The organism is Blautia sp. An46 (assembly GCF_002161645.1).
GTDB lineage: Bacteria > Bacillota > Clostridia > Lachnospirales > Lachnospiraceae > Blautia > Blautia ornithocaccae.
This window is the reverse complement of record NZ_NFIF01000008.1, coordinates 56,787-168,356: the sequence shown is the minus strand read 5'-3', so window position 1 is coordinate 168,356 and position 111,570 is coordinate 56,787. Positions and strand designations below refer to the sequence as shown.

The window sequence follows — 111,570 nt, the reverse complement described above, 5'->3', positions numbered from 1 at the left end:
CATAAGCGCCAGATGCATGGCTGCTTCGGCCTGCCCCTTTTTTGCCGCTTTCTCATACCAGACGGCGGCCTGGGCCAGATCTATGGAGGTGCGGATTCCGTTTTCATAGTAATAGCCTACTCCATAAATAAAATCTCTCTGGCCGTTTTCCGCCAGAATTTTTAGTTCTTCTACACTGAGATTCAGATTTTTAACGTTCATAAGTAACTCCTTGAAATTTAGTAAAGCCGATATATCGGCGGGTTATTTTCTGATATCTTAGTATAGCATAAGACAGGATATTTGTGTATAAATAAAGAGACAAGTATTTTGGAATACATGTTATAATACAGACAGAAAATAATTTAACAGTCTGCTCGCTGAGAAAGGGCGTGATTACATGAGTAATAAAGAGCGTATTATGGAGTTGATAGATGGGATACCTGACAGAAGACTGGTGTTTATAGTGGATATGCTGGAATCTCTAAAGGCTTATGCGAGAGAGGAGATTCCACCAGATGAATGGGATCTTCAGATGATTCAGGAAGCGGAAAAAGAAAATGATGGAAAAACTATAAGTTTTGAAGAAATATTTTGAAGGCGATATCTGAATTGCCAGAAGGAACAGATATAAAACGCCTTCAGGGGTATGATCTGTTTAGACTCAGAGTAGGTACTATCAGGGTGATTTACTCCATTGATGAGGAAATGAAAATTATTAATATTGAAAATATCGGAAATAGAGGAGACATCTATAAAAGATATTAGAAAATCTTAGAGGGCATAAAAAGCTTAGAGGAGTAACAAAGCTTTTTATGCCCTCTTTATGTTCAGCCGCTGACTATGGACAAAGAAGCAAAATCGTATAAAATCAGGGAAAGCAGCAACAGTCCAAAGGAAACAGATGTAAAAATGATTTCAAGGATAAAAAAGTTACAGTGATGTTTTTTCTTACGGATCAAAAGTATAAGGACAAAAAGGTTAAGGACAACCCACAGTCCCCAAAGACCATAAAACCAAGTAAAGGGAGCAGTCAGAAGATAATCTCTGCTGTATCCACTGAAAGTAAATAATCTCAAATAAAAGGCTGTGAAATAAAAAACACCATGGAAAAGAAATAATGCGATATAAAAAGTATTTGATTTTTTCAATTTTATCACCTTCTGATTTCAATGGCGCCGATTAAAGAATGGCTGTGTCAGCCCCATGCCAGGCAAATGATCCGAAACTGTCTTATATATATCATCTGACTGCGGGTCTGTCAATCTATATTCTAAGATAGCTCTGTTTTCTTATGGAAAGAAAAGTAAAAATAGAGTTTACAAGAGCCGGACAGGCGTATATAATAGAAACCGGACAAAAAATATCTATATTCATATATAAACGGAGGAAAAACAATGCTTGAATTAAGAGATGTTTCTTTTCGTGTAGACGACGAAAAGGACAAGGAGAAGGATATCCTGGAGCATGTAAGCTTTACCCTGGAGGACAATAAGTTTGTTGCCATTACAGGACCGAACGGGGGCGGAAAGTCCACTATGGCCAAGATCATCGCCGGTATCCAGAAGCCCACGGAAGGAAAGATCTTCTTTGACGGAGAAGACATTACAGACTGGAGCGTTACAGACAGAGCCAAAGCCGGTATCAGCTATGCTTTTCAGCAGCCGGTGCGGTTTAAAGGCGTGACGGTCTTTGACCTGATCAATCTGGCTGCAGGAAAAGAGATTTCCCTTTCAGGAGCCTGTCAGTACCTTTCTGAGGTAGGGCTTTGTGCGAAAGATTATATTAACAGAGAAGTAAATTCCAGTCTTTCCGGAGGCGAGATGAAACGTATTGAGATCGCCACCGTCATGGCCAGAAATACTAAATTATCTGTTTTTGACGAGCCGGAGGCAGGAATCGACCTGTGGAGCTTCCAGAATCTGATCCATGTGTTTGAAAATCTTCACAAAGAAAAACACGGTTCTATTCTGATCATCTCTCACCAGGAAAGGATCCTGAACACAGCAGATGAGATCCTGGTGATCGCAGAAGGCAAGCTGGTGAAGAGAGGAACCAGAGATGAAGTGCTGCCGGGACTGTTAAATGCGGCAGACGCTCCGGAAGATACTGCAAACTGCGCCATTTGGAAAAAAGGAGGACTGAACTGATGGATACAATACAGAAAGAACTTTTAGAGGCGGTTTCCGGACTCCATGAGATTCCGGTGGGAGCCTATAATATCCGTACAAACGGCAAGACGGAGGCCAGAAACAGCACAGAACATATTGAAATCCTGCCAAGAGAAAGCGGAGATGGCATTATCATCAAGATCAAACCGGGAACAAAAAATGAAAGTGTGCATATTCCCGTAGTGCTGTCCCAGGCAGGCCTGAAAGAGACCGTTTACAATGACTTTTATATTGGTGATGACTGTGACGTGACCATTATTGCAGGCTGCGGTATCCACTGCGGTACTGATGACGGAAGCCAGCATGACGGTATCCACAGCTTCTTTATCGGAAAAAATTCCAGAGTAAAATATGTGGAAAAGCATTACGGAACCGGTGATGGAAAAGGTCAGAGGATCATGAATCCGGAGACTATCATCGAAGTGGGTGAAAACAGCTATATGGAAATGGATACTGCTCAGATTAAAGGTGTGGACTCTACTATCCGTAAGACCACCGCAAAACTGGCGGACCACGCCAGCATTAAGGTTATGGAAAGACTGATGACCCATGGTACCCAGAAGGCAGAGAGCCGTTTTATCGTAGATATGAACGGAGAGGATTCAGGGGCCAACATTATTTCCCGTTCTGTAGCCAGAGATGACTCCTACCAGTTATTCCAGTCTGTATTAAACGGAAATGCCAAATGCAGCGGTCATACAGAATGTGACGCCATTATCGTAGGCAACGCCAAGATCAGTTCTATTCCGGAGATTACGGCCAACAATTCCGATGCGGCCCTGATCCATGAGGCAGCTATCGGAAAAATCGCCGGGGAACAGATCATTAAGCTGATGACGTTGGGACTGACCGAGGAAGAGGCAGAAGAGCAGATCATCAGCGGATTTTTGAAATAATCAGACGTATTTTAGACTCTTTCTCTGATAAAATAGAAGCAACTATAAAACGATAGGGACTGTGATATGAAACAGATCAATATTCATGATTTGGTTTCGTGCCACAGTCCCATGGATATTGGGAATGAGGGTGTTTCTATGGTTTATAACAATGTAAGACATGAGTGCAATCTGTACAATTTCTTCTTTGCTCCCAGAGGGAACAAAAGAATGATGGAATTGGGGAGAAAGATTACCCAGATGTATCTGAATCCCTTTGACCGTATCATCGGAATCATTGGGGCAAAGGACTCAGGAAAGAGCTGGCTGATCAAGGGGATGTTTCCTGGAATCCAGACAGTAGAGGAAGACGATGAATTCGATATTCTGAACATGCCTCTTTTAAATTCTGAGGAAGTGGGATTTTACACGCCAAAGACCTTTCATGTAGATGTGCGGACAGCAAAAAAATATGTGTCTTTGGAGGAGATCGCAGAGGCTGTTCGCCATGTGACCTCCCAGCATAAACGGGTAATTGTGGAGCATTTTGAGATTTTATATCCAGCTTTAAAGAGAAATGCAGACCTGCTGATCGGAATTGGAGAAGAGGTTATCGTTACCAGACCTTCTCTTTTCGGACCGCCGCCGGACAATATTGCCCAGATTGCTTTCAGCTCTCTTATATATCGGAAGATGGCTCACAGTGCTGAAGATCTTTTTGGATACTGTGTGAAGGACATTCCCAGGCCAGACTATCACCGCTCGGATATCCGCCATGGATTTGCCATAAATTATCAGAGCAGGCCGGAGTTTGATCTGGAGGAAATAGAAGCAAAGATACTGGATATAATCCGGCAGGACCTTCCTATAGTTCCCTATGATGAAGAACATGTGAAAATCGGAGATTATCTCATGCACTGTACAGGTCCTTTGATGCATGTGGAGAGTACAGGGAAGATAGAGAACTTTTCTCTGATGAAGGAATTCTATTATGAACCCAGGTTCAACTATTATGTGGTGGCTGGAACAGTGGGAGTAAAACACACGGAGAATGAGACTGACGAAGAGGTCAATAAGATAGAGATAGCTGATGAACCTTTGTAAATCAGGTATTGACAAGTTCCTGAAAAAAGAGTATTTGTATTAATAGAGTTAGTGATAACTAAAAAGACTCTCAGGAGATGGATAAGATGATCGCAGATATATTGGTACTTACAGTAATTGGGATCTGCTGCGGATTTGTGATCCGCAGGCAGATCAAAATCAGGAAAAATCCCCAGGCTGGGTGCAGAGGCTGTTCCGGCTGTGGCGGAAACTGTCCTGGGAGCAGAGAAAAGGATTATTGTGATATGAAAAATCCAGGAAAGTAGGGACTTGTTATGACAGATGCAATTATATTGATAATTGTGCTGATCGTACTGATTTTTGCAGTAAAAGGCACGGTAAAGCATTTTAAGGGAGAAGGAGCCTGCTGCGGAGGCGGAAGCAGTACGGTGAAAGCCAAGAGAAAGATGCTGAAGAATCCTAAAATAGGAGAAAAGATCATCCAGATTGAAGGGATGCACTGTGAACATTGCAGGCAGAGCGTGGCCTCAGAGCTGAATAAGATTGACGGTGTGGCTGCGAAAGTGGATTTGAAGAAAAACAGAGCAATTGTCTCTTTCGACAGACCGGTAGAAGATGAGACCTTGCGGCTGGCAGTGGAAAAAGTCGGTTTTAAGGTGGTTTCTATCGGCTGAGAGAAGCAGAAAGGATTGAAGCAGATGGGACTGGAACTGAGGTATGAAACCTATGTCAGGAAGCGCTATTCTTGATTTGGTTTTATGGGCAGTTCCAGTCCCTTTTCTAAATTTTATTCTATATTCCCTAAAGAGGGAACTTTGACAGTGCAATACTCGGATAGTACAATGGAGATATACAAAAGCTGATAAAAAGGAGAGATTTCTGCCAGAGAAGAAAGGAAGGATGAATATGGCAATACATGTACTAGATGAGGCTAAAAGATGTTTGAACTGTAAAGTCCCCCAGTGCCAAAAAGGGTGCCCGATCCATACTCCCATTCCCCAGGTGATCCAGCTTATGCTCAACGGAGAGCTGGACAAGGCGGGATGGATGCTTTTTGAGAATAATCCACTGACTACGGTATGCAGTCTGGTCTGTAATCACGAAAATCAATGTGAGGGACATTGTGTCCTTGGTAAAAAGGGAGCTCCGGTACACTTTTCCACCATTGAAAATTATATTTCCAGTACCTACAGTTCAAAAATGGTAAAGGATGTGGCCAGAACAGCCTTACGTAAAGGTGTACGCTGGCTTCAGTGCTTTTCCAGAACGTCTACAGTAGCGGCCAGCCAGCATGAATATAATTATGCACTGCTGGAAGGGGTAGAATTTGTCTATTGTAAGATACCGGTAGAGATTACCGATGAAGGGGTCATCTTTGCTGATGCAGAGGAAAAAGAAGACGGCTCCATTGAGCAGATTCCGGGAACAGAAAAGCTTTACCCTGCGGACAGCGTGATCATCTCCATTAGCCAGGGTCCCAGAAATCAGCTTGTAAACACTACAAAAGGGTTGGATGCCAACCAGAGAGGACTGCTGGTGGCAGATGAGGAGGGACATACCTCACGTCCGGAAATCTTAGCCAGCGGTGATGTAGTAAATGGCGCAAGAACTGTAGTGGAGGCAGTCGCCCATTCCAAAAAAGTGGCAGAGGCCATGGATAAATATATGCAGGGCTTAAAAGAAGAAGAATAGGAAATCGCTAAAACTCCAGGCGGAAATTATAGTCATGAAAGCCTGGAGTTTTTTGCTGTCTACAGTATTTTTTTGTTAAAAATAAAAAAAGTATAAAGTATTTCTTGACAGAATCAATTAGTTAGAATATACTAATCATTGTGAAAGGTAGCGATACCTAACTTAACAAAAAGAATTTAAAGAGACTTTTTGTATTTAGTTAGAAAGGACAAAGAATATGACTTTATTGGATGCCAAAGAAGGCGAAGAATATATTATAAAAGACATTGCCACAGACGATGAGGAACTGGAGGCCTTCCTGTTTTCTCTGGGATGTTATACAGGGGAGCCTATTACGGTAGTTTCCCATTTAAAAGGCGGATGTGTGGTCTCCATTAAAGATGGCAGATATAATATTGATACTGATTTAGCCAAGGCTATTTCAATATAAAATAAGCAGTGATCCTGTTCACTGAAAAAATTTAATAATTGGCCATAGGTTAGTAAAAACTAATTTTTGTTTGCGCCAACTAATTGGATGAAGGAGGAACTTTGTATATGAGAATTGCTTTTGCAGGAAATCCTAACAGCGGAAAAACCACCATGTACAATGCGTTAACAGGAAGAAATGAACGTGTTGGAAACTGGGCCGGTGTTACGGTAGAGCGAAAGGAAAGCCCGATCAAAAAGGCTTACTATGATGGAGGGGAAGAATTGGTCGCAGTGGACTTGCCTGGCGCCTATTCTATGTCTCCCTTTACTTCAGAAGAGAGCATCACCAGCAGTTATGTGAAAAATGAACATCCAGATGCGATCATTAACATTGTGGATGCCACAAACTTAAGCCGAAGCCTGTTTTTTACCACACAGCTTCTGGAACTGGGCGTTCCTGTAGTAGTAGCTTTAAATAAAAGTGATATTACAGAAAAGAAACAGACAAAAATCGATGTAAAGCGTCTGTCTGAGAAGCTGGGCTGTCCGGTGGTGAAGACCGTCTCTACTTCCTCGGGACATGAAGGGTTGAAAGAGGCTGTAAGCCAGGCTGCCGCCTTATATGGAAAAGGGCAGAAGGCGCCTTATGTCCAGGCAGATATCGACCTTCATGACAAAAGCGCAGTAGAAGCTGCGGACAGAAAACGTTTTGATTTTGTAAACAATATTGTAAAGGAAGTAGAAAAGAGAAAAGTCTTTACAAAAGATAAGACTATTCAGGATAAGATTGACGCGGTGATCACCCATAAGATCATTGGTATTCCCATTTTTGCCGTGATTATTTTCCTGGTTTTCTACATATCTCAGACTACACTGGGAACCTGGATCGCAGACTGGCTGGTTGCCTGGATTGAAACCTTCCAGGGATGGGTAGGCGGAATGATGGAAAATGCCAATCCTCTGCTGTATGCAATCCTGGTTGACGGTATTATTGGCGGTGTTGGCGCAGTAGTAGGTTTCCTGCCGCTGGTAATGGTTATGTATTTCCTCATTGCCCTTCTTGAGGACTGCGGTTATATGGCCCGTGCCACTGTTGTACTGGATCCGATCTTTAAAAGAGTAGGTCTTTCCGGTAAATCCGTAATTCCTATGGTAATCGGTACCGGATGTGCGATCCCAGGCGTTATGGCCTCCCGTACTATCCGCAATGAGAGAGAGCGGAGAACAACCGCTATGCTGACGCCATTTATGCCCTGTGGAGCTAAAATTCCTGTAATCGCATTATTTGCCGGAGCTTTCTTCGCAGACGCATGGTGGGTATCTGCAACTATGTATCTGGTAGGTATTGTACTGGTCCTTCTGGGAGCACTCCTTGTAAAGAGGATCACCGGACAGAAATATCGTAAATCTTTCTTCATCATCGAGCTTCCGGAATATAAAGTTCCTAGCTTAAAGAGAGCCTGCGTATCCATGCTGGAGCGTGGTAAAGCATATATCATCAAAGCCGGAACCATTATCCTGGTCTGCAACACAGTGGTTCAGATCATGCAGAGCTTTAACTGGCAGTTCCAGGTTGTGGCAGAAGGTGCAGAGAGCACTTCTATCCTGGCAAGTATTGCCCATCCGATATCCATTTTATTTATTCCTCTGGGATTCGGCGTATGGCAGCTTGCAGCAGCAGCAGTTACCGGTTTTATCGCCAAAGAGAACGTAGTAGGTACTCTGGCTGTTGTTTATGGTGTGACAAACCTGATCGATACGGAAGAACTGGCGCTGGTGGGAAGCGGCAGCGATGTAGCAACTGTTATGGGACTTACAAAGGTTGCCGCCCTGGCATACCTGATGTTTAACCTGTATACGCCTCCTTGTTTTGCGGCTCTGGGAGCTATGAACTCGGAAATGAAGAGCGGAAAATGGCTCTTCGGCGGTATCTGCCTCCAGCTTGCTACCGGCTATACAGTAGCGTTCCTTGTATATCAGATTGGTACCCTGGCTACTACTGGCGCTCTGGGAACAGCCTTTGTTCCAGGACTGATTGCTATTTTAGTATTTGCAGCTATTATCATCTGGAGAATACGCAAATCCGATCAGGAATTCGCAGCAGAATACAGTCTGCATGCATAAGAAAATAATTTTTCAGCCGGCAGGAAATTCTCCCGCCGGCTGCTTCTTCTTAGTACAGAGAGTTTTGAATGGAGGAGAGGACAGTATATGGAAAATGTGATTGCACTTCTTGTTCTGGTCATTATCTTAGGTCTGGCAGTTTCTTATATTGTGAAAGCCAAGAAAAAGGGCGTGAAATGTATCGGCTGTCCAGCTGGCGGAAGCTGTCCCAGTGCTGGGAAAATGAAGAAAAAGAAACTGGAGGGTCCGGTACTGGGCAAAAAGATCATGGAGATTTCCGGCATGAGCTGTGACCACTGCGTGATGAATGTGACTGCAATGCTGAACAGGATCGACGGTGTCAGCGCTGAGGTGAATCTTTCTAAAGGAAGAGCCGTAGTTTCCTATGACCGGGAAATCGGAGATGATATTTTGAAGGATGCTGTGGAAATGATCGGGTATCAGGTTACCGGGATCAGACAGAAGTAGAAGTCAATAAAGAGAAGTAGTTTAAAAGGCTGCAGTACAAACAAGGTTTGAAAGAAATTTTGCCTTGTTTATACTGCGGCCTTTTTAAATATTTCATAGGCGCTTTTGGTAAATCCACTGGAGAAGATTGATCAATGCGTAGAGCAGTATTGCCATGACGCAGAGTATCACAATGGCCATGATCATGGTGGTAAGCTGGAAGACCTGGCTGGAATAGATGATCAGATATCCCAGGCCTCGCTTGCTGCCGATCATTTCCCCGATCACGATACCAATGAGAGAAAGGCCGATATTTACTTTCATAACGCTTAAGATCAAAGGGACCGACCCGGGAAGGATCACTTTCAGCAGTTCATCTTTCTTGTTTCCTCCTAATGTTCGGATAAGCTTTAGTTTATCCGGGTCTGTCTCGCAGAATCCCGTATAAAGATTCATAATGGCTCCGAAGACAGCCACAGAGATTCCTGCCAGGATAATGGTTTTCATATTGCTGCCCAGCCACACAATGAGAAGAGGGGCCAGAGCAGATTTTGGAAGACTGTTCAGCACTACCAGATAAGGCTCCAGAATGAGAGACAGCCGGGGAAAGGCCCAGAGGAGCACACCGCAGCCGATTCCCAGTATGGTTACCAGTGCAAAGCTTATGAGAGTTTCCAGAAGGGTAATGGAAACGTGGTCGGTCAAGGTGTGGTCCAGAAGCATTTCCCACATCTTTTCCAGGATCTGCCCCGGGCTTGAAAAGATAAAAGAGTCAATGAGCCCGGTTCTTGCAGATATCTCCCACAGTCCTACTAAAAATACAAATAGAAGAACTCTGGAGACCTGTATAAGAATGGAATTCCGTCTAATGGACAGAAGATATTTTTTCTGCCGCAGGGAAACCGGCTCAGAGTTCTTCATGGCGGTTCAGCTCCTTCCAGATTTCATTAAAATAATTTTTAAATTCCGGAGCACTTCGGGAGGCCATGGGAGTCCTGCCTTCCATATCAAACTCTATGGGGATGATTTTCTGCACAGTGGCAGGCCGCCTGCTGAAAACAATGACCCGGTCTGCCATGCTCACGGCTTCTGAAATGTCATGGGTTACCAGTATGGCAGTTTTTTCTTCCTTTTTGATGATCTTTCCAATATCGTCCCCTACGGAAAGCCTGGTCTGATAATCCAGGGCGGAGAAGGGCTCGTCAAGGAGGAGAAGCTCCGGATCAAGAGCAAGGGTGCGGATAAGAGCCGCTCTCTGGCGCATGCCTCCGGAAAGCTGGGATGGCCGTGAATCCTTAAACTTATCCAGTCCGTAATCGGTAAGGAGATGTTCTGCTCTTTCAATATTTTCTTCGGATTTTTTCTTCTGTATCTCAAGACCCAGCAGAACATTGCTGTATATGGTGCGCCATTCAAAAAGATGGTCCTTTTGAAGCATATAGCCGATATTGGTGGCGGTCTCTTCCATAGGCTTTCCCTTTAAGAGGATTTCTCCTTTTTCAGGCTTCAGAAGTCCGCAGAGCATATCCAGGAGGGTAGATTTACCTACAGAAGACCGGGGGAAACAAAAAGGGCCAGGAGGCATAGTATAGCAGAGAGAAGGAAAAGGCGGGAGAAGAATGAGAGACCGGGAAATCCCAATGGAGATCATAGAGCAGGGAGAACTGCGCCGAAAAGAAATCCTGGACTTCTGGGCTGTACAGATTGGAGAAAAGTTGAGGGAAGAAGTGCCGTCAAAAGAAGAGAGAATAGAAATCCTGGATCAGATTTTGAAAAATCTCAGCTACCCTTCTGAATGCCCTTGATTTTGCAGAAAAAGAGGTTGGATTTGCGGAATAGAGATTGTTTTTCGACTATTATGGGGTACAATATAATTAGAAACTACATACGGATAATATCATTTCCTTACAGAGAAAGGCGGCAGACCGCCAAAGGAGGTGTTCCTATGAAGAAAAATCGGTGGCAGCAGTTAAAATACGATAATGAAAGTAAACAGTGGAAACTGGAGCAGGAGAACCAGGAAACACTGGAAGAAATTATCCCTTTTCTTTATCGTAAAGTAGGGATGGTAGAAAGTGAGCTGATCCGCAGGGATTTGATCAGTATGGCTCAGGAAGCAGAAAAAAACGGAGAAAAATTAAAAACCCGGCTGGGTGATATAGAAGCTTTTTCCCGGGAACTTGCTTCAGAGAGGAAGAAATACTGCAAAGAAGAAAGGCTTTACTACTGTCTTTGGCAAACAGGGAAATGTCTTTATATTTTTTGGGGCATTCTTGCTGGAACAATATTTTTAGGCGAACTGTCAATGATAGTGGCAGGCTTAGACCCAACTGTGAAAGGAACGAGTCTTCTTTTTATTCCCGTTTGCATTTTATTCGTTTTCTTAATCTATTTTTGTGATATATATGTCCCAATCCCATTTCCTTTTAAAGGAAAGGCAGGGAGAATTCTGAGGGGGCTCCTGTTTGTGGGATACCTAATTATCCTGAGTGTGCTGGTTCGTTTATCTGCTGCTCTCTGGAGCTCAGAGACTCTGGAGATACTAAGGGTGCCAAACCTGATCTACCTGCCGCTGATCCTGGCAGCCTGGCTGGTTTCAAGGTGGGGGTATCTGCGGTTCAGCCAGTATGTGGAGAGAATAAACCTATAAACAATATACATTACGGAATGCCAGCTTTGGGTGTACAAGGAGATCTTTGTCCCTGGCGCACCCAGGGCAGAGCCGCGAAAAAAGAAAGAAGCAGGAACAGTTCAGATAGAACTTCCTGCTTCTTTCTTCTACGGCAGATATATTCAGAAATTCTCTGGTCTTACAGAAAAAGGGATACTGCACAATATACCAGCAGTAAAGCCATGACCAAATTTACGGCCTTTGTATGCCGGGCAAAGAATCTGCAGAAAGCAGAACCGAACAGGGCCCATACATAGGAACTGGAAGCGCCGATGATGGTCAGGACCAGGACAAAGCCGAAAAGGATCAGAGGAGAGGAATATAAGGGCAGGATATAAAGGGACATGGCGGTAATGGCATAGATGTAGATTTTGGGATTCATAAACTGCAGGAGCATTCCGGCAGTGAAGCTGGCTTCTTTGCCCCCTTCTGCCTTCAGGTCTCCGGAGCTTTTCCATACTTTCCATGCCAGATAGAGCATATACCCGGCCCCCAGTATCTGCATAAGGAGCTTTACTTTGGGAAGAAGGGTATATAAAGTGGCGCTGAACAGGGTACAGATGCTCATAACAAAGAAAAATCCAGCAGTAATCCCGAAATTAAAGGGAATACTTCGGCGAAAGCCCAGCCGGGCTGCATTGCTCATAGAGAGCAGATTGTTAGGGCCTGGAGTATAGGCGGTAATAAAGCAGTAGATTAAAAAATCATACAATTGGAACAATGAAACCACTCCTTCTTTCTTATAATATTTTCATCTTTACAAACAGAGGGTATAATTTTATAATGTAATAAAACGTATACTATACTGTTGAAATTACAATATAATAATATATCTATATCAATATAATGTCAATAGGGAAGTGATATTTTGGACTCAATGAATAAGATTGTTGCAAGAAACGTGAAAGACCTCCGGGAAAAGAACAATCTGAGCATGGATGAGCTGGTCAGGCTCAGCGGAGTCAGCAAGAGTATGCTGGCCCAGATCGAGAGGGGGGACGCCAATCCTACGATTTCTACTTTATGGAAAATTTCCAATGGATTGAAGGTGCCTTTCGACGCCCTTACCCTGCGGCCAAAATCCGATTATGAAATTGTAAAAACAGAGGAGGTCCAGCCTCTTTTGGAAGATGAGGGAAAAGTCAGAAATTATTCTCTCTTTCCTGATGATGAGAACCGGAGATTTGCAGTCTATTATCTGGAACTGGATCCGGGCAGCTTCTGGGAATCAGAACCTCATCTGAAAGGAACTGCGGAATTTATTACAGTTTTTGCCGGGAGCCTGGAGGTACGGACCGGGGACCGGGTGTTTACTGTAGCGAAAGGAGAGAGTATCCGCTTTCCGGGAGACAGGATCCATTCTTACAGAAATACAGGGCAGGAGATGACGGTCCTGCATATGATCTTATACAATCCATGAGAAATGAGAGAAAAGCTATGAAAAATATTATGATCATAGGAGCGGCTGTGGGAGATGTGCTGGTTTATCCGGCGTCTCCTGAGGTTTTTGCCGCAGGTTCCTGGCCGGCCAAGGAAATCCTCTTGTCTACAGGGGGAGACGGACTGAATGAAGCCACGGTTCTGGCAGATCTGGGAAAAAGTCCCTACCTGTGTACTTTACTTGGAAAGGACAAGATGGGAGAAATGGTGAGGGCTCACTGTGAAGCAAGAGGAATCCGCAAGGATTTCCTTCAGTATGACCAGGACATTCCTACGGGACTAAATGTGGTACTCGTCCAGGAGAACGGAGAGAGAAGCTTTCTGACCAATCCGGCCAGCTCTCTGCGGAAACTGAAAAGGGAACACATTCCCCGGCAGTTTCCCGAGGACGTGGGTATCCTCTGCCTTGCCAGCATTTTTGTCTCTCCCTGTCTGGAAAACCAGGAACTGTCAGAGATTTTTGCCAGAGCAAAAGAGCAGGGGCTCACAGTCTGCGCGGACATGACCAAGAGGAAAAAAGGAGAGACAGCCTGGGATATGAAGGAGACTTTCTCCCAGGTGGATTACCTTTTTGCCAACCAGGAGGAGGGCCAGCTGCTGACTGGAAAATCTGCACCGGAAGAGATTGCCCATGCACTATTAGAATGTGGGGCAGGCTGTGCAGTGATCAAGACGGGAGGGAAAGGCTGCTATATAAAAAACAAAAAAGAAGCTTTTGCCATTCCCGGATTTTCTGTAGAATGTGTGGATACCACCGGAGCAGGAGACAGCTTCTGCGCCGGGTTCCTTTACGGACTGTCTGAGAAGAAAGATCTGTATACCTGCGGACTGTACGGAAATGCCTGCGGTGCTCTGGCCGTCCGGCAGGTGGGAGCCTGCAGGGAAAAGATTTTATGGAAAGATGTGGATAAAATAATCAAAGAACAGGGGAAGAAAAATGGATAAGAAACTCTATGAGGCGTATATAAAGATTCTGGAGGAAGAGCTGGTACCTGCCATGGGCTGTACAGAACCCATTGCCATTGCCTATGGAGCAGCTCTGGCCAGAGAGACTCTGGGGAGCCTGCCCCAGAAAGTGATCATCAGCGCCAGCGGAAATATCATTAAAAACGTAAAGAGTGTGGTAGTGCCAAATACCGGCGGCCTTCGGGGAATTCCTGCCGCAGCAGCAGCGGGAGTTGTGGCCGGAAAGGCAGAGAAAAAGCTGGAAGTACTGGCAGATATTACTTCAAAGGAAGTAGAAGAGATCAGCGCCTATCTGAAGGCGGCAGCTTTTGAGGTGAAAACTGTGGAATCCGGCTGTGTTTTTGACATTATCGTAGAGCTTCAGGGAGAGGGACATCAGTGCTCTGTGCGGATCCAGGGACATCATACAAATGTAGTCTATGTGGAGAAAGACGGAGAAGTCCTGCTGGATAAGGATTATGCAGAAGGACAGGAAGGAGAGCGGACAGACAGAAGCCTGCTCAGTGTGGAAGAGATCATCCGGTTTGCAGACCAGGTGGAGATTTCCCATGTAGAAAAGGTGATCCAGAGGCAGATTGATTATAACACGGCCATTGCCCAGGAAGGTCTCAGTGGAAAATGGGGCGCCGGAATCGGAAAGATCTTACTGCTGTCTTACGGAAACAGTGTCCATAACCGGGCCAAGGCCATGGCTGCTGCAGGCTCTGATGCCAGAATGAACGGCTGCGATATGCCGGTAGTGATCAATTCCGGCAGCGGAAACCAGGGAATGACCGCCTCTCTTCCGGTTATTGTTTACGGAGAAGATATGAAGGTATCCAGAGAAACACTGATAAGGGCCCTTGTGGTTTCCAATCTGGTGACCATACACTTAAAATCCGGCATCGGTACGCTGTCCGCTTACTGCGGCGCTATCAGTGCAGGCTGCGGAGCCGGAGCGGGGATTACTTATCTCTATGGAGGCAGATTTAAGGAAATCGCTCATACTATTGTAAATGCTCTGGCCATTAATTCCGGAGTTGTCTGCGACGGAGCCAAAGCAAGCTGTGCGGCAAAGATCGCCTCTGCAGTGGAGGCCGGTACTCTGGGAATGAAAATGTATCAGTTCGGCAGTGAATTTTATGGGGGAGACGGTATTGTGGCCTCTGGAATCGAGGAGACCATCGAAAACGTATCCCAGCTTGCCAGAGACGGCATGAGAGAAACCGATAAAAAGATCATCGACATTATGATCCGCAATCAGGGAAAGGAGAAACAGAAGGAAGATCCTCTGCATATACTATAAGGAACCCAAGGAAAAGAAGGGATTCCTGTGCGGATCGCTGTTTATGTGAGAAAGTCAAAATGGACAGGCAGAGGAGAGAGCATTGAAAATCAGATCTTCCTGTGCCGGGAATACATAGAAAAATATATAGAAAATTCCCGGGAAGCCCAGATCCTGGTCTACAGGGACGAAGGGTTTTCCGGGAAGGACACCAACAGGCCTCAGTTTCAGAAAATGTTAGCAGACATGAAACTAAGGCCTTTTCAGTATCTGGTCTGCTACCGGCTGGACCGTCTGGGAAGGAATCTGGCAGATCTGGCTCTGCTCATTGAAAAGCTGAACCGGGAGCATACAGAATTTGTCAGTATCAGGGAACGTTTTGATACCTCCACCCCTATGGGAAAGGCCATGGTGTATTTTTCCGGGGTTCTTGCCCAGATGGAGCGGGAGCAGATCGGAGAGCGGGTCCGGGACAATATGTATCTTCTTGCTAAGAGCGGGAGATGGCTGGGAGGAAATACGCCTCTGGGCTTTCAGGTCCGGGAAAAGCTTTACGGAGAGGGGAAGCTTAAAAAGGCCTTTTATCTGGAAGTAAAGGAAAAAGAGGCAGAGATTCCCCGGCTCATCTTCCGGGAGTTTTTAGATTCCCATTCTCTGACTAAAACGGCAGAACTGCTGGCAGAAAGGCAGATTTTTACAAGAAGAGACAGAATTTATACTCCTGAAGCCATAGGGGAAATCCTGGAAAATCCTGTATACTGTCAAAGCGGAGAGAAGGCTTATGAATATTTTGCTTCTCTGGGCTGCCAGATGGGGTTTTCCAGAGAGGAGATCAGAGAGGAAAAGGGGCTCATAAGCTATGGAAGAACGGTATCTTCCAGGTACCGGGGCCAGGAGGCGCCTCCACAGGAATGGATCATCGCCCAGGGAGAACATGAAGGAATGATCTCACAGGAAGACTTTTTAAGAGTACAGAAGCTTCTGAAAAGACATCGCCTGGGAAAACCAGGGGAGGGCCGGGTCCAGAATGAAGCCTGTCTGCTGTCGGGATTTTTATTCTGTTCCTGCGGCTGCAGGATGCGTCCTAAATATTACAGAAGGGAGCAGATTACCACAGAAGGACAGCGGAAATTTTCCTATCGGTGCCCCTGCCGGGATAAAACCAGAGGACGGGATTGTCAGGAGATCCCCCTTTTGGGGAATCTTGGAGACTGCCTGGTGTGGAAATTTCTCATGAAAAAGACAGGCGAAGAGTTTTCTCTGGAAGAAATCTTCCTGGAAATCAGAAGGCGAACGGAGAAGGAAAAATCCCGGGAAGGAGAATGGGAAAAGATACGGAAGGAAGCTCAGGGACTGGAGAGAGAAGCCCGGCGACTGACCCAGAGACTGGCAGAAACAGAAGATGGGGACCTGGCAGAATTTCTAAAAAAAGAGATTCAAAGCCGGCTGGGCCAGAGAGAATATTTGAGAGAAAAGGCGAATGGGGAAAAGAATTCTTTCAACAAGAAAGAGAGAGAAAACATTGCTCGCCGGTATTCGGACCCGAAATTTTTATCCTCATGTTTGTCTGTTCCAAATAAGCGGGCTTATCTGGGACTTTGGGCGGAGAAGCTCATCTGGGAGGGAGGAGTGCTGAAACTTTACCTTTTTGTTTCTCCTGAACTGCCGTAGCATTACCGCAGCCTGAGGGACCTACCACGGCTACGAATTCTCCGGGATAAACCTGAAAAGATATATGAGAAAGGGCGGGAGTTTCCCCGGATTTTGTGTGATAAGCATAACTGATATCTTTAATTTCTAAAAGAGGTGCAGCCATAAGGCACTTCCTTTCCTGTGGGAACCAGAGTTCCTTTTTTGTCATATACCATATGATATGTGGATTTTCCGGTACTTGACAAATATAGTACAAATTATTATAGTATAGAAATAGAAAATGAGGAAATCCTTTTGATGACAATATAGGAGGTGCAGAAGATGAAAATCTTATTTTTTGATACAAAAAGTTATGACAAGGAATCTTTTGAAAAACAGGCACTTAATTATCCAGGTATTGAAATTGAATATCTGAAGACGGATCTGGCTCCGAAGACCGCTCCTCTGGCAAAAGGCTATGATGCGGTATGCGCTTTTGTAAGTTCTGATGTTGGAACACAGACTATGGAAGTCCTTCATCAGGCAGGAGTAAAGCTGATTCTTATGCGCTGTGCCGGATTTAACAATGTAGACCTGGAAAAAGCAAAGGAATACGGCATTAAGGTCATGCGTGTGCCGGGGTACTCTCCGGAAGCTGTAGCAGAACATGCCATGACACTGGCTCTGTCGGTAAACCGCCGTATTCATAAGGCCTATGTGAAAGTTCGGGAAAATGACTTCAGCCTGGGGGGACTTATGGGCTTTAACTTCTACCAGAAAACCGCTGGTATCGTGGGAACAGGTAAGATCGGCGCTGCCATGGCAAGGATCTGCAGAGGCTTCGGTATGAAGGTTATTGCCTATGACGTATATGAAAATCCTTCTTTAAAGGATTTTGTGACTTATGTGTCCTTAGATGAACTGCTGGCACAGAGCGACCTGATCTCTCTTCACTGCCCGCTGATGGACAGCACCTATCATCTGATCAATAAAGATACTATTGCCAAGATGAAAGACGGTGTGATCCTGGTCAATACCTCCAGAGGCGGTCTGGTAAAGACCAACGATCTTATCGATGGAATCCGGGCCAGAAAATTTTCCGGCGTAGGACTGGATGTATATGAGGAAGAGACCAAGAATGTTTTCGAGGACCGTTCTGATGAGATTTTGGAACACTCCACCACAGCCAGACTTCTTTCTTTCCCGAATGTTATGATCACTTCCCACCAGGGATTCTTTACTCAGGAAGCTCTGGAGGCTATTTCCAGAACTACTCTGGACAATGCCGTGGCCTTTGAAAAAGGGGAGACTACAGGAAACGAAGTGGAGGCACAGTAGAAAAAATATATTAATCATAGGGGCTGCCGCATTAAATACTTAGGATTCTGATTAATGCGTCAGCTCCTTTTTACAGGAGAAGATATGAATAAAAGAAATTATCAGAAAGAACTGGAAAAGATCATAGAGGAAAATCAAAAAGAAGGCAGAGTTCCCCGGCTGTTCCTTCATAGCTGCTGCGCTCCCTGCAGCAGCTATGTGCTGGAATATTTAAGTCAATATTTTGAAATCACAGATTTTTTCTACAATCCTAACATTTCCCCAAGAGAAGAATATGACAAAAGGACCAGAGAGCTTCAGCGGCTCATTGAGGAAATGCCTTTTCTCCATAAGCCCAGGTTTGTAGAAGGGAAATACGACCCTCAGGAGTTCTTTCAGATGGCAAAAGGTCTGGAAGAAGCGCCGGAGGGAGGGGAGAGATGTTTTAAGTGTTACCGGCTCCGGCTGGAAGAGGCGGCCAAAATGGCTTCCAGGGGAGGCTACGATTATTTCACCACCACCCTTACCATCAGTCCCTTAAAAAATGCCCAGAAGCTCAATGAAATCGGAGAAGAACTGGAGCAGATTTATCATGTGAAGCATCTTCCTTCGGACTTTAAGAAGAAAAACGGCTACAAGCGTTCCACAGAGCTTTCCAGGGAATATGGTTTATACCGTCAGGACTACTGCGGCTGTGTCTTTTCTAAAATGGAACGGGAGAGACAAAAAGCGGACAGTCAGCAGCAGTAAAGGGCGAAGCATTCCGGAAATGGAGGAGCTGCCAGAGGAAAAGTCTTGCGGTTAATACTATAAAGTGATAAAATTTTACAGAAGTTAAAAACAAAAGAAATGAGGATAGAATATGGCACAGTTATGGGGAGGCCGTTTCACCAAGGAGACGGATCAGTTAGTATATAATTTTAACGCTTCACTTGGTTTCGATCAGAAGCTTTATAAACAGGATATTACCGGAAGTATGGCCCATGCTTCTATGCTGGCAAAGCAGGGAATCCTTACGGACGAGGAAAAAGAGGAGATCCTGGACGGACTGAAAGGGATCTTAAAGGATATTGAAGAGGGAAAACTTTTATTTTCCCCGGAGTATGAGGACATTCACAGCTTTGTGGAAGCAAATCTCATTGACCGGAAAGGGGATGTGGGAAAGAAGCTCCATACAGGAAGAAGCCGGAATGACCAGGTGGCCCTGGATATGAAAATGTATGTCCGGGACGAGATAAAAGAAATGGATCTGCTGTTAAAGGAACTGCTGGAATCCCTTCTGAAGATCATGGAGGAAAACCTTCACACTTATATGCCGGGCTTTACCCATCTTCAGAAGGCCCAGCCGGTAACTCTGGCCCATCATTTCGGGGCGTATTTTGAAATGTTTAAGAGGGACAGAAGCCGCCTGGCCGATACAGGAAAAAGGCTGAATCTCTGCCCTCTGGGAAGCGGCGCCCTGGCAGGGACCACTTATCCTCTGGACCGGGAGTATACGGCCAAAGCTCTGGGCTTTGACGGCCCTACCCTGAACAGCATGGACTCTGTATCGGACAGAGATTACCTTATTGAAGTTCTTTCCGATATGTCTCTGATCATGATGCATTTAAGCCGATTCTGCGAGGAAATCATCCTGTGGAATTCTAACGAGTACCAGTTTGTAGAGATTGATGACGGTTACAGCACCGGAAGCAGTATCATGCCCCAGAAGAAAAATCCGGATATTGCAGAGCTGGTAAGAGGAAAGACCGGAAGAGTTTACGGAGCCCTGATGTCCATACTCACTACCATGAAAGGCATTCCTCTGGCATATAATAAGGATATGCAGGAGGATAAAGAGTTTACTTTTGACGCCATTGACACGGTAAAAGGCTGCATCGCTCTGTTTAACGGCATGGTTTCTACCATGGAATTTAAGAAAGAAAATATGGAGAGAAGCGCCAAAAACGGATTTACCAACGCTACAGATGCGGCAGATTATCTGGTAAATCACGGGGTGCCTTTCCGTGATGCTCACGGGATTGTGGGTCAGCTTGTCCTTCACTGCATTGAGAAAAACATTTCACTGGATGAGATGTCCCTGGAGGAATATAAAGCCATCAGTCCGGTGTTTGAGGAAGATATTTATGAGGCCATCAGCATGAAGAACTGTGTGGAGAAACGAAATACTATCGGGGCCCCGGGTACAGAAGCCATGAAACAGGTAATCGAGCTTCATAAAAAATATTTGAAAGAAAATTCTTGACTTTTCTGAAAAGTTTGATATATTAGAATCTATGAAAAATGTATGCGGAAAGAAGACATATGTCTTTCTGGGAAAGGATAGAGGGCTAAAATATGAGTGAGAAATTAAGAGTTGGAATTTTAGGTGCTACAGGAATGGTTGGACAGAGATTTATTTCTCTTCTGGAAAATCACCCCTGGTTTGAGGTTGTAACTGTGGCAGCCAGTGCAAGAAGTGCAGGAAAAACCTATGAGGAAGCAGTAGGCGGACGCTGGAAAATGGATACACCTATGCCGGAAGCAGTGAAAAAGCTGGTTGTGATGAATGTATCCGAGGTAGAGAAGGTAGCTTCTACTGTAGACTTTGTATTCTCTGCAGTGGATATGTCCAAAGAGGAAATAAAAGCTATTGAAGAAGAGTATGCAAAGACAGAAACCCCAGTTGTTTCTAACAACAGTGCACACAGATGGACTCCCGACGTGCCAATGGTAGTGCCGGAGATCAATCCTCAGCATTTTGAAGTGATCAAATATCAGAAAGAGCGTCTGGGAACCACCAGAGGATTTGTTGCTGTTAAGCCAAACTGCTCGATCCAGAGCTACGCGCCGGTGCTTACTGCATGGAAAGAGTTTGAACCATATGAAGTAGTGGCAACTACATATCAGGCAATCTCCGGAGCCGGAAAAACTTTTAAAGACTGGCCGGAGATGGTGGAAAACATTATCCCTTATATCGGAGGAGAGGAAGAAAAGAGCGAGATGGAGCCTCTTCGTCTCTGGGGCGAGATCAAAGACGGTCAGATCGTTCCAGCCAAAGAGCCGGTGATCACCTGTCAGTGTGTTCGTGTTCCTGTATTAAATGGACATACTGCAGCAGTCTTTGTGAAGTTCCGGAAGAAACCTACCAAAGAGCAGCTTATCGAGAAGCTGGTAAGCTTTAAAGGAGTTCCTCAGGAACTGGAGCTGCCAAGTGCGCCTAAGCAGTTCATCCAGTATATGGAAGAGGAGAACCGTCCTCAGGTAAAGGCAGATGTAGACTATGAGAGGGGAATGGGAATTTCTGTAGGCCGTCTGAGAGAGGACAAGGTTTACGATTTCAAATTTATCGGTTTATCCCACAATACAGTCCGCGGAGCAGCAGGCGGCGCTGTACTGTGTGCAGAGACTCTGAAAGCTCAGGGATACATTACCAAGAAGTAAGAGGACTACAGGGAAAATACTATGAAAGCGATCATGCTGGTAGAAAATCAGTCCGTGGGTGAGTGTAAGGCCGCCCACGGGCTTTCTCTTTACATAGAGACCCCGGATCACAGGCTGCTCTTTGATCTGGGACCGGACCGTACCTTTTTGGAAAATGCCGGGAAACTGGGAGTTGATCTGGAAAAAGTAGATACTGTGATCATTTCCCATGGCCATTACGACCATGGAGGCGGTCTGGAAGAATTTCTGAAGCTCAATTCCAAAGCCAGAGTCTATATACAGAAAAATGCCTTTGAGCCTCATTATTCCACAGCTCAGGGAAAAGCAAGGAATATCGGACTGAAGCCGGAGCTGGCCAGTCATCCACAGGTCGTATTGCTGGAAGGAGACTTTCAGATTGACCGGGAGCTGGAACTTTTTACTGTTACAGGTCAGGAAAATTGCCATTCCCAGGCCAATGACGTCCTACTGGATGAGAAGGGGAGAGACGCCTTTGCCCATGAACAGAATCTCCTTATCCACGGGGAGGATCCTGTACTTATTATGGGCTGCGGACATAAGGGAGTAGTAAATATCATGGAAAAAGCTTCCAAGTGGAATCCCAAGGTGTGTATCGGCGGATTTCATCTGAATATCCCCGCCACAGGAAAGGCAGTTCCCCCAAATGTTCTGGAGGAGATCGCAGGCCAACTGAAAAAATACGATACCAAGTTCTATACCTGTCACTGCACCGGACAGGAAGCCTATGATTATCTGGCCCAGAGAATGAAAATCCAGTATCTGCGCTGCGGAGAAGGGCTGGAAATATAATCGGGTATCGGGATTTTAAAAGCTTTGCAGTATATAGGAATTATAGGGGGGCCGAGCATACAGGGGCGTACCGCCGGAAATTGGATTTTATCACGAAATTTTATTGGGGCTCTTCCTGGAGTTCTGACTGTGGCAGCATGGGTGGCAGCCTTTATCGTAAGTGTTGGACTGGCACAATTTACAGTTCATAAGATAGAGGAGACAGACTTCTAGAAGAATAACGTCATAAGAAAAATAATTCTGGCAGAAGTCTGTTTTGTGCCGATTTCATTTTAAGGAGATGAACATGAGAAAAAACAAATACATTCCAATCGTTACCCTGCTCCTTATATTTCTTCTTGCAGCACCTGTCTGGGGAAGAGCAGGAGGAGGGGGAAGCTCCGGAGGCGGCGGCTCCTCAGGAGGGGGCAGTTACAGCAGCCACAGCAGTTATCGTAGTGGAAGCAGCAGAGGTTCCAGCCTTGCAGGGTTTATCATGCAGGCTGGCATTATGGTCTTTGCAGCCAGCGGCGGCACCATTATCCTGATCCGAAAAGCAAGGGCAGCCAGAGCAAAGAGCTGGAAAGCTATGGAAATTTTCTCCCAGCTGGGAGATAACTGGGATTATCGGGAGGTCCAGAAGCAGGTAGAAGAGACCTATTTCCAGGTGCAGGAATGCTGGCGGCGGATGGATGCGGCTTACGGCGCACCCTATCTCAGTGAAGACATGCTGGAAGAATTTAACAGTAAGCTCCAGTGGATGCAGGTCCGGGGAGAGGCGGTGATCCAGAAAAACGTAAAACTTTTAAGCGCCATGCCCGTGTATGTAGAAGACAATCCAGGAGAAGAATATGATATGATCTGGTATCTGATCCATGGGAAAATGATCGGTTATTACATAGATACAAAAACCAGAAAGGTAATCCGGGGAAATACCAGGCCGGAAGCTTTCTTTGAATATTGGAAGTTTGTTTACCGGGGAGAACGGTGGGTGCTTCAGGAGATCAGACAGAAAGAAGAGATGGATATAGATGCCCTGTCTCAGGGAATACTATGAAATATTGGCAGCAGGTGGGTCTGAGAAATTTATCCGTAAATCTTAAGGAAAAAAAGATAGACCTGACCTGCTGTATAGTCTATAATCAACTAGAAATCTTACATGAAAGGAAACGACTATGAAAAAAATATGGAAAAGCCTTCCCTTTCGGCTGATTCTGGGAGTGATCATCGGTATTATATTAGGACAGGCAGCAAATGAGACCTTTATGAATGTCATTGTGTCCCTGCGGTATATTCTCAGCCAGGTGATCAATTTCTGTGTTCCGCTGATCATTATCGGTTTTATCGCACCGTCTATAACAAAGCTGGGAAGCAGCGCCTCCCGGATGCTGGGTGTAGCCCTTGTCTGCGCCTATGCTTCCTCGGTGCTGGCAGCATTGTTTTCCATGGGGGCCGGATATGGACTGATCCCACATCTGTCTATTGCTTCACAGGCAGGGAACCTGAAAGAACTGCCGGAAATGGTATTTCAGCTTGATATTCCTCCCGTGATGGAAGTAATGAGTGCTCTGGTGCTCTCGGTGCTTATCGGTCTGGCCGCTGCCTGGACCAAAGCGAAAAATACGATCCGGCTTCTGGAGGAGTTTCAGAAGATGATCCTTCTGATCGTGACAAAAGTGGTGATACCCATCCTTCCCTTCTTTATTGCGGCAACCTTCTGTACCTTATCCTATGAGGGGACCATCACAAAACAGCTTCCGGTATTTATCCAGGTGATCATAATCGTGTTGATAGGCCACTATATCTGGCTGGCCCTCTTATACGGAGTTGCCGGTATTTACTGCAGGACCAATCCTCTGAAGGTATTGAAAAATTATGGCCCGGCCTATATTACGGCTATAGGAACCATGTCTTCTGCGGCTACCATGGCAGTGGCTCTGAAATGTGCAAAGAAGTCTGAACCTGCTCTTCGGGATGATATGGTGGATTTCGGGATTCCTCTTTTCGCAAATATCCATCTCTGTGGTTCTGTGCTGACGGAAGTGTTCTTTGTAATGACGGTATCCAAAATCCTTTATGGAAGTCTTCCGGATCTGGGGACTATGGTGCTGTTCTGCTTCCTGCTGGGTGTTTTTGCCATCGGAGCCCCTGGGGTTCCGGGAGGTACGGTTATGGCTTCCCTGGGGCTGATCACAGGAGTAGTTGGATTTGATGAGACGGGGACAGCTCTGATCCTTACGATTTTTGCACTTCAGGACAGTTTTGGAACTGCCTGCAACATTACCGGAGACGGAGCTTTGACCATGATCCTTACCGGATATGCCAGAAAACATGATATTAAGGAACAGAAGATAGAGTTGGAATTATAAAGGAAGATAAAAAATGGATCTGAAGGAACTGGAATATTTTAAAATCGTGTGCGAGCAGAAGAGCATTACCAAAGCGGCTCATGCTCTGTATATGACCCCTCAGGGACTGAGCAGGATCATAAAGAATGTAGAAAATGAAATGGGAGCCACTTTGCTGAACAGAACAGCCTCAGGAATCAGCCTGACCAGGTCAGGAGAATATCTTTATGAGCATCTGAAAGATTTTATAGGGCCTTACCGGATGGTGTGCAGTGAAATCCGCTGTATGGAGCAGCAGGAGAAACATGAGATCGACCTTCTTTCTGCCTATGGGATCCTGCGTCTGGTGACGCCAGAATGCATTGCAGACTTCAAAGAAAAGTATCCCCAGATCAGTCTTCACTACCGGGAATATCCGGATCATCAGGTGGAGAGCCGTTTTTTGTCCGGGGAGGGAAACGTGGCCTTTACTGTGGGGAACCACAGCTTAAAATATATGGAAGCCACTTTTATGGAAAAGTTTGAGATCAAGCTTCTGGTGAACCAGGCCCATCCTTTAAGCAAAAAGGAAACGGTTTCTATCCAGGATCTTGAAGGCGAGAGACTGTATATTGAAAGTCCGGAATTCCACATTCACAGTCTGATCGTGGAAAAATGCCGCAAAGCCGGTTTTGAGCCAAATATTGTCTTTGAAACCAGCGGCTTCAGCCTCTGCCACAAAATGGTCCAGCAGAACAAAGGGATTTCTGTAACTGTAGATTTTATTTTTGACGATATGAAACAGGAAGATCTGGTCATGATCCCCTTTGAGGACGGCCCTTACGAGTGGGAAACCTATATGCTCACCAGAAAAGGAAGCACACCCAACCCGGATATCCGACTCTTCCACAGCCATGTAATGAAATGGCTGAAGGATATCAAAGAGAAAAATATTTCCAGATAGTATCACAGATTTGTTGAAGGGAATCAAAGCATTGTTGATTTTCCCATTGAGGAAACCGTGATATGATACAAGTGAATTCACTTATATTATATCTTCTTAAAGAAAGAAACACATCCGATTGGCGTGGGATGTGTTTCTTTTTTTGTGTAACTATTCAGCCATGCGGCTTCGGATAGAGAAAAACTGGCGCAAGCTGGCTTGCAGAAGTTTTTCTCTATCTGAAGACATATGGCTGGCCCTATCAATAAAACGTTGCAGGTACTCAATAAAACGTTGATGGGAAGAACGGAAAAGGATTGTTATAATATAGACAAACAATGATTGTCAAGCAAACATAGGAGGTTAATATGAGTACATTCAGACTTACGACTATCGAAGAATTCGAAGCCGCAACCCAAAGACTTCTGGAAACAGGAGCAAAAGTAGGTGCAGATTCCTGGCAGGCACGTGTTAAGAATCAGACTCCACACTGTAAATTCGGAGAGGAAGGTATCTGCTGCCGTATCTGTACCATGGGTCCCTGCCGTATTACAAAAAAGGCTCCAAGAGGAATCTGTGGATGTGACGCTCACGGAATCGCAGGAAGAAACTTTCTTCGCTTCACTGCCGGCGGAGCCGCTACCCATTCTGACCATGGAAGAGAGATCTGTCATACTCTTCACACCGTTTCTCCAGATGGAAACTACAAGGTAAAAGATCCGGAGAAACTGATCCGTATCGCAAAAGAGTGGGGCGTTGAGACAGAGGGCAAGGATATCTACGATCTGGCTCATGAAATGTCAGAACTGGCTCTGTTAGAGTACGGAAAACCCTTCGGCGTTCAGAGATGGCTGACCAGAGCACCGGAACATACAAGAGAACTGTGGAAAAAAGCTGAGATTGAGCCAAGAGCCATTGATCGTGAGGTTTCCACAGCCATGCATATGACTCATATGGGATGTTCATCCAAACCAGAAGCTCTGGTAAGACAGGCCCTTCGCGCCGGTATGTCTGACGGATGGGGCGGTTCCATGTGCGGAACTGAGTTCTCTGACGTTATGTTTGGAACTCCAAAGCCTGTAGATACAGAAGCAAATCTGGGCGTAATGAAAGAAGACGAGGTAAATATCATTGTTCACGGACATGATCCAAGCCTTTCTGAGATGATCTGTGAATATGCAGAAGATCCGGAAATGATCGCTCTGGCAAAATCTTTAGGCGCAAAAGGAATCAACGTAGCCGGCGTATGCTGTACTTCCAACGAGGTTGCCATGAGAAGAGGAGTGCCTATGGCAGGTAACTTCTTACAGCAGGAAAACGTAGTTCTTACCGGCGCATGCGAAGCTATTATCGTAGATGTTCAGTGTATTTTCCCGGCACTTGGACCTCTGTCCAAATGCTTCCACACTAAATTTATCACAACTTCGCCAATTGCTCAGATGCCGGATTCTGATTTTATCCGCTTTAATGCAGAGACAGCAGGAGAAAATGCAAAACAGATCGTAAAGATGGCTGTGGAAAACTTTGTAAACAGAAAACAGGAACTGGTACATATTCCTCAGTTAAAACAGAAAGCTACCGTTGGATATTCTGTAGAAGCCATCATCAAACAGCTGGATAAAGTGGCAAGCTCCCAGGGAGATGAGCTGGGAACTACAAAACCGCTGATCAACTGTATTACCTCCGGTGTATTAAGAGGAGCAGTTGCCATGGTTGGCTGCAACAACCCAAGAGTACGTCCTGATTCTGCACATATCGAACTGATGAAGAAACTGATCAAAAATGATATCATCGTTGTCCTTTCCGGATGTTCCGCTCAGGCTGCTGCAAGAGCAGGACTGATGGACAAGAGAGCCAAAGACCTCTGCGGCGACGGCCTGAAGAGAGTCTGTGAACTGGCAGATATCCCTCCGGTGCTTCACATGGGCTCCTGTGTAGATATCAGCCGTATGATGGTGCTGGCTTCTACACTGGCTAAGGACTCCGGATTAAATATTTCCCAGCTTCCTTTAGTAGGATGTGCGCCTGAGTGGATGTCTGAGAAGGCTGTATCTATTGGAAACTATGTAGTGGCAACAGGTATCGATACTTTCCTAGGTGTAGATCCACAGGTAAGCGGTTCCTCTGAGATGACTTACTGGCTCACAGAAGGCGTCAGAGACTGGGTAGAGGCTGCTTACACTGTTGAGAAAGACATCGATAAACTGGGCGACGCTATTATTGCAAGGATCGAAGAGAAGAGAGCAGCTCTGGGAATCTAAGAAAGAATTGGATAACTTATTATAAATCATAGCTTAGAAAAGAGCGGGTATGGTCTGCACAGAACATACCTGCTCTTTTCTTGTTTCCAGATTTTTCTGACCAGAAGATAAATACGGAGTATACTCCAGGAAAAAGGAAAATCGAGTAAATAAAGTGGTTGACCTGAAGTATGCTGAAGGCTTTATGATATAACAAAATATAACACAGAAAAATGGAGGGGAACCATGAGTGGAAATACTTTAAAAAGAACTTTTGGAATGAGGGAAGCGGTGACTATCACAGTGGGCACCGTAGTGGGCGTTGGACTTTTTACAACGGGAGCAAACGTTGTTGGTGATATGGGACCGGCGGTTATACTGGCTACCTTTGTGGCCATGCTGATCAGTATATATCCGGCATTGCTTTATGCAGAGATGGGAGCAGCCCTGCCTTATGCAGGGGGAACCTATAAATATGCTTCTTTAGGGATTGGAAAACCCTTTGGAATGCTTGCAGGATGGAATTTTATTATTTCTCTGGTTGCAGTTACCAGCGGGGAGGCGCTGGCCTTTAGTTTTTACTTTAAAACGCTATTTTCTGCACTAGGTGTGGAACTGCCAATCAGCGACAGGACTTTGGCAACTATTGTTGTTGTTATTTTTATTATTACAAATGTCTTAGGCGTAGAAATGACAGGAAAGCTTCAGAACGGGTTCATGTTTTTCTTCTGGGGAGTAGCTATTATCTGGTTTATAACAATGATTCCCAATGTACAGCTGCCATATTTTCTGGAAATGCCGGAATTTATACAAGGGGAGACTCCTTTAGGATTTGTGGCGGCAGTTAGCATGATCTGGTGGTGTTTTGCGGGATTTGAGACCTGCTGTGCCATGGGAGAAGAAATTAAATATCCTCAGATTAATATCCCCAGGGCTTTATTTTTAGCGCCATTTATTGTATTTGCTGTCAATGCAGCCTTTCAGTGGTTTTTAGTGGGAATTGTTCCTACAGAGGAAATTTCTGCATTATCTACAGCTTCAGCGCCTTTTGCAGAGGCCATGACAAAAGCAGGTATTCTTGGATTTTCGTTGATTCTTTTGGCTGCCGGAATTGCTTTTGGGGGCGATTTTTCTACACTGAATGCAAGTATAGCAGTACCGCCCAGATATTTATTTACTATGGCAAGGGATGGGGCAATGCCTAAAATTTTCGCCAGAATCCACAAAAAATATCAGACACCGTATATTGCAATCCTGACACTTGGCATATTATCCGCGTTTTTGATCGCGTCAAATTCTATGGTATATATTGCTTCCGTCAGCTTATTTGCAGATTTGTTTTATTACGTGATTGGAATCGGCGCGTCTTTTGGTCTTAGGAAAAAACATCCTGAATTAAACCGTCCTTATAAAGCACCGGGGATTATGATTGGAGCGCCAGTCAGCGTGATCATTTATATTGTTATGATAACACAGTTAGAGCGAGAAGCTCTGATAACAGGAGTAGTCTGGTGTGCACTTGGGCTGGTTGTCTACGGTGTATGCCGCAGAATGTACAAAGATGAGGAAAATGAGGAGGAAGCCGGTGTTCTTCAGCCGGAAATTCCTTCTCCGGAAGAAAAGAAGAAAATGGACAGAGAATTTAATATCTGGAAGACAGTTGTGGCAGCAGCAGTTATTATAGTGTTGCTCGCCTATGTAGTTCCTTTTCTTATCTAGTCTGGCGGCGGCAGCTGTCGTATTAATGCAATATTTTTGCTTAATGCGGCAGTTGTTTTTTTATCTTCTTGTATTGGAACTCTTTCTGAAAGGTGCTACAATAGTACCACAACAGAAAAAGGAGCGCAAAAATATGAACAGAGAATTTTTTATGGAAAATCGGAAAGCCCTTTACAGCAAGACAGAAGAGAAAGGGCTCCTTCTTTTATTCAGCGGCCATGCACCCAAGAAAACCAATGATGAAAATTATCCTTTTTTTGCAGACCGCAGTTATATGTATTTTACCGGCGTACACCAGGAAGATACCATACTGATGACAGAGATTTACACCAAGGAAGAGTGGAAAGAAGCTCTTTATATCCTTCCTCCTGACATGTTGGCAGAGCGGTGGACAGGAAGGCGGATCAAGCCGGAGGAGGCAGAAGCACAGTCCGGTATCCAGGAATACAGAAATACAGAGAATTTCCAGAAAGATCTGGAAAACTGTCTGATGAACAAAGGATTTACCACGGTTTATATGGATTTTGGAAAGCTGGAGGCTTCTGAGGCAGATACAGAAAGCTACCGTCTGGCAGCCTGGCTCAGGAAAGAATATCCCTATGTGCAGATTAAAAACCTGAATCCCTGGATCCGTCAGCTCCGCACCATCAAAAAGCCCTGTGAACTGGAGGCTCTCAGGAAGGCGGAATGGGTGACAAAAGAGGGAATTGAGGCTATGATGAGGGCTTCTAGACCGGGAATGTTCGAATATCAGTATAAGGCAGAGTTTGACTATGCCCTTGCCCAGCATGGGATCCTTGCACCGGGATTTCCTTCGATTATATCTGCAGGACAAAATAATTTCTGCATTCACTATTATTCCTACCGGGGACAGGCTCAGGACGGAGATATGATCTTAAACGATGTTGGTTCCGGCTGGGACCTGGAAGTCAATGATATTTCCAGGGCTTTCCCCTGCAACGGGAAATTTACAGAGAAACAGCGGCTTCTCTATGACTGCGCCTACCGGACATCTGAGCATATGTTTGAAATCCTGAAACCGGGAATCCCTATGAAGGACGTGGATTTAATTGCCAGAAAATATAACTATGAGCAGTTAAAGGATATCGGTCTTTGCAAGAGCTATGAAGATATCGGGACCTATATGTGGCATGGGGGAGCCCACCACGTTGGCTTTGATGTTCATGATGCAGTGGCACCGGATCTGATCACGGCACCAGGCATGGTATTCTGTGTGGATATCGGGATTTACTGTGAAGAATGGGGAATCGGCTTCCGTATAGAGGATAACTGTCTGATCACCGAGGATGGCTGCGAAGAGCTTTCTTATATGATTCCGAAAAAGGCAGAGGATATTGAGGCATTTATGGGGAGAAGATAGAAGATGAGAAAGATTATTTTAAGTGCGGACAGCACCTGCGACCTGGGAGATGAGCTGAAGGAAAAATATCAGGTTCATTATTATCCTTTCCATATTATCCTGGAAGGAAAAGATTACCAGGATAATGTAGATATCACGCCGGGAGATATTTTCCAGAGATACTATGAGAAAAAGGTACTGCCCAAGACAGCAGCTATCAATGTGGAAGAATATGTGAACTATTTCCGTCCCTTTGTAGAGCAGGGATATGAAGTGGTACATCTGAATCTGGGAAGCGCCCTGTCAAGCGCCCATCAGAACTGTATGCTGGCGGCCAGGGAACTGAAAGGAGTCTATCCTGTGGACTCTGGAAATCTTTCTACCGGGATCGGCCATCTGGTCCTGGACGCCGGAGAAATGATAAAAGAAGGACTGGGGGCAGAAGAAATCGCCGGGAAACTGAACCAGAGAAAGAATCTGGTCCACTCCAGCTTTATCCTGGATACTTTAAAATTTATGAGCGCCGGGGGACGGTGCAGCAACGTTATGGCTTTAGGCGCCAACTTATTGAATATAAAGCCCTGTATAGAGGTAAATAATAAGGATGGTTCTATGGATGTAGGGAAGAAATACCGCGGTTCCCTGAAAAAAGTCCTGCCTCTTTATGTAAAAGACAAACTTCAGGAATACCAAGGAATCTGTACAGATAAAATTTTTATCACCCATTCCGGCATTGACCAGGAATATATTGAGCTGGTAAAGGAAGCTATCCAGGAGGAAAAAGAGTTCCAGAATATTTATGTGACCAGGGCAAGCTGTACCATTTCCTGTCACTGCGGGCCTAACACCCTTGGAATATTATTTGAGACAAAGGAGTGAGGGAATGAGGATTTTAATCGCAGAGGATGAGAGAGACCTGAATCACATTCTCACAGAACGTCTCCGAAAAGAGCATTACAGTGTGGATGCCTGTTTTGACGGACAGGAGGCTCTGGATTATCTGGAGGGGGCAGAGTACGACGCCCTGATCCTGGACATCATGATGCCGGTCATGGATGGACTGACGGTATTAAAAAAGCTCCGCAGCAGAGGAAACTCTGTCCCTGTGCTCCTGCTTACAGCCAAGGACAGCATAGAAGACCGGGTGAATGGACTGGACGCAGGAGCCAATGATTATCTGGTAAAGCCCTTCGCCTTTGAGGAGCTGCTGGCCAGAATACGGGTTATGCTCAGAAAACCGGCAGATGCCCCCAAGACCTGCTACAGCGTGGGAGATCTGGAAGTACACCTGGATACTCATGAAGTATACAGAGGAGGAAAGCAGATCACCCTTTCCGGAAAGGAATTTTCTCTGCTGAGATACATGGTGCAGAATCCGGGTATTGTCCTTTCCAGAGACAAGCTGGAGCAGCATATCTGGAACTATGACTTTACAGGAGGATCTAATGTGATCGATGTGTATATCCGGTATCTGAGAAAGAAGATTGATGAGGGACACGATAAGAAATTAATCCATACTGTCAGGGGAGCCGGCTATGTATTAAAGGAGCAGGAATGAAAAGATGGTCCTTAAAAGTTAAACTTACCGTTTTATATACCTTTTTTATGACACTGGTCACCTGTGTTGCCTTGGGAGTCCTTTTTTCTCTCAGCAGCCAGGAGCTGCTGTCCTCAGTCCAGTCTGACCTGCGGCAGCAGGTAGAAGAAAGCCTGGAGGATGTGGAGGCAGAAGAGGGCTGGCTGAATGTGGACAATGATTTCTATGATCTGGAAGACAGTGTCTATCTTTCCCTTTACAGTGAACAGGGAGAGTTTCTCTACGGCAGGCTTCCCTATGGATACAATGCTGGGGCGGAGTTTATGAACGGTCAGATCCAGACGATCCGGGATGATCAGGAGGAATGGTACATTTATGATGTGAGCCACAGGATAGAAGGTTACGGAACCGTATATTTCCGGGGGATTACTTCTGTTACCAGGGCAGAAAACAGTATTGCTATTACTATTCGGCTCGCAGTGATCATTCTTCCCCTGCTGGTAATTTTGACGGGTATTATAGGATACCGTTTCACCAGAAGGACTCTTCTGCCCGTTCAGAAGATAACGGAAACCGTCAAGAAGATCCGGAAGGACGAGGATCTGTCTCAGAGAGTGGGCTTAGGAAATGGAAAGGATGAAATCTATCAGCTTTCCGAGACCTTTGATCAGATGCTGGAAGAGCTGGAGGAAACTTTTAAAAGGGAGCAGCAGTTTACTTCTGATGTATCCCATGAACTGAGAACTCCGGTGACAGTAATCCTGGCCCAGTGCGAGGCCATGCTTCAGGACCCGGTATTTACGTCAGGGCAGAAGGAACAGGTGAAAGTCATTGAACAGAAAGCCCGGTCTATGGCCAGGATGATCTCTCAGCTTCTCCTGCTTTCCAGGGCAGACCAGGGAAGGCAGCAGGTACAGAAGGAACGTCTGAACCTTAGCGAACTGACTCAGATGATCGCTGAAGAACAGGAAATCCTTGCCAGAGAAAAAGAGATTCAGGTCCTTGCTGAGATTCAGCCAGATATTTACGCCCAGGCAGATGAAAGCCTTTATATCCGTATGCTGGATAATCTGATCTCCAATGCTGTGAATTATGGAAAAAAGGGCGGATATGTAAAAGTCCTTCTTTTAGAAAAGGAAAATATGGTAAAGGGCGTTGTAGAGGACAATGGGAAGGGAATTCCCCAGGAAAGTCTGCCCAGGATCTGGGAACGCTTTTACAGAGTGGATACTTCCAGAACAGACCAGGAACATTCCGGTCTGGGCCTTTCTATGGTAAAATGGATTGTCCAGGCCCATGGGGGAGAAATTACCGTGGAGAGCCAGGAAGGCCGGGGAAGCAGGTTTATTTTTCAGATTCCGGAAGATTAAAAAAATAAATTTTTTTTAATCTGGTTTTAATCTTTCTGTTTTATAGTAATACTAACAAAAGAAAAACAGAAAGGGGAAATGAAAAATGATGAAAAAATATATAGTATTAACAGCACTCACACTTACACTTACAGGAGGACTTCTGGCAGGATGCGGCAGCGGCAATGATATCGGACAGGATGCGGCAAAGGAAGCGGCTTTCGCCGATGCCCAGGTCTCTGAGGATGATACCAGCAGACTGAGAGTAAGCAAGGACAGAGACGACGGAAGAAGTATTTACGAGGTAGAATTTACTGTAGGAAATACAGAATACAATTATGATATCGATGCTTCTGACGGATCTATCCTTACCACAGAAACAGAGGAAGTCCAGGGAAGTGCTAGTACTGCCCAGAGCGGAACACAGAACAGTACTACCCAGACACAGGATGACAGTCAGGACGCAGCCGCTCAGCAGGGACAGGAGACTGCCCAGAGTACTGACACACAGACAGATCAGACCCAGGCTGGGCAGAGCGCACAAAATACTCAGAATGGACAGAACAGCGGAGGTGCTGCTAATGTAGCAGTTAGTGAGGCAGATGCCAGAGCCGCAGCCCTTGAGAGAGTGTCTGGAGCCACAGACAGCGACATTAGAATGGAACTGGATTATGATGACGGCCAGTATATCTACGAAGGCGACATTATCTACAATGGTAAAGAGTACGAGTTTGAAATTGACGCCAATACAGGAAACTTCTTAAAGTGGAGCGAAGAGAGAGATTAAAAATTCGATTTCAACAGGAAAAACCCTGAGGAACTTCCAGCTGTGCAGGATACGGCGAGAAGACCTCAGGGTCTTTTTAAAGTTGATTGTAAACCATTTAAAAACCAGTGGTTGACAATATAAATAAAAAGGTGATACACTATCAGACAGAAAGTGAGGAAAAGTGTATGGCTGAAATGGTAAGACAAAAAACGAAAACCTATGACCTGGTCTATATAAGTATCTTTGTTGTGCTCATAGCAATCTGTTCCTGGATCTCCATACCGCTGACTGTGCCAGTGACCCTTCAGACCTTTGGGGTATTTATGGCAGTGGGACTTCTTGGCGGAAAAAGAGGAACCCTGGCGGTACTGGTCTATATTCTCATGGGAACCCTGGGCATTCCGGTCTTTTCAGGATTTACAGGCGGTATCGGCATAATAGCCGGAACCACAGGAGGATACATAGTGGGATTCCTTTTTTCAGCTCTGCTGATGTGGGGAATGGAAAAAGCTTTTGGAAGAAGCACAGCTGTATTGGCCCTGTCCATGGTCCTGGGTCTGGTTCTCTGCTATGCAGTAGGGACGCTGTGGTTTATGGCAGTATACGGAGCTTCTTCAGGAGCCATAGGTATCCTTACCGTTCTGGGATGGTGTGTATTTCCTTTTATTATTCCTGATGTGGCCAAAATTGTTTTGGCTCTTATATTGACCAGAAGACTGTCGGGAGTGATACAGAGATGAAAGAGCCTTTAAAACTTCGGGCCCATCACGGTATGTGCCTGGCCTTTTTTGAAGGAAAAGGATACAGCAGTGCTTTTACAGAAAACATGGGAAAAGTTCTGGAAGAGATGGAGGAGGACACGCCTTTGGAGCTGTGCCGGGAGAAAGATATTATATGCAGCGCCTGCCCAAACCTGGAAGAGGGAGTCTGCATTACCGGAGAAAAGGTAAAAGCCTATGACGAGAAAGTGCTGAAAGCCTGCGGACTTCAGCAAGGCAGCAGACTTACTTGGCAGGAATTTTCAAATGCAGTGAAGCACAATATAATAGAAGCAGGAAAAAGAAAAGACATCTGCGGCGACTGCAGCTGGACAGAAATCTGTTCCAGGAAGGAACAGATTGAAAATGGTTGTGCCGGCACACCAGAGCAAAAATAAAGGCAGGAGATATTCTGTAATAGCCGGATAGGGAATCTCTATTTACAGAATATCTCCTGCCTTTTCGCTTTTCAATTTTATCTGGTGCCGTAATCCTGGTCGATACAGATCACTCCATAGAAATTTCCAGGCAGATTGTGAATTTTGGATAAAAGGGCCTTTTCCACTTCACCAGGGGTCATGGGGCAGTTATAAGGAACCACCACATCGAAAATAAGGTTGGTATGGGAAGGGCCGGTTACCATGCGGAAGTCATGCATTTTCAGCTCCGGATCCAGCTCATTGAGAAGCTGATTCATTTTATCCCGCATTTGATTGGAAAAATCATCATCTGTCACCACTGGGTCCATATGTATGGTGGCAGTACAGTTCAGGCGCTGCTTCAGCTCCCGCTCAATGTTGTCGATCTCATCATGGATCTTCAGTATATCCCCTTTAGCAGACACTTCTGCATGAAGGGAAATGATCAGATTTCCCGGACCGTAGTCATGGACCAGCAGGTCATGAATCCCCAGCACAGAGGGATGAGCGTTTACAATGCCCATGATCTGCTGCACCAGCTCTTTTGTGGGAGGCTGGCCCAGCAGGGGATCCACAGTTTCCTTCATGGCGGTAATGCCTGTATAGAAAATAAAAAGTCCTACCAGGATCCCGCACCAGCCATCCAGGTTAAAGTCTGTAAACAGGCTGGCAATAGTTACCAGAAAAACAAAAAAGGTAGAGATCATGTCGCTGAAGCTGTCGGCGGCAGTGGCTGCCATGGCTGCACTGTTCAGTTTCTTTCCCAGTTTTTTATTGTAATAAGACATATAAAATTTTACCAGGATAGAGGCTGCCAGGATCACCAGGATCAGAGGACTGCATTCTATGGCTTCTGGATGAAGGATTTTTTCTATAGAAGTCTTTACCAGCTCAAAAGCCATGATCAGTACAGCAGCGGCTACAAAAAGCCCTGAGAGATACTCAATCCTGCCGTGACCGAAGGGATGCTGAGAATCCGGCCTCTGTCCCGCCATTTTAAATCCGATGAGAGTGATAAAAGAAGAACCTGCATCAGACAGATTGTTTACTGCATCAGCAGTTATGGCAATGGAGCCGCTTAAGATTCCGGCAAAAAATTTTCCTATGAAGAGAAGTATGTTCAGCCCGATCCCCACAGAGCCGCAGAGCATGCCATAGGCCTGACGGACCTGGGGAGAGGATGTATTTTTGTAGTCTTTAATGAACATTCTGGCAAGGAATGATATCATAAAAACACCTCCGTTTTGGTCATTGGATATTATTCTATAATAAAAGAGAATTTGGTGCAAGAGAAAGATGGCAATATATTGGAAATCGGAGAAAAATGTGGTACACTAATAAGAAAGTATGATAAATGGAGGAACAAGATTATGAGAGCTGAATTTGATGAAACACTGGTTACAGGAAATGATATGATTGATTCTCAGCATAAAGAACTTATTGACAGAATTAATCAGCTTCTGGAAAGCTGTGAGGACGGTCAGGGCAAGGTAAAAGCAGTAAAAATGCTGGATTACCTGCTGGACTATACAGTCTTCCACTTTGAGGCAGAAGAGAAGCTTCAGGAAGAGATCCAGTATCCGGGCATTAAAGAACATAAAGAAAAACATCAGGAGTTTAAACAGGCAGTAAAAGAGCTGCAGGAAATGCTGGAAGAGGAAGAAGGTCCTACAGAGGCATTTGTATCTCAGGTACAGAAAAATGTAGTGGACTGGCTTTACGACCATATCAAAGGCTTTGACCGTTCTGTGGCAGAATACAAATTCATGGCTTCCAACACAGACAGACTGTAAGGAGAGAGGCTATGCTGCTATTTGTTGAATATCCTAAATGCAGTACCTGCCAGAAAGCAAAAAAATGGCTGACAGAGCAGGGACTGGAGTTTCAGGACAGACATATTGTAGAGGAGAATCCCACAAGAGAAGAACTGGAGAACTGGTATAAGCGAAGCGGCCTTCCTCTGAAAAGGTTTTTTAATACCAGCGGAAATAAATACAAAGAACTTCACTTAAAGGATAAGCTGCCTACTATGACTGAGGAGGAACAGCTGGAGCTTTTGGCTACAGACGGAATGTTGGTGAAACGTCCAGTTTTGGCAGGCGAGGACTTTGTTGTCACAGGCTTTAAGGAGAAAGAGTGGAGAGAAAAGCTGGGAATGCCTTCAGAATAGAAAATTCAATATTATAACCAGGGAGTCTGAAAACAGGCTGCTGCACTATCTGGAGTTTACACATTTTGTGCGGCAGCCTGTTTCTTGCTTTCTGTGTAATACATACCCTCAGTGCATAAGGAGGTTTTGCTCCTTGCACAGGGAGAAAACAGGGCGGAAGAGATATATGCTGAGAGAATTATTAGACAATGTAAGAGAGAAAGCTCCTCTGATACAGAATATTACCAATTATGTCACAGCAAATGACTGTGCCAATATAACGCTGGCCTGCGGGGCATCTCCTATTATGTCTGACTGTAAGGAGGAGGCCGAGGATATGTCCCGGATCTGCTGGGGTCTGAATATCAATATGGGAACTTTAAATCCCCGGAAGGCTGAGACCATGGTCCTGGCAGGCCGCTGCTACAATGAAAAAAACAAACCAGTGATCCTGGACCCTGTAGGCGTGGGAGCTTCCGGATACAGAAAAGCTCTTGCGGCAGAACTTATGAAGAATATAAAGTTCCAGGCCATTAAAGGAAATATTTCGGAAATCCGGAGTCTTATCACAGGAGGAACAGGAAGCCGGGGTGTAGATGCGGACCAGGGAGAGGCTGTGACGGAAGTAAATCTGAAAAGCTATATAGAAATGGCTCAGGATTTCGCAAAAGAGACTGGTGCAGTGATCCTGATCACCGGGGCCATAGACATTGCGGCAGACTCTTCTCGGGCCTTTGCAGTCCGCGGGGGACATGAGACCATGTCCCGGATCACAGGCTGCGGCTGTATGCTGGGATCTCTCCTTGCCGCCTTTGAGGGGGCAAATCCGGAAAAATCTTTGGAGGCCGCAGCAGCCGCTGCTGCAGCTATGAGTCTGTGCGGAGAGAGGGCCTGCAGGCGTATGGTGAAAGAACAGGCAGGAAATGCCTCCTGCCGTACCTGGCTTATTGATGAGATGTACAAGCTTTCAGGAGAGGAACTTGAGAAAGGAGCAGACTATGAATTGTACGAAAAAGGACATGTTGTTATATGCCGTCACTGACCGTTCCTGGACAGGAGAGAAGACTTTGATGGAACAGGTGAAGGAAGCTCTGGATGGAGGGATTACCTTCCTTCAGCTGCGGGAGAAGCATCTGGGAGAAGAGGAACTTTTAAGGGAAGCCAAAGACATGAAGGCCCTGGCTGCAGCTTATCATGTGCCCTTTATTATCAATGATAATGTAGAACTGGCTCTGGCCATAGATGCTGACGGCGTCCATGTGGGACAGGAAGATATGGAAGCAGGAAAGGTCCGGGAAAAACTGGGACCAGATAAGATTATTGGTGTCTCCGCCCATTCTGTGGAAGAAGCTATAGAAGCAGAGAAAAATGGAGCCGATTATCTGGGAGCAGGAGCAGTCTTTTCCACCTCTACCAAGGAAGACGCAGGGGCTCTTTCCAGAGAAACCCTGGAGGCCATCTGCCGCAGCGTGTCCATACCGGTTGTGGCTATCGGCGGAGTTAAAGAGGAGAATATTTCCACTTTGAAAGGGACAGGGATTTCCGGGGCTGCCATTGTTTCCGGAATCTTTGCTCAGGAAAATATCAGAGAGGCCTGTGTCCGGCTGAGAAGCCTGCTCAGGGAAGTGGTGGAAGAATGAAAAATACAGAGATACAGGGAGCTATTTTTGACGTGGACGGAACCCTGCTGGATTCTATGGGGTACTGGGAACATTTAGGAGATGAGTACCTTATGTCCCGGCAGCTTCAGCCCCCGGAAAATCTGGCAAATCTCCTGGCTTCCATGACCCTTTTGGAGGCGGCAGAGTATTTCAGAGAGCGGTATGGACTTAAGGAAGATGCTGAAGAAATGATAAGAGACTTTGACAGGCTTATGGCAGTGCATTACCAGCAGGACATTCCGGAGAAAGAAGGCGTGCGGCAGGTGCTTGAGGAGCTGAAGGAAAGGGAGATTCCCATGTATATTGCCACAGCTACCCAGCGGCCACTGGTAGAAGCAGCCCTTGTCAGAACCGGATTATATGGCTATTTTCAGGGAATGATCACCTGCCAGGAAGCAGGAAAAAGCAAAAGAGAGCCTCTGATCTATCAGATTGCCAGAGAAAAGCTGGGCACAGATAAAGAAAAAACAGCGGTATTTGAAGACGCAGTGTTTGCGGCCAGGACCGCCAAAAAAGAGGGATTTTTTCTGGTAGGCATCTATGATGTCTGGGAGCCGGAACAGGAACTGCTGAAGAAAACAGCAGATATTTATTTAAAGACATGGAGTGAATGGAAATGAAAAAAGTATTAAGTATTGCAGGTTCGGATTCCAGCGGAGGGGCAGGGATCCAGGCAGATATTAAGACCATAACTGCCCATAAAATGTATGCCATGACGGCGATCACTGCCCTTACGGCCCAGAATACTACAGGAGTATACGGAGTGGAGGAAGCTTCTCCGGAGTTTGTGGGAAAACAGCTGGACTGTATTTTTCAGGATATTATTCCCGATGCAGTAAAGATCGGCATGGTATCCAATCAGGAAATTATAAAGGTAATCGGAGCCAAGCTGAGAGAGTATAAAGCAGAAAATATTGTGATCGACCCGGTGATGGTAGCCACCAGCGGCAGCGCCCTTATGGTGGAAGGAGCAGGAAAAACTCTGGTGGAAGAACTCTTTCCTTTAGGAAGTATATTGACCCCGAATATTCCGGAAGCGGAAGCCCTTTCGGGAACAGAAATTAAAAGCAGACAGGATATGGAAGAAGCGGCCAGAATCATCAGTTCTTTTACTGGCGGAGCAGTCCTTGTAAAGGGAGGCCATCTTACAGACCGGGCAGATGACCTTCTTTATGAACAGGGAAAATCTACCTGGCTGTCAGGGGAGAGAGTAGAGAATCCAAATACCCACGGCACCGGCTGCACTCTTTCCTCTGCCATTGCCTGCGGTCTGGCAGCAGGCAAAAGTCTGGAAGACAGCGTAAGAGAGGCCAAAGCATATATTACAGGCGCGCTGAAAGCCGGATTAAATCTGGGTCAGGGAAGCGGGCCGCTGGATCATATGTGGGAGATAGATTTCTGATGGCAGAATGTAAGATTTATGTTAGAACATAGCGGTATATAATAACAGAGAAAAGAGGAAATATGATGAACAAAGAAGAAAAAGATCCGCCGATAAGTGTGGATAACATTTACCGGTTAAACGGGAGGGTACCTCTTCAAAAGGCTATCCCTTTCGGCCTTCAGCATGTGCTGGCCATGTTTGTATCTAATCTGGCCCCTGTGCTGATCGTCTGCAGCGCAGCAATCGTGCGAAGTACCGGGGAATATTTAACATCAGCGGAAATCACTCAGCTTTTGCAGTGCGCCATGTTTGCGGCAGGCATCGGTACCTGTATGCAGCTTTATCCTATCTGGAAGATCGGTTCCAGGCTGCCTATTGTTATGGGCGTCAGCTTTACCTTTCTGGGAAGCCTGCTGGTAATTTGTACAAACCCTGATCTTGGCTATGAAGGAATGGTAGGCGCCGTGATCCTGGGAGGTATTTTTGAGGGGATTGTAGGACTGAGTGCAAAGTATTGGAAGCGTTTTTTAACACCGGTGGTTTCTGCCTGTGTGGTAATCGCCATTGGACTTTCCCTGCTGTCTGTAGGTATGGATTCCTGGGGCGGCGGAAGCGGAGTAGAAGATTTCGGCGCCTGGTATCATCTCCTGGTCGGAGCTTTTACCTTAGTGGTATGCCTGGTTTCCCGCTATCTTTTAAAAGGCGTATATAAAAATCTGAATATTTTGGTTGGTCTGGTTTTCGGATATCTTCTGGCTGTGATCTTTACAGTAGCGGGAGTTGCACCAATGGTAGACTTTTCCGGAATTTCCCAGACAATCCAGGAAGTGGGAGTTTTCAGTATTCCCAAGCTGGTTTTCTTTACCAGCCACAAGCCGGTATTTGACCTGGGAGCCTTTTTTACCATTGCCATAGTCTTTCTGGTATCAGCAGCAGAGACTACGGGAGCCACTACAGCGGTATGTACCGGAGCTCTGGGAAGAGATATTAAAATGGAAGAGCTTCAGGGCTCTCTGGCAGTAGACGGATTTTCCAGCGCTATTTCCGGCTGCTTCGGATGTCCTCCTCTGACTTCTTTCAGCCAGAATGTGGGACTTGTGACTATGACTGGCGTGATCAACCGTTTTACCATCTTTACCGGAGCATTGATCCTGATCCTGGCGTCACTCTTTCCGCCCCTGGGAGCTTTCTTCAACTCTCTGCCCCAGGCTGTGTTGGGCGGCTGTACGGTTATGATGTTTGGTTCCATTATGTACGAAGGGATCAAAATGCTGAAAGAATGTGAATTTGACGACAGGACCATGATCATTGTATCCCTGGCTTTCTGCATCGGTGTGGGACTGACCCAGACCTCAGGAAACTTCTTTGCAGCCTTTCCTCAGGTGGTAGGAGATGTGTTTAACGGAAATGCAGTGGCAGGGGTATTTGTAGTATCTCTTCTGTTGAGCCTTCTTTTGCCGAAGAGTAAAAAAGAGAAGAAAGAGGCATAGGGCAGCTTATTATGTTGCATATTTGATATTGTACGGTTAAAAAATCGATTTTTTGTATTTTAACCGTATTATTTAATTTTGCATAGGTGAATATGATAAGAAAAAGCCGGGTGTGGATTTCCACACCCGGTAAAAATTTGCTTTTTTTGAATTATAACTGAGGACCAGCAGATACCAGAGCTTTTCCAGCTTCGTTTCCTTCGTATTTTGCGAAGTTCTTGATGAATCTCTGTGCCAGGTCTTTTGCTTTTGTTTCCCATTCGGAAGCGTCAGCATAAGTGTCACGAGGATCAAGGATATTTGTATCAACACCTGGAAGTTCTGTAGGTACTTCAATGTTGAAGTATGGGATCTTCTTTGTAGGTGCTTTTAAGATGTCGCCGTTTAAGATAGCGTCGATGATTCCACGGGTATCTTTGATGGAGATACGTTTTCCGCTTCCGTTCCATCCTGTATTTACCAGGTATGCTTTAGCACCGCTCTTTTCCATTCTCTTAACCAGCTCTTCTGCATATTTTGTAGGATGCAGTTCCAGGAAAGCCTGGCCGAAGCAAGCGGAGAATGTAGGTGTAGGCTCTGTGATACCACGCTCTGTACCAGCCAGTTTTGCTGTGAATCCGGACAGGAAGTAGTACTGTGTCTGCTCTGGTGTCAGGATAGATACTGGAGGCAGTACGCCGAATGCGTCTGCGGACAGGAAGATAACTTCCTTAGCTGCAGGAGCTGTGGATACAGGACGAACAATGTTCTTGATATGATCGATCGGATAAGATACACGGGTATTTTCTGTAACGCTCTTATCATTAAAGTCGATCTTTCCGTTTTCATCTACTGTAACGTTCTCAAGAAGAGCGTCACGTTTGATCGCATTGTAGATATCCGGTTCAGAATCTTTGTCCAGGTTGATAACCTTTGCATAGCAGCCGCCTTCAAAGTTGAATACGCCGTTGTCATCCCAGCCGTGCTCGTCATCACCGATCAGAAGACGTTTCGGGTCTGTGGAAAGAGTTGTCTTACCTGTTCCGGAAAGACCGAAGAAGATAGCGGTGTTCTCGCCGTTCATATCTGTGTTTGCAGAGCAGTGCATAGAAGCGATGCCCTTCAGAGGCAGATAGTAGTTCATCATGGAGAACATACCTTTCTTCATCTCTCCGCCGTACCATGTGTTTAAGATAACCTGCTCGCGGCTTGTGATGTTGAATACAACAGCTGTCTCGGAATTCAGGCCTAATTCTTTGTAGTTTTCAACTTTTGCTTTGGAAGCATTGTAAACAACGAAGTCTGGCTCGAAGTCTTTCAGCTCTTCTTCTGTAGGCTGGATAAACATATTTGTAACAAAGTGTGCCTGCCAAGCTACTTCCATGATGAAACGGATAGCCATACGTGTGTCTTTGTTAGCTCCGCAGAATGCGTCAACTACGAACAGTCTCTTGTTGGACAGCTCGTTGATAGCGATATCCTTTACAGCAGCCCATGCTTCTTCTGTTGCAGGATGGTTGTCGTTTTTGTACTCGTCAGATGTCCACCATACAGTGTCTTTAGAGTTTTCGTCCATAACGATGAACTTATCTTTAGGGGAACGTCCGGTATATACGCCGGTCATAACGTTTACGGCGCCCAGCTCAGTTACCTGGCCTTTTTCGAAACCTTCCAGACCTGGTTTGGTTTCTTCTTCAAATAACTGCTCATAAGAAGGATTGTAAACAATTTCTGTAGTTCCGGTAATGCCATACTTACTTAAATTGATTTCTGCCATCTTACACTAACCTCTCTTTTCTTATAATATAAGGTAAAACTTACAGGAATCTTACCTGGGGACCCCTGCAGTATTTCCGAAGAAAGGGGCAGTGCCCACTTCCCATACCCTTAATTATACATATTTAGTGAATTAAATCAATAAAAATCCTTTAAAAATTTTAAAAACTGACAATATTTTAACGAGTTTCCATGGGAGATTCCTTACAGAGATGTATAAAAGCCTCCATATTAGGGGTCAGATACTTGCTTTTGTGGTAAATGATATTCAAGTCCCGATGGAGGGGCTGGCGGAAAGGAACAGTTTTCACCTGCCCTTCCAGGATGTCTTTTTCTACCAGCATATAGGGGAGGACTGCCACGCCCAGTCCCTGAGCTACGGCGCTGACAATAGCCTGGGTGCTGGAACTTTCCCATATGGGGTGTACAGAAAGATGGAGAAGAGCGAAACTGGCATCCAGGATTTCTCTTCCGGCGCTTCCTTTTTCACGCATGAGGAAAGGGTACCGGGCAAGCTGGGAAAGGGTGAGCCATCTCTGACTGGAAAGAGGGTGGTCTGTGGGAAGGATGGCACAGAGATGATCTTTCATAAAAGGAATCGCCTGGATTTCCGGATGTTCAGGCTGGGTTTCGATAAGACCCAGGTCTATAGTATTGTCCAGTACGTGCTGCTCAATGATCCCAGAGTTATTCACCATTGCTTCTACCCGGAGAGAAGGGTAGGCCTCCTGATATTTTTTGATAAGCCCCGGCAGGATATGGGTGCCGATAGTAATGCTGGTCCCAATTCGTATGGTTCCCAGAGTATCCCAGTTTTTAATCCTTTTTTCTATATCTTCAAAGAGAGAAACAATGTGCAGGGCATAACTGTAAAATTCATTACCTGCTTCTGTGGGGCAAATGCGTCTGCCGATCCTTTCAAAAAGACGTATCCCATAATATTCTTCCAGTTCTTTCACAGCCAGACTTACAGAAGGCTGAGCCAGATGAAGTTCTTCGGCAGCTCTTGTAATATTACTGTGGCGATAGACCGTTACAAATATTTTCATATGTCGAAGGGTCATAGAGTGCTCCTCCTTTATAATAAAAACATTATAATAAAAATAGAATAATACTATTTTACCTATAAGTCAAGAAAGGATATACTGACAGAGAGGAGGAAAAAGATATGAGAAGTAAGAAAGAAGTTTTGATAAAGTTATTTATTTCTACATTATATTTAAGTGCCTTTACCTTTGGCGGAGGCTACGTCATCGTAACTTTAATGAAGAAAAAATTCGTAGACCAGTATCACTGGATAGAGGAGAATGAAATGCTGGACCTGGTAGCCATTGCCCAGTCTTCTCCAGGAGCCATAGCGGTCAATGGCGCAATTGTAGTGGGATATAAGCTGGCAGGCATGGTGGGAGCAGTTACGGCAATCATAGCCACCATTATCCCTCCGTTTCTGATTATTTCTCTGATCTCCGTATTTTATAATGCTTTTCGCAACAGTTTTCTGATCAGTCAGCTGCTGGAGGGAATGCAGGCGGGCGTGGGGGCAGTAATCGCATCTGTGGTTTATGAAATGGCAGCAGGGGTAGTCTGCGGAAAGAACCCGGTTTCAATTCTTATTATGGCGGGAGCTTTTGCTGCCACATGTTTCTTTGGCGTAAATGTAGTCTATGTAGTCCTTGCATGCGGACTTATCGGAGTAGTCCGCACGATCATAGAGAGAAAGGGGGAAAAGAAATGATCTATCTTCAGCTGCTGCTCAGTTTTCTGCAGATCGGACTTTTCAGTTTTGGAGGAGGCTATGCGGCAATGCCTCTGATACAAGAGCAGATTGTGGATATCCACGGCTGGCTGGATATGGAACAATTTACAGATTTGATCACAATTTCTCAGATGACCCCAGGGCCCATTGCCATTAATTCTGCCACTTTTGTGGGAATCCGTATTGCAGGCATATCGGGAGCACTGGTGGCCTCAGCAGGGTGCATCCTTCCATCCTGCGTAATTGTTGTCCTGCTGGCAAAATTATATCTGAAATATGAGAATATGGATGTACTCCAGAGTGTGCTGAATTCCCTTCGTCCGGCAGTGGTTGCCATGATCGCATCGGCGGGGATTTCCATTTTGGTCACAGCCTTCTGGGGAAATAGTGCTGTCATAGACCTGACAAAGACAAACTGGAGCCTGGTGGTAATTTTTCTGGTTTCTTTAGTATTTCTGCAAAAGCTGAAATGGAATCCGGTGCTGGTCATGGTGCTGGCGGGAGTCATGAAGCTGGCAGTGGCAGTAATACAGGGACAGGGATAATACCAGACAGCTGTTTATATTGAGAAGGGCCGGGGAAAATGCTATACTTATCCATAGAATAGTGATAATTTCTTCTGGATAAGAGAAGCAGAAAGGAAAAAATATGAAACGTGAGATCAGCATTAAAGAAATAAAAGGTATAAGAATCGGGCAGGCAGAAAATACAGAGGCAGGAACCGGGTGTACGGTTTTCCTCTCTGAGGAAGGAATGGCAGCAGGTCTGGATGTACGGGGCGGAGGCCCTGCCTCCCGGGAATCAGAGCTGATGGATCCCCTGGCAGCAGCTCAGGTAATCCATGGCATTGTGCTGGCAGGAGGCAGCGCCTTTGGACTGAATGCGGCAGATGGCGTTATGGAATATCTGAGAGAACGGAAGATCGGATTTGAAGTGGGGCCTTCTCTGAAAGTGCCGCTGGTATGCCAGTCTGATCTTTTTGATCTCACTGTGGGGGACTCTCATGTATGGCCGGATAAGACTATGGGATATGAAGCCTGCGTCAATTCGGAAAGAGGAGGAAACTACAGAGATGGGAACTACGGCACTGGCTGCGGAGCCACAGTAGGAAAATTTGCAGGTATGGATTTCTGCATGAAATCTGGTATAGGCAGCTACGCCCTCCAGATCGGAGAATTGCAGGTGGGAGCCGTTGTAGCAGTAAATGCTCTGGGCGATATCTATGACTGGAAAACAGGGCAGAAGATTGCCGGTCTGCTGACAGAGGATAAAAAAGCTTTCCGAAGCACAGAAGACCTGATGTATGCAAGCACCAAGGTAGTGGAAAACAAGTTCACAGGAAATACTACTATTGGAGTAATCCTTACCAACGGAAAGTTTCATAAGGCCTCCCTTTGCAAGATCGCCGGCATGGCCCATGATGGATATGCCCGTTCTATAAGGCCGGTCCACACCTCAGCAGACGGAGACAGCATTTATGCTGTTTCACTGGGCCAGATATCTGCAGACCAGGACCTGGTGGGAACTTTGGCAGCGGAAGTTATGAGCGAGGCTGTTATCCGGGCAGTGGAAAACGCGGAGAGTGCTTATGGGTTTCCAGGGTTAAGGACTGGAGAAAAGAAGAATTATTGAGAATGAAATTTTCCCTCTTTCCGGAATTCTGAAGGGGTCTTTCCTATCCATTTCCGAAAGGTTTCTGTGTAGTAGCTGGCGCTGCCGAATCCTACGGAAAGAGCAATTTCAATAACCGGCAGATCAGTGTTCAGAAGCAGCTCCATGCTCTTAGTCAGCCGATGCTGGGTCAGATACATAGTAGGAGTCTGGAAAAAGAACCTGGCAAAGAGCTTGCAGCATTTGCTCTGGCCCACAGCTCCTGCTGCGGCGATATCTGCAAGGGAAAGCTTTTCCATATAATTGTTATTTATAAATTCAGCCATTTTTTTGACAATGTTCAAATCTTGATTTTCATAAATGGCTCTTTCCCAGGAGGTTTCCTCATGAAGAAACAGATAAGGGAAGTTCTGATTACGGATTACAGGCAGAATAAAATCCTGCTCAAAGGATGGAAGGGGAGATAACAGCATCGGATGCAAAAGGATACAGATAAAATCACATTCTGTTTTTTTCCTGGAAAACCCGAAATGCATCTGACCGGCATTTACCAGAAGTCCCTGTCCTTTTTTAGTGCAAGGATTTCTCCGTTTACACTGTATTCCATTTCACCAGATAAGACCGCGATCAGCTCAATGTCATCATGCCAGTGATTGGGAGCACTGTAATTGAGATAATGAGAGAGAAGCCCTCTGCGGATATAAACAGGATAATGGGGAACGTCATAGCATACCTTCTCTGAATTGTTTTCATTAAGTTCCATTAGGATAGGCATGAGCTCACCTCGCAGGATTGTTATGGTTTTTCGTAGATATACGATAGAAAAATTGCAAATCGGACCCTATAATTATAATCCAGATAGGGGAGAGGGTCAAGGCTGCTGACCATTGGTAAAAATGTGCTTTTCGGACCTAATGTAGCTATTTATACTGCCGGTCATCCTATTCACCCGGACAGCAGAAACTCCGGATACGAATATGGAATTCCCGTTACCATTGGAGATAATGTGTGGATTGGCGGAAGCTGTGTGATACTGCCGGGAGTAAAGATTGGAAATAATGCAGTAATCGGCGCAGGAAGCGTAGTGACAAAGGATATTCCAGATAATGTCTGTGCTGCTGGAAATCCCTGTAAAGTAATCCGGGAGATTACAGAGGAAGACCGCCCTTACTACTATAAAAAACAACGGTTTGACGATGAAATATGGGAAAAGATCAATGGATAGGAGAGAATTCAGAAGAAAACTTACATTTCTGATACTTCCTATTACTTTTCAGCAGTTTATGCTGGCTGTGGTCAGCGCATCGGACGCTTTAATGGTTGGAGCCATTGGACAGGATCTGCTATCTGCCGTATCTCTGGCAAGCCAGATTACTTTTGTATACAACCTGTTCCTGATGGCAATGACCATTGGCACCAGCATGTTTGCAGCCCAGTACTGGGGCAAAGGGGACAAGGATGCAGTAGAACGGATTTTGGGGATTGTTCTGAGAAGTTCCATGTCCGTTTCCTTTGTCTTCTTTTTTGCGGCAACTTTTTTCCAGGGCTTCTTATGAGGATTTTTACTACAGATCCCCAGCTGATCCACTGCGGAGTCCAGTACCTGCAGATTGTAGGCCTTACCTATCTTTTATGCGGAATTTCACAGGTTTATCTGTGTATCATGAAAAACAGCGGTCTGGCTTCAATGAGCATGCTCATCAGTTCTGCAGCAGCTCTGCTGAATATTATTCTCAATGCAGTGCTGATCTATGGACTTTTCGGAGCACCCAGAATGGAAGCAGGGGGAGCAGCTGCGGCTACAGCCATTGCCAGAGGGGTAGAGCTTCTCTGGGTTTTAGCAGAGCTGACGAAGAAAGGAAGGATTAAAATCCGTTTCGCCTATATCCGAAGGCCGGACCAGGGGCTCAGAAAGGATTTCTGGCATTATACGCTTCCGGTTCAGGGAAATGAGCTGGTCTGGGGAGGAGACTTTACTATGTATTCCGTAATTATGGGACACTTGGGAACCGACGCAGTGGCAGCCAATTCTATTGCTAATATCGCGAAGAACCTTATTGCCAGTCTGGCTGGAGGAATCGGAAACGGCAGCAGCATTATGGTAGGAAATGAGCTGGGAGCAGGCCGGCTGGAAACGGCGAAAGCCTATGGAAGAAAATTATGTCACATTGCTGTGGTCAGCGGAATCCTCTCAGGAATATTTCTGCTGCTTCTCAGCCCTCTGGTACTGGAAATTACGGATCTGTCTCCTCAGGCAGAAGAGTATCTGCGGTGGATGCTGGCAATGTGTGCAGTATACATGGTAGGAAAATATGTGAATGGAACTACCATCGCCGGAATTTTCTGTGCAGGAGGAGACTCCAGATTCGGCTTCTTATGCGACGCAGTGACTCTCTGGTGTTTTACCGTTCCTGTAGGACTGCTGGCTGCCTTTGTCTTTAAGTGGCCGGTGCTGGCAGTGTATTTTATTGTAAATTCAGATGAAATCGTAAAACTTCCTGCTGTTTATCGGCATTACAGGAAGTATAAATGGCTGAAGGACCTGACGGTCAGAGAGGAAGGCTTGGATTGAGCCGCCCTTTTACTTTTGCTATGGAACCCACATTACTTTGGGAGAGGGCTGCTATTTGAATATGAACTGTAACTATTACTACAAGGACCGGGAAATTGATGAAAAAGACCTTGAGGAAGAGAGAAGGCTGAGGGCGAAATAAGACAGTTGTCCTGCTGGATTTTGATAAGGGAGGAGTTGCCGCAAGATATAATTAATGGGGCAACTCCTCCTCAATTATTGTCCGAAAATCTTTGGGAGTATTTTTCGGGAAAGAGTTATTTTTGGAGCTTTTTCCTGAAAAAAATCAGTGACATGGAGCAAAATAGGACTGTGAGCCCTACGCACCAGACGAGAGAAAGAATAAGATTATTTATGTCCAAAGAAGTTCCCAGAAAAGCACTGTGCATGGCCTCTATAATGGGAGTCATGGGCTGGTAGCTGGCAAAAACTGCCAGGGGAGCAGGCATAGCTTCAAGGGGAACAAAGCCGGAGCTCAGGTAGGGGAGCACAATGACCAGTGTGAATAAACTGCTGGCACCTTCAGGACTGTTGGCAGGGATTCCAACAGCTCACCGATTTCCTGATCGTAAAGAGGAAGACCGATTTTCTCCAGCAGTTGGAAAATAAACAGATGCCGGTTATGGATTGCATCCGATGCACAAACCCTGAAGATGCGAAAATATTCTGTGAACGTACTGGAATTGATGCGTTGGCCGTTGCCATTGGAAACGCCCATGGCAATTACCCGGTGGCTCCAAAACTGGCTTTTGATGTTTTAGAGGAAATCCATAATAAGACAGAAATTCCCCTTGTACTTCACGGTGGAAGTGGAATTACGGATGAAGACTTTCAAAAAGCCATTTCACTTGGCATTGTCAAGGTAAATATTGCCACAGCCAGCTTTAATAAGTTGACCCAGCGGGCAGAGGAATACCTGAAAACTGAGGAAAAACATAACTTTTTCTCTCTGAATGAAGCAATGGTAAGGGGAACATATGAAAATGTAAAACATCATATCAAAGTTTTTAACTGCTGAGGCTGATTACAGACAGGAACATTTAATGTGTCAAATATAAAGAATATACATGAAAAAGTGGACAACCTCCTTTGCATGGCCGGGGATTTGTCCATTTTTTTATGGAAAGAAATTTTGTCTGGGTGTAAAATTTTAGCAGAAACAGGGAAAAATTGTGTAAAGGAGATGATCTTGTATGGCGCTGTATGCCCTGGGAGACCTGCATTTAAGCTTTCAGGCCAACAAACCCATGGATTCTTTCGGAAAGGTGTGGAAGAATCATGAGAAGAAGATTGAAAAATATGTAAACAAGACAGTAAAGCCTGAAGATACCCTGGTGCTGACCGGAGACCATTCCTGGGGGAGAAAGCTGCCGGAATGCAGGGAGGATCTGGAATTTATCCAAAGGTTTCCGGGGCGGAAAATTCTTCTCCGGGGAAATCACGATATGTTCTGGGATGCAAAGAAAACAGAACGGCTTAATGAAGAATACAAGGACAAGCTGTTTTTTCTCCAGAATAATTTTGCCGTCTATCAGGATTATGCTCTGGTGGGAACCAAGGGATTTACTTTTGAGGGACCTTTTTATCTGAACCGCCGTGGGCAGATCATTGGCTGGGATGAAGAGCGGGAGGAACAGGCAAAAAAACTGGTGGCAAGGGAAATGGAAAGGCTTCGGGAGTCCTTCCGCCTGGCTAAGAAAGAGGGATATCAGAAGTTTATTATGTTCCTTCACTATCCGCCTACCAATATCCTGGAAAAAAACTCTCCCTTTACAGAAATCGCAGAGGAATACAAAGTTTCCGCAGTAGTGTATTCCCACTGTCACGGAGAATCCAGGTTCGGAGACAGCATACGGGGAAATTTTCATGGCATAGAATATATGCTGGTTTCCGGGGATTATCTGAATTTCCGACCAGCTCAGGTGCTGCCCTGAATAGAACAGAAAAAACAGCAGATACGGACAGGCACTCAGAATTTAACTGGAAGTTAATAAATTTGCCTGAAGATTAAAAAGCCCTCAATATACAGCTTGTCTTCCCTCTGTTACAATAAAAGCAGGAAGGCCTTCCAAGTATAAAAACAGGAGGAAGAAAATATGCAGATGAAAGATGTGATCCGTGAAAAAAGGAGAGCCTGCGGCTTTACCCAGGAGCAGGTGGCAGATTTTCTGGGGGTGTCTGCTCCGGCAGTGAATAAATGGGAAAGTGGGACCACCTGTCCAGATCTGGCCATTCTCCCGGCCCTTGCAAGACTTCTTGGAACCGATCCCAATACTCTTCTGGGATTTCACCAAAATCTGTCCAGGGAAGAAATCGCAGCCTATGCCAATGAAGTGGCAGAAATAGCCAGGCAGGGCGATATAGAAAAGACCATGGAACTGGTCAATAAGCGAGTGAAGGAATACCCTTTATGTGGGGCCCTTCTGTATCAGATGGCAACGCTGCTGAGAGGAATCCGGATATTATTTTCATATCCGGAGGAAAAGGCGGAAGAAGCCTGGGATTTGGCGGTTTCGCTTTTAGAGAGGGCAATACAGTGTGGGGATAAGAACGCTGCAGACTGGTCCAGATATGCCTTGGCCTCCATATATATTCAGGATGAAGACTATGAGAAAGCCCAGGAGCTGATCGACATGCTTCCTGAATACCAGTCTATGGACAAAAGACAGCTTCAGATTTCTCTATGTATGAAGGAGAAGAAAAACCAGGAAGCGGCACAGCTTCTGGAACGGAAGCTGAACGGCTTGCTCCAGGAAGCTTTTCTGCTCCTTGACCAGCTTGCAGTTGTGGCTGTGCGGGAAGGAGAGAACAAGAGAGCCTGGGAGCTGGCTGACTATAGTCGGAAGGTAATGGAGATTTTTAAATGGAATTACAGCGGCCTGACAGTTTCTTTCAGCGTGGCTATGGAAGAAAAAGATGGAAAACGATGTGTAGAGATTTTGGAAGAGATGCTGGAGGCCTTAGAGAATCCTCTTTCCATGAGAGATTCTATTCTGCTTGCCCACCAGGAGAAAAAGGAAGGGGAGTCGGATTTTGGAAACCAGATTACAAAAGCTCTTCTGGATTCCATAGAAAAAGAAGATAGTTATGCTTTTCTTCGAAACAGAGAAGACTTTAGAAAATTAAAAGAAAAATATACTTCTTCATAAGTATAAAATAAAGGGAGCTGTCGCATTAATCAAAATCGAGAATATTTATACATTTTATTGCTCAGTCTGTGCCGCTTTGAGCCTATGGTCTCAAAGCTATGCTCGACAAATTCGCATAAAATGTATAAATATTCCTGACATATGACTAATGCGACAGCCCCGCTCCCGTCTCAGGCTGCAGAGCAGCCTTTCTTTTTTGCACATCTTTTTGCAGAAGTTTATAAAGAGTGGCTGTGACAGGCACAGCAAGGAGCATCCCTATGATGCCTCCCAGGCCTCCGCCTACGGTAACAGCGGCCAGGACCCAGATGCCGGGAAGCCCCACAGAAGAGCCCACCACTCTGGGGTAGATGAGATTACCCTCAAGCTGCTGGAGAATGGCGATGAAGATCAGAAAGCCTATGGCCTGCAGCGGGTTCACGGTAAAGATCATAAATGCGCCTACGGCGGCTCCCAGATAAGCCCCGACTACAGGCAGCAGGGCAGTTGCCCCGATGAGAGTTCCTACCATGGTGGCGTAAGGAAAACGGAAGAGCAGCATTCCAATGGTACACAGAGAACCCAGAATGACAGCTTCCGTACACTGGCCTACAATAAATTTTGTAAAGGTTGCATGGGCTGTTTCCAGTACAAGGCCTACTTTTGTGTAAATCTTTTCTTTCAGATAAGTTCTGGCAAGAGTCTGAAACTGGTGAAAAAGTTTTTCTTTTCCGGAAAGTATGTAAATGGAAAAGATCAGGGCTACCACTGCGGTAACTACCATGGAACTAATGGTGCCCAGTATATACACCGTAGAGGAAAAAACACTGCTCAGTCCATTTGTCAGGTATGAGGCGGCTTTCTGTAAAATCTGAGGCCAGTTTACATTCAGAGATTCCAGAAATTTCTGGAGCTGAGGCCAGTCTCTGTCAGAAGAAGACAGCCAGGCTGTGATTTCAGAAACAACAGCCGGGATTTCCTGGACAATGACCCCTATAGCCTGTACAAGCTGAGGGATAACGATAAGGATAACGAGGACTGCAATGGCAAGGACAATTGTCAAAGAGCCCAGAATGCTGACAGGACGGCGTATTTTATAGAATATGGTGCCCTCTTTGCGAAAACAGGGAATCCTTTCTATCTGGGTGACCAGAATGTTCAGGATATAAGCGATCACACAGCCCAGCAGAAGGGGAGTGATCAGACTGGATAAAAGTCCTATAAATTCCAGTATCCCATCGCTGTATTTTACACAGAGGATCAATAGGATAAGCCCAACAGTAAACCATATAAACTTCTTATTTTTCATGAGTACCTCCTTGTGGGTGCCGTAATCTTATAAAAATTCAGGCTACTTACATTCTAGGGGGAACCGGAGAAAATAGCAAGGCAGTAAATGGAAAAATAATGACAAATTTGAGACAGTAAGATAAAATTAGAGCAGGACTGTTGTATTGGAAAAGGAGAACAGGAAAATGAGTGATTTACAGCGCTTTACAAAAGCACAGAAAGAGGATTTTAATCTGGCCCTGGAAGAAATCCGCAGCGGACGTAAAAGAAGCCACTGGATGTGGTATATCTTTCCCCAGATCCGGGGTCTGGGTTTCAGCAGTATGTCAGCCTATTATGGCATACAGAGCCTGGAAGAAGCAAAAGATTTTCTGAAAGATCCTTATCTGGGAGGAAATATAAAAAGTATCTGCCAGGCTTTGCTGGAACTGGATACAGACGACCCGCACAAGGTGTTTGGAAGTCCGGACGATCTAAAGCTGCTTTCTTCTATGACATTATTCGAAGAGGCGGAAGGAAAAGGCGGGGTATTTACCAAGGTGATTGAGAAATACTACGGCGGGAGAAGAGACCAGAGGACTTTGGAATTATTAGGCATCACCCCGGTATTTTGAGCAGAAGATTCGGATGAATTTTTCATAGAGTATTGACATTAATCCATGAATGGAGATAATGTTAGAAGAGGCTGAAAGCCTACAGAAAGACAGTCGAAAACACCCGGCTGTATATTGGAATAAAGAGGAAAGATGAGGACGAAACATGAAGATAGCAGTAACCTATGACAATGGAAACATATTTCAGCATTTTGGAAAAACTGAGTTTTTTAAAGTGTATGAGGTTGAGGATAACAAGGTAATCTCCAGCGAAGTGATCGGTTCCAACGGCACAGGACATGGAGCCCTTGCAGGGCTTTTAGCTGAACAGGATGTAGATGTACTGATCTGCGGAGGCATCGGCGGAGGTGCTCAGGCAGCTCTTGAAGAGGCCGGAGTAGAACTGTGTGCAGGAGCTCAGGGCGATGTAGATCAGGCAGTAGAGGCTTATCTGAAAGGAGAACTGGTATCTACCGGAGCAAACTGTGACCACCATCATGAGGAAGGCCACAGCTGCGGCCACCATGAAGAGGGACATTCCTGCGGAGGAAACTGCGGCGGTTCCTGCGGAAGCGGTCCCGCACTGACCGGACGCAATGTAGGCAAAACCTGCCGTACACATTACAGAGGAACCTTCAACGATGGAACCCAGTTTGATTCTTCTTATGACAGGGGAGAACCTCTGGAATTCATCTGTGGTGCAGGCCAGATGATCCGGGGATTTGATGCAGCTGTTGCAGATATGGAAGTAGGACAGGTAGTAGATGTTCATCTGATGCCGGAAGAAGCTTACGGCATGCCGGATCCCAATGCTGTCTTTACTCTGGAGATCGCACAGCTTCCAGGTTCTGAAGACCTTCAGGCAGGACAGAGGGTATACCTGTCGAATCAGTATGGACAGCCTTTCCCTGTTACAGTAACGGAAAAGGATGAAACAACCATCACTTTCGATGCTAATCATGAAATGGCAGGAAAAGAATTGAACTTCCGCATTGAACTGGTGGAGGTAAAATAAGGAAACAGCCTTTGAAATTTACGAAAAGGCGAAGAAAAATATCCCCTGGGGAAACAGGCACATCACTTTGAAAACACTGTTTCCACAGGGGATATTCTGTTATTTAAGGAAAAAACGCACCATTTTTTCATGGAGTTTCTGGTAAGGCTGGTAACGCATAGGCAGGTCCAGCCAGGTCTTTTTATCTACAATACTTTTATAATGGGTGAAGGTGTCAAAACCGGTCTTTCCATGATAAGCGCCCATACCGCTTTCGCCAAATCCGCCGAAGCCCATTTCTGTGGTGGCCAGGTGAATGATAGTATCGTTGATGCATCCTCCGCCGAAGCCGCAGCGGGAAGTAACTTTTTTTGCTGCTGATTTATCAGAGGTAAAGAAGTAAAGGGCCAGGGGATGGGGCATGGAATTAACAGTGCGGATAACCTCCTCCAGGCTGTCATAGGTCAGGACAGGCATAAGAGGACCGAAGATTTCTTCTTGCATGACCCTGTCAGAAAAGGATACATTGTCAAGGACCGTAGGTTCAATCTGGAGTGTTTTCCGGTCAGCCTTTCCGCCCTGTACAATTTTCTTCTCATCGATCAGCCCAAGAATACGGTCAAAATGTTTTTCATTGACGATCTTTCCATAATCGGGATTCTGAAGGGGCTCTTTTCCATACTGCTTTTGAATCTGGTCCTGTACTTCTTTGATCAGCCTGTCTTTTACAGAATGGTGACAGTACACATAGTCAGGAGCCACGCAGGTCTGTCCGCAGTTCAGATATTTTCCAAAAACAATACGCTTTGCGGCAAGTTTGATATCTGCAGTCTGATCTACGATACAGGGACTTTTACCTCCCAGCTCCAGAGTAACGGGAGTCAGGTGCTCCGCAGCGTTTCGCATGACCTCTTTTCCCACAGACTGACTGCCGGTGAAGAAGATATAGTCAAAATGTTCCCGGAGAAGGAAGGTATTTTCTGCCCGTCCGCCGGTTACCACAGCTACATACTGAGGATCGAAGCATTTGGACAGGATATGCTGGATCACATTGCTGGTGTGAGGAGAATAGGCGCTGGGTTTTACCACTGCAGTATTTCCTGCCGCCAGTGCGTCCACCAAAGGGGAAAGGGTCAGCATAAAAGGATAATTCCATGGGCTCATGATCAGCGTTACGCCGTAAGGCGAGGGCTTCTTATAACTGCGGGAGTGAAACTGGGAGAGGGGTGTATGAACTCTTTTTTCCCTGGAAAACCTGCGGATATGTTTCAGCATATAGCTGATCTCTTCTAAGACCAGACCGGTCTCACACATATAGCTCTCGAATCCGCTCTTTCCAAGATCTTTTCGCAGTGCATCGTGAATTCTTTCTTCATTTTGAAAAATAGCTGTGTAGAGCCGGTGCAGACCAGAAATCCGTGTATTGACAGAAAGGGTAGCTCCAGTCTGAAAATATTTTCTCTGTTTGACAACGATATCATTAATTTCCTTTTCAGTCATGATGTTTTCTCCTCCATCAGCATATAGTAAAAGGGCTCCAGCTCTGCCCCGTTCATCAGTACGGGAACAGGATAGAGAGGATTCGCTTCTTTGTCCGCATAGTGGGCCAGCTTGGGAATATCGGTTTCCTGGATTTCCGGAATATAGTCGCCTATGCCAAAGTGCTTTTTCATGTCTTTAATGGCCTGGATAAACTGCAGGGCCGCCTCCTCACAAGGGGTGTCTTTATCAGCAACGCCGGCAGCCACAGCCAGGCGGGCCAGTTTTTTGTGAACCTTCTCTCCGTAGGCTTCCAGGATCATAGGCAGGATCACGGCATTGGCAAGGCCATGAGGAACGTTATATTCTCCGCCAAGAGAGTGGGCGATGGCATGGACATATCCTACATAGGACTTAGTAAATGCACAGCCAGCGTAAAAGGAGGCGTGGAGCATATTGCGGCGGGCTTCCACGTTGTTTCCGTCTTCATAAGCAGTATAGATATTTTCAAAAATCAGCTGTACTGCCAGAAGGGCGTCTTTGCGGGTTCCATAGGTAGTGGAATTTCCGATGTAAGCCTCTACTGCATGGGTCAGCGCGTCCATGCCTGTGGTGGCAGTGATAAAAGGCGGAAGGCTTAAGGTAACCTTGGGATCCAGGACCGCATACCTGGGAATCAGAGAAAAATCATTAATGGGATATTTATGCCGGGTCTGGGCATCGGTGATGAACGCAGCCAGCGTTGTTTCGCTTCCCGTACCTGCAGTAGTGGGAACCGCCATTAAAAGGGGCAGTTTTTTATGTACTTTTAATATTCCCTTCATTTTTGCCAGAGACTGTTTTGGCTTAGCAATACGGGCTCCTGTTGCTTTGGCACAGTCCATACTGGAGCCGCCGCCGAAGCCGATGATGCAGTCGCAGCCTTCATCCTGATAAAGGGCCACGGCCTCAGCTACATTGTCGGTGGTGGGATTGGCTACAGTTTTGCCATAGATGCAGTAGGGAATACCAGCGTTATCAAGGGCTTTTTCAAGACGAGCAGTCAGCCCCAGCTTTCGTATACCTGCATCGGTGATGATCAGAACCTTGCTGCATTTTTTCTTTTGAATGACTTCCGGCAGGGCTTTCACACTGTTGACGATTTTAGGCTTTCGATAGGGCAGGAACGGCAGTGCTATTTTCAGTCCTGTCTGAAAGGTCCTGCAGTATATTTTTTTAAGATGATTCATGGGAACAGATCCTTTCTGGCGCGGAAGTATTGCGCTTCTTTATTATTTTATCAGAAAAATATTAGCAGTTGGGGTGAGGTTTGTCAATTGGAAACCCCTTCCGGATAGTGAGAGAAAAAAATGCCTTATCATTCACCTTCCAGGCGCAGATATGTTACAATTAGCCCATGGAGGTATCTAAATGAGAATTACCCGCAATTTAGAATTTCAGACAGGCAGTAAGGAAGAAAAACTGCCATATGAGACTACAGATTTTCCATATGTGGCTTCACAGGCAGAACTGGATGATTACCGGGAGCCTTTTGTACCCTGGCACTGGCATAACGCCATAGAGCTGTTCTACATGGAAAGCGGCCAGTTAAAATACCATACGCCCAATGAAACCATGGTTTTTTCCGCCGGCTGGGCCGGTATGGTGAATTCAAATGTACTGCATATGACGGAAATCCAGACTCATATGGAGAAAAATATACAATTTCTCCATATTTTTGAACCGAAATTACTTGCGGGCGATCATGGAAGCAGGATTGAACAGAAATATATTATGCCCATTACTACTTCTTCCCAGATTGAGATTCTCCCGTTAAATCCCAAGGTGCCAGAACAGGCCGGGGTTATCGATCTGATCCGCAAAGCCTTTTTCCTGTCAGAAGAGGAGTTTGGCTATGAAATAAAGATAAGAGAGGCACTGTCCCAGATATGGCTGCGCCTGTTCCAGTTATGCGCTCCCATACTTCAGGATAAAACAGGATCTGCCAATGGAACAGACGATAAGATCAAGAGAATGATGGTACATATCCATGAACATTATTCTGAAAAGATCTCTATTCCGGAGCTTGCAGAAGTTGCTTTTTTAAGTGAAAGAGAGTGCTACAGGGCTTTCCGGAATCATCTGCATATGACCCCTGTTGAGTATATAAAAATTTTCCTGGACTTTAATGCAGTCATTGTCAATCTGGACAGTCTTTCATCAGAAAAGCGAAAGCAGTGTATAGATAGTATAGAAGAGAATGTAAAAGAGCTGAAAAGTTATCTGGAACAGAATATACGGGAAAAGGAAAATCTACCGGAAATTCCGGCAACCGGCATGGCTGTTTTGAGGCAGCAGTTTGTTTTGGCGGAAGCAATTGAAAAATGGATAGATTCGGTGAAAGAGAAATGAGTGAAAAAGCAAAAGTAGCTTATGCTGATTTAGATCAGTACCAGCGTACGATGAGTCCTCATTTCAAACAGGAATGGTATGGCACACAAGCAAAGATCATGGAACAAAGGGAAGATTACATTGTGGTGGACTACGGCTGTCAGGGCCGTGGGATCATTACAAATTATTTTCTCTTTGACGGAATACAGCTTTGTTTTTTAGATTTCGATACAGCCGAGACTATGCCCTCACAGAAATTCAATCCGGATATTATCCAGATCACCCATTGCCAGAAAGGACGATATGAATGTGAGTTTGCCAATCATACAGTCTCCTATTTACCAGAGGGATATTTTGGCGTTGCAGGCACACAATACCTGCCGGTGTCTTTTTCCTTTCCGTTAAAAAAGTGTTTTGCCGTAAGCCTGGTGATCGATAAGCAGACCCTGTCTATGTCTACCAGGAAAATGATGGGGGAAATTCCTATTGATCTTGATAAGATCGGAGAAACACTGGGGATTGAAAAGAAGTGGTATACCGGACAGACCCCGAAGAAACTTCAGCACCTGTTTTCTGAAATATATGAGGCAAAGGGCCGTGAGCATGTGGGATATTTCAGGATCAAAGCTATTGAGCTCCTTTATCATATGGATCAGCTCACCCAGGTGAATGGCTGTGATTTCCAATATTTTGATAAGGGGCAGATACAGGCCGCAAAAGCAATACGGGATTACCTGGTACAGCATTTGGATGAGAAAATTTCATTGGAACATCTGGCGAAAGAAGCACATCTGAGCCTTACAGTATTTCATAAGGTTTTTTCTCATATTTATGGTGATACGCCTTATGCTTATCTGAAAAAATATAAAATGAACCTTGCGGCGGATATCCTTTTGAATGAAAATAAAAAGATCGGAGATATTGCTCTGGAATTGGGATACAGTAACGCCAGCAAATTTTCAAAAGCGTTTCAATCGGTCTATGGGGTTCTCCCAAAGGATTATCGTAAGAAAAAATAGAAGAAATGGGCTATTTTTAGCCTGTAAATAAAGGAACAGAGTAGAAGGAACTGACTGGAAACAGTAAAATAATGGCGTGGTTAGAAAATGTTAACTACGCCATTATTTTAGTTAGGAGGTTTCGTGTTATGTCAAAGAAAAATTCAAAAGGGGCAAAGCCCAAGACGGGTCTGGCCCGCTGCATGGAGCTGGCTTCGGACCGGAAAGGAGTGATCATCCTGGCGGCTGTACTTTCTTCTCTTGCAGCTATAGCTTCATTTATCCCGTACATTGGAGTTTATTTTATGATCCGTTCCATTATCGGGGTATTCCCGGATTTAGGACGACTGGATATGGGAAGGGTTATGAGCTATGGGTGGATGGCCCTTGCTGGAATTCTTGCAAATATCCTGCTTTATTTTCTGGCTATTTTCAGCTCCCATATGGCAGCCTTTGGCACTCTTTATGATCTGAAAGTCTTATTTGTCGATCATATCACAAAAATTCCTTTAGGTTATCATCTCACCATCGGCAGCGGGCGTCTGCGTAAGATCATGGATGAAAACATAGAAAGCGTGGAAGGATTTATCGCCCACCAGTTTCCTGATTTTGTTGCCTCTGTAACTGCCCCGATTGTTATGGTGATCCTGCTTTTGGCCGTAGACTGGCGTTTTGGTTTGGCTTCACTTGTGGGAATCCTTCTGGCCTTTGCTGTTGAATTTATAGGGTTTGGCAGCGGAGCTATGAAAGAGAATATGGCCAAATATCAAAAGGCTTCTGAGGAAATGAATAATGCTTCGGTTGAATATGTGAGAGGAATGTCTGTTGTAAAGGTGTTTAATCAGACGGCTTCCTCCTTTAAAAAGCTGCAGGAGGCCATCAGCGGCTATACAGAATGGGTATTAAAATTTTCTCTTGGATGGCAGAATTGTATGCCTGCATTCACAACTATTATCAACAATATCTATTTGCTCCTTGTGCCTGTAGGTATTCTCATGGGCTCTAATACTTCCGATTTCACAGAATTTGCCATGAAATTTATTTTCTACCTGCTGTTTGTTCCGGCCATTGCCGGGGTCCTGAATAAAATCATGTATATCTCAGAGTCCTTTATGCAGATTGATGGGAATGTGGCCCGCATGGATGAAATCCTGAATATTCCGGAAATGCCGGAAACTTCACATCCACAAAAACCAAAGGGAGAGGATGTGGCTTTTAATCATGTAAGTTTTACTTATACAGGGAACAGCGAAGAAAAAGCCCTGGAAGATGTAACTTTTACCGCAAAGCAAGGGCAGATTACCGGGATCGTGGGGCCCTCCGGAGGGGGAAAAAGCACCATCGCCAATCTGATCTCCCGGTTCTGGGATGTATCGGAGGGGAAGATTACCATTGGAGGTGTGGATATACGAAATATGGCCCAGGAGGAACTTATGCATCAGGTCAGCTTTGTGTTTCAGGATGTCTTTCTGTTTAAGCAGAGTATTTTGGACAATATCCGCATGGGAAATGAAAATGCTACAAAAGAGCAGGTGATCGCAGCGGCTAAGGCAGCCCAGTGCCATGATTTTATCTCAAAAATGCCAGAGGGCTATCATACAGTTGTGGGAACGAAAGGCGTACATCTGTCTGGCGGCGAGCGCCAGAGGATTGCTATTGCCAGGGCCATTATCAAAGATTCTCCCATTATTATCCTGGACGAGGCAACTGCATTCAGCGACCCGGAAAATGAGTATCTGATACAGAAGGCTTTTGAAAAACTCATGGAGAGAAAGACGGTCATTATCATTGCACACAGACTTTCTACAATCCGCAATGCAGATAAGATCCTTGTTATGGAAAAGGGGCGTTTGGCAGAGACGGGAAAACATGAGGAGCTGGTTGCAGCAGGCGGCTGTTATGCCCGGATGTGGAAGCATTATACAGAAGCCATCAATTGGAAGATCAGCGGAAAGGCGGTGTGATAAATGAGAAAATTACAGAAGGTCCTCTTTTTATCAGAGAAAGGATATAAGGATTTAAAAAAGGCCGTTTTCGCCTGCACTTTGACGAATCTGGCTATGCTTCTTCCTTTTTGTGTTACTGTAATGATTTTTAGCGAAATATTAACTCCTGTAGCAAATGGAGGGTCTGTACAGTGGAATCATATCTGGCTGTTATGGGGAGCAGGGATCCTTTCTGCAATACTGGTATTTCTGGCGGCCAAAAATGATTACCGGAAGACCTATATCGCTTCTTATCAGGAGTCCAACGCCACAAGGCTTCGTATCGCTGATCATTTGCGAAAGCTCCCTATGAGTTTTTTTAACACAAAGGATTTATCGGAACTTACCACAAGCATGATGGCCGACTGCAGCAGTATGGAATCCTTGCTCAGCAGTACGATTCCCCCATTGATTGCAAATGGAATTACGGTGACGATTACCTGTATTCTTCTTGCGTTCTTCGACTGGAGATTAGCTCTGTGTGTATTCTGTACTGTACCCATTGCATTTTTGATCATCTGGTTAAGCCGTAAACGCCAGATACGGTTATTTGAAAAACAAGTTGATGCAAAGTTAAAGGCTTCTGATCAGGTCCAGGAATATCTGGAAGGTATGAAAATCATCAAATCCTGTGGCTTAAGGGGCTCTCGCTTCAAGACCTTGGATCATGCACTTCTTGCTATGAAAAAAATAGCGGTAAAAGTGGAAATGGCTGTTGGTGTCTTTATGTCCGGTGCAAGTATGGTATTGCAGGCAGGCATTGGAATTACAATTTTCGTGGGCGCAATTTTACTTACAAGAGGTCAGATTGAATTGATTCCATTGCTGATGTTTTTGTTGATGGTAACCCGCATTTACGGTCCCATTCTTTCTATCCTTGCAAATCTGTCTTCTTTGCTGAATCTGAATGTTGTTACAAACCGTATGCGTACCCTTCTGACAACTCCGGCTATGGCAGGAGAGGAAAAGATTGTAGATAATTGTGATATTGAACTCTCCCATGTTACCTTTGCCTACAATCAGGAGGATGTGATCAAAGATATCTCCTGCAAAATACCCCAGGGCAGCATTATCGCATTCGTTGGTCCTTCCGGCAGCGGAAAAAGTACTGTAATAAAGCTGATCGCCCATTTTTGGGATGTCCAAAAAGGAAAGATTACAGTAGGAGGGAAAGATATCAAAACAATAGAGCCTGAAAGCTTAATGTCTTATATGTCTTTCGTTTTCCAGGATGTTTCGCTGTTTAACGATACAGTTATAAACAATATCCGGATTGGAAATCCAAATGCTTCAGATGAACAGGTGATCGCTGCGGCAAAGGCTGCTTATTGTGATGAATTTATCCGTGAAATGCCCGATGGCTACCAGACTGTTCTTGGTGAAAACGGAAGCACCTTATCCGGGGGAGAGCGCCAGCGCATTTCCATTGCAAGGGCACTACTAAAGAACGCACCTGTCATTCTCCTTGATGAGGCCACAGCCTCCCTGGATCCGGAAAATGAAGTTCTCGTTCAGAAAGCGATTGCAAAGCTGGTTGAAGGGAAAACGGTGATTATGATCGCACACCGGCTGCGCACAGTGGCGGACGCTGATCAGATCTTTGTATTGGAGGAGGGGAAATTGGTGGAAAGAGGAACCCATAAAGAGCTGATGAAAAAGAAGGGCCTGTACCAGAGATTGTATCATATCCAGCAGGAAAGTCTGAGGTGGGGTGTTTAGACGGAGGCAGAGGCGTAGAAGGATTTTGATAAATTTTAAGCCCAGGTTCCGCATTTTTTTGAGCCTGGGCTTCTTAAATATTTCTATTCTTCTATATTTTCCTCTTCTGCAAGTTTCGTGAGAAACTGCTCCGGGGAAAAGACTGGAAGGGATGACAACTTGTAATCCTTTAAATTTCTGGTCACAATGCAGTCTTCACCGATACGGGAAGCAGTCTGTACCATGATGGCGTCTTCGTAATCCTTTATGAGAGAGTCCAAAGCAACTTCACAATCCGTAGAAAAGGTATCTTCTACTTCAAAAAGTGTAAAGAGAATACGGACCAGTCTACGTACCTCTCCCTCATTATGGATACCTCGCCGCAGGATGTAATAAATGTCGGTGATGGATTTTGCCGTCAGAACACCAGTGCATTTCCGATTGGATATAGCAAGCAGGATTTCCATGGCTGCCTGATAGAAAGGGTCTCGTTTTTGGAGGACATCTACTATGACACAGGTATCGATTAAGACTTTCATATATTGGAGATCCTTTCTTTCCGTGCTTCTTCTACAGTAATATCGGAAGGAATGACACCAAGGAGTGATTTTGCCATTTCCGTGCGGTCAGCATTGGGGTTAGAAAGTTTTGCCACAACCTTACCGTTTCGTGTAATGAAAATATCTTCATGTTCTGCCAGTTTTAAATACTTGCCGAGATTTAACTTTAATTCTGTTGCAGTAATTGACATGGATCGCACCTCCTATGTTTGTAAGATGTATAGTTCAATATTATTATACTTAAATTGAACGAATTTATCAATAAAGTTGTTCGGTTTTTGGTGACATTTTGGAGAAAGTGAAAAATCAGGGAAGATAATCTTGTGTAACAGTGCACTTTAAAAGAGATTAAGTAAAAGGGATTTATTGATATGTTAGTTAAAACTAACTATAATGAAATTATAGAAATATCCATTTATATTTTGCTATATTAGATGGGAGAAGCAATATAAAAGATATTGGGGAGAAAAAAGATGGTCATTTTCATTGAAAGCCTGATAGGGATAATCCTGTTTACTATTATAATAGTGGCCCTTACGCTGAAAGATCCACTGACCTCGGTGGGAGATTATCCCCCTGCTATCCGGGACAGGTGTATGGAATTAGGTTTGATTGAAAAAAGAAAACAGCGGTTTACCAGAGGGGATATTATACGGAAAGCGGCAGCTATGATCATTTTTGTGTTCATATTTGCTTTTGTTCTGAAATTTTTTAATGGTGATCATACATTTCAGAGAGGGTTTAGAGATTCCTATCTGATATGGCAGATCATTGGCATGTTATTGGGAATACCTGCCTGCCTTGCAGTGGGGATCGTTACAGCGATGCTTTGAGTCTCGACGAGGCAGCAGAAAGAATTGCCCCTGAAAATGAGTATCTGATACAGTAAGCTATCAGTGAGCTGCCTATTGGGAAAACAGTGATCGTCACCGCTCATCGTCTGGCAACGATTGAACATGCGGATCAGATTTTAGTAGTGGCGAGGTGAAATGCTTATGTATCTTTGTACGGGATTTGGTAAGCGATTAAGAAAACAGGTTCTCGGATTTTTTAGTTTCATTGGCAAATGGGAACTGGTCTGCTGTAATAAAGAATATGCAGCCTTTGTGGGAGTAATCCTGCGAGAGCTCTTTTTCATATGCCTTTTCTGATTTCTCTGTGCAGAGAATGTCATGTCAGAATTCATGCAAAACGTGGTGGCCGGTGGCATGGAAAAAGCCATCCCCAGGAGAAGGGCTTTTTATATCTGATGTGCGAGTATCCAGCTCAGTAAATCAGAAGACTGAATGGTGCCTGCCGCTAATTGCAGGATAACATCGGACAATTCTGTTTGTGTATGCTGCAATTCAATCCCATTTAAAGCAAGAAACACCAGCATGACGTGTGCGCCGGTACGTTTGTTCCCATCTACAAAAGGGTGGTTTTTGACCAGACCAAAGCAAAGATGGGCTGTCTTCTGCAGGAGAGATGGATAGACATCTTCCCCGCCAAAGGTCTGGAAAGGAGCATTCAGCGCAGAGTCCAGCATCCCTTCATCACGCAGGCCGGATGAACCTCCGGTCTCTGCAATGAGTTGTTCGTGCAGCAGAAGTATCTGCGGCTTGGATAATCGGATCATTTGGCAAGTACCTCGTAAGCCTGTCGGTTCTTTTCGATGAGACGTTTGGAAATAGCCATGATATCTTCATCATCAGCAAATTCTTCTTGTTCAGCAGCGCTGAATTCCATGACCAGATATCGGGGAACATTGTTCTTCAATATGATGACAGAACCGTTCTCATCTACGAGGCGTGCTACCTTAGAGAAGTTTTGATTGGCCTCGGTGATAGAAACCAGGTTTTTAGTGTTGATATTCATAACGAAACCTCCTTTTTGCTGTCTTTACTTTTATTATATCCAAGAATAGGAGAAATTCAACCTATTATTATAAGAAGTTTACAGGCAGGACGGTCAAAATCTCTACAGTGAAGCAGCAGGGAAACGGACATGGGGGCAATCTTCCAAATAAATGATGGCGTGAGATAAAAGCTAATAAGTCGATTGATGACTTGAGTATTATAACTGCGATATTAAAAAAGGAATACTAAAAAATGGAAGAAATAACACTGAGTCTCGAAAAGAAAAAAACATTCTGAAAAACGTAGAAGATCTCTTGCAACTTTATCATGACGGGAGCCTTGGCGGAGAAATTATGCCAGAGGATGCAAACCCAGGGTTAGGGAAAGGTACGAAGGAAAACTATCTATATTTTACTTTACCAATGGCATTAAATTACCAAAGAAATTCGTATAAGCTGTGAGAAGCGGCAAAAGTGGCATATCTTGACGCTGAAACCCGAGATATATTTTCACCAGAATATGTTTTATAAATGAAACAAGAGGAGCTGCGCACTAAACTGTTAAGGTAGCGCTTCAACCTAATAAACATATAGAGATAAGGGGACGGTTGTGTAACACATTCATGGATAAATTTCAGGGTGACATCAGAAAGCTGTTTTGGGATAATGATAATTCCGTAAAAAAGATCAAAGAGTATATTATAAAAAACAAAAAGGGATTCCCATATTTATCTGGTACTAAGATTTTGAATTATTGGCTATATGTGATGATCCAATATACAGATGCAAAGTTGGAAGACAGGCAGTTTATTACGGTTGCACCGGACACACATGTTATACAAGCAAGCGAAAAACTGGGATTGATCACACATGATGAAGCTGAAAAGCCTAATATACGAGAGAAAGTAAGCTCTCTATGGGAAGAAGTATTTAGAGACACGGAGAGATGTCCAATAGATATTCATACGCCTTGATTGATAAGATTAAAGAGATAAATGAAAAGCACATTGATCTTTGTTACGTTTTTCTGATCCTGAAAAATACCTGTCGCTACGACATATTCGCTGTCCACGGCAATCTATAGTCTCTTTTGATAATTCTCCCCAGCCTTTTCCAACCGTTTTACCATTTTAAAAGCGGTTTCAATCTCTCTGGATGAATAAATGTTTTGAGAATATGCATAGGTTAGGATCTCGAACATGGTTTTGGGATCCACTGCCGGATTTCTGCCTTTGGCAGAGTAAGCCTGATATAGTAAACTGTAATCCAACTCCTCCAGCTCTCAGCTTAGCAGTCGGACAGAATCATCATCAGGAACCAGAACTTCTAAATTTAATGGCAAAATCAGTTGATAAGGATCATCGAATTCGGTATATTTTTTATGGTATTTTGAATTACTGGACATAATTAATTATACCATGGATTACGGGCTCTTCGGGGTCCGCTTTCTGTTTTTGAGGAGAAAAAAGGAGCATTGCTGGTGACAGAAGTTCAGGGATAATTCTGTTTCAGAATAAGAATTGACTTTTTTTGTTTGCTTGCTACAATAATAAGAAAATCCAGGGCAGCTAAGGAGATATATCAGATGTCTATTACAGTAAAAGAAGTATTAAAAATGAAAGAATGGAAAGACTGTAGATTGGTGGCAGGAGAACAGGGAACGGACAGGGAAGTTTTATATATTGATTCTATGGAGGTGCCGGATATCACTCCATGGCTGAAAAAAAATGAACTTCTCATAACAACTGGTTATGCCATGAACAGCAGTGAGGATGTGCTTTTAGATATACTCCGTGCAATGGCACAGGCGCAGTCTGCCGGGATAGCGCTGAAAACAAAATTTTTTGGCGAGATCACCGAGAAGATTAAAGATGAGGCGGATGCACTGAAAATACCAGTGATAGAAGTGCCCAAGGATATGCCCTTTATTGATCTGGCCAATCCTTTAATGAAAAAAATTGTGGATGAGCAAAACCAGAAATTAAAATTTAATAAAGCTATGAATGAAAAATTTCTTGCCGTGCAGATTGAAGGGGGGAGCTTCCGGGAGATAGGGGAAATCCTGGGCGAGTTGCTTCAGTGCAGGGTTCTGGTAGCAGACAGCAAGCAGAATATGCTCTGCTGCTTTCCCGAAGAACAGGCAGAGGAACAGGGCTGGGTTACCACAGGAGAATTCGGAGAAAAAATTATTTGTGAAAAATTGAAAAACTGTCAGAAACAGGGATCAGATGATATCTGTTACAGGGCTGAAGGAGAAGATACCATATGCAGTCTTGCTATTTATGTAAAAAACCGGTGCAAAGGATTTTTATATGCGGTAGGAGAACAGGAAAGGTTTAATGAATTAGGCGCTATTGCGCTACGGCAAGCGGCAGTGTATCTGGCGCTGGAATTTTCCAAAAAAGGTCTTATGGAACAGAAAGAATATTATCAGGACAACAATTTTTTCCTGGATCTGATTAGTGACAATATACAGTCTGAGGAAGATGCTCTGCGCAGGGCAAGAGGTCTGCGCTGGCCCCCTTTTCCTTATTGTCTTGCAGTAGCGGATATCAATGGATTCGAAAAAGTGATACGGGGTAAGGAAGAAGAGGAGATACAGACGATTAAGGATGATATCATTCAGATCCATAAAGATGTGGTGAACCGGAAAAGGCATTGCTTTTTTGTGGGAAATAAAAGTGACAGTTTTCACTGTCTGTTTACAAAACAGGCAGACAAAGAAGAAATTACACGCTGTATGGAGGAAATCCAGGAACAAGTAAAAAGAAACTTCGGGGTTTCCATTACTGTGGGAATCTCTACAACAATGGAAAGCTACTGTGGGTTTTCTAAAGCTTATGAAGAGGCCAGAACCGCCATTACGATAGGAAAGAAAAAAGAAACAGAGAAAATTTGTTTTATCGAAGATCTTCGTATGGAAGAAGGATTTTTTGAAATGTCTAAAATGGAAACGTTCAGAAATCTGGCGGGAAATACCCTGGGGATTCTGGAAGAACATGATAAAAAACACGGAACTTGTTATATGGAAACTCTTCGTGTGCTCACAGAAAATCTGGGGGCAAGGAAAGAGACGGCGGAAACTTTGTATCTCCACCGGAATACTCTTTCCTACCGTATTAGGCAAATTGAACAATTAACAGGATATAACTTAAATGATCCGCAAACTTTGTTCCAGGTGCAGATAGCAGTTAAAATCTATACTTATATGAATTTATAATGTCTTTGTGAAAAAAACAGTTGTTCGCAGCGCACAATTTAGCGATTTAAAATTGTGCACTGCGAATATTGTTTTAGGGGAAAAGGGTATGGTATCTTTTTAAATGAAAATTACATAATTGGCAATGGAGCTGCAGGATAAATAAGGATACTTATTTTGGTATGCAGCTTTTTTTCCAATATGTGAACAGCTATGCAGAAAAGAAACAAAGGAGGAAACGGGATGAAAAAGAAACTACTGACATTTGTTCTTGCCGGCGCAATGGTATTTTCCATGGCAATGAGTGGATGCGGAAGCAGCAATTCCGAGGAAACAGATACCCAGACAGAGAAGGAATCTGACAAGGAAACTGTGGAGAACGTAGAGGCAGTGATTGATGTTCCAGACGAAGTGACAAAGGGCGGGGAACTGAATATTGCTCTTGTATCTTCACCGAAAAATCTGGATCCTGTAAAGTACACAGGAACCTATGAGTCACAGATTATTTATCAGGTATGTGATACGATTGTAACTTATGATATGGAAATGAAAGAGATTCTCCCTTCTCTTGCGACAGAATGGACCATCAGCGATGACGGTATGGTATATACCTTTACAATCCGGGATGATGTTTATTTTCAGCCGGGAGAGTATCAGGATGGAAGAAAGATGACTGCGGAGGATGTTGCATACAGTCTGAACCGTTCGGCCCAGGAATCTGCGCTGAACCGACTGGATATGCTGGATCATGCGGAAGCGCTGGATGAAACACATGTGCAGGCTACTCTGAAAGCTCCCAGCGCAGTATTCCTTACCGCTCTGACAAATTCAGGAAACGTGGTGGTTCCAAAAGAAGAAGTGGAAGGATGGGGCGATGAATTCGGAAACCATCTGGTAGGAACAGGCCCCTATGCCCTGGAAGAATTCAGTCTTGACCAGCAGGCAGTCCTGGTAAAAAATGAGAACTATTTCCTTGGGGAGCCGAATCTTGACAAGGTAGTCTTTAAAGTTATCACAGACCAGAATCAGGAGGTCAATGCTTTAAGGACAGGAGAGATTGATATTGCCACACAGCTTTCCGGAGAATCTGTGAAGCTGGTAGCAGAAGACGACAGTGTGAATCTGCTGAAAATTCCCGGAATGCAGATTAGTTATGCGTATTTTAATATGGTGAACGGACCTACAGCGGATCCAAAAGTAAGAGAGGCTCTGATCATGGCTGTAGACTATGAAGAACTGGCAGCAGGAGTGTTCCAGTACGGAGAAGGAGAGGCAGCATGTCTCCCGCTTCCAAAAGCGTCCTGGGGATATGATGAGTCTGTGGAAGCGGATGTTCCTTCCTACGATCCGGAAGGTGCAAAGAAACTGCTGGAAGAGGCAGGCTACGGAGACGGATTTACTCTGAATATGTACGTTACCAATGAAAATTTCCGCCAGAAGGCAGCTACTATTCTGCAGTCCTACTGGAAGATGATCGGTGTGGATCTGGAGATCAACACGGTGGAATGGGGAACCTTCAGTGAGACAGGAGCATCAGGAAAAGCAGACGTATTTGCTATGGGATGGTCCTGGTATCCGGATCCCTACTTCTTCCTGGATAAGATGTTTGCCACTTCTTCCATCGGAACTCTTGGAAACGGACAGGGATACAGCAATGCGGAAGTCGACCAGCTTCTGGCAGATGCCCTGATCGAGACGGACCAGGACAAGAGGGCAGAAATCTACTACGAAGCCCTGAAGCTGATTACAAATGATGATCCTGGTATCTTCTACGGAAACCCGTCTGAATGCCTAGGCATCAATCCGAAAGTACAGGATTTCCACCAGAGAGCCGACGGTACCATCAAACTCTTTACAACAGAAGAGAACGTATGGGTCGTTCAGTAAAAGAGAGGGCTGCCTGCAAAAACAGGCAGCCATTGTTTTATAGAAGCGGAGAAGGAGGACATCAATGCTAAAAACAATTTTAAAGCGGATACTGCAGAGTATTCCCACGCTGTTTATTGTTATTACTATTACGTTTGTACTGACGCGGATGATACCGGGCAATCCGGCGCTTACTATGCTCGGTCCCCAGGCACCAAAGGAATCTGTGGAACAGCTCGAGCAAGAGTTGGGACTGGATAAGAGTAAGGGAGAACAGTATATCATGTATCTGAAACAGATTCTTTCAGGAGATTTCGGACGGTCTTATTCTTATAACCAGTCTGTGGTGGAACTGATCATGGAAAGAGTTCCCAATACACTTGTCATAACCCTGACGAGCCTTTTTATTGCTTTAATCCTGGGTATGATCGTGGGGATTGTTTCTGCGGTGCGCCAGTACTCCATACTGGATTATATTTTCATGGTCCTGGCACTGATTGGCGTTTCTATGCCCATCTTCTGGATGGGGCTTATGCTGGTTCTTTTGTTCAGTGTAAACCTGGGATGGCTTCCCGCTATGGGAATGGGGGATCCAGCCAACGGTATGTGGGATGTGATCAGCCACATGATCCTGCCATGCTTCTGTCTTGCAACCATCCCTATGGCGACTTTTGCCCGTATCACTCGGTCCAGTATGCTGGAAGTGGTAAACAGTGATTCGGTAAAGGCGCTCCGGGCAAGAGGTTTAAAAGAAGGTGTGGTAATCTGGAAACATGCTCTGAAAAATGCCCTTCCGCCTATTGTCACGGTGCTGGGACTCCAGCTTGCAACTGCCTTTACAGGCGCAATCCTGACAGAAAGTATCTTTTCCTGGCCGGGCATGGGTACTATGATCGTCAGCGCCATAGATAACCGGGACTATGCGCTGATACAGGGGGTGGTCCTTTTTACAGCCATTGTATTCGTGGTGATCAATCTGATCGTGGATGTGGTGTATACCATTATCAACCCAAAAGTAAATTATGAAAGCGGGAATGGAGGAAGATAAATGGCAAAACAGAACAAGATGCCGAACAAAGGAATTATGGGTGCGGACGCTCATTCCCAGCTTGTGAAAAGAGAAAGACGTGCAAATAATGTATGGAATAAGCTGAGGAGAAATAAAACAGCCATGATCGGGCTGGTCATCATTGCCTTCATGATCCTGATCGCTGTCTTTGCCCCTTTGATCGCTACACATGATCCCAATGCCATCAAACCGTCAGAGACCTATCTGGGAATTGGTGAGAAGGGGCATATATTCGGGACAGATGAATTTGGAAGAGATTTATTTTCAAGAGTCGTATATGGAGCGCGGATCTCCCTGATCGCTGCCATAGGAGGCACGATTGTAGGAGGGATCCTGGGCATTCTTCTGGGACTGATCGCGGGATATGCGGGAGGAGCCGCAGATGCGGTGATCATGAGGCTTATGGACGGTATGCTGGCATTTCCGTTTGTACTTCTGGCCATTATCCTTATGACAATTTTGGGGTCAGGGCTGCAGAACGTGATCCTTGCGATCGGAATCGGAAATGTGCCTACGTTCGCCAGAGTTGTCCGGGGACAGGTACATATTGTGAAGAACGAGGAATACTGTAATGCAGGAAGAGTCATCGGTATTTCCAATCTGCGGATGCTGTTCTGCCATATCCTTCCCAATACGATCTCACCGATTATTGTCTACGCCACTCTGAATGTGGCAGGCGCCATTATTTCAGAAGCTACGCTGAGTTTCCTGGGACTGGGTATTTCACAGCCGACAGCATCCTGGGGGAATATCCTGAGAGCAGGAAGGGACTGTTTAAATACGGCTCCCCATATTGCTACCATATCCGGAATATTCATCCTGGTCACAGTGCTGGGCTTTAACCTTCTGGGAGACGGTGTGAGAGATGTATTAGATCCGAAAATGAAAAGATAAAGGAAGAGAGACGGAAAATGAGTAAAGAATTACTTACAGTAGAAAATTTAAAAACCTATTTCTTTACCGCAAGCGGTGTTTCAAAGGCTGTGGACGGGGTAAGCTTTACTTTGGAAAAGGGGCAGACCATGGGAATCGTGGGAGAATCCGGCTCCGGAAAAAGTGTAAGTGCCTCTTCTATTATCCGCCTACTCCCCAAAATCGGAAAGATCGTTGACGGAAAAATAGAATTTGAGGGAAAAGATATTTTAAAACTTGGAAAAAAAGAACTGCTGAATTTCAGGGGGAAAGATATTGCAGTAATCTTTCAGGACCCTATGACCTCTCTGGATCCGGTGTTTAAGATCGGCAACCAGATGGTGGAGATGATCTGTGCACATCAGGATATTTCAAAAAAAGAAGCTAGGGCGATGGCTGTGGAGGCGCTGAAAAAGGTGGGAATCCCCCAGCCGGAAAAGCGGATGGACTCCTATCCCTATGAACTGTCGGGAGGAATGTGCCAGAGAGTTATCATTGCCATGGCAGTCTGCTGCAAGCCCAAAATGATCATTGCCGATGAACCTACCACAGCCCTGGATGTTACGGTGCAGGCGCAGGTGCTGGAGCTTCTTCAGGAGCTGCAGAAAGAGATGAACACATCTATTCTTCTGATCACCCATAATCTGGGTGTTGTTTGGAAGATGTGCGATACAGTTATGGTAATGTATGCGGGAAAAACTGTAGAATATGCTACAGCGGAAACCTTGTACCGGAACCCTATGCATCCTTATACCTGGGGACTGTTGGATTCCATGCCAAAACTAAGCGATAAAGTGAAAGAGGAATTAAAGACAATTCCGGGAACGCCGCCGGACTTAAGGCTTACCGGTACAGGCTGCAACTTCTGCAACCGCTGCCCTTATGCGGAAGAAAAATGCAGCACAGAGGTTCCTCCGCTGGTCGAAATCGAAAAAGGTCATTTTATTGCCTGTCACAGACAAAATAAAACAGAAAAACTGGCAAGGGGAGAGGTGAAGAAAAATGGATGAGAAAAAAGTAATCTTAAAAGTCAGAAATTTGACAAAAGAATTTAAGATCAAAAGCCATAAGCTGGGAGAAAGACCTCAGATCCTTCATGCCCTTACTGATGTATCTCTTGATGTATACCAGGGAGAGACACTGGGAATTATCGGGGAATCAGGATGCGGAAAATCAACCTTTGGGAAATGTCTGGTACAGCTGCATAAGCCAACCAGAGGAAGTGTAGAATATCAGGGTGAGAACATCCTGGAACTGAAAAAAGGGCAGATGAAAAACATCAAAAAAGAGATTCAGATGGTATTCCAGGATCCTTTCTCTTCTCTGGATCCCCGAATGACTGCGGGAAAACTGGTGGAAGAACCTATGATTGCCCATAAAACCGAGAAGGATAGGAAGAGCAGGAGCAAAAAGGCACTGCAGCTTCTTCGGACCGTAGGGCTTGATATTCAGCATGTGCACCGTTATCCTCATGAATTTTCAGGAGGACAGAGACAGAGGATTAATATTGCAAGGGCGCTGGCGCTGAATCCCAAGCTGATCGTATGCGATGAGCCGGTATCAGCCCTCGACGTATCCATTCAGGCCCAGGTGCTGAATCTGTTCAACCAGCTACAGAGAGAATACGGACTGACCTATGTGTTTATTTCCCATGATTTGAGCGTGATTAAACATATCAGTGACAGGATCGCCATTATGTATCTGGGAAGAATTGTGGAAATCTGCAGGGCGCAGGAATTATATGAGAATCCCCTGCATCCGTATACAAAAGCGCTGTTATCTGCGATTCCTCCGGAGTCGCCTTTTGAAAAGAGGGAAAGGATCGTCCTGAAGGGAGAGATTCCAAGCCCCATAGGGGAGCAAAAAGGATGTCCCCTGGCAGGAAGGTGCAGCTTCTGCAAAGAAAGATGCAGAAATGAAATGCCGGGGCTTTGTGACAGGGGAGACGGACATCAGGTTGCCTGCTTTTTATATGAAAGTAAATAAGTACAGAAGAGAGGAAAGTGCATGAGTGAGACAACAAGAGAACAGATCATGAATCTGGCACAGGACAAAATAGATGAATTGATCAGGCTGGTTTCTGATCTGATCAAGATACCAAGCGAGAATCCTACAGGAACGCAGAGGGAAGTCATTGATTATGTGAAAAATTATCTGAGTCAGGCAGGAATTGCCTGCCAGGAAGTGGGATGCAATCCCCAGTTTCCCTGTGTAGTGGCAAAAATGGGAAAGGAAGAAGGGTTCAGTGTGATCCTAAACGGACATGTGGATGTAGTTCCGGCAGGGGACAGAAATCAGTGGAATTTTGATCCTTTTTCCGGTGAGATTACAGATAAGGAAATTCTGGGAAGAGGAACTTCCGATATGAAAGCTGGTGTTGCAGGATTTTTATTTGCCATGAAAATTCTGGCAGAGTCAAAAGCGCAGTTAAAGGGAAACATCCGTCTGCATATTGTTTCTGATGAGGAAAGCGGGGGAGAATTCGGCACAAGCTGGCTCTGTAAAAATGGTTATGCAGACCATGCAGATGCCTGCCTGGTGGGAGAACCCACATCCCATAATACCATCGAAATCGGACAGAAAGGAAAGGCAGAACTTATTTTGAGAGCCCATGGAGCATCAGCTCACGGAAGTCTTGCGGGATACAAAGGGGAAAATGCGATTCTGAAACTGACCCGTGTGCTGGAAAATCTGGAGGAACTCAAAAAGATAGAAGGACATTACGGGACAAATCAGAAAAAAGCACTGGAGAATTCGAAGAAGATTGCTGCAGAGAAAAACGGCGCTGGCACGGGAGATGTGATCGATCATGTAGCTGTCAATGTGGGAATGATCCGGGGAGGGGTGCGCCCCAATATGGTGCCGGATTCCTGTGAAGCTGTACTGGACATCCGTCTTCCCATCGGAGTGGATAAAGAAAAAATCCGTAGCTGTGTAGAAAAAATCATAGAGGAGAGCGGAGTGCAGGGGATAGAATATGAACTGGAATTCCAGGGAATGGGTAATTACACAGAAATCGATGCCCCGATTGTGGATGCAGTGAAAAAACATGCGGAAGCTTTGTGGAAAACAGAGGTCCTTCCTGCTTATCAGTGGGCGTCAAGTGATGCCAGAGAGTACAGGGAAATGGGGATTTCCACAATCCAGTACGGACCGTCCAATACAGTGGGCATTCATTCCTACAATGAGACCGTAGATATTGAAGATGTGAAAAATGCAGGACAGATATACATTCTTTCCCTTTGTGATCTGATGGGAATTAAATAGAGGAGATGCTATGATAGTAAAAGAAATTCTGGATATATATGAAATACTGGATTCCGCATATGTCAACGGAGAAAAAGTCGCAGATTATTTAAGAAGTATCGGCGGAAACTGTGAGATTTCTGTCAGTAAACTGGAGGGAAAAGGCGGAAAAAGCACAGATGTGATCAAGGTGATGATCCCGGGAAGCAACGGAAAATCAAAGGGAGGCAGTGCTCCCACCATTGGTCTTCTGGGAAGGCTTGGAGGTTTGGGAGCCAGACCGGAACGGATCGGGTTCGTTTCTGACGGGGACGGTGCTCTTACTGTTCTTGCAGCTGCTGCAAAACTTTTGAAGATGCAGAGGGAAGGAGATTTGCTGGAAGGGGATGTACTGGTATCCACTCATGTGTGCCCGGATGCGCCTACACTTCCACATAAGCCGGTATCTTTTATGAATTCTCCGGTAAGCATGCAGCAGATGAACCAGAGTGAAGTTGACGGATCGGTGGATGCTATCCTGTCAGTAGATACTACAAAAGGAAACCGCATTATGAACCATAAAGGTTTTTCTATTTCCCCCACTGTAAAAGACGGATACATTCTGAAGGTAAGTGAAGATCTCCTTGGTATTATGGAAATTACTACAGGGCAGGCTCCAAAAGTTTTTGCCCTGAGCATGCAGGATATCACTCCATACGGCAATGATCTGTATCACCTGAACAGTATCCTACAGCCGTCTACAGCCACAGATGTTCCAGTGGTAGGAGTAGCCATTACCACGGAGACAACTGTGCCGGGCTGTGCTACAGGAGCCACTAATCTTATGTCCATTGATGAAGCGGGAAGATTTGTTCTGGAAGTGGCAAAAGAATATACAAAAGGTACCTGCGGGTTCTACGATCAGGAGGAATACCAGAGGATTCAGAAACTGTATGGTTCCATGTCCCATCTGCGTACTTTCGGAAACAAAAAGGAATAGAGTTGCTGAAAGAGAGCTGTCCTGAATTTCAGGGCAGCTTTTAATGAAAAAAAACTGACGGTGAAGGATATTCGTCCCTATGTGGAGCATGACCTTATTGTTTTGCCCTCATATCTGCACTGAAATAATAGCATCCAAAGAAAGAAGGTGCAGATTATGTCACATGAAATTCTGTCCGCCAAGTTGTACGAACTTGTCCTTACAGACAAAACTGAAGTTCAGCCGATCTCCCATGGTCAAGAAACTGTCATCTTCCTCATGAACTCTGATGTTGTTCCAGCCGGTTCTCGCCGTTGTGTCTATGTCCCTTATCATCGGCGCCTATCTGATCCTGCTCGGCGTAGACAGTATCGTGCTGGCCTTCAGCAATGTGGGCTATAAATGGTAAAACTTTTTTAAGGAGGATTTCGTTATGTGTACAGTAATCAATTTTTGAATCAGAAGCATGAAAATGTCTTTGGCCGGACGACGGACTTTCATTATATCCTCGATCCGCATTCACTTTGAAGAGGCGTCTGGCTTTTGCCGTGTTGCTTGACTTCGTACAGGGAGGTCTAATGCATCCTCTCAAAACACATCAGGTCAAAATGCAACAGCTATTGTGATGGAATTAGACGAAATGAAAAGCTATTCTGCGTCTTAGAAGATTTTAAGATTTAACGGCCAGAAACAGTCAGGAAATCAATCACAAAAAAATACGATTGATTTCCTGGCTGTTTCTGCGTATAATATAAGCAGTGAAATTGGAAAGGAAGCACGGTGTATGCGTGAAACGAGAACAAAAGAGTTCAAAGAAAAGATTACAAATACATTTTTAAAAACAGTAAGTGCCTTTTCAAATTACGATGGTGGAGAAATATTTTTTGGCGTTGATGACAATGGTAATATCAAAGGACTGTCGGATGTAAAACAAGCCTGTCTGGATATTGAAAACAAAATTAATGACAGCATTATTCCGCAGCCTGATTATACACTGGAATTGCAGAATAATGACAGAACGATAAAACTGACTGTAAAAAGCGGGCTTCAAAAGCCATATTTATATAATTCAAAAGCATACAAACGAAACGATATTGCAACCATAGAAGTTGACACACAGGAGTTATCAAGACTGATTTTAGAAGGCAAAAATATTAAATTTGAAGAATTGCCGTGTGAAGATCAAGAACTGACGTTTAATACTTTATGTCCAAAATTAAAAGAATGCATTCAGATTGAAACTTTTAATCAGGATACCTTGAAAACGCTGAATTTATATAATAACACTATTGGATACAATAATGCGGCTGGTATTTTAGCAGATAAAAATCATTTTCCAGGAATTGATATAGTGAAGTTCGGTGAAAATATCAGTGTAATTCATAAAAGAGCAACATTTGATAATATATCCATTTTGACAGTGTATGAAAAAACATTGGAAGTATTCAAAGATTATTATCAATACGAAGAAATACAAGGCGCCGATAGGAAAAAGATAGAAAAAATACCGGAGGCTGCATTCAGAGAAGCGATTGCAAATGCATTGATTAATAGAGTATGGGATGTGGAGTCACAAATAAAAGTTTCGATGTTTGATGACAGAATAGAAATTATTTCTCCGGGAGGACAGCCATCTGGAATAACAGAAGATGAGTACTTATCGGGAAAACTTTCAGTTCTAAGAAATAGAAATCTAGCAAATGTATTTTACAGGCTGGGGTTTGCGGAAATATTTGGCACGGGAATTACACGAATAAAGCAACTCTATGAAGAAGGATTAAAACAACCGGATTTTGAAGTGTCGGAAAATACAATTAAGATTGTACTTCCGGTTTTTGAGAAAAACCTGAATTTAACGGAAGACGAAAGAAAAATATATAAGATTTTAAGCAAGAAAATGTTGAAATCAATTAGCGAAATTAATCCGTACATCCCGTTTGGTAAATCAAAGACAACACAGTTGCTGAAAGAAATGAGTAAAAAAGGTATTGTAAAAATTGAAGGCAGGGGAAGAGGGACTAAGTATATGATAAAATAATTACTATGGCAAAGAGTAATAATGCAAACTTGCACTATACTGCCTATTCTTTGTTTGTGGGGATACCTGTTTCACATATAAAATAAGGAGAAATGAAAATATGATAAAAATACTATTCGTGTGCCACGGCAACATCTGCCGCAGCACCATGGCTCAATTTGTTTTTCAAGATATGATCAATAAGGCCGGCTTGTCCGACCTGTTTTATATTGATTCCGCAGCTACCAGTACAGAAGAAATCGGCAATCCCCCTCACTACGGAACAGTCAGGAAAATGCGGGAAATAGGGATACCGGTGCTGCCTCACAAGGCGGTCCAGATGAAAAAATCAGACTATGAGAAATATGATTTTCTTCTGGGAATGGATGAGTGGAATATACGGAATATGAACCGGATCGTGAAAAAAGATCCGGTTCATAAAATCCATATGCTCCTGGATTTTTCTAAACATCCAAGAGCTATTGCTGACCCCTGGTATACCGGGAATTTTGACGTGACCTATGATGATATTCTGGAAGGCTGTCAGGCCTTCCTGGAATATCTGAGAAAAGAAGGAAGGATATAGGCAGATTTAGCTGAAAAGAAGAGTCAGTCTTTTATGGCTTCATAGACCTGCCGGGCAATGAATTCTGCACCTTCAGCGCAGGGATGGACGCCATCCTCCCGGAAAAATTCCGGGTGGCTGCTGGTGGCCTGATGGATATCGATTAGCGGCAGGTTCAGCTCCTGAGCCAGATTTCGGATCAGTTCTGTGATCAGATCCACGGTTTCAGCTGAAATGTCATAATCGTTATCCGGAAGCTCAGGATCTGTGTTTTGAGGAAAGACTGTAGCCGGCGTCATAAGATAAAGCTGAGGACTGCTTTCAAGTTCCTGATAATAGCGGATTATTTCACGATAATCAGAAAGAAAGGCTTCCGGGTCTTTCCAGTTCTGAGGTTTTGCATCGTTGGTGCCCAGCATCAACAGGACAATATCCGGGGCAAAATCGAGACTTTTCTGGAAGTTTTCATTTTCCCAATAGGGATAGTCTCCGGATTTTTGCAGAGTATAGCCGCTGGCTCCGAAATTTTTTACCTGGTAGAGGGAGCCCAGAAATTTCTGGAGCTTGGCAGGATAAGAGTTTCTTGAGATGTTCGAAATGCCGGCGCCATAAGTGATACTGTCTCCCACGCAGGCGATCCGAAGGGACTGGCGCCGCTGAAGGCAGAGGATGAGTATGGGAGTCAGAATACATACAAAAAGGGCGGAAAGGAAAATCATAAGTCTGTTTTTTTGTTTCATAAAGCTGCAGTGCTCCTTTTCTGTTTTTTCAGGTTTAAAGCCTATGTGTTTCCCTACATTGTTTCTTACAAAACAGGCAGGGAGCTAAAACGAACTTACCTCCGTGTATGCGGAGAGTATATAATTATTGTAAAAGACTTAAAAATAAATTACAAGGCAGGATAGAAAAATGTCAGAAGAAATTAAGGAAATTTTAGAGGGACTTCCTTTTTGGGAGCATCTGGAAAAAGAAGAGAGAGAGCTTTTGGAGAGGGAATCCAGGAAAGTTTTTTACCCCGCAGGAGCCAGTGTTTATTCCGGAGCAAGGGAATGTCTGGGGGAGATTTTTATCCAGAAAGGTATTCTGAGGACGTATCTGCTTTCCGACGAGGGCAAGGAAGTCAGTATGTACCGGCTGCGTCAGGGAGATGCCTGTGTGCTGACAGCTTCCTGTATCCTTCCCGCCATTACCTTTGATGTGGAGATTGAGGCGCAGACAGATGTGGAGGCTTTGCTGATTCCAGTGGGGACCTTATCAAAGATTACGAAGAAGAATGTGTATGCAGAGAACTTTGTTTATAAAGAAGCAGCCAAACGTTTTTCCGATGTAGTAGAGGCCCTGCAGCAGATTATGTTTCTCAGCCTTACCCAGAGGGTTGCTGCCTTTCTTCTGGATGAATCGGCTAAGAATCATTCTCAGTTGATATCTGTGACCCATGAAGAACTGGCAAGGCAGATTGGAAGCGCCAGGGAGGCAGTGAGCAGGATTCTGAAGCAGATGGCCAAAAAGGGATATATCACTTTGACCAGAGGTGAAGTGAAATTAGAAAATAAAGAAGAAATGTACAAGCTTCTGAACTAAGAAGAGATTTGTCAGATTTGTATAAAATACCCTCTGCCCAGAGAAGCCGGCTCTGTCAGCAGAGGGTATTTATCTTGTATAGTATGCAAAGTAGTAGGCTGCCTATTATTTCAGCATGGCTTCCAGCTGGTTCTTGGGAACTACACCTACAGATTTTTCAGCAGCCTTTCCGTTTTTAAATACGATTACAGTAGGAATGCTCATTACACCGAACTGGGCTGCCAGACTGGGGGATCTGTCTACGTCGATCTTGCCTACTTTATAGGCGCCGTTGGCTTCTTCGGCCAGCTCTTCAATGACAGGGGCCAGCATCTTGCAGGGCATGCACCAGGTTGCCCAGAAATCGATCATTACCGGTACATCAGAATTAAGAACTTCCTGCTCAAAATTATCCATTGTTATTTCCATTGCCATAAAATCATCTCTCCTTTTTGTTTTCCCCTGGCCTGTTGTTTTGTTTTTCACTGAACTAGCCTGAGGTATAATTTCAGTTTCACATGCTATGAATACTGAATATGAATCCAGTATAATACATTTTCTGTAAAATGTCTGTGATTAAATCACATTTTTTAAATACTTTACTGCTTTAGTTCCTGCCAGGGCCCCTTCATATACGGCTTTTGCAATCTGGAGCATGCCGCCGGTACAGTCTCCTGCGGCGTAAAGACCGGGGAGGGGAGTGCTGGTGTCCGGCTCTATGAGGATATGATTGTTTTCAATGACCAGCCCCAGTTTCCGAGCGATATCTGTACTGTCAGCTGTTCCAAGAGCCACAAAGAGGCCAGAGACAGGCAGCCTGGAACCATCCTCCAGTTCTACATAGGAGAGGGTCCCTTCTCCACCGGCAGAGAGGAGTTTTTTGGTTTCTACTGGAATATCTCCGGGAGTTTCCCCCTGGAAATCTGCTTCTATTCCATTGGTAAGAATGGTAACCTTCGCGGCCAATGGCTCCAGGACTTTGGCTTCGTGAAGGGCGTAGGGACCGTTTCCCAGAACAGCCACTTCTTTTCCCCTGTAGAAGAATCCGTCGCAGATGGCGCAGTAGCTGATGCCGCTGCCTTCATATTTTTTCAGTTCTTTTAGAGCTAAGGTATTTCGTTTGGCTCCTGTGGCCAGGACCAGGGCTTTGCTGTGATAAGTATGCTCTGTGGTATGAACGGTGTAGTCTCCGTCATATTCTACGGCCAGCAGTTCTTCTTCCATGACAGGGACCTGAAAAGATTTCAGCTGTTCCAGCCCGTTCTGATACAGTTCTGCTCCTGAGACCGGCTGGGGAAGACCATAATAGTTTTCGATTTTTACGGCTTTTTCCAGGGCGCCGCCCCCTTTATGAAGAACAAGAGGGGTGATGCCGGAGCGGACGGCGTAGAGGGCTGCAGATACACCTGCAGGCCCTGCCCCTGCGATGATCAGTTTTTCCATTTCCATAGGTTAAAACCTCCTAAAGTATTGGCTTTTGTATCATTCTATCATACCCCGGCTGAAATTCCCAGAAAATACATGAGACAAGGGGAGAAACAGGGGAAAACTCTTTATAATGTTATGAAAAAATGGTAAAATAGGTGCAAGTAAATGATGGAAGGGGTGTTTCTATGGATATTCTGGAAAAGAAGATAGAGCTGTTGAAAAAAATCATAAATGAGAGCAGTTATACGGTAATGCTGGGTGGCTCTGGCATGATGAAGGAAGGCGGCTATCAGGGACTGAAATCGGCTGAGCAGGCCTATGAGACGGAGAAAAAGTACGGATTATCTCCGGAGGATATTTTTACCACAGTATTTTATAATAACCGGACAGAACAGTTCTTTAATTTTTACCGGACAGAGATACTGGGAAATATTCCCCAGATAACAGAGTCTGCCTATGTGGCAGCCAGGATGGAAGCAGCAGGAAAACTTCAGTGCATCATTGACAGCAATGTTTACGACCTGCCCCAGAGAGGCGGCTGTAAGAATGTGATTTCTATCCATGGTTCCATATATCATAACCAATGCCCCCACTGCGGAAGGCAGTATTCTATGGAGTATATCCGGGATTCTGAAAAGATTCCCAGATGTGAGAACTGCGGGCGGGTAATCCGGCCAGGCGTCACACTTTATGGAGAGATGCTGGACAGCCTGGTCATGTCAGAGGCTACCAGGCAGGTAGAACAGGCAGAGGTGCTCATGCTTATGGGGACCAGCATGGAGTCGGAAGTTTTTTCAAAATATATTCGGTATTTTGAAGGAAAGAAGCTGGTGATCATACATAGCGAAGAACATTTTATGGATGAAAAAGCAGATCTGGTCATTATCGATGAGCCTAAAAACGTACTTCCAAGGCTGGGATTCTGAGTCCTTCAGCATACAGGAGAGGGGCAGACTCTCTGTACAATGGAGATAAGTAAAGCTTTTACTAGAAAACAAAGGGAAAAGGTGTTTTGGATTATACAATAAAAGCACCTTTTCTTTTTTTGATGTAAGGCATTATAGTGAAAAATTATGAAAATTTTTGAAGAAAATGATAAAAAAGTGGCAGATTGCAAGTGGTAGAACCAGTACCTACCAATCGGTATAAAAAAAACACGAGAATTTCATCCAAAAACTTTGGGAAAGATGGAAAAAGTACAAGTGTTTTTGACAAAATTTTTCCCTTTTTGAATTTTGAAAAATGAAAAAAGGAATGATTGACAAAAAAATTTTTTAGCAGTAATGTAACTAATAATTAAATAAGAAGAAACAGCAGAGAAAAGTTTCTTTTATTTAATTATGAAAAGTGTATAAGAAAAAATTAAAGAAAGGAGAAAGTCAAAAATCCACTGATACAGAAAGGGAGGATGTCTTACGAACAGCATTGCTGAAAGGATTACGGAAGAGCTGAACTGCGAAACCGTATTTACCATTCCCATCTTAGGCGGCATCCCGGTTAATGAATCTGTAGTCGTTACGTGGATCATAATGGCTGTACTGACAATTCTGTCGGTAATCCTTGTAAGAAATCTCAAAGTGGAGAAACCCGGTAAGATTCAGCTTGCGCTGGAGTCTTTTATCGGGTTTTTGAATGATTTCTTTATGGATACCATCGGAAAAAACGGAAAGCCGTATGTCCCGTATCTGATCTCAGTAGCCCTTTATATAGGCGCAGCCAACTTAATTGGGCTTTTCGGATTTAAACCGCCTACGAAGGACCTGAATGTAACGGCAGCCCTGGCGATCATGAGTCTTGTGCTCATTTATTATTCCGGATTGCGGAAAAAAGGCCTGAAAAAATTCTTTTTGGGATTTGCAGAGCCTATGCCTATCATCGCGCCCATTAATATAATGGAGATTGCGATCCGTCCTGTTTCCCTGTGCATGCGGCTTTTTGGAAACGTGATCGGAGCATTTGTAATCATGGAATTATTAAAGATGTTGATGCCGGCGATCTTGCCCATCCCATTCAGTTTGTATTTTGATGTTTTTGACGGTCTGATCCAGACCTATGTTTTTGTCTTTCTGACATCGCTTTTTATGAAAGAACAGATGGAATAAAGATTAAAAAATCAAATTTAGTTTTATTATCAATTAAGTTTAGAAGAAAAGGAGAAATGAATTATGTCAGCAGCAATCGGAGCAGCTATTGCAGTATTAACAGGTATCGGAGCAGGTTTTGGTATTGGTCTCGCAACTTCCAAGGCAGTAGAGGCAGTGGCAAGACAGCCTGAAGCAGCAAACAAGATCAGTACAGCTCTTCTTTTAGGATGTGCTCTTGCAGAGGCAACAGCTATCTACGGTTTCGTTATCGCTCTGCTGATCTTATTCTTATAATCAGCTGATCATCAAATTATTGAAAAGAAAGGCAGGTACAAAAAAAGATGTTAAATCTTGGTTGGAGCCTTGTCTGGACGATTATAAACCTGATAATTTTTTATCTTTTGATGAAGCGTTTCCTTGTGGGTCCGGTCCTGGGGATCATGGAAAAGAGAAAAAACCTTATTGCTCAGGAACTGGAAAACGCAAAGGCGGCCCAGGAAAAGGCAGAGGAATTAAAAGGACATTATGAAGGCGCTTTGGCAGGGGCAAAAGAAGAGTCAGCCCAGATTATTGAAGCAGCCAGAGCAGATGCCAAAAGCGAGAGTGAGCGTATGGTGAAAGAAGCAAATCTGGAAGCGGCAAAAATTATTGAAAATGCCAGAGTTACTGCAGAGCAGGAAAAAGAAAATGCTCTTCAGGGCGCTAAGTCAGAGATTGCCGGTCTGGCCCTGGAGGCTGCCAGAAAACTTCTTTCTGAAGGAAGCACAGAGAAAGGCAACAGTATGCTCTATGATGAGTTTTTAGCTAAAGCAGGTGATGGAAATGACACAGACGTCCATTAATTACGGTAAAGTTCTCTATGAACTTTCCATTCCAAAAGAAGCAGTGGAAGTTTCCCGCAGGATTCTGGAAGAAGTAGGGGAGCTGTCTGTTGTTCTGGAAAGTCCGGTAGTTACCCTGGCAGAAAAAGAAAGGGTAATTGAAAGGATTTTTCCCCAGGAGATGAAGAATTTTCTCTGTATAGTCTGCAAATATGCACATGCCTCGCTTCTGCCGGAAATTTTTCAGGCATATCAGGATTACTATAACGAACAGCATAAGATTTTGACAGCGGACCTGTACTGTGTGTCTGCTCCTTCAGCAGCACAGCTGGAGGGAATCCGGAAATTCCTTCTGGACAGATACCATACTCAGGACGCTGAAATACGAATTATAAAGGATGAAAGTCTGGTAGGGGGATTTCTGATAAGAACCCATGACCAGGAATTTGATTACAGCTTAAAAGGCCGTATCAACGCATTACAACAAAAATTGATCTGGAGGTGAACGGTTTGAGTTCAATCAATTCAGAAGAGATCATTTCTATTCTGAAAGAAGAAATAGAAAATTTCGATATGACAGCAGGTGTCCGGGAAGTCGGAAACGTGATCTGGGTTGGTGACGGAATCGCAACTGTTTACGGGATTGACCATGCCATGTACGGTGAGATCGTAACATTTGAAAACGGTGTCAAAGGAATGGTGCAGGATATCAAAAGAAATGAGATCGGTGTTATTATTTTCGGAAAGGATACTGGTATCCGTGAGGGTACAAAAGTTGCCCGCACGGAAAAGAGAGCCGGTATTCCCGTAGGCGAAGGCTATATCGGAAGAGTCGTGGATGCTCTGGGAGCTCCTATCGACGGAAAAGGAGAAATCCAGGCTGAAGATTATCGTCCAATTGAAAATGAAGCGCCTGGTATCATTGACCGTAAATCGGTATCAGTACCCCTGGAGACCGGTATTCTGGCTATCGACTCCATGTTCCCTATCGGAAGGGGCCAGCGTGAGCTGATCATCGGAGACCGTCAGACAGGTAAGACATCTATTGCCACAGACACGATCCTGAACCAGAAAGGAAAAGGTGTGATCTGTATTTATGTGGCAATCGGACAGAAAGCTTCCACCGTGGCGAAACTGGTGGGAACTCTTGAAAAACATGGGGCTATGGAATATACTACCGTATTTTCAGCAACAGCCAGTGACTGTGCGCCTCTTCAGTATATTGTGCCTTACGCAGGAACCGCTCTTGCAGAGTATTTCATGTACCAGGGCAAAGATGTACTGATCGTATATGATGACCTGTCAAAGCATGCAGTTGCCTACCGTGCTCTGTCTCTCCTCCTGGAGCGTTCTCCCGGACGTGAGGCTTATCCCGGTGATGTATTTTATCTCCACTCCAGACTGCTGGAGCGTTCCAGCCGGCTGAGTGAAGAAGCAGGGGGAGGTTCCATTACGGCGCTGCCTATTATTGAGACCCAGGCAGGAGATGTTTCTGCCTATATTCCTACGAATGTTATTTCTATTACAGACGGTCAGATTTTCCTGGAAACAGATTTGTTTATGTCAGGTGTCCGTCCTGCTGTAAATGTAGGACTTTCTGTATCCCGTGTAGGTGGAGCAGCCCAGACAAAGGCTATGAAAAAAGCATCTGGAAGCATGCGTATCGATCTGGCTCAGTATCGTGAGATGGAAGTCTTTACACAGTTTTCTTCTGATCTGGACGAGTCTACCAAGGCCCAGCTGGATTATGGAAAATGCATTATGGAACTTTTAAAACAGCCCCTGTGCAGACCCCTGTCTTCTTCTGAACAGGTAATCACACTTTGGGTTGCTACCCATAAGGTTATGACAGGAGTTCCTGTAAAAGATGTAAAAGCATTTCAGATGGATATGCTGGCCTACTTTGAGAAGGAGCATCCTGAAATCTGCAGGGAGATTGAGGAGAAGAAAGTTCTTTCAGATGAATTAGGAGAGCAGATTCTCAAGGCAGCAGAGGAATTTAAGAACAAGAACAGGTGATGAGATGGCAAGCGCAAAAGAAATTCAAAGCCGTATAAAAAGTATTCAGGATACAATGAAGATCACCAATGCCATGTACATGATCTCTTCTTCTAAGATGAAGAAAGCAAAACAGGTACTGGCAGATACAGAGCCTTATTTCTATGCTCTCCAGTCTGCGATCAGCCGTGTCCTCCGTCATGTGCCGGATATAGAGCACAAGTATTTTGATGAGCGGCCTCAGATCAGTGCAGAGGACAGAAAAGTGGGGTATATTGTAGTTACTGCAGACAAAGGTCTGGCAGGAGCTTATAACCATAATATCTTCAAGCTGGCTGAGGAACAGATTGCAAAGAATCCTCATACAGAGCTTTTTGTCCTGGGAGAAGTGGGAAGACGGTATTTCGCTCAGAAGCATATGGATGTGGATACCACCTTCCGCTATACCGTGCAGAAACCTACCAGACACCGTGCGAGAGTTATTGCAGAAAAGATGATCGCCATGTATCTGGATGGAGAGCTGGATGAAGTCCATATTGTATATACCCGTATGGTCAATGCGGCTACTATGGTGGCAGAGAGCAGTCAGCTCCTGCCTCTGAAAAAGGCAGCTTTCAACCCTCAGGCACAGCTTCTGGTAGATATACATCAGGAAGAGATTGAAATGGTCCCTTCGGCCCATGAGGTATTGAACAGTATTGTACCGAACTATCTGAAAGGGTTCATTTACTGCTGTCTGGTAGAATCTTATGCCAGCGAGCATAATTCCCGTATGATGGCTATGGATGCTGCCACTACCAGTGCCAAGGATATGTTGAAGGATCTTTCCATTAAACTGAATCGTGTGCGTCAGGCCGCTATTACTCAGGAGATTACAGAGATTATCGGCGGAGCCAAGGCGCAGAAAAAGAAATAACAGAAGAAAGGAAGGAGGTTTCCTTTTATTATGAATAAAGGTAAAATCGTACAGGTCATGGGGCCTGTAGTAGACGTTGAATTTGAAAACCAAGACCTTCCGTACATCAAAGATGCCCTGACCGTAGAAGTAAACGGCAAAAAGCTGGTCATGGAGGCAGCTCAGCATATTGGAAACAACACTGTACGCTGCATCATGCTGGCCTCCAGTGACGGTCTTTGCAAGGACATGGAAGTAACTGCCACCGGAGCAGGCATTTCTGTTCCTGTAGGAAAGGAAACCCTGGGACGTCTATTCAACGTTCTGGGACAGGCTATTGATGGCGGAGAACAGTTAGACGACAGCAAACATTGGGTCATCCACAGAGACCCGCCTTCTTTTGAGGATCAGAGCCCGGTAGTGGAAATCCTGGAAACAGGAATTAAGGTTATCGACCTGCTGGCTCCTTATGCAAAAGGCGGTAAGATTGGTCTTTTCGGTGGCGCCGGTGTTGGTAAGACCGTATTGATCCAGGAGCTGATCAGTAATATTGCCACAGAACACGGCGGATATTCTATCTTTACCGGTGTTGGAGAACGTTCCCGTGAGGGTAATGACTTGTGGACAGAGATGAAAGAATCCGGAGTTCTGGAAAAGACCGCTCTGGTATTCGGACAGATGAATGAGCCCCCTGGCGCACGTATGCGCGTGGCAGAGACAGGTCTGACCATGGCAGAATATTTCCGTGATGAGGAGCATCAGAATGTGCTTCTGTTCATTGACAATATTTTCCGTTTTACACAGGCCGGTTCTGAAGTGTCTGCGCTTCTGGGACGTATGCCTTCTGCAGTAGGCTATCAGCCTACGCTGGCTACAGAAATGGGCGAGCTTCAGGAGCGTATCGCTTCTACAAAAAATGGTTCTGTAACTTCCGTACAGGCAGTTTATGTTCCTGCCGACGACCTTACAGACCCGGCTCCTGCAACAACTTTTGCTCATCTGGATGCAACAACGGTTCTTTCCAGAAAGATCGTGGAACAGGGTATCTATCCGGCGGTGGACCCGCTGGAATCTACCTCCCGTATTCTGGAAGCAGACGTAGTGGGTGAAGAACACTATGAGGTTGCCAGAAAGGTACAGGAATATCTTCAGAAATACAGTGAACTTCAGGACATCATTGCCATCCTGGGTATGGAAGAACTTTCAGAGGATGACCGTATGGTAGTGGCAAGAGCCAGAAAGATCCAGAGATTTTTGTCTCAGCCGTTCCATGTGGCTGAGGTATTTACCGGTATTCCGGGAAAATATGTCCCGCTGAAAGAGACCATCAGGGGCTTTAAGATGATCCTTGACGGAGAGATGGATGAGTATCCGGAAAATGCGTTCTTCAATGTAGGAACTATCGACGAGGTCATAGAAAAGGCAAAACAGGAAACTATGTAAGGGGTGCATGGATATGAATACATTTGGTATGAATGTGGTTGCCAGTGATAAAACCTTTTATCAGGGCAGAGGAGTCAGCATTACCCTTCCGGCAAAAGACGGAGGAATCACGATTCTGGCTCACCATGCAGATATGATGGTTGCCATTGTGCCCGGTGAGATAAAAATTGAGACTGAGGGCGGAGAAAAGATGACAGCTGTCTGCGGAGGCGGTTTTGCACAGGTGATCAATAATCGTGTGACTGTGTTAGTAGAGAGTATTGAACGTCCTGAGGATATTGACGTAAAGCGTGCCCAGGAAGCTCTGGAGAGAGCTCAGGAACAGCTCCGACAGAAACAAAGTCTCCAGGAATACTATATTTCAAAACAGGCTCTGTCCAGGGCTATGGCCCGTATGAAGGTTACCAGAGACAGAGGAATCTGAAAGAACAGAGAAAGGCTTCATGACGGTAAACTGATGTTGGATCAGGAGTGTCGCTATGGAGTCTTTTTCTTTGTAAAATAAGGCTTAGAATAAGATATTACTTAGAATTATATATTGCATACTAATTAGTTATAACGATGGGATTTCATTGACAAAGGCCTGGATAGTTGGTAGAATGTCAACAAAAGTTAGCCGAAGAAATCAGGAAAGCTGATTTCTGGGCATGAGAGAAGGTGCTGTATGAATAAACAGGTATTATCAATTCTGGTAGAGAATACAGCCGGTGTACTCAGCAGGGTGTCCGGTCTGTTCAGCCGCCGGGGTTACAGTATTGACAGCATATCTGCAGGGGTTACCAAAAATCCCCATTATACCCGTATGACAGTGGTCTGCAACGGGGACGCGCTTATTTTGGAACAGATTACCAGACAGGTAGAGAAGCTGGAAGATGTTCTTTCTGTAAAAGTCCTGGAAGATGGACAGAGCGTAAGGCGGGAGCTTATGCTGGTAAAGGTAAAGGTCCTGCCGGAACAGAGACCTGGCGTCACTACCATTGTAGATATTTTCAGAGGCAATATTGTAGATGTGAGCAAAGATTCCATGATCATTGAGGTTACAGGAGACAAGTCCAAGCTGGAGGCTTTTCTGGATCTGTTGGACGGATATGAGATACTGGAAACTGCGCGAACCGGTATTACCGGCTTGTCCAGAGGTTCTGACGGAATTTGCCGTCCGATTCCCGAAGACGAGAATGAATAAGGTTATTAGAGATTTTATCCCTAACATACAAAATATTATCTAGGAGGAAGAAAAAATGGCAGTAAAAATTTATTATCAGGAAGATTGCAACATGGCATTGTTAGAGGGCAAGACCATCGCCATTATCGGTTATGGCAGCCAGGGACATGCTCATGCTTTAAACTTAAAGGAATCCGGATGTAATGTTATCGTAGGTCTTTATGAAGGCTCCAGATCCTGGGCAAAGGCTGAAAAACAGGGCTTCCAGGTTTACACAGCAGCAGAGGCAGCTAAGAAAGCTGATATCATCATGATCCTGATCAATGATGAGAAACAGGCAAAATTATATAAAGAGTCTATTGAGCCAAACCTGGAAGAGGGCAACATGCTGATGTTTGCTCATGGTTTTGCTATCCACTTCGGACAGATCAAACCTCCTGCAAATGTAGACGTTACTATGATCGCTCCTAAGGCTCCTGGCCACACAGTAAGAAGCGAATACCAGATTGGAAGAGGAACTCCATGTCTGGTAGCTGTTGAGCAGGATTACACAGGAAAGGCAAAAGATATGGCTCTGGCTTATGCCGCAGCTTTAGGCGGAGCAAGAGCAGGTGTTCTGGAGACTACCTTCAAGGTAGAGACAGAGACAGACCTTTTCGGAGAGCAGGCTGTACTTTGCGGCGGTGTTACTGCCTTAATGAAAGCCGGATTTGAGACTCTGGTAGAAGCAGGATATGCTCCTGAAAATGCTTACTTTGAATGTATTCATGAGATGAAACTGATCGTAGACCTGATCTATGAAAGCGGATTCAAGGGAATGAGATATTCTATCTCCAACACAGCAGAATTCGGCGATTACATCACAGGACCAAAGATTGTTACAGACGAGACAAAGAAAGCTATGAAACAGATCCTGTCCGATATCCAGGACGGTACTTTCGCAAAAGACTGGATTCTGGAGAATCAGTCAGGCTGCATGCACTTCAATGCTATGAGAAAGAGAGAAGCTTCTCATCAGTTAGAAGAGGTAGGAGAAGAGCTGCGTAAACTGTATAGCTGGAATGGTAAAGAAAAACTTATCGACAACTAAAAAATATAAATAAAAAGAAAAAGAACCGCTTGCAGAAGCTGGAAGATTTTCCGGTTTCTGTGGGCGGTTCTTTTTGCTTTGTGGAATTATAGAAATTCTATAAAGAAGTTCGGGAGAACTTACACTTCCTCAAAGGATCCTGTTCTCTGCCGATAGAAATTAATAAATTCCTGAACCGCGGTGGTCTGTTGGATATTCTCCAGATAGGCAAATCCAATTTCTCTTTTTCGGATGGGAGAATCCAGAGGAATCTCCACCAGAGTTCCCTCCCGGAGTTCTTTTTCCACAAACTGGCGGATCACGCAGGCCACACCAAGACCAATCTTGGCGAATTCAATGAGCAGGTCCATGGTAGAAACTTCCAGAAGATTGTTGGTTTCTATATGAAAAAGTGACAGGTAATCGTCAATATACTGCCGGGTGATATTTTCCTTGTCCAGAAGCATAAGGGTGGCGGATTTCAGAATATCCTCCCGATTGTTTGTACGCAGGGAGAGATTATCCAGATAGGACTGGGTGGCCACGAAAATATCCTCGATCTCTCCAAGGGAATCGAAATGAATATGATGATACCGTTCTGGTTTTCCAATGAGACCCAAATCGATTTTGTTTTCCCGCAGAAGCTGAAGAGTATGGTAGGTAGACTGACATTCAATGGTGATCCGGATGTGAGGATGCTGGGCGATAAACTCCTTCAGATAGGGAAGAAGCATATATTTACACAAGGTAGAGGAAACGCCGATATGGAGGTGCCCGATTCCCAGTTCATTTATTTTTTTCAGCCGTTCCTCTCCTGTCTGAAGGGCGTAAAAGGCTCTCTGTACGTAGTCGTACAGGAGCTCTCCTTCTTCAGTAAGCTGTACCCCACGGGAGTTCCTGGAAAACAGTGTAACGTCCAGGCTCTGCTCCAGCTTCCGGATAGATTTACTGATGGCAGGCTGGCTGATAAAAAGCTCTGTGGCTGCTTTTGAGATATTTCCTGTATTTGCCACTGTATAAAAAACTTTATATAGGGATAGGTTCTGGTCCATAAGCACTCCTTTCTCTGACAGGAATAAACTGCAATGTTTATGAATTTAAGTTATGTCTGTCATGTTTAATATGTATTTCTATTATAACAAAACATATGTTAGAATGGCAATAGCAGAACAGGAAAAACAGTAGTAGGAGGCGAAAGCTATGGGAATGACAATGACACAGAAAATCCTGGCAGCCCATGCAGGATTGGATAAAGTAGAAGCCGGACAATTGATCGAGGCAGACCTTGATCTGGTACTGGGAAATGACATTACCTCTCCGGTGGCCATCCACGAAATGGACAAAATGACGGTAGATACAGTTTTTGATAAAGATAAAGTAGCCCTTGTTATGGACCATTTTATTCCAAACAAAGACATTAAATCCGCAGAACACTGTAAATGTGTGCGGGAGTTTGCCTGCCGCCATGATATTACCAATTACTTTGATGTAGGAGAAATGGGGATCGAGCATGCCCTTCTTCCGGAAAAAGGACTGACAGTGGCAGGGGATGCGATTATCGGAGCGGACTCACATACCTGTACTTACGGAGCTTTAGGGGCTTTCTCAACAGGAGTGGGAAGTACAGATATGGCAGCGGGAATGGCTACAGGAAAAGCCTGGTTTAAAGTGCCTTCCGCTATTAAGATCAACATTGTTGGAAAACCTTCCAAGTGGGTCAGCGGAAAAGATGTGATCCTTCATCTGATCGGGATGATCGGCGTAGATGGAGCGTTGTATAAATCTCTGGAATTCGTGGGGGAAGGTATTAAAAACCTTTCTATGGATGACCGTTTCACCATTGCAAATATGGCTATTGAGGCCGGCGCAAAGAACGGAATCTTCCCTGTAGATGAGCTGACAGAAGCTTATATGAAGGAACACTCTAGCCGTCCATACAAGATCTATGAGGCAGATGAGGATGCGGTTTATGATGAGGAATATACTATTGACCTCAGCACTCTGAAATCTACCATTTCCTTCCCACACCTTCCTTCCAACACCAGGACTATGGATCAGATCACAGAAGATGTGGTCATCGACCAGGCTGTGATCGGTTCCTGTACTAACGGAAGGATCGACGACTTAAGATGTGCCGCCAAGATCCTGGAAGGCAGAAAGGTGAAAAAAGGCGTCAGATGTATTGTGATCCCTGCCACTCAGCAGATCTATCTTCAGGCTATGGAAGAAGGCCTTCTGAAGATCTTTATTGAGGCAGGAGCAGTGGTAAGCACGCCGACATGCGGTCCATGCCTGGGCGGTTACATGGGCATCCTGGCAGCAGGAGAGAGATGTATCTCCACCACCAACCGGAACTTTGTAGGACGTATGGGCCATGTGGATTCTGAGGTATATCTGGCCAGCCCTGCGGTGGCAGCAGCCAGCGCAGTGACCGGAAAGATTTCTGTGCCGGAAGAACTGGGATTATAGGAGGAAATGAAGGATGAAAGCAAGCGGAACAGTTTTTAAATATGGAGACAACGTAGATACAGATGTTATCATTCCTGCAAGATACCTGAACTCTTCAGATCCGAAGGAACTGGCAACCCACTGTATGGAAGATATTGATAAGGAGTTTGTGAATAAGGTGAAGAAAGGGGACATTATCGTAGCGGAGAAAAACTTCGGCTGCGGTTCTTCCAGAGAACATGCGCCCCTGGCGATCAAAGCCGCAGGAGTAAGCTGTGTGATCGCAGAGACCTTTGCCCGTATTTTTTACAGAAACGCTATTAACATCGGTCTCCCCATTATTGAATGCCCGGAAGCCTCTAAAGGCATTGAGGTAGGAGATGAGGTAGAGGTGGATTTCAACACAGGAATCATTACAAACAAGACTAAGGGAACAACCTTTAAAGGTCAGGCATTCCCTGAATTTATGCAGAAGATCATTAAGGCTGAAGGATTAGTAAACTACATTAACAGCCAGCAGAAATAGCAGAGGATTTTAAATAAAATAAAGAGGGATAAGGAAATTGTTCAACGGCTGATAATTGGCTGTAATAACAGAAAGCGGATATATCGTGAGATGCGATATATCCGCTTTCTGTTGTATCTATTGTATTTACTCCTTGGAACAGTAAATCTCAATAGCCTGCTTCGGTTACTTTTGCAGGTTTTAAAAGGCCGATAGCATCATAATGGTGCAGTGTGCGCACACTTACTCCTGTGAGTTTGCTGACTTCATTTACTGTTCGCATAATTATCTCTCCCATGTAAAGATATCATAAACTATGACGTAACGTCAGAGTCAAGAGGCTCAAAAAAGTTTTCGCGAATAACTTTGGAAAAATCGGAAGGTAGTGAAACCAATTGTCCTGCAACTGGCTATTTACTTCCTACAAAATATCTTTTCGACTGTATTTCCAATAAGCAAGAAGTATTCCGATGATCCCATAGCCCATGCCCAGAATGACCAGATGCATATCCAGACTTACATTGGTGACGATATCGGTCCCTTCTGCATAGCCGAAAGGAGTGATATATTTTAAGAATCCGGCGGCGTCGGAGATGTTGGCAATGATATTAAAAAAATACAGGATAACTGCAATGCCCAGTCCGATTCCCAGGCTTCCCCTGCGCAGAAAAGCAGAGATGCCAAAGCAGATGCCGCCAATCTCAAGCTGAAGGAGAAAATAGGCCAGATGGAGAAGCAGCAGTTCTTTCCATGGAATCTCTTCTCCAATCCAGACAACAGAAGCCAGGGATAGAAATAAGACAATTATGTTCAACAGGAAGAGCTGAAAAACTATAGCCAGCAGTTTCTCTGTAACAATGCGGCGGCGGGTTACCGGGTGAGTAAGAAGAAATTCGCCGGTATGGTCTTTTTCCTCTTTGGAAAGCATGGAAACAGCACAAAGAGCTGCAAACAGAGCTCCTCCCAGTCCAAGGATATTCCCGCATTCTATGGAATAAAAGCCCAGAAGGGTGCCAAAACTGACCTGATCCATGCCGAAAGCCTGGCTGAAGCTTCCCATTGAGGAAAAGGCATCACTGACTTCCTCCATCTCACTTTCCATTTCAGGAAAAAGAAAGATACAAACTGCCAGGAGAAATCCAATAGCTGCCGTCCAGATGAGTAAAGTATTTCTGCCCTGACGCATTTCATGTTTCAGGATTGTCATTGAATGTTGCCTCCTTCCCTATAGTAATGAAGAAAGATCTCTTCCAAATCTGGTTCAGAGATATTCAGATCCTTTATGGGCTGGGAAGAAAGAACCTGGAGCAGCAGATTGATATCACCGCTGTAAAGAAAGCTGCTTTCCTCCTCTGTACTTTGCAGGTCCCGGATACCGTCAAGGCCTTCCGGAGTAAATTTTCCATGAACCGTTATCCGTTTTGCACTGGTCCGGGACAGCTCTTCTACGCTGCCTGAAGCTATGATCTGTCCCTTTCGGATAATGGCAGCCCGGCTGCAGTAGCGCTGGATCTCGGACAGGATATGTGAGGAAAGAAATACGGTCATGCCCTTCTGGTTTTTCTCCCGGAGAATAGAGAAAAATTCACGCTGCATGAGCGGATCCAGGCCACTGGTGGGCTCATCCAGGATACACAGCCGGGGCTCATGCTGAAGGGCGCAGACAATAGCTGCTTTTTTACGGTTTCCAAAGGAAAGTTCCTCTATTTTTCTGGAAGTATCTAACTGAAGTCTTTCGCATAGAAGCCTTCCGGCCTGCCGGCAGTCTTTTTTATGAAGGTCTGCAGATAGACGGAGAAGTTCCTTTACCCGCATTCCTGAATAGAAGACTGCCTCAGAAGGCAGATAACCGATCTGGGAGAGGATTTCTTTTTGATCCTTTACAATGTCCATTCCCAGGATAGAAGCTGTTCCCCTGCTTTTGCGGATAAGTCCCAGGAGGGTGCGGATGGTGGTGCTTTTTCCTGCTCCGTTAGGGCCGATAAATCCATAGAATTCTCCTTCTTCCACTTCCAGGTTCAGGTCCTGTATTCCCGGATTTTTTCCGTAAAATTTTGTCAGCCCGGAAGTCTTGATTGCTTTCATGTTATCCCCTCTTTCTGTTTCAGATTTGTTTCCAAAATAATATCATTTATGAATGGTATTGACAACGTTTTTCCCTTAGGATACCCTGTAACTGAAACAGGAATTTGATTTTAACTTACATAAATGGAGATATGAAGATGACGACCATCGGAATTTTGGAAGATGATAGACTTTTGAATGAAGCCCTGGCCAGAATGCTGGAAAAGAAGGGATATCATCCTCTCCGGGCCTATACTTTGGAAGAGGGGATGAAGCTTATCCGGCAGAAGCCGGAACTGATCATTCTGGATATTAACCTTCCTGACGGGGAGGGGACCAGGATCTGTCAGGCAGCCAGAGAGTACAGCAGGATTCCGGTGCTGTTTCTCACGGCCAGAGACGAAGAGGAAGATATGCTCCGGGCTTTTGATCTTGGAGCTGATGATTATCTGGTAAAGCCTTTTTCTATGGCAGTGCTGCTGAAACATGTGGAAGCGGTCCTCCGCAGGACACAGGGAGAGAAGGAAGTTTTTCTCTACCGGGGACTGACCATAGATCCGGAAAGAAAACAGGTGGCAAGGGAAGGGGAAGAGATCCGTCTCACCCCAAGGGAATATGCCCTTCTGGATCTGCTGGCCAGGAACCGGGGAAGAGTACTGACCAAGACCATGATCCTGGAACAGGTCTGGGACAATCAGGGAGCCTTTGTCGAGGAAAATACCGTGAATGTAACTTTAAACCGTCTGAAAAAGAAAATTGAGCCGGATCCGGAAAATCCTGTGTATATCCGGAATGTATTCGGCCTGGGCTATACTTTTGGAGATTAGAAGATGTTTCAGCTTCAGAACAGAAAAGAGATGGAGGCCTTATCGGAGGCCCTGGAAAAACTGATAAACGGAGAGGAACCAGAGACAGCGGGAATCAGCCAGGATACCCTGCCCTCCAAAGTCCGCAGCCAGATCCTCCGCCTGGGGGAAATCATGAAGGCAAAGGACCAGGCCCTGGGCAAAGAGAAGGAGGAGATCCGTGGGCTGATCGCAGATACTGCCCACCAGCTTCGGACCCCTCTGGCAAATATGGAAAGCTATCTGGAACTTCTGGAAACCATGGACTGGGAGGAAAAAGAGAGGGAGAATTATCTTCTGGCACTGAGAGAATCCCAGGAGAAGATCCGGTTCCTCACAGAAGGGCTGATCAAAATGGCCAGGCTGGAAAGCCGGATCATTCAGATCCGGAAGGAAGCCCGGGATCTTCAGGAGACCCTTTTGGAAAGTATCCTCCAGGTGAAAAAAGAGGCAGAGGAAAAACATATAGAGATCCGCCTGGAAATGACGGAGGGAGAACAGGCGCCCCATGACCGGCAGTGGCTGGGAGAGGCGGTGTATAACCTTCTGGATAACAGTGTAAAATATTCGGAAGAGTATGGACAGATCCTGATGACCGTTGTGAGAAATGAGATGTTTACAGAGATCCGGGTCTGTGACTGGGGCAGAGGGATCGAAGAAGGAGAGGAGAATCTGGTCTTCGGAAGATTTTACCGGGGAAAAAATGTATCCGGAGAGAAAGGATTCGGCCTGGGCCTGTACCTGGCCCGGGAGATCGTCCACCAGCATGGAGGCTTTCTGAGGCTGAAACGTCAGGAGCCGGGTCTTTCCGTAAGCATCTATCTGCCGGAAGAATAAGGAAAAGTTTTATGGCTGTAAGGAGTTTGTAAGTATTCCCTGATAGACTGAAAACAAAGGCAGCGATACATGGTTTTGTCAGACTGCTGCCATAGAAAAGAAACAGGGGGATACAGGTATGGAAATTTTAAGAACAGAAAATCTGAAAAAAATCTATAAGACCCTGTCAGGGGAAGTCCGGGCCCTGGACGGGGTTTCACTGTCTGTAGAAGAAGGAGAATTTGCAGCTATCGCGGGCTCTTCCGGAAGCGGCAAGACTACCCTTTTAAATATGCTGGGAGGTCTGGACTATCCTACCAGCGGGCAGGTCTTTATCAGGGGAAAAGCTCTGGGAGAAATGAATACAGAGGAGCTGACGGTATTTCGCAGAAGGAACATCGGCTTTGTGTTCCAGACGTATAATCTCCTTCCCATACTGAATGTAAAGGAGAATATTACCCTTCCCTTAAAGCTGGACGGGAGAAAGCCGGATACTGCTTTTCTGGAGGAGATCACGGACACCTTAAAGCTTCGGGAGAAGCTTCTGGACATGCCGGGAATGCTTTCCGGAGGCCAGCAGCAGAGAGTGGCTATCGCCCGGGCTTTAAGCACCAAGCCGGCGGTGATGCTCTGTGACGAGCCTACCGGAAACCTGGATTCCAGGACCGGTATAGAGGTGGTGGGCCTTTTAAAAGCCAGTGCAGAAGCTTTTCACCAGACCATTCTATTAGTGACACACAACGAAGAGATTGCCCAGATGGCAGACCGGATTATCCGGATCGAAGACGGAAAGGTAAGGTGAGGAGGATGAGAAATAATAATCAGGAAATTGCATCCCTTCTTGCCAGGGAAAGTTATAACAGTAATAAGAGCCGGAACCGGATCCTGACTGCCGCTGTGGCCCTTACCGTTATGATGCTTTTCGGGGTTTTCAGTCTGGCAGTGGGGAAACTGGAAACAGATATCCTTTTGTATATGCGAAACAGCGGCACGGCGGCCTCTACCACCCTGGAACGGGGAAGCAAGGAACAGCAGGAGGAAATAGAAGCCCTTCCTTATATCAAGGTTGTAGGGAGCAGTGTATATATAGGAAATACAGAAGACTACAGCTGTGAAGTGCTGGATGAGACCGGCTGGGAGAAAATGACGGCTCCTGCCTATTCGGATATCCATGGGGAATACCCCCAAAAGACAGAAGAGATCATGCTTCCTGTCCGGGCCATGGAAGCGATAGGGATCCATGAGCCAGAGCTTGGTATGGAAATCCCAGCCGGCATTAACCTTCCAGGGGGAGAAAAACTGGAGAAGACCTTTATCCTGTCCGGATATTATACAGACTACCGGGATCCTGCTATATACAGGCCGGCAGGCTATTTTTCCCAGGAATTTCTTCAGGGTCTGACTATGGAGAAAGAGGAAAACACCACTCTGCTCATTCAGCAGAAGGATAACATTGATGATGAAGCCATTGAGGATATGCTGTATCGGGACGTGGAAATGCGGGATGACAGCCAGCAGTTTTTCGGAGGGATTTCATTTTACAGGCAGTCTGTCTATGATCTGGCCGGAGGCTTTGATACGGCTGTTCTTATGGCAGGGCTGATCCTGTTTGGAGCGGCCATGCTCCTTTATAATGTCATGTACATTTCTCTTAGCCGGGATATCCGGCAGTACGGGCTGTTGAAAACGATGGGAACTACGAAAAAACAGTTGAGGTCTATTGTTCTCCGTCAGACCGGCAGGATCCTGGCAGGAGGCTGTGTCCTTGGAGGAGCAGCAGGAATCCTGATCACTGTAACGGTAATCCCCCGGCTCCTTACCGGAATGTATCTGCAGGGGAGGGGAGAAGCTTCTGCAATGATCGCCTTCCGCCCCTGGATCCTGGTCCTGGCCGTTGTTTTCGGGGGACTTGTGACCTTGTTAAGTTCTCTCTGGGCCATGAACCGGGTAGTAAAGATGTCGCCGGTGGAAGCGGTAAAATATACCGGCCAGAAAGAACCGCATCCGGAAAAAGCAGGGATCCGTAAATGCAAAAAGACAGGAGTGGACAGAAATCCAAAGAAATCTGCTGTGGAAAAGTCATGGGGGTATTCCGGGGGGATTCCGGCTATGGCCTGGAGGAATCTATTCCGGTTTAAAAGGCGTTTTATTCTTACCCTTCTTTCTCTGGGACTGGGAATCCTGATTTCTCTGGGGGCTGTGGTCCTTTCAGTAGGAACAGATCAGACCAATAAGATTAACCAGAGACGCCCGGATTTCCAGATTGATTGCCATATGAACGCAAATATCGTAGAGGAGTATCCGGCAGACCAGGTGTTCTTTTCACCGAAACTGAGAGACGAGATTGTTAGCCTGAAAGGGGTGACGGATAATGATACCGCCTGGGGCGGCTACGGAAAAGTGGATTTAAGAGAGGAGGCCCTTCAGGTGTATACGGCAGATATGGAGGACCGGAACCGGAATTATGGAGTTGTGATCCAGGTGGTCAGTGACCAGTGGCTGGAGGATCTGGAAAAGTTAAAAGAGGAAAAAGGGCTGTATGTGGATCCGGAAAGTGTCCGTCAGGGTGAAGGGCTGATTTTTTTCCATACCCACCTGCTTTCCAGGATCCAGGAGGAAAAAGGCAGGGAAGATATGGGAAAAGAATTCCAGATTACAGATATGGCAGGAGAGCATTCTACAATTATGAAGTTTGCTGGATATCTGGATTCCTATGAGAAAGGCCTGGAACGGATGGCAACTACCTGGAATGGAGGGGGTATTTTTTACTTTCTAATAAGTGAAAAGGGATTTCAGAAATTAGGTCTGACAGAACAGATCTTCCGGGTGGATCTGGAGGTAGAAGAGGAACAAGAGCCATTGCTGAAAGCAGAGCTGGCAGGTATCATTTCCCGGTATAACCGGGAAAGGGGAAATGTGGCACAGGGAACAGAACTCATGATGAGTTCCGATATGTTAACTTTGGATGCAAAGTCCGATGAGCTGGCGGCAGCGAGAGACTATATCACTTCCAGCAGGATTGTCATGGGAGCTCTGTGCGCCCTTCTTCTCATGATGGGAATTGCTAATTATTTCAATGTGACCATGACCAGCCTGGCTATGCGCAGACGGGAGCTGGCAGTACTGGAAAGCCTGGGCTTTACCAGAAGACAGCTTCGGAAAATGCTCCTTCTGGAGGGAATCTTCACTGCACTCCTTGTTACCCTGGGCGTGGTGACTATTGGAAGTTTTCTTTTGTGGGTGGAAGGGATTCTCATAAAACAGAGGCTTGCATACTTTGTTTTCCAATATCCGGCGCTGCTTCTGGTACTCTGTCTGGGGCTTCTGTTTTTCCTCTGTGGGGCGCTGCCCCTGTCTATGTACAGGAAGACGGAAAAACAGCCGGTGGTGGAGCGGCTGAAGGTAATGGAATAAGAGAGACAAAAAGAGACCATTTCATAAAATCCGGGGCCTTATATAAAAAGGCAGGGTTTTAAGAAATGGTCTCTTTTATAACAATATATGATTTCCAGAGGGCGGTATCTATTATCTTAGATGTATTTGTAGATGGTTGCCTTTACCGCTCCTTTTCCGGAGATCATTTCCCGGAAAAATCCTTCGATCTTTTCTCCCAGGCCGTTTTTATAAAGGTCTGTGAAGAAAATTTTCTCGTTGGAGAGGATAGGTTTTAACTGGTCTTTGAGAGTTTCCGGCTTTCCGATGACAATATCCTGGAAAGCCCGGGTGAGTTCTTCTGCCATGGGATCAGGGGCCAGGGTGTAGGAATTTCCCTGGTCGTCTACACCCAGCATATACCGGAGCCACCCGGCAATGCCCAGGGGAATGGCAGTAAGTCTTTCGGCACTGCCGTATTTGGCGGTATAAGCTTTGATGGTTTCTCCGAAGCGGACTCCAAGGCCCTGAGATTCATCTGTGACAATACGCAGGTTGGTGTCCAGAAGATATTCATTTACAAAGCGAAGCTGGAACAGCTCATCTGCAAAATTTTTAGGGCTGAGGATACCGGGATCCGGTACCATAGGCATACCCTCGTCATAAGCCACCATTTTTGCCAGTTTCATCAGTTTTGGATCGTGATTGATCAAAGTGGCAAAGAATTCTTCTCCCAGCAATACCCCCAGGGGAGCAACAGCAGAGTGAACCGGGTTTAACAGAGCAGTGACTTTCATACGCTCGGATTTATTCACGGTGTCCCGGCTTCCCAGATAGACGCCTTTTCCTTTTTCAAGAGCCGGACGCCCATTGGGAAAATGATCCTCAATGACCAGATACTGGGGATCTTCTCCATTTACAAACGGTGCGATGTAGGTTCTTTTAGAAGTTTCTACTGGTTGCATATCTTCCACGCCCAGAGCCTTCAGATCAGCGGCAATGACCGGATTGGGACGGGGTGTGATCTTATCGATCATAGTCCAGGGGAAGGAGACTTTACCTTCATCTTCCACATAGTCGGCAAATCCCTGATCTACATACCCTCTTTTCAGCCATTCCTCTGTCATGGTCAGTACAGAACTGCGTAGAAGGCTGCCGTTTTGTGAACAGTTGTCCATAGACACCAGGGCAAGAGGCGTACCGCCTTTTTTGTACCGTTCCAGAAGCATGGTTGTAACTATGGCCATGGCCCCTGTGGCTCTGTCGGGCCCATGATCAATGTCTGCCTGGACATAAGGAAGGTATTTCCCCTCTGCGTTGGTCAGGGCATAGCCTTTTTCCGTGATGGTGAAGGACACCAGCTGCAAAGATGGGGAAACAAAAATTTCTTTCAGACGGTTCCACTGTTCCGGATCTGTACTCTGTGCTTTTACAGCCTCCCCAAAAGCTCCAAGAACTTTGTAATCTCTGGTTCCGTCTGTATTCAGGACAACACTGAGGCCCAGATTATCGAAGGGACGATAGATCTTGTCCACTACATCATAGTCAAAAGTTTCTACACAAGTGAGAGCCGTGTCCAGTTCTCTGTTTTCCAGCAGTCCGTCAGCGATACTGCCGATGAAAATACGGAAAATATTGCCGATCCCCAAATGGGCCCATCTGGGAGCTGCCTGTGCTTTTTTTGCTGCGTTTTCTACATCATAACCGGGGAGGGCGATGCCGGCGGCTTCCCATTCCCCTTTATTTTTGAGTCCTTCCAGTGAAAGCTTCATCTTTTTTTCCTCCAATCTGTCTTTTCCTGTATACGCAGTACAGAAGTTGTGTTAAGTGTATGATAGCACAAAATGTGGAGGAAATATATAGCAACTGTTCAGCCAAAGTAAGGGCGTTAGTGCAGTTTTGCGAATAGTGGGGGCGGAACTGTTGCAATATATAAGAAAAAGGTTGACATCAGAGATATAAGTATTATAATAGTTGTACCTGATCAGGAAATTGAATACGATCATCTGAGGACGGACAGCCGCAGCTGCGAGTCGAGAAGATGTCGGGTGCGCCCGGTTATTGTAAAAGATAACCGGGCGCATTTTTTATATGTTTATGCCCGGACATAGGTCAAGGGGATATGCTTTTATGCACATATTGGAGAGTAGAAAGGATGAACAGACATGGAATATTTACAGAGAATCCGATTGTTAAGAGACAGACTTCACCGTCTGGAAGTAAATGACAGAAACAATTATGGCGTATGCCAGAAGATAAGGCGGGAGATTGAAACACTTGAAAGAGAAGCGCAGGAGAAAGATTCCTGAACTTGTAAATAGAAAAAGCGGAGGAGCATACATTATGGAGAGAGAGAATTCCAGAAACGGCATGGAAACTTCGAAAAGAGAGCCTGTTTCACGGCTGCCTTACAGAATCCGGCTGTTAGAGGATTTCCTGCCCTTATATGCCGGGCCGGGAAGAGAATATGTGAAAATGGGAACCATATCAGACGACCAGCGGCTGGAGATTATTGAAGAGCGCTGGGGAAAAGGACAGGAATTATGGGGAAGACTGAAATCCAATGCGGGATGGATTCTTCTGGAAAATGTGGAGAGAGCTATTATCTGAGAGTCCTGCAGATGTTGGAAAGTTATTTCCATGATCAACACTGGAAGACCCTTTTTCTGAAAGGAGGCTGCTACTGGCTGGCGGAACTTCTGCATCAGGGGATCAGAGATTCCAAAATCGTGATCAACCGGGTGGAGGAGCATTGTGCAGTTGCCTTTAATCATGGAATATATGATGTCACAGGACGGATATCGGGGAAAAATTTTCATATCGCCAGCCCACGGGAGATAAGCTTTATGAAGAAAAATTATATCCCGCAGTTTAATACAGAAAAACTTGAGAGATACCTGAAAATGTTATGATCTTTATATTTCAATGGGAATCCTGTATTCTTTGTGAATGGACAAAGAATACAGGATTTTTCTATGGGGAAGTATGGGAAGACTGAAAAAATACGATGGCAGACCAGGTAAGGGTCTGTTATAATGGACTTAGCGGCAGAAATTCCTGAAAATAGCAGGATAGAGAAAATACAGAAGTTTATAAAAGCAGATATAAGAAAGGGGCTGTTTATAATGATGGCGGATAAAGCCATAGACCAGGGACGTCCCTTTGACTGGGGAAAAGTTTCGGAGGATTACGCCAGATTTCGGGATATCTATCCAAAAGAATTTTATGAAAGAATTGTGGAAAGAAACTTGTGCGTGAAAGGACAGAGGGTATTGGATCTTGGTACGGGAACCGGAGTCCTGCCCAGAAATATGTATCAATACGGCGCCAAATGGGTAGGAGTCGATATTGCAGAAAATCAGATTCGGGAAGCAAAGCGACTGTCAAAGGACATGGACATTGACTATATCACAATGTCGGTGGAGGATCTGGATTTTCCAGAAGGGTCTTTTGATGTGGTCACAGCCTGCCAGTGCTTCTGGTATTTTGATCACCAAAAGATTATGCCTAAACTTTACCGTATACTGGACAGAGAGGGACGTATCCTTGTCCTCTATATGGCCTGGCTGCCTTTTGAAGATAAAATTGCAGGGGCAAGTGAAGAACTGGTGCTAAAATATAACCCCGGCTGGAGCGGCGGAGGAGAGACGATGAGGCCGATACAGATACCGGAATGCTACAGTGAAAAATTTGACCTTGTTTATCATGAAGAATATCCTTTAAAAGTGCATTTTACCAGAGAAACCTGGAATGGAAGGATGAAAGCCTGCAGAGGGATCGGGGCTTCCCTTCCTGAAAGAGAAATCGTCCTGTGGGAACAGGAGCACCGCAGGCTTCTGGAAAAAATCGCACCGGAAGAATTTGATATCCTGCATTATGGGGCCATGGCCGAGCTTAAAAAGAAATGTTAAATTTTTTGTGATTTCAGGAGGTTTCTATGGGATTATTTGGAAAAAGTAAAAAGGAAAAAGAAGCAGAATATATGGAGCGGATCAATGTGCCCCAGTGTCTGCAACAGGATTTCATCATGAAGGTAGGAGGAGTTTTTGCTATTGCCGGAAACGGAACGGTAGTGGCAGGAAGGATTGAATCCGGTATGTGCAGGGTAGGAGAGACTGCCTTTATCCTCCAGAACGGAACGGCCTTAGAGACAGTGATCACAGGAATAGACCTGCGGACAAAAGAGCGGAAACCAAACCGTGCCGCCTATGCTACCGAGCAGGTAGGGATCGCTCTTCGAGGCGTCAGCAAGGAACAGGTACAGCCGGGAGCGGTCCTGGCGATCAAAAACGGCGGAAAATATGAAATGCAGAGCTGATAGAAGGGACAATACATGATCAGGAAAATGGAAAAAGAAGATCTGGACAGAGTTTCCAAAATCTGGCTGGATACGAATATAAAAGCCCATGATTTTATACCGTCTCGATACTGGGAGAATAATTACGAGCTGGTAAGAGAAATGCTTCCCCAGGCAGAAGTCTATGTCTGGGAGGAGAACGGGCAGATCCAGGGCTTTGTGGGCCTGTACGAGGATTATATTGCAGGAATTTTTGTCCTGGAACAGGTACAGTCCAGGGGGATCGGCGGGCAGCTTTTGGATCATATCAAAGCAGAAAAGCCCCATTTAAGTCTGAAGGTCTATCAGAAAAATACCCGGGCAGTAAAATTCTATAAACGGGAAGGATTCCAGATAGAAATGGAATCTGTAGATCAGGAGACCGGAGAGAAAGAATACGCCATGAAGTGGCATTTCTGAAAAAAACGAGGGAGGAAACCAGAATGATCATTGAGAATAATCCGAAACAGTTGGCGGCAATGGAGGAATTTCATAAAGGAAACCGGGCAGAAGGACTTCGTCTTCAGGAAGAGTTTGCAGCCCAGTTCAGAGAAGAATATAAAGATAAGGACCACTGTCCCTGTCAGAAGGCCTGCCGTTATCATGGAAACTGCAAAGAATGTGTGGCTATACACAGAGCCCATCAGGAGCATGTGCCTAATTGTATGCGGCCTATGCTGAATAAAAAATTTAAGGTTTTATCGGAATTAACAGAACATACCCTGGCAAATGAGATTGAACCGCCTAAGGAAGTTCTCCGTAAAGATATAAAAACTCCTCAGTGAGCAGGGAAAGGCTGGTGAAAAGCGAATGAGAGGAAAATTAACGGCAGCATTGGCTTTGCTGGCGGCTTTCAGTATCGGCGGCTGCGGAGGCAACCGGATGGCAGATTTATATGATAATGAAAAAGAAATCTCCAGCGATTCTAATTCCTTTAATCTGGACGAAGTCCAGCAGAACATAGAGGAAGATAAGTGGACTGCTTCTGTGGAAAGACTGGAAGGAATGGATACCGTATGGTCCTGGGAAGCCCAGGAAACTACAGAAGTGGAGTTCTCTTATGAAATCACATTATACAGCGGTAAATTGAAAGTAGTGCTTATTGACCCGGAAGGGGCTCTGACCACTCTGGCAGAGTGTGATTCTCCAGGGGAACTAAATGCCCAGGAAAGCATCTCCCTGGAAAAGGGAGAAAGCAGGATAAAACTTGTAGCAGGAGAAGATACCAGATTTGATATACAGTTGGGGATGACAGAAGGAAGCTTTACGGAGCTGGGATTTTAAAAGAAGGGGAAGAAGTTGAAAAAGAGAATCCTATTATTGACCTGCTGTTTATTACTGGCAGCTTCAGGCTGCGGAAATCAGAGCGCAGAAAGAGAAGAAGATTTGCCATGCACTCTCCAGGATATGTCATATTATAATGAAAAAAGGCTGGAATTCCTTATGTGGAAGTCCAGCCTCAATCTATCGGGGCAACAGGATTTGAACCTGCGACCTCACGGCCCCCAGCCGTGCGCGCTACCAAGCTACGCCATACCCCGCAATCAACAAATGCTATTATACCAGAATTTTTTTAAAAATCAACACTTTTTTAGAAAATTTTTTGGACTGGAACCAAAGTATTTTCGAAAGGCCCCTGAAAAGTGTTCTGGAGAGGAGTATCCCAGGGCGTTGGATACGGAGGTGACAGTCTGGCCTGGCTGCCCCAGAAGGACCAGAGCCCGCTCCATACGGGCCTGAGTCCGCTTTTCCAGAAAGGTCTGTCCGTAAAACTCTTTCAGGAAACGTTCTGTCTGCCTGGTGCTTAAACCTAAGCGGCGGGACAGTTCCCTAAGACTCAGATTTTCATATTCATATAAAAAATAATCTTCTGCAATGACGGATTTTTGCAGGACCAGATTCTGAGGAGAAGAGGAATTTCCCTCACTGGCAGCGGACCGGGAACTGCGGATGCAGAGAATAAAAATCTGTTTGAGGAGGCCGCAGATGTATTCCCCATATCCAAAGGGCTTTTTCTCCAGCTCCTCTTTCAGCTCTTCTAAAAGAGGAAGCAGACAGGAGCCCTTTCTTTCCAGAATAAGATCCTGGGAGATCAGAGCAGACAGGATCGGCTTTTTTCCGCTAATGATACTGGGAAGGCAATGGTCTATATGGAAATAAAGGCAGAATTCCACCATGGGTTCTTTTTTGTGGGAAATCTCAGAATGTTCTATGTGAGGACCTGCCATATAAAAGGTTTCCGGAGCTGTGTGAAAATATCCATCTTTTAAATGGATCTCCCCCTTCCCAGAGACGATATAGTGCAGCTCATAGCAGCCGGCGCCATGGCTGTGAAAAGGTACATGGAGTACCTGACGGCAAAGGGCAATGGTAAGGACATGGACGGGGATATTTTCAACAGTGAAAGTAAAATCCAGATTCTGGAGCAGGGTGTTCATTTTATTTCCTCCTGACAGGGAATAACGTTGTTTTTAGTAATCCAACAGGCGGTTTCAGAAATTCTTCCGGTTTTCTTACAGTCTATCAGGAACAGAAGAGGACAGTCAAGAAAGAATATAAATAAACCTGCGAAAAGACGACATATTTTCTGAAAGCTGTCGCTGTTCTCTCTTAAAGAAACTTCATATAAACGTATAATAAAGATAAATAAAAACACAGAGAAAACACAGAGGAGGATTTTAAGATGGGTACAATGAAAGGTGCGATCCTGCCAGGCAACAGCACAGTGGAACTGAAAGATTTTGAAATTCCAAAGCCGGGATTCGGCCAGGTGCTGATAAAAACTATGGCATCTACTATCTGCGGCAGCGATATCCGCTGTATTTACCGGAAACATGTGGGAAAAGGACCGGAGGCTTATATCCCAGGAACCATTGCAGGTCATGAACCCTGCGGGCAGATCGTAGAGGAAGGCCAGGGACTGCGGCGGTTTAAGAAAGGAGACAGGGTCATTGTCTATCATATTTCCGGCTGTGGTGTCTGCCATGACTGCAGGAAGGGGTATTATATATCCTGCAAGAGTCAGTACAGAAGAGCTTATGGCTGGCAGAGAGACGGCGGTATGGCGCCCTATATCCTTGCAGAGGAAAAAGACCTGATCCCATTACCGGAACCGTTGACTTATAAGGACGGTGCTCAGGTAGCCTGCGGATTTGGAACCGTTTATGAAGCAATTGAGAAAATAGGAATTTCCGGAAATCATACAGTGCTGGTTACGGGACTGGGGCCAGTGGGGCTTGCAGCTTTAATGCTGGCCAGAGCTATGGGTGCAGATAAACTGATCGGTGTGGAGATAAATGACTACCGGATTAATCTGGCGAAAAAATTGGGACTTGCAGATTTGATCATTAAGCCGGGAGAGGGAGCTTTAGAAGAAATTCTGGAGGCTACAGGGGGACATGGAGCAGAGCGGGCTATTGATGCCAGCGCCAATGACCAGGCCCGGCAGCTTGCGGTCCGGGGAACCAGAGACTGGGGAAGGATTGCTTTTGTAGGGGAAGGAGGTACCAGCACCCTGAATCCCAGCCCGGATATGATCCATGGACAGAAAACTATTTATGGCTCTTGGGTAACTTCTCTCTGGAAAATGGAAGAACTGACAGAGCACCTGGTACGGTGGAACATTCATCCGGAAAAGCTGATCACTCATGAGTTTCCACTGGAGAAGGCCGGAGAGGCTTATGCCCTTATGGCAGGTGGAAACTGCGGCAAAGTTGCAGTTACTTTTGAAAAATAGACGGAAAAGGAGCCGGACACAGGCAAAAATAGAAACTCATACAGAAAACCGGAAAAGCAGGAAAAAATCTGTTTTTCCGGTTTTTCTATTGACTTTTTTAATGCTTAGTGATATGGTTAATTACACAAGTAATGAACCATATAAGCAATGAACTAAAAA

Annotated in this window: 116 protein-coding genes, 1 tRNA gene and 7 pseudogenes (1 of these 124 cut by a window edge); 96 read left to right on the top strand and 28 right to left on the bottom strand. The window is 45.1% G+C overall.

All coding sequences use genetic code 11. From position 1 onward, the window contains the following. A protein-coding gene (locus B5G00_RS08655; RefSeq protein ID WP_087271486.1) for a tetratricopeptide repeat protein crosses the window boundary here: on the bottom strand, window positions 1-201 show its 5' portion. It extends 459 nt beyond the left edge of the window; the window shows 201 of its 660 coding nt (coding positions 1-201); it begins with the start codon at window positions 199-201; its stop codon lies off the left edge, out of view. Between the two features lie 178 nt (window positions 202-379). Between B5G00_RS08655 and B5G00_RS19330 the strand changes: the two genes are divergently transcribed. The 11 genes from B5G00_RS19330 to B5G00_RS08605 all read left to right on the top strand — a co-directional run bounded on the left by B5G00_RS19330 (window position 380) and on the right by B5G00_RS08605 (window position 8,785). Then, window positions 380-577 carry a hypothetical protein gene (locus B5G00_RS19330; protein ID WP_140403136.1) on the top strand — a complete coding sequence of 66 codons (198 nt, stop codon included), beginning with the start codon at window positions 380-382 and terminating at the stop codon, window positions 575-577. Between the two features lie 14 nt (window positions 578-591). Further along, a complete protein-coding gene (locus tag B5G00_RS18665; RefSeq protein WP_242971325.1) occupies window positions 592-747 on the top strand; it encodes a type II toxin-antitoxin system RelE family toxin in 156 nt (51 codons plus the stop codon). 629 nt (window positions 748-1,376) lie between these two features. Continuing rightward, the gene (locus B5G00_RS08645; protein ID WP_087271480.1) at window positions 1,377-2,129 is read left to right on the top strand and encodes an ABC transporter ATP-binding protein; all 753 of its coding nucleotides are present in this window, start codon (window positions 1,377-1,379) and stop codon (window positions 2,127-2,129) included. After that, window positions 2,129-3,046, top strand: coding sequence for a SufB/SufD family protein (locus B5G00_RS08640; protein ID WP_087271475.1), 918 nt, complete (start codon window positions 2,129-2,131; stop codon window positions 3,044-3,046). Before B5G00_RS08645 ends, B5G00_RS08640 begins: the two co-directional genes overlap by 1 nt. Window positions 3,047-3,112: 66 nt before the next feature. Next, on the top strand, window positions 3,113-4,129 hold the full coding sequence (locus tag B5G00_RS08635; protein WP_242971324.1) for an alanine-tRNA synthetase second additional domain-containing protein: 1,017 nt from the start codon (window positions 3,113-3,115) through the stop codon (window positions 4,127-4,129). A gap of 86 nt (window positions 4,130-4,215) precedes the next feature. Beyond that, window positions 4,216-4,395, top strand: coding sequence for a FeoB-associated Cys-rich membrane protein (locus tag B5G00_RS08630; protein WP_140403134.1), 180 nt, complete (start codon window positions 4,216-4,218; stop codon window positions 4,393-4,395). A 9-nt stretch (window positions 4,396-4,404) separates the two neighbouring features. Further along, window positions 4,405-4,764: a heavy-metal-associated domain-containing protein gene (locus B5G00_RS08625; protein ID WP_087271466.1), complete on the top strand. Its 360-nt coding sequence runs from the start codon at window positions 4,405-4,407 to the stop codon at window positions 4,762-4,764. A 232-nt stretch (window positions 4,765-4,996) separates the two neighbouring features. Then, the gene (locus B5G00_RS08620; protein ID WP_087271463.1) at window positions 4,997-5,782 is read left to right on the top strand and encodes an FAD-dependent oxidoreductase; all 786 of its coding nucleotides are present in this window, start codon (window positions 4,997-4,999) and stop codon (window positions 5,780-5,782) included. Between the two features lie 217 nt (window positions 5,783-5,999). Then, window positions 6,000-6,212, top strand: a complete 213-nt coding sequence (locus B5G00_RS08615) for a FeoA family protein (RefSeq protein ID WP_087271461.1) — start codon at window positions 6,000-6,002, stop codon at window positions 6,210-6,212. A 107-nt stretch (window positions 6,213-6,319) separates the two neighbouring features. Continuing rightward, window positions 6,320-8,317 carry a ferrous iron transport protein B gene (feoB, locus tag B5G00_RS08610; protein WP_087271458.1) on the top strand — a complete coding sequence of 666 codons (1,998 nt, stop codon included), beginning with the start codon at window positions 6,320-6,322 and terminating at the stop codon, window positions 8,315-8,317. Between the two features lie 87 nt (window positions 8,318-8,404). Further along, window positions 8,405-8,785: a heavy-metal-associated domain-containing protein gene (locus B5G00_RS08605; protein WP_087271455.1), complete on the top strand. Its 381-nt coding sequence runs from the start codon at window positions 8,405-8,407 to the stop codon at window positions 8,783-8,785. Between the two features lie 93 nt (window positions 8,786-8,878). Here the strand turns inward: B5G00_RS08605 and B5G00_RS08600 are convergent, their stop codons facing one another. Then, complete coding sequence (locus B5G00_RS08600; RefSeq protein WP_087271452.1) at window positions 8,879-9,685, bottom strand: ABC transporter permease; 807 nt, start codon at window positions 9,683-9,685, stop codon at window positions 8,879-8,881. Continuing rightward, the gene (locus tag B5G00_RS08595; protein ID WP_087271450.1) at window positions 9,672-10,415 is read right to left on the bottom strand and encodes an ABC transporter ATP-binding protein; all 744 of its coding nucleotides are present in this window, start codon (window positions 10,413-10,415) and stop codon (window positions 9,672-9,674) included. Before B5G00_RS08595 ends, B5G00_RS08600 begins: the two co-directional genes overlap by 14 nt. Here B5G00_RS08595 and B5G00_RS18875 point away from each other — a divergent pair. Both B5G00_RS18875 and B5G00_RS08590 read left to right on the top strand, forming a co-directional pair. Next, a complete protein-coding gene (locus B5G00_RS18875) occupies window positions 10,384-10,569 on the top strand; it encodes a hypothetical protein (RefSeq protein ID WP_162613497.1) in 186 nt (61 codons plus the stop codon). The two genes, B5G00_RS08595 and B5G00_RS18875, sit on opposite strands and share 32 nt — an antisense overlap. Window positions 10,570-10,868: 299 nt before the next feature. Beyond that, window positions 10,869-11,414: a hypothetical protein gene (locus tag B5G00_RS08590; RefSeq protein WP_140403133.1), complete on the top strand. Its 546-nt coding sequence runs from the start codon at window positions 10,869-10,871 to the stop codon at window positions 11,412-11,414. A gap of 160 nt (window positions 11,415-11,574) precedes the next feature. On the opposite strand, the gene B5G00_RS08585 is transcribed toward B5G00_RS08590, so the two are convergent. Next, window positions 11,575-12,156, bottom strand: a complete 582-nt coding sequence (locus B5G00_RS08585) for a LysE family transporter (protein WP_087271444.1) — start codon at window positions 12,154-12,156, stop codon at window positions 11,575-11,577. Window positions 12,157-12,312: 156 nt separating this feature from the next. On the opposite strand from B5G00_RS08585, the gene B5G00_RS08580 reads away from it, so the two are divergent. The 4 genes from B5G00_RS08580 to B5G00_RS08565 are packed head-to-tail and all read left to right on the top strand — an operon-like array spanning window position 12,313 to window position 16,776. Then, window positions 12,313-12,855: a helix-turn-helix domain-containing protein gene (locus B5G00_RS08580; RefSeq protein ID WP_330396337.1), complete on the top strand. Its 543-nt coding sequence runs from the start codon at window positions 12,313-12,315 to the stop codon at window positions 12,853-12,855. A 17-nt stretch (window positions 12,856-12,872) separates the two neighbouring features. Further along, complete coding sequence (locus B5G00_RS08575) at window positions 12,873-13,820, top strand: carbohydrate kinase family protein (protein ID WP_087271543.1); 948 nt, start codon at window positions 12,873-12,875, stop codon at window positions 13,818-13,820. Continuing rightward, window positions 13,813-15,126 carry an L-cysteine desulfidase family protein gene (locus B5G00_RS08570; RefSeq protein ID WP_087271437.1) on the top strand — a complete coding sequence of 438 codons (1,314 nt, stop codon included), beginning with the start codon at window positions 13,813-13,815 and terminating at the stop codon, window positions 15,124-15,126. Before B5G00_RS08575 ends, B5G00_RS08570 begins: the two co-directional genes overlap by 8 nt. Before the next feature lie 27 nt (window positions 15,127-15,153). Continuing rightward, on the top strand, window positions 15,154-16,776 hold the full coding sequence (locus tag B5G00_RS08565; protein ID WP_087271434.1) for a recombinase family protein: 1,623 nt from the start codon (window positions 15,154-15,156) through the stop codon (window positions 16,774-16,776). Here B5G00_RS08565 and B5G00_RS19805 read toward each other — a convergent pair. Beyond that, window positions 16,772-16,921: pseudogene (locus B5G00_RS19805) on the bottom strand (spermidine/putrescine ABC transporter ATP-binding protein); the annotation flags it as partial. The gene B5G00_RS08565 and the pseudogene B5G00_RS19805 overlap by 5 nt on opposite strands. A gap of 158 nt (window positions 16,922-17,079) precedes the next feature. Between B5G00_RS19805 and B5G00_RS08560 the strand changes: the two are divergent. From B5G00_RS08560 to B5G00_RS08480, 17 genes are all read left to right on the top strand, one after another. Further along, complete coding sequence (locus tag B5G00_RS08560; RefSeq protein WP_087271431.1) at window positions 17,080-18,075, top strand: 2-hydroxyacid dehydrogenase; 996 nt, start codon at window positions 17,080-17,082, stop codon at window positions 18,073-18,075. An 84-nt stretch (window positions 18,076-18,159) separates the two neighbouring features. Beyond that, entirely contained in the window at window positions 18,160-18,804 is a 645-nt protein-coding gene (locus B5G00_RS08555; protein WP_087271540.1) for an epoxyqueuosine reductase QueH, read from the top strand. A gap of 112 nt (window positions 18,805-18,916) precedes the next feature. Continuing rightward, window positions 18,917-20,299: an argininosuccinate lyase gene (argH, locus tag B5G00_RS08550; RefSeq protein WP_087271428.1), complete on the top strand. Its 1,383-nt coding sequence runs from the start codon at window positions 18,917-18,919 to the stop codon at window positions 20,297-20,299. Between the two features lie 92 nt (window positions 20,300-20,391). Then, window positions 20,392-21,477, top strand: a complete 1,086-nt coding sequence (gene asd, locus B5G00_RS08545; protein WP_087271425.1) for an aspartate-semialdehyde dehydrogenase — start codon at window positions 20,392-20,394, stop codon at window positions 21,475-21,477. A 21-nt stretch (window positions 21,478-21,498) separates the two neighbouring features. Beyond that, a complete protein-coding gene (locus B5G00_RS08540; RefSeq protein WP_087271422.1) occupies window positions 21,499-22,287 on the top strand; it encodes an MBL fold metallo-hydrolase in 789 nt (262 codons plus the stop codon). A 286-nt stretch (window positions 22,288-22,573) separates the two neighbouring features. Further along, a complete protein-coding gene (locus B5G00_RS08535; protein WP_158229634.1) occupies window positions 22,574-23,323 on the top strand; it encodes a Tim44 domain-containing protein in 750 nt (249 codons plus the stop codon). Between the two features lie 118 nt (window positions 23,324-23,441). Then, window positions 23,442-24,635 (top strand): dicarboxylate/amino acid:cation symporter, encoded by a 1,194-nt coding sequence (locus B5G00_RS08530; RefSeq protein ID WP_087271417.1) that lies wholly within the window; start codon window positions 23,442-23,444, stop codon window positions 24,633-24,635. Between the two features lie 13 nt (window positions 24,636-24,648). After that, window positions 24,649-25,557 carry a LysR family transcriptional regulator gene (locus tag B5G00_RS08525; protein WP_087271414.1) on the top strand — a complete coding sequence of 303 codons (909 nt, stop codon included), beginning with the start codon at window positions 24,649-24,651 and terminating at the stop codon, window positions 25,555-25,557. Window positions 25,558-25,904: 347 nt separating this feature from the next. Next, on the top strand, window positions 25,905-27,797 hold the full coding sequence (gene cooS / locus B5G00_RS08520; protein ID WP_087271411.1) for an anaerobic carbon-monoxide dehydrogenase catalytic subunit: 1,893 nt from the start codon (window positions 25,905-25,907) through the stop codon (window positions 27,795-27,797). A 225-nt stretch (window positions 27,798-28,022) separates the two neighbouring features. Then, complete coding sequence (locus B5G00_RS08515; protein WP_206423784.1) at window positions 28,023-29,495, top strand: APC family permease; 1,473 nt, start codon at window positions 28,023-28,025, stop codon at window positions 29,493-29,495. Between the two features lie 133 nt (window positions 29,496-29,628). Next, window positions 29,629-30,876, top strand: coding sequence for an aminopeptidase P N-terminal domain-containing protein (locus B5G00_RS08510; RefSeq protein ID WP_158229635.1), 1,248 nt, complete (start codon window positions 29,629-29,631; stop codon window positions 30,874-30,876). Window positions 30,877-30,879: 3 nt separating this feature from the next. After that, window positions 30,880-31,734: a DegV family protein gene (locus B5G00_RS08505; RefSeq protein ID WP_087271405.1), complete on the top strand. Its 855-nt coding sequence runs from the start codon at window positions 30,880-30,882 to the stop codon at window positions 31,732-31,734. A gap of 4 nt (window positions 31,735-31,738) precedes the next feature. Further along, the gene (locus B5G00_RS08500) at window positions 31,739-32,413 is read left to right on the top strand and encodes a response regulator transcription factor (protein WP_087271403.1); all 675 of its coding nucleotides are present in this window, start codon (window positions 31,739-31,741) and stop codon (window positions 32,411-32,413) included. Next, window positions 32,410-33,762: a sensor histidine kinase gene (locus B5G00_RS08495; RefSeq protein WP_087271399.1), complete on the top strand. Its 1,353-nt coding sequence runs from the start codon at window positions 32,410-32,412 to the stop codon at window positions 33,760-33,762. The genes B5G00_RS08500 and B5G00_RS08495 overlap by 4 nt, the downstream gene beginning before the upstream one ends. Before the next feature lie 85 nt (window positions 33,763-33,847). Continuing rightward, complete coding sequence (locus B5G00_RS08490; RefSeq protein ID WP_087271396.1) at window positions 33,848-34,528, top strand: PepSY domain-containing protein; 681 nt, start codon at window positions 33,848-33,850, stop codon at window positions 34,526-34,528. 167 nt (window positions 34,529-34,695) lie between these two features. Further along, a complete protein-coding gene (locus B5G00_RS08485; protein ID WP_191386370.1) occupies window positions 34,696-35,250 on the top strand; it encodes a biotin transporter BioY in 555 nt (184 codons plus the stop codon). Then, a complete protein-coding gene (locus B5G00_RS08480; RefSeq protein WP_087271393.1) occupies window positions 35,247-35,666 on the top strand; it encodes a DUF1284 domain-containing protein in 420 nt (139 codons plus the stop codon). The genes B5G00_RS08485 and B5G00_RS08480 overlap by 4 nt, the downstream gene beginning before the upstream one ends. Window positions 35,667-35,743: 77 nt before the next feature. Here the strand turns inward: B5G00_RS08480 and B5G00_RS08475 are convergent, their stop codons facing one another. Then, complete coding sequence (locus tag B5G00_RS08475) at window positions 35,744-36,916, bottom strand: cation diffusion facilitator family transporter (RefSeq protein ID WP_087271390.1); 1,173 nt, start codon at window positions 36,914-36,916, stop codon at window positions 35,744-35,746. Between the two features lie 141 nt (window positions 36,917-37,057). Here B5G00_RS08475 and B5G00_RS08470 point away from each other — a divergent pair, with 141 nt between their 5' ends. The 7 genes from B5G00_RS08470 (at window position 37,058) to B5G00_RS08440 (ending at window position 42,371) form a co-directional block, all read left to right on the top strand. Continuing rightward, complete coding sequence (locus B5G00_RS08470) at window positions 37,058-37,480, top strand: bacteriohemerythrin (RefSeq protein WP_087271387.1); 423 nt, start codon at window positions 37,058-37,060, stop codon at window positions 37,478-37,480. An 11-nt stretch (window positions 37,481-37,491) separates the two neighbouring features. Further along, entirely contained in the window at window positions 37,492-37,857 is a 366-nt protein-coding gene (locus B5G00_RS08465) for an arsenate reductase family protein (protein WP_087271384.1), read from the top strand. A gap of 166 nt (window positions 37,858-38,023) precedes the next feature. Continuing rightward, window positions 38,024-38,878 (top strand): hydroxyethylthiazole kinase, encoded by an 855-nt coding sequence (gene thiM / locus B5G00_RS08460; protein WP_087271531.1) that lies wholly within the window; start codon window positions 38,024-38,026, stop codon window positions 38,876-38,878. Continuing rightward, a complete protein-coding gene (thiE, locus tag B5G00_RS08455; RefSeq protein WP_087271381.1) occupies window positions 38,835-39,476 on the top strand; it encodes a thiamine phosphate synthase in 642 nt (213 codons plus the stop codon). The genes thiM and thiE overlap by 44 nt, the downstream gene beginning before the upstream one ends. Then, window positions 39,473-40,117, top strand: a complete 645-nt coding sequence (locus B5G00_RS08450) for an HAD family hydrolase (protein ID WP_087271380.1) — start codon at window positions 39,473-39,475, stop codon at window positions 40,115-40,117. Before thiE ends, B5G00_RS08450 begins: the two co-directional genes overlap by 4 nt. Continuing rightward, window positions 40,114-40,899 (top strand): bifunctional hydroxymethylpyrimidine kinase/phosphomethylpyrimidine kinase, encoded by a 786-nt coding sequence (gene thiD, locus B5G00_RS08445; RefSeq protein ID WP_087271377.1) that lies wholly within the window; start codon window positions 40,114-40,116, stop codon window positions 40,897-40,899. The genes B5G00_RS08450 and thiD overlap by 4 nt, the downstream gene beginning before the upstream one ends. A 62-nt stretch (window positions 40,900-40,961) precedes the next feature. Further along, window positions 40,962-42,371, top strand: a complete 1,410-nt coding sequence (locus tag B5G00_RS08440) for a uracil-xanthine permease family protein (RefSeq protein ID WP_087271374.1) — start codon at window positions 40,962-40,964, stop codon at window positions 42,369-42,371. Between the two features lie 151 nt (window positions 42,372-42,522). On the opposite strand, the gene pckA is transcribed toward B5G00_RS08440, so the two are convergent. Continuing rightward, entirely contained in the window at window positions 42,523-44,127 is a 1,605-nt protein-coding gene (gene pckA / locus B5G00_RS08435) for a phosphoenolpyruvate carboxykinase (ATP) (RefSeq protein ID WP_087271371.1), read from the bottom strand. A 178-nt stretch (window positions 44,128-44,305) separates the two neighbouring features. After that, window positions 44,306-45,190, bottom strand: a complete 885-nt coding sequence (locus B5G00_RS08430; RefSeq protein WP_087271367.1) for a LysR family transcriptional regulator — start codon at window positions 45,188-45,190, stop codon at window positions 44,306-44,308. 104 nt (window positions 45,191-45,294) lie between these two features. On the opposite strand from B5G00_RS08430, the gene B5G00_RS08425 reads away from it, so the two are divergent. The 3 genes from B5G00_RS08425 (at window position 45,295) to B5G00_RS08415 (ending at window position 47,514) form a co-directional block, all read left to right on the top strand. Then, entirely contained in the window at window positions 45,295-45,861 is a 567-nt protein-coding gene (locus B5G00_RS08425) for a chromate transporter (RefSeq protein WP_087271364.1), read from the top strand. Continuing rightward, window positions 45,858-46,427, top strand: coding sequence for a chromate transporter (locus B5G00_RS08420; protein ID WP_087271360.1), 570 nt, complete (start codon window positions 45,858-45,860; stop codon window positions 46,425-46,427). Before B5G00_RS08425 ends, B5G00_RS08420 begins: the two co-directional genes overlap by 4 nt. A gap of 103 nt (window positions 46,428-46,530) precedes the next feature. After that, on the top strand, window positions 46,531-47,514 hold the full coding sequence (locus tag B5G00_RS08415; protein ID WP_087271357.1) for a P1 family peptidase: 984 nt from the start codon (window positions 46,531-46,533) through the stop codon (window positions 47,512-47,514). Here B5G00_RS08415 and B5G00_RS08410 read toward each other — a convergent pair. Further along, the gene (locus B5G00_RS08410) at window positions 47,508-48,029 is read right to left on the bottom strand and encodes a helix-turn-helix transcriptional regulator (protein ID WP_087271355.1); all 522 of its coding nucleotides are present in this window, start codon (window positions 48,027-48,029) and stop codon (window positions 47,508-47,510) included. The genes B5G00_RS08415 and B5G00_RS08410 overlap by 7 nt on opposite strands. Before the next feature lie 11 nt (window positions 48,030-48,040). Beyond that, on the bottom strand, window positions 48,041-48,268 hold the full coding sequence (locus B5G00_RS08405; RefSeq protein ID WP_087271352.1) for an AraC family ligand binding domain-containing protein: 228 nt from the start codon (window positions 48,266-48,268) through the stop codon (window positions 48,041-48,043). 105 nt (window positions 48,269-48,373) lie between these two features. On the opposite strand from B5G00_RS08405, the pseudogene B5G00_RS08400 reads away from it, so the two are divergent. The 6 genes and pseudogenes from B5G00_RS08400 to B5G00_RS08375 form a co-directional block, all read left to right on the top strand. Then, window positions 48,374-48,718: pseudogene (locus B5G00_RS08400) on the top strand (DapH/DapD/GlmU-related protein); the annotation flags it as partial. Beyond that, window positions 48,690-49,174 (top strand): annotated as a pseudogene (locus B5G00_RS19610) (MATE family efflux transporter); the annotation flags it as partial. The pseudogenes B5G00_RS08400 and B5G00_RS19610, both read left to right, overlap by 29 nt. Then, window positions 49,157-50,065, top strand: a complete 909-nt coding sequence (locus tag B5G00_RS08395) for an MATE family efflux transporter (protein ID WP_442856323.1) — start codon at window positions 49,157-49,159, stop codon at window positions 50,063-50,065. The pseudogene B5G00_RS19610 and the gene B5G00_RS08395, both read left to right, overlap by 18 nt. Before the next feature lie 631 nt (window positions 50,066-50,696). Next, a pseudogene (locus B5G00_RS08385) lies at window positions 50,697-51,083 on the top strand (class II fructose-bisphosphate aldolase); the annotation flags it as partial. A gap of 175 nt (window positions 51,084-51,258) precedes the next feature. After that, complete coding sequence (locus B5G00_RS08380; protein WP_087271343.1) at window positions 51,259-51,999, top strand: metallophosphoesterase; 741 nt, start codon at window positions 51,259-51,261, stop codon at window positions 51,997-51,999. Window positions 52,000-52,161: 162 nt separating this feature from the next. Continuing rightward, window positions 52,162-53,214: a helix-turn-helix domain-containing protein gene (locus B5G00_RS08375; protein ID WP_087271340.1), complete on the top strand. Its 1,053-nt coding sequence runs from the start codon at window positions 52,162-52,164 to the stop codon at window positions 53,212-53,214. 145 nt (window positions 53,215-53,359) lie between these two features. Here the strand turns inward: B5G00_RS08375 and B5G00_RS08370 are convergent, their stop codons facing one another. Continuing rightward, window positions 53,360-54,502 (bottom strand): AI-2E family transporter, encoded by a 1,143-nt coding sequence (locus B5G00_RS08370; RefSeq protein WP_087271336.1) that lies wholly within the window; start codon window positions 54,500-54,502, stop codon window positions 53,360-53,362. A gap of 166 nt (window positions 54,503-54,668) precedes the next feature. On the opposite strand from B5G00_RS08370, the gene B5G00_RS08365 reads away from it, so the two are divergent. Further along, window positions 54,669-55,097 carry a DUF1810 domain-containing protein gene (locus tag B5G00_RS08365; RefSeq protein ID WP_087271333.1) on the top strand — a complete coding sequence of 143 codons (429 nt, stop codon included), beginning with the start codon at window positions 54,669-54,671 and terminating at the stop codon, window positions 55,095-55,097. A 145-nt stretch (window positions 55,098-55,242) separates the two neighbouring features. Further along, the gene (locus B5G00_RS08360) at window positions 55,243-56,091 is read left to right on the top strand and encodes a NifB/NifX family molybdenum-iron cluster-binding protein (RefSeq protein ID WP_087271330.1); all 849 of its coding nucleotides are present in this window, start codon (window positions 55,243-55,245) and stop codon (window positions 56,089-56,091) included. A 99-nt stretch (window positions 56,092-56,190) separates the two neighbouring features. Here B5G00_RS08360 and B5G00_RS08355 read toward each other — a convergent pair whose 3' ends face one another. Both B5G00_RS08355 and B5G00_RS08350 read right to left on the bottom strand, forming a co-directional pair. Then, the gene (locus B5G00_RS08355; protein ID WP_087271328.1) at window positions 56,191-57,570 is read right to left on the bottom strand and encodes an aldehyde dehydrogenase; all 1,380 of its coding nucleotides are present in this window, start codon (window positions 57,568-57,570) and stop codon (window positions 56,191-56,193) included. Beyond that, entirely contained in the window at window positions 57,567-58,778 is a 1,212-nt protein-coding gene (locus B5G00_RS08350) for an iron-containing alcohol dehydrogenase (protein WP_087271325.1), read from the bottom strand. The genes B5G00_RS08355 and B5G00_RS08350 overlap by 4 nt, the downstream gene beginning before the upstream one ends. A gap of 181 nt (window positions 58,779-58,959) precedes the next feature. Between B5G00_RS08350 and B5G00_RS19955 the strand changes: the two genes are divergently transcribed. From B5G00_RS19955 to B5G00_RS08325, 4 genes are all read left to right on the top strand, one after another. Next, window positions 58,960-59,940, top strand: a complete 981-nt coding sequence (locus B5G00_RS19955; RefSeq protein ID WP_087271320.1) for an AraC family transcriptional regulator — start codon at window positions 58,960-58,962, stop codon at window positions 59,938-59,940. Continuing rightward, window positions 59,937-60,938, top strand: coding sequence for a helix-turn-helix domain-containing protein (locus tag B5G00_RS08335; RefSeq protein ID WP_242971323.1), 1,002 nt, complete (start codon window positions 59,937-59,939; stop codon window positions 60,936-60,938). The genes B5G00_RS19955 and B5G00_RS08335 overlap by 4 nt, the downstream gene beginning before the upstream one ends. Before the next feature lie 128 nt (window positions 60,939-61,066). After that, the gene (locus tag B5G00_RS08330) at window positions 61,067-62,881 is read left to right on the top strand and encodes an ABC transporter ATP-binding protein (RefSeq protein WP_087271317.1); all 1,815 of its coding nucleotides are present in this window, start codon (window positions 61,067-61,069) and stop codon (window positions 62,879-62,881) included. A 3-nt stretch (window positions 62,882-62,884) separates the two neighbouring features. Next, window positions 62,885-64,621, top strand: a complete 1,737-nt coding sequence (locus tag B5G00_RS08325) for an ABC transporter ATP-binding protein (RefSeq protein WP_087271313.1) — start codon at window positions 62,885-62,887, stop codon at window positions 64,619-64,621. Between the two features lie 83 nt (window positions 64,622-64,704). Here B5G00_RS08325 and B5G00_RS08320 read toward each other — a convergent pair whose 3' ends face one another. Beyond that, complete coding sequence (locus B5G00_RS08320; RefSeq protein WP_087271310.1) at window positions 64,705-65,139, bottom strand: PIN domain-containing protein; 435 nt, start codon at window positions 65,137-65,139, stop codon at window positions 64,705-64,707. Beyond that, complete coding sequence (locus B5G00_RS08315; RefSeq protein WP_087271307.1) at window positions 65,136-65,351, bottom strand: type II toxin-antitoxin system Phd/YefM family antitoxin; 216 nt, start codon at window positions 65,349-65,351, stop codon at window positions 65,136-65,138. Before B5G00_RS08315 ends, B5G00_RS08320 begins: the two co-directional genes overlap by 4 nt. A gap of 282 nt (window positions 65,352-65,633) precedes the next feature. Between B5G00_RS08315 and B5G00_RS08310 the strand changes: the two genes are divergently transcribed. Both B5G00_RS08310 and B5G00_RS19950 read left to right on the top strand, forming a co-directional pair. Beyond that, entirely contained in the window at window positions 65,634-65,993 is a 360-nt protein-coding gene (locus tag B5G00_RS08310) for a hypothetical protein (RefSeq protein WP_087271304.1), read from the top strand. Window positions 65,994-65,995: 2 nt separating this feature from the next. Continuing rightward, window positions 65,996-66,139, top strand: a pseudogene (locus tag B5G00_RS19950) (ABC transporter ATP-binding protein); the annotation flags it as partial. A 261-nt stretch (window positions 66,140-66,400) separates the two neighbouring features. On the opposite strand, the gene B5G00_RS08305 reads toward B5G00_RS19950, so the two are convergent. Together B5G00_RS08305 and B5G00_RS08300 are read right to left on the bottom strand one after the other, a co-directional pair. Next, on the bottom strand, window positions 66,401-66,778 hold the full coding sequence (locus tag B5G00_RS08305; RefSeq protein WP_087271302.1) for a type II toxin-antitoxin system death-on-curing family toxin: 378 nt from the start codon (window positions 66,776-66,778) through the stop codon (window positions 66,401-66,403). Then, on the bottom strand, window positions 66,775-67,017 hold the full coding sequence (locus B5G00_RS08300) for a type II toxin-antitoxin system Phd/YefM family antitoxin (protein WP_087271299.1): 243 nt from the start codon (window positions 67,015-67,017) through the stop codon (window positions 66,775-66,777). Before B5G00_RS08300 ends, B5G00_RS08305 begins: the two co-directional genes overlap by 4 nt. 603 nt (window positions 67,018-67,620) lie before the next feature. Between B5G00_RS08300 and B5G00_RS08295 the strand changes: the two genes are divergently transcribed. After that, a complete protein-coding gene (locus B5G00_RS08295; protein WP_087271296.1) occupies window positions 67,621-67,971 on the top strand; it encodes a hypothetical protein in 351 nt (116 codons plus the stop codon). Between the two features lie 155 nt (window positions 67,972-68,126). Here the strand turns inward: B5G00_RS08295 and B5G00_RS19945 are convergent. Continuing rightward, window positions 68,127-68,402, bottom strand: a pseudogene (locus tag B5G00_RS19945) (transposase); the annotation flags it as partial. Window positions 68,403-68,582: 180 nt separating this feature from the next. Between B5G00_RS19945 and B5G00_RS08285 the strand changes: the two are divergent. The 10 genes from B5G00_RS08285 to B5G00_RS08240 all read left to right on the top strand — a co-directional run bounded on the left by B5G00_RS08285 (window position 68,583) and on the right by B5G00_RS08240 (window position 80,850). After that, complete coding sequence (locus B5G00_RS08285; protein ID WP_087271293.1) at window positions 68,583-70,217, top strand: PucR family transcriptional regulator; 1,635 nt, start codon at window positions 68,583-68,585, stop codon at window positions 70,215-70,217. A 222-nt stretch (window positions 70,218-70,439) separates the two neighbouring features. Continuing rightward, the gene (locus B5G00_RS08280) at window positions 70,440-72,083 is read left to right on the top strand and encodes an ABC transporter substrate-binding protein (RefSeq protein WP_087271290.1); all 1,644 of its coding nucleotides are present in this window, start codon (window positions 70,440-70,442) and stop codon (window positions 72,081-72,083) included. A 64-nt stretch (window positions 72,084-72,147) separates the two neighbouring features. Continuing rightward, window positions 72,148-73,110, top strand: coding sequence for an ABC transporter permease (locus tag B5G00_RS08275; protein ID WP_087271287.1), 963 nt, complete (start codon window positions 72,148-72,150; stop codon window positions 73,108-73,110). After that, window positions 73,111-74,025 (top strand): ABC transporter permease, encoded by a 915-nt coding sequence (locus B5G00_RS08270; protein ID WP_206423783.1) that lies wholly within the window; start codon window positions 73,111-73,113, stop codon window positions 74,023-74,025. A gap of 17 nt (window positions 74,026-74,042) precedes the next feature. Continuing rightward, entirely contained in the window at window positions 74,043-75,053 is a 1,011-nt protein-coding gene (locus B5G00_RS08265; protein WP_087271284.1) for an ABC transporter ATP-binding protein, read from the top strand. Next, entirely contained in the window at window positions 75,046-76,029 is a 984-nt protein-coding gene (locus B5G00_RS08260) for an ABC transporter ATP-binding protein (protein WP_087271280.1), read from the top strand. Before B5G00_RS08265 ends, B5G00_RS08260 begins: the two co-directional genes overlap by 8 nt. Window positions 76,030-76,050: 21 nt before the next feature. Continuing rightward, the gene (locus B5G00_RS08255; protein ID WP_087271276.1) at window positions 76,051-77,310 is read left to right on the top strand and encodes a M20 family metallopeptidase; all 1,260 of its coding nucleotides are present in this window, start codon (window positions 76,051-76,053) and stop codon (window positions 77,308-77,310) included. Between the two features lie 10 nt (window positions 77,311-77,320). Next, complete coding sequence (locus B5G00_RS08250; RefSeq protein ID WP_087271274.1) at window positions 77,321-78,268, top strand: DUF1177 domain-containing protein; 948 nt, start codon at window positions 77,321-77,323, stop codon at window positions 78,266-78,268. A 763-nt stretch (window positions 78,269-79,031) separates the two neighbouring features. After that, window positions 79,032-80,285 carry an ATP-binding protein gene (locus B5G00_RS08245; RefSeq protein ID WP_087271271.1) on the top strand — a complete coding sequence of 418 codons (1,254 nt, stop codon included), beginning with the start codon at window positions 79,032-79,034 and terminating at the stop codon, window positions 80,283-80,285. Between the two features lie 100 nt (window positions 80,286-80,385). Further along, on the top strand, window positions 80,386-80,850 hold the full coding sequence (locus B5G00_RS08240; protein WP_087271269.1) for a low molecular weight protein-tyrosine-phosphatase: 465 nt from the start codon (window positions 80,386-80,388) through the stop codon (window positions 80,848-80,850). 23 nt (window positions 80,851-80,873) lie between these two features. On the opposite strand, the gene B5G00_RS08235 is transcribed toward B5G00_RS08240, so the two are convergent. After that, window positions 80,874-81,569, bottom strand: coding sequence for a GDSL-type esterase/lipase family protein (locus tag B5G00_RS08235; RefSeq protein ID WP_087271266.1), 696 nt, complete (start codon window positions 81,567-81,569; stop codon window positions 80,874-80,876). A gap of 169 nt (window positions 81,570-81,738) precedes the next feature. Between B5G00_RS08235 and B5G00_RS08230 the strand changes: the two genes are divergently transcribed. Further along, entirely contained in the window at window positions 81,739-82,410 is a 672-nt protein-coding gene (locus B5G00_RS08230) for a Crp/Fnr family transcriptional regulator (RefSeq protein WP_087271263.1), read from the top strand. A 105-nt stretch (window positions 82,411-82,515) separates the two neighbouring features. Here B5G00_RS08230 and trxA read toward each other — a convergent pair whose 3' ends face one another. Both trxA and B5G00_RS08220 read right to left on the bottom strand, forming a co-directional pair. Then, on the bottom strand, window positions 82,516-82,824 hold the full coding sequence (gene trxA, locus B5G00_RS08225; protein ID WP_087271261.1) for a thioredoxin: 309 nt from the start codon (window positions 82,822-82,824) through the stop codon (window positions 82,516-82,518). A gap of 141 nt (window positions 82,825-82,965) precedes the next feature. Then, window positions 82,966-83,838, bottom strand: a complete 873-nt coding sequence (locus tag B5G00_RS08220; RefSeq protein ID WP_330396331.1) for an NAD(P)/FAD-dependent oxidoreductase — start codon at window positions 83,836-83,838, stop codon at window positions 82,966-82,968. Between the two features lie 164 nt (window positions 83,839-84,002). On the opposite strand from B5G00_RS08220, the gene B5G00_RS08215 reads away from it, so the two are divergent. From B5G00_RS08215 to ilvC, 11 genes are all read left to right on the top strand, one after another. After that, on the top strand, window positions 84,003-84,743 hold the full coding sequence (locus B5G00_RS08215; protein WP_206423782.1) for an SIR2 family NAD-dependent protein deacylase: 741 nt from the start codon (window positions 84,003-84,005) through the stop codon (window positions 84,741-84,743). Window positions 84,744-85,241: 498 nt separating this feature from the next. Continuing rightward, entirely contained in the window at window positions 85,242-85,919 is a 678-nt protein-coding gene (locus B5G00_RS08210; protein WP_087271258.1) for a F0F1 ATP synthase subunit A, read from the top strand. Window positions 85,920-85,982: 63 nt separating this feature from the next. Beyond that, complete coding sequence (gene atpE, locus B5G00_RS08205; RefSeq protein ID WP_087271255.1) at window positions 85,983-86,195, top strand: ATP synthase F0 subunit C; 213 nt, start codon at window positions 85,983-85,985, stop codon at window positions 86,193-86,195. A gap of 47 nt (window positions 86,196-86,242) precedes the next feature. After that, window positions 86,243-86,743: a F0F1 ATP synthase subunit B gene (gene atpF, locus B5G00_RS08200; RefSeq protein WP_087271252.1), complete on the top strand. Its 501-nt coding sequence runs from the start codon at window positions 86,243-86,245 to the stop codon at window positions 86,741-86,743. After that, window positions 86,724-87,227 (top strand): ATP synthase F1 subunit delta, encoded by a 504-nt coding sequence (gene atpH, locus B5G00_RS08195; protein ID WP_087271249.1) that lies wholly within the window; start codon window positions 86,724-86,726, stop codon window positions 87,225-87,227. Before atpF ends, atpH begins: the two co-directional genes overlap by 20 nt. A 5-nt stretch (window positions 87,228-87,232) precedes the next feature. Next, window positions 87,233-88,741 (top strand): F0F1 ATP synthase subunit alpha, encoded by a 1,509-nt coding sequence (gene atpA, locus B5G00_RS08190; RefSeq protein WP_087271246.1) that lies wholly within the window; start codon window positions 87,233-87,235, stop codon window positions 88,739-88,741. A 4-nt stretch (window positions 88,742-88,745) separates the two neighbouring features. After that, the gene (atpG, locus tag B5G00_RS08185) at window positions 88,746-89,636 is read left to right on the top strand and encodes an ATP synthase F1 subunit gamma (protein ID WP_087271243.1); all 891 of its coding nucleotides are present in this window, start codon (window positions 88,746-88,748) and stop codon (window positions 89,634-89,636) included. A 30-nt stretch (window positions 89,637-89,666) separates the two neighbouring features. Next, window positions 89,667-91,058 (top strand): F0F1 ATP synthase subunit beta, encoded by a 1,392-nt coding sequence (gene atpD / locus B5G00_RS08180; RefSeq protein ID WP_087271240.1) that lies wholly within the window; start codon window positions 89,667-89,669, stop codon window positions 91,056-91,058. Window positions 91,059-91,071: 13 nt separating this feature from the next. Next, window positions 91,072-91,482 carry an ATP synthase F1 subunit epsilon gene (gene atpC / locus B5G00_RS08175; protein ID WP_087271515.1) on the top strand — a complete coding sequence of 137 codons (411 nt, stop codon included), beginning with the start codon at window positions 91,072-91,074 and terminating at the stop codon, window positions 91,480-91,482. A 240-nt stretch (window positions 91,483-91,722) separates the two neighbouring features. Continuing rightward, window positions 91,723-92,241 (top strand): acetolactate synthase small subunit, encoded by a 519-nt coding sequence (ilvN, locus tag B5G00_RS08170; RefSeq protein WP_087271238.1) that lies wholly within the window; start codon window positions 91,723-91,725, stop codon window positions 92,239-92,241. Window positions 92,242-92,296: 55 nt separating this feature from the next. Next, window positions 92,297-93,310, top strand: coding sequence for a ketol-acid reductoisomerase (gene ilvC / locus B5G00_RS08165; RefSeq protein ID WP_087271235.1), 1,014 nt, complete (start codon window positions 92,297-92,299; stop codon window positions 93,308-93,310). Between the two features lie 119 nt (window positions 93,311-93,429). On the opposite strand, the gene B5G00_RS08160 is transcribed toward ilvC, so the two are convergent. Beyond that, window positions 93,430-94,341: a LysR family transcriptional regulator gene (locus tag B5G00_RS08160; RefSeq protein ID WP_087271231.1), complete on the bottom strand. Its 912-nt coding sequence runs from the start codon at window positions 94,339-94,341 to the stop codon at window positions 93,430-93,432. A gap of 148 nt (window positions 94,342-94,489) precedes the next feature. Here B5G00_RS08160 and leuC point away from each other — a divergent pair, with 148 nt between their 5' ends. Continuing rightward, window positions 94,490-95,758, top strand: coding sequence for a 3-isopropylmalate dehydratase large subunit (leuC, locus tag B5G00_RS08155; protein WP_087271228.1), 1,269 nt, complete (start codon window positions 94,490-94,492; stop codon window positions 95,756-95,758). Between the two features lie 13 nt (window positions 95,759-95,771). Next, a complete protein-coding gene (gene leuD, locus B5G00_RS08150; RefSeq protein WP_087271225.1) occupies window positions 95,772-96,263 on the top strand; it encodes a 3-isopropylmalate dehydratase small subunit in 492 nt (163 codons plus the stop codon). Window positions 96,264-96,414: 151 nt separating this feature from the next. Here leuD and B5G00_RS08145 read toward each other — a convergent pair. From B5G00_RS08145 to B5G00_RS08135, 3 genes and pseudogenes are all read right to left on the bottom strand, one after another. Further along, window positions 96,415-96,525 (bottom strand): annotated as a pseudogene (locus B5G00_RS08145) (MerR family DNA-binding transcriptional regulator); the annotation flags it as partial. Between the two features lie 138 nt (window positions 96,526-96,663). Further along, entirely contained in the window at window positions 96,664-97,449 is a 786-nt protein-coding gene (locus tag B5G00_RS08140) for an ABC transporter permease subunit (RefSeq protein WP_087271223.1), read from the bottom strand. Beyond that, complete coding sequence (locus B5G00_RS08135; protein WP_087271220.1) at window positions 97,446-98,327, bottom strand: ABC transporter ATP-binding protein; 882 nt, start codon at window positions 98,325-98,327, stop codon at window positions 97,446-97,448. Before B5G00_RS08135 ends, B5G00_RS08140 begins: the two co-directional genes overlap by 4 nt. Window positions 98,328-98,464: 137 nt before the next feature. On the opposite strand from B5G00_RS08135, the gene B5G00_RS08130 reads away from it, so the two are divergent. The 4 genes from B5G00_RS08130 (at window position 98,465) to B5G00_RS08115 (ending at window position 103,381) form a co-directional block, all read left to right on the top strand. Continuing rightward, window positions 98,465-99,133 carry a response regulator transcription factor gene (locus B5G00_RS08130; protein ID WP_087271217.1) on the top strand — a complete coding sequence of 223 codons (669 nt, stop codon included), beginning with the start codon at window positions 98,465-98,467 and terminating at the stop codon, window positions 99,131-99,133. 3 nt (window positions 99,134-99,136) lie between these two features. Beyond that, a complete protein-coding gene (locus B5G00_RS08125) occupies window positions 99,137-99,988 on the top strand; it encodes a sensor histidine kinase (protein ID WP_087271214.1) in 852 nt (283 codons plus the stop codon). A gap of 118 nt (window positions 99,989-100,106) precedes the next feature. Further along, complete coding sequence (locus tag B5G00_RS08120) at window positions 100,107-100,769, top strand: ABC transporter ATP-binding protein (RefSeq protein WP_087271211.1); 663 nt, start codon at window positions 100,107-100,109, stop codon at window positions 100,767-100,769. A 5-nt stretch (window positions 100,770-100,774) separates the two neighbouring features. Further along, complete coding sequence (locus tag B5G00_RS08115) at window positions 100,775-103,381, top strand: ABC transporter permease (RefSeq protein ID WP_087271208.1); 2,607 nt, start codon at window positions 100,775-100,777, stop codon at window positions 103,379-103,381. Between the two features lie 116 nt (window positions 103,382-103,497). Here B5G00_RS08115 and B5G00_RS08110 read toward each other — a convergent pair whose 3' ends face one another. Then, window positions 103,498-105,111: a mannitol dehydrogenase family protein gene (locus tag B5G00_RS08110; protein WP_087271512.1), complete on the bottom strand. Its 1,614-nt coding sequence runs from the start codon at window positions 105,109-105,111 to the stop codon at window positions 103,498-103,500. 393 nt (window positions 105,112-105,504) lie between these two features. Here B5G00_RS08110 and B5G00_RS18995 point away from each other — a divergent pair, with 393 nt between their 5' ends. The 8 genes from B5G00_RS18995 to B5G00_RS08075 all read left to right on the top strand — a co-directional run bounded on the left by B5G00_RS18995 (window position 105,505) and on the right by B5G00_RS08075 (window position 108,959). Next, window positions 105,505-105,648 (top strand): hypothetical protein, encoded by a 144-nt coding sequence (locus B5G00_RS18995; RefSeq protein ID WP_164496690.1) that lies wholly within the window; start codon window positions 105,505-105,507, stop codon window positions 105,646-105,648. A 34-nt stretch (window positions 105,649-105,682) separates the two neighbouring features. Then, window positions 105,683-105,949 (top strand): hypothetical protein, encoded by a 267-nt coding sequence (locus B5G00_RS08105; RefSeq protein ID WP_087271205.1) that lies wholly within the window; start codon window positions 105,683-105,685, stop codon window positions 105,947-105,949. Continuing rightward, window positions 105,883-106,251 carry a hypothetical protein gene (locus B5G00_RS08100; protein WP_162613498.1) on the top strand — a complete coding sequence of 123 codons (369 nt, stop codon included), beginning with the start codon at window positions 105,883-105,885 and terminating at the stop codon, window positions 106,249-106,251. The genes B5G00_RS08105 and B5G00_RS08100 overlap by 67 nt, the downstream gene beginning before the upstream one ends. Window positions 106,252-106,464: 213 nt before the next feature. Next, entirely contained in the window at window positions 106,465-107,250 is a 786-nt protein-coding gene (locus B5G00_RS08095; RefSeq protein ID WP_330396330.1) for a methyltransferase domain-containing protein, read from the top strand. Between the two features lie 26 nt (window positions 107,251-107,276). Beyond that, window positions 107,277-107,657, top strand: coding sequence for an EF-Tu/IF-2/RF-3 family GTPase (locus tag B5G00_RS08090; RefSeq protein ID WP_087271199.1), 381 nt, complete (start codon window positions 107,277-107,279; stop codon window positions 107,655-107,657). A gap of 15 nt (window positions 107,658-107,672) precedes the next feature. Next, the gene (locus B5G00_RS08085; RefSeq protein WP_087271196.1) at window positions 107,673-108,095 is read left to right on the top strand and encodes an N-acetyltransferase; all 423 of its coding nucleotides are present in this window, start codon (window positions 107,673-107,675) and stop codon (window positions 108,093-108,095) included. A 23-nt stretch (window positions 108,096-108,118) separates the two neighbouring features. Then, complete coding sequence (locus B5G00_RS08080; protein ID WP_087271506.1) at window positions 108,119-108,460, top strand: LPS biosynthesis protein; 342 nt, start codon at window positions 108,119-108,121, stop codon at window positions 108,458-108,460. Between the two features lie 25 nt (window positions 108,461-108,485). Beyond that, on the top strand, window positions 108,486-108,959 hold the full coding sequence (locus B5G00_RS08075; RefSeq protein WP_087271194.1) for a hypothetical protein: 474 nt from the start codon (window positions 108,486-108,488) through the stop codon (window positions 108,957-108,959). A 183-nt stretch (window positions 108,960-109,142) separates the two neighbouring features. Here the strand turns inward: B5G00_RS08075 and B5G00_RS08070 are convergent. Continuing rightward, window positions 109,143-109,216 (bottom strand) — tRNA-Pro (locus B5G00_RS08070). Window positions 109,217-109,255: 39 nt separating this feature from the next. Continuing rightward, the gene (locus B5G00_RS08065) at window positions 109,256-110,113 is read right to left on the bottom strand and encodes an AraC family transcriptional regulator (RefSeq protein ID WP_087271191.1); all 858 of its coding nucleotides are present in this window, start codon (window positions 110,111-110,113) and stop codon (window positions 109,256-109,258) included. A 245-nt stretch (window positions 110,114-110,358) separates the two neighbouring features. Here B5G00_RS08065 and B5G00_RS08055 point away from each other — a divergent pair, with 245 nt between their 5' ends. After that, a complete protein-coding gene (locus B5G00_RS08055) occupies window positions 110,359-111,411 on the top strand; it encodes a zinc-dependent alcohol dehydrogenase family protein (RefSeq protein WP_087271184.1) in 1,053 nt (350 codons plus the stop codon). Window positions 111,412-111,570 lie beyond the last annotated feature (159 nt).

What these genes read in the sequence shown, in the direction of transcription:
- B5G00_RS19330 (WP_140403136.1), top strand. Translation starts at nt 380, where the DNA reads ATGAGTAATAAAGAGCGTATTATGGAGTTGATAGATGGGATACCTGAC.
- B5G00_RS08645 (WP_087271480.1), top strand. Translation starts at nt 1,377, where the DNA reads ATGCTTGAATTAAGAGATGTTTCTTTTCGTGTAGACGACGAAAAGGAC.
- B5G00_RS08640 (WP_087271475.1), top strand. Translation starts at nt 2,129, where the DNA reads ATGGATACAATACAGAAAGAACTTTTAGAGGCGGTTTCCGGACTCCAT.
- B5G00_RS08635 (WP_242971324.1), top strand. Translation starts at nt 3,113, where the DNA reads ATGAAACAGATCAATATTCATGATTTGGTTTCGTGCCACAGTCCCATG.
- B5G00_RS08630 (WP_140403134.1), top strand. Translation starts at nt 4,216, where the DNA reads ATGATCGCAGATATATTGGTACTTACAGTAATTGGGATCTGCTGCGGA.
- B5G00_RS08625 (WP_087271466.1), top strand. Translation starts at nt 4,405, where the DNA reads ATGACAGATGCAATTATATTGATAATTGTGCTGATCGTACTGATTTTT.
- B5G00_RS08620 (WP_087271463.1), top strand. Translation starts at nt 4,997, where the DNA reads ATGGCAATACATGTACTAGATGAGGCTAAAAGATGTTTGAACTGTAAA.
- B5G00_RS08615 (WP_087271461.1), top strand. Translation starts at nt 6,000, where the DNA reads ATGACTTTATTGGATGCCAAAGAAGGCGAAGAATATATTATAAAAGAC.
- feoB (WP_087271458.1), top strand. Translation starts at nt 6,320, where the DNA reads ATGAGAATTGCTTTTGCAGGAAATCCTAACAGCGGAAAAACCACCATG.
- B5G00_RS08605 (WP_087271455.1), top strand. Translation starts at nt 8,405, where the DNA reads ATGGAAAATGTGATTGCACTTCTTGTTCTGGTCATTATCTTAGGTCTG.
- B5G00_RS08600 (WP_087271452.1), bottom strand. Translation starts at nt 9,685, where the DNA reads ATGAAGAACTCTGAGCCGGTTTCCCTGCGGCAGAAAAAATATCTTCTG.
- B5G00_RS18875 (WP_162613497.1), top strand. Translation starts at nt 10,384, where the DNA reads ATGAGAGACCGGGAAATCCCAATGGAGATCATAGAGCAGGGAGAACTG.
- B5G00_RS08595 (WP_087271450.1), bottom strand. Translation starts at nt 10,415, where the DNA reads ATGATCTCCATTGGGATTTCCCGGTCTCTCATTCTTCTCCCGCCTTTT.
- B5G00_RS08590 (WP_140403133.1), top strand. Translation starts at nt 10,869, where the DNA reads ATGGCTCAGGAAGCAGAAAAAAACGGAGAAAAATTAAAAACCCGGCTG.
- B5G00_RS08580 (WP_330396337.1), top strand. Translation starts at nt 12,313, where the DNA reads ATGAATAAGATTGTTGCAAGAAACGTGAAAGACCTCCGGGAAAAGAAC.
- B5G00_RS08575 (WP_087271543.1), top strand. Translation starts at nt 12,873, where the DNA reads ATGAAAAATATTATGATCATAGGAGCGGCTGTGGGAGATGTGCTGGTT.
- B5G00_RS08570 (WP_087271437.1), top strand. Translation starts at nt 13,813, where the DNA reads ATGGATAAGAAACTCTATGAGGCGTATATAAAGATTCTGGAGGAAGAG.
- B5G00_RS08560 (WP_087271431.1), top strand. Translation starts at nt 17,080, where the DNA reads ATGAAAATCTTATTTTTTGATACAAAAAGTTATGACAAGGAATCTTTT.
- B5G00_RS08555 (WP_087271540.1), top strand. Translation starts at nt 18,160, where the DNA reads ATGAATAAAAGAAATTATCAGAAAGAACTGGAAAAGATCATAGAGGAA.
- argH (WP_087271428.1), top strand. Translation starts at nt 18,917, where the DNA reads ATGGCACAGTTATGGGGAGGCCGTTTCACCAAGGAGACGGATCAGTTA.
- asd (WP_087271425.1), top strand. Translation starts at nt 20,392, where the DNA reads ATGAGTGAGAAATTAAGAGTTGGAATTTTAGGTGCTACAGGAATGGTT.
- B5G00_RS08540 (WP_087271422.1), top strand. Translation starts at nt 21,499, where the DNA reads ATGAAAGCGATCATGCTGGTAGAAAATCAGTCCGTGGGTGAGTGTAAG.
- B5G00_RS08535 (WP_158229634.1), top strand. Translation starts at nt 22,574, where the DNA reads ATGAGAAAAAACAAATACATTCCAATCGTTACCCTGCTCCTTATATTT.
- B5G00_RS08530 (WP_087271417.1), top strand. Translation starts at nt 23,442, where the DNA reads ATGAAAAAAATATGGAAAAGCCTTCCCTTTCGGCTGATTCTGGGAGTG.
- B5G00_RS08525 (WP_087271414.1), top strand. Translation starts at nt 24,649, where the DNA reads ATGGATCTGAAGGAACTGGAATATTTTAAAATCGTGTGCGAGCAGAAG.
- cooS (WP_087271411.1), top strand. Translation starts at nt 25,905, where the DNA reads ATGAGTACATTCAGACTTACGACTATCGAAGAATTCGAAGCCGCAACC.
- B5G00_RS08515 (WP_206423784.1), top strand. Translation starts at nt 28,023, where the DNA reads ATGAGTGGAAATACTTTAAAAAGAACTTTTGGAATGAGGGAAGCGGTG.
- B5G00_RS08510 (WP_158229635.1), top strand. Translation starts at nt 29,629, where the DNA reads ATGAACAGAGAATTTTTTATGGAAAATCGGAAAGCCCTTTACAGCAAG.
- B5G00_RS08505 (WP_087271405.1), top strand. Translation starts at nt 30,880, where the DNA reads ATGAGAAAGATTATTTTAAGTGCGGACAGCACCTGCGACCTGGGAGAT.
- B5G00_RS08500 (WP_087271403.1), top strand. Translation starts at nt 31,739, where the DNA reads ATGAGGATTTTAATCGCAGAGGATGAGAGAGACCTGAATCACATTCTC.
- B5G00_RS08495 (WP_087271399.1), top strand. Translation starts at nt 32,410, where the DNA reads ATGAAAAGATGGTCCTTAAAAGTTAAACTTACCGTTTTATATACCTTT.
- B5G00_RS08490 (WP_087271396.1), top strand. Translation starts at nt 33,848, where the DNA reads ATGATGAAAAAATATATAGTATTAACAGCACTCACACTTACACTTACA.
- B5G00_RS08485 (WP_191386370.1), top strand. Translation starts at nt 34,696, where the DNA reads ATGGCTGAAATGGTAAGACAAAAAACGAAAACCTATGACCTGGTCTAT.
- B5G00_RS08480 (WP_087271393.1), top strand. Translation starts at nt 35,247, where the DNA reads ATGAAAGAGCCTTTAAAACTTCGGGCCCATCACGGTATGTGCCTGGCC.
- B5G00_RS08475 (WP_087271390.1), bottom strand. Translation starts at nt 36,916, where the DNA reads ATGATATCATTCCTTGCCAGAATGTTCATTAAAGACTACAAAAATACA.
- B5G00_RS08470 (WP_087271387.1), top strand. Translation starts at nt 37,058, where the DNA reads ATGAGAGCTGAATTTGATGAAACACTGGTTACAGGAAATGATATGATT.
- B5G00_RS08465 (WP_087271384.1), top strand. Translation starts at nt 37,492, where the DNA reads ATGCTGCTATTTGTTGAATATCCTAAATGCAGTACCTGCCAGAAAGCA.
- thiM (WP_087271531.1), top strand. Translation starts at nt 38,024, where the DNA reads ATGCTGAGAGAATTATTAGACAATGTAAGAGAGAAAGCTCCTCTGATA.
- thiE (WP_087271381.1), top strand. Translation starts at nt 38,835, where the DNA reads ATGAATTGTACGAAAAAGGACATGTTGTTATATGCCGTCACTGACCGT.
- B5G00_RS08450 (WP_087271380.1), top strand. Translation starts at nt 39,473, where the DNA reads ATGAAAAATACAGAGATACAGGGAGCTATTTTTGACGTGGACGGAACC.
- thiD (WP_087271377.1), top strand. Translation starts at nt 40,114, where the DNA reads ATGAAAAAAGTATTAAGTATTGCAGGTTCGGATTCCAGCGGAGGGGCA.
- B5G00_RS08440 (WP_087271374.1), top strand. Translation starts at nt 40,962, where the DNA reads ATGATGAACAAAGAAGAAAAAGATCCGCCGATAAGTGTGGATAACATT.
- pckA (WP_087271371.1), bottom strand. Translation starts at nt 44,127, where the DNA reads ATGGCAGAAATCAATTTAAGTAAGTATGGCATTACCGGAACTACAGAA.
- B5G00_RS08430 (WP_087271367.1), bottom strand. Translation starts at nt 45,190, where the DNA reads ATGACCCTTCGACATATGAAAATATTTGTAACGGTCTATCGCCACAGT.
- B5G00_RS08425 (WP_087271364.1), top strand. Translation starts at nt 45,295, where the DNA reads ATGAGAAGTAAGAAAGAAGTTTTGATAAAGTTATTTATTTCTACATTA.
- B5G00_RS08420 (WP_087271360.1), top strand. Translation starts at nt 45,858, where the DNA reads ATGATCTATCTTCAGCTGCTGCTCAGTTTTCTGCAGATCGGACTTTTC.
- B5G00_RS08415 (WP_087271357.1), top strand. Translation starts at nt 46,531, where the DNA reads ATGAAACGTGAGATCAGCATTAAAGAAATAAAAGGTATAAGAATCGGG.
- B5G00_RS08410 (WP_087271355.1), bottom strand. Translation starts at nt 48,029, where the DNA reads ATGCATTTCGGGTTTTCCAGGAAAAAAACAGAATGTGATTTTATCTGT.
- B5G00_RS08405 (WP_087271352.1), bottom strand. Translation starts at nt 48,268, where the DNA reads ATGCCTATCCTAATGGAACTTAATGAAAACAATTCAGAGAAGGTATGC.
- B5G00_RS08395 (WP_442856323.1), top strand. Translation starts at nt 49,157, where the DNA reads ATGAAAAACAGCGGTCTGGCTTCAATGAGCATGCTCATCAGTTCTGCA.
- B5G00_RS08380 (WP_087271343.1), top strand. Translation starts at nt 51,259, where the DNA reads ATGGCGCTGTATGCCCTGGGAGACCTGCATTTAAGCTTTCAGGCCAAC.
- B5G00_RS08375 (WP_087271340.1), top strand. Translation starts at nt 52,162, where the DNA reads ATGCAGATGAAAGATGTGATCCGTGAAAAAAGGAGAGCCTGCGGCTTT.
- B5G00_RS08370 (WP_087271336.1), bottom strand. Translation starts at nt 54,502, where the DNA reads ATGAAAAATAAGAAGTTTATATGGTTTACTGTTGGGCTTATCCTATTG.
- B5G00_RS08365 (WP_087271333.1), top strand. Translation starts at nt 54,669, where the DNA reads ATGAGTGATTTACAGCGCTTTACAAAAGCACAGAAAGAGGATTTTAAT.
- B5G00_RS08360 (WP_087271330.1), top strand. Translation starts at nt 55,243, where the DNA reads ATGAAGATAGCAGTAACCTATGACAATGGAAACATATTTCAGCATTTT.
- B5G00_RS08355 (WP_087271328.1), bottom strand. Translation starts at nt 57,570, where the DNA reads ATGACTGAAAAGGAAATTAATGATATCGTTGTCAAACAGAGAAAATAT.
- B5G00_RS08350 (WP_087271325.1), bottom strand. Translation starts at nt 58,778, where the DNA reads ATGAATCATCTTAAAAAAATATACTGCAGGACCTTTCAGACAGGACTG.
- B5G00_RS19955 (WP_087271320.1), top strand. Translation starts at nt 58,960, where the DNA reads ATGAGAATTACCCGCAATTTAGAATTTCAGACAGGCAGTAAGGAAGAA.
- B5G00_RS08335 (WP_242971323.1), top strand. Translation starts at nt 59,937, where the DNA reads ATGAGTGAAAAAGCAAAAGTAGCTTATGCTGATTTAGATCAGTACCAG.
- B5G00_RS08330 (WP_087271317.1), top strand. Translation starts at nt 61,067, where the DNA reads ATGTCAAAGAAAAATTCAAAAGGGGCAAAGCCCAAGACGGGTCTGGCC.
- B5G00_RS08325 (WP_087271313.1), top strand. Translation starts at nt 62,885, where the DNA reads ATGAGAAAATTACAGAAGGTCCTCTTTTTATCAGAGAAAGGATATAAG.
- B5G00_RS08320 (WP_087271310.1), bottom strand. Translation starts at nt 65,139, where the DNA reads ATGAAAGTCTTAATCGATACCTGTGTCATAGTAGATGTCCTCCAAAAA.
- B5G00_RS08315 (WP_087271307.1), bottom strand. Translation starts at nt 65,351, where the DNA reads ATGTCAATTACTGCAACAGAATTAAAGTTAAATCTCGGCAAGTATTTA.
- B5G00_RS08310 (WP_087271304.1), top strand. Translation starts at nt 65,634, where the DNA reads ATGGTCATTTTCATTGAAAGCCTGATAGGGATAATCCTGTTTACTATT.
- B5G00_RS08305 (WP_087271302.1), bottom strand. Translation starts at nt 66,778, where the DNA reads ATGATCCGATTATCCAAGCCGCAGATACTTCTGCTGCACGAACAACTC.
- B5G00_RS08300 (WP_087271299.1), bottom strand. Translation starts at nt 67,017, where the DNA reads ATGAATATCAACACTAAAAACCTGGTTTCTATCACCGAGGCCAATCAA.
- B5G00_RS08295 (WP_087271296.1), top strand. Translation starts at nt 67,621, where the DNA reads ATGGATAAATTTCAGGGTGACATCAGAAAGCTGTTTTGGGATAATGAT.
- B5G00_RS08285 (WP_087271293.1), top strand. Translation starts at nt 68,583, where the DNA reads ATGTCTATTACAGTAAAAGAAGTATTAAAAATGAAAGAATGGAAAGAC.
- B5G00_RS08280 (WP_087271290.1), top strand. Translation starts at nt 70,440, where the DNA reads ATGAAAAAGAAACTACTGACATTTGTTCTTGCCGGCGCAATGGTATTT.
- B5G00_RS08275 (WP_087271287.1), top strand. Translation starts at nt 72,148, where the DNA reads ATGCTAAAAACAATTTTAAAGCGGATACTGCAGAGTATTCCCACGCTG.
- B5G00_RS08270 (WP_206423783.1), top strand. Translation starts at nt 73,111, where the DNA reads ATGGCAAAACAGAACAAGATGCCGAACAAAGGAATTATGGGTGCGGAC.
- B5G00_RS08265 (WP_087271284.1), top strand. Translation starts at nt 74,043, where the DNA reads ATGAGTAAAGAATTACTTACAGTAGAAAATTTAAAAACCTATTTCTTT.
- B5G00_RS08260 (WP_087271280.1), top strand. Translation starts at nt 75,046, where the DNA reads ATGGATGAGAAAAAAGTAATCTTAAAAGTCAGAAATTTGACAAAAGAA.
- B5G00_RS08255 (WP_087271276.1), top strand. Translation starts at nt 76,051, where the DNA reads ATGAGTGAGACAACAAGAGAACAGATCATGAATCTGGCACAGGACAAA.
- B5G00_RS08250 (WP_087271274.1), top strand. Translation starts at nt 77,321, where the DNA reads ATGATAGTAAAAGAAATTCTGGATATATATGAAATACTGGATTCCGCA.
- B5G00_RS08245 (WP_087271271.1), top strand. Translation starts at nt 79,032, where the DNA reads ATGCGTGAAACGAGAACAAAAGAGTTCAAAGAAAAGATTACAAATACA.
- B5G00_RS08240 (WP_087271269.1), top strand. Translation starts at nt 80,386, where the DNA reads ATGATAAAAATACTATTCGTGTGCCACGGCAACATCTGCCGCAGCACC.
- B5G00_RS08235 (WP_087271266.1), bottom strand. Translation starts at nt 81,569, where the DNA reads ATGAAACAAAAAAACAGACTTATGATTTTCCTTTCCGCCCTTTTTGTA.
- B5G00_RS08230 (WP_087271263.1), top strand. Translation starts at nt 81,739, where the DNA reads ATGTCAGAAGAAATTAAGGAAATTTTAGAGGGACTTCCTTTTTGGGAG.
- trxA (WP_087271261.1), bottom strand. Translation starts at nt 82,824, where the DNA reads ATGGCAATGGAAATAACAATGGATAATTTTGAGCAGGAAGTTCTTAAT.
- B5G00_RS08220 (WP_330396331.1), bottom strand. Translation starts at nt 83,838, where the DNA reads ATGGAAATGGAAAAACTGATCATCGCAGGGGCAGGGCCTGCAGGTGTA.
- B5G00_RS08215 (WP_206423782.1), top strand. Translation starts at nt 84,003, where the DNA reads ATGGATATTCTGGAAAAGAAGATAGAGCTGTTGAAAAAAATCATAAAT.
- atpE (WP_087271255.1), top strand. Translation starts at nt 85,983, where the DNA reads ATGTCAGCAGCAATCGGAGCAGCTATTGCAGTATTAACAGGTATCGGA.
- atpF (WP_087271252.1), top strand. Translation starts at nt 86,243, where the DNA reads ATGTTAAATCTTGGTTGGAGCCTTGTCTGGACGATTATAAACCTGATA.
- atpH (WP_087271249.1), top strand. Translation starts at nt 86,724, where the DNA reads ATGACACAGACGTCCATTAATTACGGTAAAGTTCTCTATGAACTTTCC.
- atpG (WP_087271243.1), top strand. Translation starts at nt 88,746, where the DNA reads ATGGCAAGCGCAAAAGAAATTCAAAGCCGTATAAAAAGTATTCAGGAT.
- atpD (WP_087271240.1), top strand. Translation starts at nt 89,667, where the DNA reads ATGAATAAAGGTAAAATCGTACAGGTCATGGGGCCTGTAGTAGACGTT.
- atpC (WP_087271515.1), top strand. Translation starts at nt 91,072, where the DNA reads ATGAATACATTTGGTATGAATGTGGTTGCCAGTGATAAAACCTTTTAT.
- ilvN (WP_087271238.1), top strand. Translation starts at nt 91,723, where the DNA reads ATGAATAAACAGGTATTATCAATTCTGGTAGAGAATACAGCCGGTGTA.
- ilvC (WP_087271235.1), top strand. Translation starts at nt 92,297, where the DNA reads ATGGCAGTAAAAATTTATTATCAGGAAGATTGCAACATGGCATTGTTA.
- B5G00_RS08160 (WP_087271231.1), bottom strand. Translation starts at nt 94,341, where the DNA reads ATGGACCAGAACCTATCCCTATATAAAGTTTTTTATACAGTGGCAAAT.
- leuC (WP_087271228.1), top strand. Translation starts at nt 94,490, where the DNA reads ATGGGAATGACAATGACACAGAAAATCCTGGCAGCCCATGCAGGATTG.
- leuD (WP_087271225.1), top strand. Translation starts at nt 95,772, where the DNA reads ATGAAAGCAAGCGGAACAGTTTTTAAATATGGAGACAACGTAGATACA.
- B5G00_RS08140 (WP_087271223.1), bottom strand. Translation starts at nt 97,449, where the DNA reads ATGACAATCCTGAAACATGAAATGCGTCAGGGCAGAAATACTTTACTC.
- B5G00_RS08135 (WP_087271220.1), bottom strand. Translation starts at nt 98,327, where the DNA reads ATGAAAGCAATCAAGACTTCCGGGCTGACAAAATTTTACGGAAAAAAT.
- B5G00_RS08130 (WP_087271217.1), top strand. Translation starts at nt 98,465, where the DNA reads ATGACGACCATCGGAATTTTGGAAGATGATAGACTTTTGAATGAAGCC.
- B5G00_RS08125 (WP_087271214.1), top strand. Translation starts at nt 99,137, where the DNA reads ATGTTTCAGCTTCAGAACAGAAAAGAGATGGAGGCCTTATCGGAGGCC.
- B5G00_RS08120 (WP_087271211.1), top strand. Translation starts at nt 100,107, where the DNA reads ATGGAAATTTTAAGAACAGAAAATCTGAAAAAAATCTATAAGACCCTG.
- B5G00_RS08115 (WP_087271208.1), top strand. Translation starts at nt 100,775, where the DNA reads ATGAGAAATAATAATCAGGAAATTGCATCCCTTCTTGCCAGGGAAAGT.
- B5G00_RS08110 (WP_087271512.1), bottom strand. Translation starts at nt 105,111, where the DNA reads ATGAAGCTTTCACTGGAAGGACTCAAAAATAAAGGGGAATGGGAAGCC.
- B5G00_RS18995 (WP_164496690.1), top strand. Translation starts at nt 105,505, where the DNA reads ATGGAATATTTACAGAGAATCCGATTGTTAAGAGACAGACTTCACCGT.
- B5G00_RS08105 (WP_087271205.1), top strand. Translation starts at nt 105,683, where the DNA reads ATGGAGAGAGAGAATTCCAGAAACGGCATGGAAACTTCGAAAAGAGAG.
- B5G00_RS08100 (WP_162613498.1), top strand. Translation starts at nt 105,883, where the DNA reads ATGGGGAAGACTGAAATCCAATGCGGGATGGATTCTTCTGGAAAATGT.
- B5G00_RS08095 (WP_330396330.1), top strand. Translation starts at nt 106,465, where the DNA reads ATGATGGCGGATAAAGCCATAGACCAGGGACGTCCCTTTGACTGGGGA.
- B5G00_RS08090 (WP_087271199.1), top strand. Translation starts at nt 107,277, where the DNA reads ATGGGATTATTTGGAAAAAGTAAAAAGGAAAAAGAAGCAGAATATATG.
- B5G00_RS08085 (WP_087271196.1), top strand. Translation starts at nt 107,673, where the DNA reads ATGATCAGGAAAATGGAAAAAGAAGATCTGGACAGAGTTTCCAAAATC.
- B5G00_RS08080 (WP_087271506.1), top strand. Translation starts at nt 108,119, where the DNA reads ATGATCATTGAGAATAATCCGAAACAGTTGGCGGCAATGGAGGAATTT.
- B5G00_RS08075 (WP_087271194.1), top strand. Translation starts at nt 108,486, where the DNA reads ATGAGAGGAAAATTAACGGCAGCATTGGCTTTGCTGGCGGCTTTCAGT.
- B5G00_RS08065 (WP_087271191.1), bottom strand. Translation starts at nt 110,113, where the DNA reads ATGAACACCCTGCTCCAGAATCTGGATTTTACTTTCACTGTTGAAAAT.
- B5G00_RS08055 (WP_087271184.1), top strand. Translation starts at nt 110,359, where the DNA reads ATGGGTACAATGAAAGGTGCGATCCTGCCAGGCAACAGCACAGTGGAA.